General features: G+C 36.0%; 104 protein-coding genes, 19 tRNA genes, 2 pseudogenes, 1 riboswitch and 2 other annotated features (1 of these 128 running past the window's edge). Of the genes and pseudogenes, 89 read left to right on the top strand and 36 right to left on the bottom strand.

The annotated features are described in order from the left end of the window. Window positions 1-283: 283 nt before the first annotated feature. The 20 genes from BQ6100_RS16665 to BQ6100_RS16570 all read left to right on the top strand — a co-directional run bounded on the left by BQ6100_RS16665 (window position 284) and on the right by BQ6100_RS16570 (window position 3,749). Window positions 284-359, top strand: a tRNA-Thr gene (locus BQ6100_RS16665). Window positions 360-691: 332 nt separating this feature from the next. Continuing rightward, window positions 692-767, top strand: a tRNA-Lys gene (locus BQ6100_RS16660). A 19-nt stretch (window positions 768-786) separates the two neighbouring features. Further along, window positions 787-868, top strand: a tRNA-Leu gene (locus BQ6100_RS16655). Window positions 869-876: 8 nt separating this feature from the next. After that, window positions 877-951, top strand: a tRNA-Gly gene (locus BQ6100_RS16650). A gap of 7 nt (window positions 952-958) precedes the next feature. Next, a tRNA-Leu gene (locus tag BQ6100_RS16645) sits at window positions 959-1,047 on the top strand. Window positions 1,048-1,063: 16 nt separating this feature from the next. Continuing rightward, a tRNA-Arg gene (locus tag BQ6100_RS16640) sits at window positions 1,064-1,137 on the top strand. 7 nt (window positions 1,138-1,144) lie between these two features. Next, window positions 1,145-1,221 (top strand) — tRNA-Pro (locus BQ6100_RS16635). A 16-nt stretch (window positions 1,222-1,237) separates the two neighbouring features. Then, window positions 1,238-1,313: transfer RNA gene (locus BQ6100_RS16630), tRNA-Ala, on the top strand. A 24-nt stretch (window positions 1,314-1,337) separates the two neighbouring features. Further along, a tRNA-Met gene (locus BQ6100_RS16625) sits at window positions 1,338-1,414 on the top strand. A gap of 156 nt (window positions 1,415-1,570) precedes the next feature. Further along, window positions 1,571-1,647, top strand: a tRNA-Ile gene (locus BQ6100_RS16620). A gap of 15 nt (window positions 1,648-1,662) precedes the next feature. Then, window positions 1,663-1,755: transfer RNA gene (locus BQ6100_RS16615), tRNA-Ser, on the top strand. Between the two features lie 156 nt (window positions 1,756-1,911). Next, window positions 1,912-1,985 (top strand) — tRNA-Met (locus BQ6100_RS16610). A gap of 7 nt (window positions 1,986-1,992) precedes the next feature. After that, window positions 1,993-2,069, top strand: a tRNA-Asp gene (locus BQ6100_RS16605). A 166-nt stretch (window positions 2,070-2,235) separates the two neighbouring features. Further along, window positions 2,236-2,308 (top strand) — tRNA-Phe (locus BQ6100_RS16600). 20 nt (window positions 2,309-2,328) lie between these two features. After that, window positions 2,329-2,402: transfer RNA gene (locus BQ6100_RS16595), tRNA-Gly, on the top strand. A 9-nt stretch (window positions 2,403-2,411) separates the two neighbouring features. Then, window positions 2,412-2,488: transfer RNA gene (locus BQ6100_RS16590), tRNA-Ile, on the top strand. A gap of 19 nt (window positions 2,489-2,507) precedes the next feature. Next, window positions 2,508-2,582: transfer RNA gene (locus BQ6100_RS16585), tRNA-Asn, on the top strand. Window positions 2,583-2,592: 10 nt separating this feature from the next. After that, window positions 2,593-2,683 (top strand) — tRNA-Ser (locus BQ6100_RS16580). 13 nt (window positions 2,684-2,696) lie between these two features. After that, a tRNA-Glu gene (locus BQ6100_RS16575) sits at window positions 2,697-2,768 on the top strand. Window positions 2,769-2,999: 231 nt separating this feature from the next. After that, window positions 3,000-3,749 (top strand): transposase, encoded by a 750-nt coding sequence (locus tag BQ6100_RS16570; protein ID WP_075982689.1) that lies wholly within the window; start codon window positions 3,000-3,002, stop codon window positions 3,747-3,749. A 461-nt stretch (window positions 3,750-4,210) separates the two neighbouring features. Here the strand turns inward: BQ6100_RS16570 and BQ6100_RS16565 are convergent, their stop codons facing one another. After that, window positions 4,211-5,140, bottom strand: a complete 930-nt coding sequence (locus BQ6100_RS16565; RefSeq protein WP_075982688.1) for a 1,4-dihydroxy-2-naphthoate polyprenyltransferase — start codon at window positions 5,138-5,140, stop codon at window positions 4,211-4,213. Between the two features lie 382 nt (window positions 5,141-5,522). Between BQ6100_RS16565 and BQ6100_RS16560 the strand changes: the two genes are divergently transcribed. From BQ6100_RS16560 to menC, 6 genes are all read left to right on the top strand, one after another. Next, a complete protein-coding gene (locus BQ6100_RS16560; RefSeq protein ID WP_075982687.1) occupies window positions 5,523-6,932 on the top strand; it encodes an isochorismate synthase in 1,410 nt (469 codons plus the stop codon). Further along, complete coding sequence (gene menD, locus BQ6100_RS16555) at window positions 6,929-8,692, top strand: 2-succinyl-5-enolpyruvyl-6-hydroxy-3-cyclohexene-1-carboxylic-acid synthase (RefSeq protein ID WP_075982686.1); 1,764 nt, start codon at window positions 6,929-6,931, stop codon at window positions 8,690-8,692. The genes BQ6100_RS16560 and menD overlap by 4 nt, the downstream gene beginning before the upstream one ends. Continuing rightward, window positions 8,689-9,495, top strand: a complete 807-nt coding sequence (gene menH, locus BQ6100_RS16550) for a 2-succinyl-6-hydroxy-2,4-cyclohexadiene-1-carboxylate synthase (RefSeq protein WP_075982685.1) — start codon at window positions 8,689-8,691, stop codon at window positions 9,493-9,495. Before menD ends, menH begins: the two co-directional genes overlap by 4 nt. A 92-nt stretch (window positions 9,496-9,587) precedes the next feature. After that, window positions 9,588-10,406 carry a 1,4-dihydroxy-2-naphthoyl-CoA synthase gene (menB, locus tag BQ6100_RS16545; RefSeq protein WP_075982684.1) on the top strand — a complete coding sequence of 273 codons (819 nt, stop codon included), beginning with the start codon at window positions 9,588-9,590 and terminating at the stop codon, window positions 10,404-10,406. A 112-nt stretch (window positions 10,407-10,518) separates the two neighbouring features. After that, entirely contained in the window at window positions 10,519-12,015 is a 1,497-nt protein-coding gene (locus tag BQ6100_RS16540) for an o-succinylbenzoate--CoA ligase (RefSeq protein ID WP_075982683.1), read from the top strand. Further along, a complete protein-coding gene (menC, locus tag BQ6100_RS16535; protein WP_075982682.1) occupies window positions 12,005-13,111 on the top strand; it encodes an o-succinylbenzoate synthase in 1,107 nt (368 codons plus the stop codon). Before BQ6100_RS16540 ends, menC begins: the two co-directional genes overlap by 11 nt. A 56-nt stretch (window positions 13,112-13,167) precedes the next feature. On the opposite strand, the gene BQ6100_RS16530 is transcribed toward menC, so the two are convergent. Together BQ6100_RS16530 and BQ6100_RS16525 are read right to left on the bottom strand one after the other, a co-directional pair. Beyond that, entirely contained in the window at window positions 13,168-13,323 is a 156-nt protein-coding gene (locus BQ6100_RS16530) for a DUF1540 domain-containing protein (protein WP_075982681.1), read from the bottom strand. An 86-nt stretch (window positions 13,324-13,409) separates the two neighbouring features. Continuing rightward, a complete protein-coding gene (locus tag BQ6100_RS16525) occupies window positions 13,410-14,357 on the bottom strand; it encodes a metal ABC transporter solute-binding protein, Zn/Mn family (RefSeq protein WP_075982680.1) in 948 nt (315 codons plus the stop codon). A 210-nt stretch (window positions 14,358-14,567) separates the two neighbouring features. On the opposite strand from BQ6100_RS16525, the gene BQ6100_RS16520 reads away from it, so the two are divergent. Next, complete coding sequence (locus tag BQ6100_RS16520; protein WP_075982679.1) at window positions 14,568-15,131, top strand: beta-class carbonic anhydrase; 564 nt, start codon at window positions 14,568-14,570, stop codon at window positions 15,129-15,131. Here the strand turns inward: BQ6100_RS16520 and yidD are convergent. Further along, the gene (gene yidD / locus BQ6100_RS16515; RefSeq protein WP_075982678.1) at window positions 15,109-15,363 is read right to left on the bottom strand and encodes a membrane protein insertion efficiency factor YidD; all 255 of its coding nucleotides are present in this window, start codon (window positions 15,361-15,363) and stop codon (window positions 15,109-15,111) included. The two genes, BQ6100_RS16520 and yidD, sit on opposite strands and share 23 nt — an antisense overlap. A gap of 212 nt (window positions 15,364-15,575) precedes the next feature. On the opposite strand from yidD, the gene BQ6100_RS16510 reads away from it, so the two are divergent. Further along, entirely contained in the window at window positions 15,576-16,049 is a 474-nt protein-coding gene (locus BQ6100_RS16510) for an S-ribosylhomocysteine lyase (protein WP_075982677.1), read from the top strand. 62 nt (window positions 16,050-16,111) lie between these two features. Here the strand turns inward: BQ6100_RS16510 and cls are convergent, their stop codons facing one another. The 3 genes from cls to BQ6100_RS16495 form a co-directional block, all read right to left on the bottom strand. Beyond that, complete coding sequence (cls, locus tag BQ6100_RS16505) at window positions 16,112-17,560, bottom strand: cardiolipin synthase (protein ID WP_075982676.1); 1,449 nt, start codon at window positions 17,558-17,560, stop codon at window positions 16,112-16,114. 69 nt (window positions 17,561-17,629) lie between these two features. Further along, window positions 17,630-17,800 (bottom strand): YtzI protein, encoded by a 171-nt coding sequence (gene ytzI / locus BQ6100_RS16500; RefSeq protein WP_075982675.1) that lies wholly within the window; start codon window positions 17,798-17,800, stop codon window positions 17,630-17,632. 197 nt (window positions 17,801-17,997) lie between these two features. Then, a complete protein-coding gene (locus BQ6100_RS16495; RefSeq protein ID WP_075982674.1) occupies window positions 17,998-18,255 on the bottom strand; it encodes a DUF6154 family protein in 258 nt (85 codons plus the stop codon). 251 nt (window positions 18,256-18,506) lie between these two features. Between BQ6100_RS16495 and BQ6100_RS16490 the strand changes: the two genes are divergently transcribed. Further along, the gene (locus BQ6100_RS16490) at window positions 18,507-18,827 is read left to right on the top strand and encodes a hydrolase (protein ID WP_075982673.1); all 321 of its coding nucleotides are present in this window, start codon (window positions 18,507-18,509) and stop codon (window positions 18,825-18,827) included. Window positions 18,828-18,934: 107 nt separating this feature from the next. Continuing rightward, complete coding sequence (gene ytkD, locus BQ6100_RS16485; protein ID WP_075982672.1) at window positions 18,935-19,408, top strand: RNA deprotection pyrophosphohydrolase; 474 nt, start codon at window positions 18,935-18,937, stop codon at window positions 19,406-19,408. A gap of 49 nt (window positions 19,409-19,457) precedes the next feature. Here the strand turns inward: ytkD and BQ6100_RS16480 are convergent, their stop codons facing one another. From BQ6100_RS16480 to BQ6100_RS16470, 3 genes are read right to left on the bottom strand one after another with little or no spacing between them, the layout of a single operon-like run. Continuing rightward, complete coding sequence (locus tag BQ6100_RS16480) at window positions 19,458-20,276, bottom strand: ABC transporter permease (RefSeq protein ID WP_075982671.1); 819 nt, start codon at window positions 20,274-20,276, stop codon at window positions 19,458-19,460. Further along, window positions 20,269-21,033 (bottom strand): ABC transporter ATP-binding protein, encoded by a 765-nt coding sequence (locus BQ6100_RS16475; RefSeq protein WP_075982670.1) that lies wholly within the window; start codon window positions 21,031-21,033, stop codon window positions 20,269-20,271. Before BQ6100_RS16475 ends, BQ6100_RS16480 begins: the two co-directional genes overlap by 8 nt. Before the next feature lie 26 nt (window positions 21,034-21,059). Next, window positions 21,060-22,061, bottom strand: a complete 1,002-nt coding sequence (locus tag BQ6100_RS16470) for an ABC transporter substrate-binding protein (RefSeq protein ID WP_075982669.1) — start codon at window positions 22,059-22,061, stop codon at window positions 21,060-21,062. Between the two features lie 132 nt (window positions 22,062-22,193). Between BQ6100_RS16470 and BQ6100_RS16465 the strand changes: the two genes are divergently transcribed. Both BQ6100_RS16465 and BQ6100_RS16460 read left to right on the top strand, forming a co-directional pair. After that, on the top strand, window positions 22,194-22,976 hold the full coding sequence (locus tag BQ6100_RS16465) for an alpha/beta hydrolase family protein (RefSeq protein WP_075982668.1): 783 nt from the start codon (window positions 22,194-22,196) through the stop codon (window positions 22,974-22,976). Window positions 22,977-23,010: 34 nt separating this feature from the next. Continuing rightward, window positions 23,011-23,253 carry a DUF2584 domain-containing protein gene (locus tag BQ6100_RS16460; RefSeq protein WP_075982667.1) on the top strand — a complete coding sequence of 81 codons (243 nt, stop codon included), beginning with the start codon at window positions 23,011-23,013 and terminating at the stop codon, window positions 23,251-23,253. A 61-nt stretch (window positions 23,254-23,314) separates the two neighbouring features. Here BQ6100_RS16460 and pckA read toward each other — a convergent pair whose 3' ends face one another. Next, on the bottom strand, window positions 23,315-24,901 hold the full coding sequence (gene pckA / locus BQ6100_RS16455) for a phosphoenolpyruvate carboxykinase (ATP) (RefSeq protein WP_075982666.1): 1,587 nt from the start codon (window positions 24,899-24,901) through the stop codon (window positions 23,315-23,317). Between the two features lie 364 nt (window positions 24,902-25,265). Further along, window positions 25,266-25,457, top strand: a riboswitch (SAM riboswitch). Between the two features lie 303 nt (window positions 25,458-25,760). Here pckA and metK point away from each other — a divergent pair. From metK to BQ6100_RS16440, 3 genes are all read left to right on the top strand, one after another. Beyond that, a complete protein-coding gene (gene metK / locus BQ6100_RS16450; RefSeq protein ID WP_075982665.1) occupies window positions 25,761-26,960 on the top strand; it encodes a methionine adenosyltransferase in 1,200 nt (399 codons plus the stop codon). 263 nt (window positions 26,961-27,223) lie between these two features. Next, on the top strand, window positions 27,224-29,119 hold the full coding sequence (asnB, locus tag BQ6100_RS16445; protein WP_075982664.1) for an asparagine synthase (glutamine-hydrolyzing): 1,896 nt from the start codon (window positions 27,224-27,226) through the stop codon (window positions 29,117-29,119). Between the two features lie 236 nt (window positions 29,120-29,355). Next, window positions 29,356-29,742, top strand: coding sequence for a hypothetical protein (locus tag BQ6100_RS16440; protein ID WP_075982663.1), 387 nt, complete (start codon window positions 29,356-29,358; stop codon window positions 29,740-29,742). Between the two features lie 15 nt (window positions 29,743-29,757). Here the strand turns inward: BQ6100_RS16440 and BQ6100_RS16435 are convergent, their stop codons facing one another. From BQ6100_RS16435 to BQ6100_RS16420, 4 genes are all read right to left on the bottom strand, one after another. Further along, entirely contained in the window at window positions 29,758-31,710 is a 1,953-nt protein-coding gene (locus BQ6100_RS16435) for an insertion element protein (protein ID WP_075982662.1), read from the bottom strand. Continuing rightward, entirely contained in the window at window positions 31,703-31,954 is a 252-nt protein-coding gene (locus BQ6100_RS16430; protein WP_075982661.1) for a hypothetical protein, read from the bottom strand. Before BQ6100_RS16430 ends, BQ6100_RS16435 begins: the two co-directional genes overlap by 8 nt. A gap of 273 nt (window positions 31,955-32,227) precedes the next feature. Then, window positions 32,228-33,106 carry a C39 family peptidase gene (locus tag BQ6100_RS16425; protein ID WP_075982660.1) on the bottom strand — a complete coding sequence of 293 codons (879 nt, stop codon included), beginning with the start codon at window positions 33,104-33,106 and terminating at the stop codon, window positions 32,228-32,230. A 187-nt stretch (window positions 33,107-33,293) separates the two neighbouring features. Next, on the bottom strand, window positions 33,294-33,809 hold the full coding sequence (locus BQ6100_RS16420; protein ID WP_075982659.1) for a gamma carbonic anhydrase: 516 nt from the start codon (window positions 33,807-33,809) through the stop codon (window positions 33,294-33,296). A 166-nt stretch (window positions 33,810-33,975) separates the two neighbouring features. On the opposite strand from BQ6100_RS16420, the gene BQ6100_RS16415 reads away from it, so the two are divergent. Together BQ6100_RS16415 and BQ6100_RS16410 are read left to right on the top strand one after the other, a co-directional pair. Further along, window positions 33,976-34,779 (top strand): alpha/beta hydrolase, encoded by an 804-nt coding sequence (locus tag BQ6100_RS16415; RefSeq protein ID WP_075982658.1) that lies wholly within the window; start codon window positions 33,976-33,978, stop codon window positions 34,777-34,779. Between the two features lie 115 nt (window positions 34,780-34,894). Then, on the top strand, window positions 34,895-35,989 hold the full coding sequence (locus BQ6100_RS16410) for a tetraprenyl-beta-curcumene synthase family protein (protein ID WP_075982657.1): 1,095 nt from the start codon (window positions 34,895-34,897) through the stop codon (window positions 35,987-35,989). 34 nt (window positions 35,990-36,023) lie between these two features. On the opposite strand, the gene BQ6100_RS16405 is transcribed toward BQ6100_RS16410, so the two are convergent. Both BQ6100_RS16405 and BQ6100_RS16400 read right to left on the bottom strand, forming a co-directional pair. Continuing rightward, window positions 36,024-36,596 (bottom strand): class I SAM-dependent methyltransferase, encoded by a 573-nt coding sequence (locus tag BQ6100_RS16405; protein WP_075982656.1) that lies wholly within the window; start codon window positions 36,594-36,596, stop codon window positions 36,024-36,026. Next, complete coding sequence (locus tag BQ6100_RS16400) at window positions 36,593-37,561, bottom strand: TIGR01212 family radical SAM protein (protein WP_075982655.1); 969 nt, start codon at window positions 37,559-37,561, stop codon at window positions 36,593-36,595. The genes BQ6100_RS16405 and BQ6100_RS16400 overlap by 4 nt, the downstream gene beginning before the upstream one ends. A gap of 227 nt (window positions 37,562-37,788) precedes the next feature. Between BQ6100_RS16400 and BQ6100_RS16395 the strand changes: the two genes are divergently transcribed. From BQ6100_RS16395 to BQ6100_RS16385, 3 genes are all read left to right on the top strand, one after another. Then, window positions 37,789-38,052, top strand: coding sequence for a YtzC family protein (locus BQ6100_RS16395; RefSeq protein WP_075982654.1), 264 nt, complete (start codon window positions 37,789-37,791; stop codon window positions 38,050-38,052). 15 nt (window positions 38,053-38,067) lie between these two features. Beyond that, window positions 38,068-38,250, top strand: coding sequence for a glycogen biosynthesis protein GlgD (locus BQ6100_RS16390; RefSeq protein ID WP_075982653.1), 183 nt, complete (start codon window positions 38,068-38,070; stop codon window positions 38,248-38,250). Between the two features lie 219 nt (window positions 38,251-38,469). After that, window positions 38,470-39,657: an MDR family MFS transporter gene (locus BQ6100_RS16385; RefSeq protein WP_075982652.1), complete on the top strand. Its 1,188-nt coding sequence runs from the start codon at window positions 38,470-38,472 to the stop codon at window positions 39,655-39,657. A 114-nt stretch (window positions 39,658-39,771) separates the two neighbouring features. Here BQ6100_RS16385 and BQ6100_RS16380 read toward each other — a convergent pair whose 3' ends face one another. The 3 genes from BQ6100_RS16380 to BQ6100_RS16370 all read right to left on the bottom strand — a co-directional run bounded on the left by BQ6100_RS16380 (window position 39,772) and on the right by BQ6100_RS16370 (window position 42,103). After that, on the bottom strand, window positions 39,772-40,740 hold the full coding sequence (locus tag BQ6100_RS16380) for a polysaccharide biosynthesis protein (RefSeq protein ID WP_075982651.1): 969 nt from the start codon (window positions 40,738-40,740) through the stop codon (window positions 39,772-39,774). A 51-nt stretch (window positions 40,741-40,791) separates the two neighbouring features. Next, window positions 40,792-41,421, bottom strand: coding sequence for a DUF1796 family putative cysteine peptidase (locus tag BQ6100_RS16375; RefSeq protein WP_075982650.1), 630 nt, complete (start codon window positions 41,419-41,421; stop codon window positions 40,792-40,794). Between the two features lie 301 nt (window positions 41,422-41,722). Continuing rightward, complete coding sequence (locus BQ6100_RS16370) at window positions 41,723-42,103, bottom strand: DUF4183 domain-containing protein (protein ID WP_075982649.1); 381 nt, start codon at window positions 42,101-42,103, stop codon at window positions 41,723-41,725. Between the two features lie 220 nt (window positions 42,104-42,323). Here BQ6100_RS16370 and BQ6100_RS16365 point away from each other — a divergent pair, with 220 nt between their 5' ends. The 5 genes from BQ6100_RS16365 (at window position 42,324) to BQ6100_RS16345 (ending at window position 48,732) form a co-directional block, all read left to right on the top strand. Next, a complete protein-coding gene (locus tag BQ6100_RS16365; protein ID WP_075982648.1) occupies window positions 42,324-43,556 on the top strand; it encodes a glycosyltransferase family 4 protein in 1,233 nt (410 codons plus the stop codon). 123 nt (window positions 43,557-43,679) lie between these two features. Beyond that, complete coding sequence (locus BQ6100_RS16360; protein ID WP_075982647.1) at window positions 43,680-44,606, top strand: NAD-dependent epimerase/dehydratase family protein; 927 nt, start codon at window positions 43,680-43,682, stop codon at window positions 44,604-44,606. Between the two features lie 81 nt (window positions 44,607-44,687). Beyond that, entirely contained in the window at window positions 44,688-45,599 is a 912-nt protein-coding gene (locus BQ6100_RS16355) for an NAD-dependent epimerase/dehydratase family protein (protein ID WP_075982646.1), read from the top strand. Between the two features lie 147 nt (window positions 45,600-45,746). Next, window positions 45,747-45,976 (top strand) — a binding site (T-box leader). 83 nt (window positions 45,977-46,059) lie between these two features. Then, complete coding sequence (gene leuS / locus BQ6100_RS16350; protein WP_075982645.1) at window positions 46,060-48,477, top strand: leucine--tRNA ligase; 2,418 nt, start codon at window positions 46,060-46,062, stop codon at window positions 48,475-48,477. Window positions 48,478-48,549: 72 nt separating this feature from the next. Continuing rightward, entirely contained in the window at window positions 48,550-48,732 is a 183-nt protein-coding gene (locus BQ6100_RS16345) for a sporulation protein Cse60 (protein WP_075982644.1), read from the top strand. Between the two features lie 22 nt (window positions 48,733-48,754). On the opposite strand, the gene BQ6100_RS16340 is transcribed toward BQ6100_RS16345, so the two are convergent. Next, window positions 48,755-50,014 carry a BaiN/RdsA family NAD(P)/FAD-dependent oxidoreductase gene (locus tag BQ6100_RS16340; protein WP_075982643.1) on the bottom strand — a complete coding sequence of 420 codons (1,260 nt, stop codon included), beginning with the start codon at window positions 50,012-50,014 and terminating at the stop codon, window positions 48,755-48,757. A gap of 376 nt (window positions 50,015-50,390) precedes the next feature. Here BQ6100_RS16340 and BQ6100_RS16335 point away from each other — a divergent pair, with 376 nt between their 5' ends. Next, the gene (locus tag BQ6100_RS16335) at window positions 50,391-52,007 is read left to right on the top strand and encodes a putative polysaccharide biosynthesis protein (protein ID WP_075982642.1); all 1,617 of its coding nucleotides are present in this window, start codon (window positions 50,391-50,393) and stop codon (window positions 52,005-52,007) included. Window positions 52,008-52,064: 57 nt separating this feature from the next. Here the strand turns inward: BQ6100_RS16335 and BQ6100_RS16330 are convergent, their stop codons facing one another. Continuing rightward, on the bottom strand, window positions 52,065-52,286 hold the full coding sequence (locus BQ6100_RS16330) for a hypothetical protein (RefSeq protein ID WP_075982641.1): 222 nt from the start codon (window positions 52,284-52,286) through the stop codon (window positions 52,065-52,067). 107 nt (window positions 52,287-52,393) lie between these two features. Here BQ6100_RS16330 and BQ6100_RS16325 point away from each other — a divergent pair, with 107 nt between their 5' ends. Continuing rightward, a complete protein-coding gene (locus BQ6100_RS16325; RefSeq protein ID WP_075982640.1) occupies window positions 52,394-53,113 on the top strand; it encodes a pseudouridine synthase in 720 nt (239 codons plus the stop codon). A gap of 137 nt (window positions 53,114-53,250) precedes the next feature. Here BQ6100_RS16325 and BQ6100_RS16320 read toward each other — a convergent pair whose 3' ends face one another. Then, the gene (locus BQ6100_RS16320) at window positions 53,251-53,472 is read right to left on the bottom strand and encodes a DeoR family transcriptional regulator (RefSeq protein ID WP_075982639.1); all 222 of its coding nucleotides are present in this window, start codon (window positions 53,470-53,472) and stop codon (window positions 53,251-53,253) included. Window positions 53,473-53,998: 526 nt separating this feature from the next. Between BQ6100_RS16320 and pepV the strand changes: the two genes are divergently transcribed. From pepV to BQ6100_RS16295, 5 genes are all read left to right on the top strand, one after another. Then, window positions 53,999-55,411, top strand: coding sequence for a dipeptidase PepV (pepV, locus tag BQ6100_RS16315; RefSeq protein ID WP_075982638.1), 1,413 nt, complete (start codon window positions 53,999-54,001; stop codon window positions 55,409-55,411). 42 nt (window positions 55,412-55,453) lie between these two features. Then, on the top strand, window positions 55,454-56,023 hold the full coding sequence (gene thpR / locus BQ6100_RS16310; protein ID WP_075982637.1) for an RNA 2',3'-cyclic phosphodiesterase: 570 nt from the start codon (window positions 55,454-55,456) through the stop codon (window positions 56,021-56,023). Window positions 56,024-56,109: 86 nt separating this feature from the next. After that, the gene (locus tag BQ6100_RS16305; RefSeq protein WP_075982636.1) at window positions 56,110-57,114 is read left to right on the top strand and encodes a nuclease-related domain-containing protein; all 1,005 of its coding nucleotides are present in this window, start codon (window positions 56,110-56,112) and stop codon (window positions 57,112-57,114) included. 13 nt (window positions 57,115-57,127) lie between these two features. Further along, window positions 57,128-58,075 (top strand): diacylglycerol/lipid kinase family protein, encoded by a 948-nt coding sequence (locus BQ6100_RS16300; RefSeq protein WP_075982635.1) that lies wholly within the window; start codon window positions 57,128-57,130, stop codon window positions 58,073-58,075. A gap of 179 nt (window positions 58,076-58,254) precedes the next feature. Continuing rightward, window positions 58,255-59,034 (top strand): phosphotransferase family protein, encoded by a 780-nt coding sequence (locus tag BQ6100_RS16295; RefSeq protein ID WP_075982634.1) that lies wholly within the window; start codon window positions 58,255-58,257, stop codon window positions 59,032-59,034. Here the strand turns inward: BQ6100_RS16295 and BQ6100_RS16290 are convergent. Continuing rightward, window positions 59,031-59,309 (bottom strand): YtzH-like family protein, encoded by a 279-nt coding sequence (locus BQ6100_RS16290; protein WP_075982633.1) that lies wholly within the window; start codon window positions 59,307-59,309, stop codon window positions 59,031-59,033. The two genes, BQ6100_RS16295 and BQ6100_RS16290, sit on opposite strands and share 4 nt — an antisense overlap. A gap of 143 nt (window positions 59,310-59,452) precedes the next feature. Here BQ6100_RS16290 and trmB point away from each other — a divergent pair, with 143 nt between their 5' ends. Both trmB and BQ6100_RS16280 read left to right on the top strand, forming a co-directional pair. Next, window positions 59,453-60,091 carry a tRNA (guanosine(46)-N7)-methyltransferase TrmB gene (gene trmB, locus BQ6100_RS16285; RefSeq protein WP_075982632.1) on the top strand — a complete coding sequence of 213 codons (639 nt, stop codon included), beginning with the start codon at window positions 59,453-59,455 and terminating at the stop codon, window positions 60,089-60,091. Between the two features lie 324 nt (window positions 60,092-60,415). Continuing rightward, window positions 60,416-61,252 carry a YtnP family quorum-quenching lactonase gene (locus tag BQ6100_RS16280; RefSeq protein WP_075983604.1) on the top strand — a complete coding sequence of 279 codons (837 nt, stop codon included), beginning with the start codon at window positions 60,416-60,418 and terminating at the stop codon, window positions 61,250-61,252. A gap of 53 nt (window positions 61,253-61,305) precedes the next feature. Here the strand turns inward: BQ6100_RS16280 and BQ6100_RS16275 are convergent, their stop codons facing one another. Beyond that, entirely contained in the window at window positions 61,306-61,617 is a 312-nt protein-coding gene (locus BQ6100_RS16275; RefSeq protein ID WP_075982631.1) for a peptidase M4, read from the bottom strand. A 199-nt stretch (window positions 61,618-61,816) separates the two neighbouring features. On the opposite strand from BQ6100_RS16275, the gene BQ6100_RS16270 reads away from it, so the two are divergent. The 6 genes from BQ6100_RS16270 to murC all read left to right on the top strand — a co-directional run bounded on the left by BQ6100_RS16270 (window position 61,817) and on the right by murC (window position 69,098). After that, on the top strand, window positions 61,817-62,890 hold the full coding sequence (locus BQ6100_RS16270; protein ID WP_075982630.1) for a M42 family metallopeptidase: 1,074 nt from the start codon (window positions 61,817-61,819) through the stop codon (window positions 62,888-62,890). A 213-nt stretch (window positions 62,891-63,103) separates the two neighbouring features. Then, the gene (locus BQ6100_RS16265) at window positions 63,104-63,613 is read left to right on the top strand and encodes a hypothetical protein (protein ID WP_075982629.1); all 510 of its coding nucleotides are present in this window, start codon (window positions 63,104-63,106) and stop codon (window positions 63,611-63,613) included. Between the two features lie 180 nt (window positions 63,614-63,793). Next, the gene (locus BQ6100_RS16260) at window positions 63,794-64,111 is read left to right on the top strand and encodes a thioredoxin family protein (RefSeq protein ID WP_075982628.1); all 318 of its coding nucleotides are present in this window, start codon (window positions 63,794-63,796) and stop codon (window positions 64,109-64,111) included. 110 nt (window positions 64,112-64,221) lie between these two features. After that, window positions 64,222-65,022 carry a DUF1444 domain-containing protein gene (locus tag BQ6100_RS16255; protein ID WP_075982627.1) on the top strand — a complete coding sequence of 267 codons (801 nt, stop codon included), beginning with the start codon at window positions 64,222-64,224 and terminating at the stop codon, window positions 65,020-65,022. 145 nt (window positions 65,023-65,167) lie between these two features. Further along, a complete protein-coding gene (locus BQ6100_RS16250) occupies window positions 65,168-67,558 on the top strand; it encodes a DNA translocase FtsK (protein WP_075982626.1) in 2,391 nt (796 codons plus the stop codon). A gap of 244 nt (window positions 67,559-67,802) precedes the next feature. Beyond that, window positions 67,803-69,098: a UDP-N-acetylmuramate--L-alanine ligase gene (gene murC, locus BQ6100_RS16245; RefSeq protein WP_075982625.1), complete on the top strand. Its 1,296-nt coding sequence runs from the start codon at window positions 67,803-67,805 to the stop codon at window positions 69,096-69,098. A gap of 318 nt (window positions 69,099-69,416) precedes the next feature. On the opposite strand, the gene BQ6100_RS16240 is transcribed toward murC, so the two are convergent. Then, window positions 69,417-70,532: an aminopeptidase gene (locus BQ6100_RS16240; protein ID WP_075982624.1), complete on the bottom strand. Its 1,116-nt coding sequence runs from the start codon at window positions 70,530-70,532 to the stop codon at window positions 69,417-69,419. A gap of 216 nt (window positions 70,533-70,748) precedes the next feature. Here BQ6100_RS16240 and BQ6100_RS16235 point away from each other — a divergent pair, with 216 nt between their 5' ends. From BQ6100_RS16235 to ytxJ, 3 genes are read left to right on the top strand one after another with little or no spacing between them, the layout of a single operon-like run. After that, window positions 70,749-71,216 (top strand): DUF948 domain-containing protein, encoded by a 468-nt coding sequence (locus tag BQ6100_RS16235; protein WP_075982623.1) that lies wholly within the window; start codon window positions 70,749-70,751, stop codon window positions 71,214-71,216. A gap of 25 nt (window positions 71,217-71,241) precedes the next feature. After that, window positions 71,242-71,682: a YtxH domain-containing protein gene (locus BQ6100_RS16230; protein ID WP_075982622.1), complete on the top strand. Its 441-nt coding sequence runs from the start codon at window positions 71,242-71,244 to the stop codon at window positions 71,680-71,682. Between the two features lie 35 nt (window positions 71,683-71,717). After that, window positions 71,718-72,056, top strand: coding sequence for a bacillithiol system redox-active protein YtxJ (gene ytxJ / locus BQ6100_RS16225; RefSeq protein ID WP_075982621.1), 339 nt, complete (start codon window positions 71,718-71,720; stop codon window positions 72,054-72,056). Between the two features lie 58 nt (window positions 72,057-72,114). On the opposite strand, the gene BQ6100_RS16220 is transcribed toward ytxJ, so the two are convergent. Beyond that, entirely contained in the window at window positions 72,115-74,307 is a 2,193-nt protein-coding gene (locus BQ6100_RS16220; RefSeq protein WP_075982620.1) for a cell division FtsA domain-containing protein, read from the bottom strand. A gap of 334 nt (window positions 74,308-74,641) precedes the next feature. Between BQ6100_RS16220 and BQ6100_RS16215 the strand changes: the two genes are divergently transcribed. Together BQ6100_RS16215 and ccpA are read left to right on the top strand one after the other, a co-directional pair. After that, complete coding sequence (locus BQ6100_RS16215) at window positions 74,642-75,718, top strand: bifunctional 3-deoxy-7-phosphoheptulonate synthase/chorismate mutase (protein WP_075982619.1); 1,077 nt, start codon at window positions 74,642-74,644, stop codon at window positions 75,716-75,718. Between the two features lie 201 nt (window positions 75,719-75,919). Continuing rightward, window positions 75,920-76,924 carry a catabolite control protein A gene (gene ccpA / locus BQ6100_RS16210; protein WP_075982618.1) on the top strand — a complete coding sequence of 335 codons (1,005 nt, stop codon included), beginning with the start codon at window positions 75,920-75,922 and terminating at the stop codon, window positions 76,922-76,924. Between the two features lie 88 nt (window positions 76,925-77,012). On the opposite strand, the gene BQ6100_RS16205 is transcribed toward ccpA, so the two are convergent. From BQ6100_RS16205 to BQ6100_RS16195, 3 genes are read right to left on the bottom strand one after another with little or no spacing between them, the layout of a single operon-like run. Beyond that, window positions 77,013-78,185, bottom strand: coding sequence for an acetoin utilization protein AcuC (locus tag BQ6100_RS16205; protein ID WP_075982617.1), 1,173 nt, complete (start codon window positions 78,183-78,185; stop codon window positions 77,013-77,015). Next, a complete protein-coding gene (locus BQ6100_RS16200; protein WP_075982616.1) occupies window positions 78,182-78,829 on the bottom strand; it encodes an acetoin utilization AcuB family protein in 648 nt (215 codons plus the stop codon). The genes BQ6100_RS16205 and BQ6100_RS16200 overlap by 4 nt, the downstream gene beginning before the upstream one ends. Window positions 78,830-78,872: 43 nt before the next feature. Beyond that, window positions 78,873-79,505, bottom strand: coding sequence for a GNAT family N-acetyltransferase (locus BQ6100_RS16195; RefSeq protein ID WP_075982615.1), 633 nt, complete (start codon window positions 79,503-79,505; stop codon window positions 78,873-78,875). A gap of 231 nt (window positions 79,506-79,736) precedes the next feature. Here BQ6100_RS16195 and acsA point away from each other — a divergent pair, with 231 nt between their 5' ends. Beyond that, a complete protein-coding gene (gene acsA / locus BQ6100_RS16190) occupies window positions 79,737-81,455 on the top strand; it encodes an acetate--CoA ligase (RefSeq protein WP_075982614.1) in 1,719 nt (572 codons plus the stop codon). A gap of 76 nt (window positions 81,456-81,531) precedes the next feature. Here the strand turns inward: acsA and BQ6100_RS16185 are convergent, their stop codons facing one another. Continuing rightward, window positions 81,532-84,411 carry a transglycosylase domain-containing protein gene (locus tag BQ6100_RS16185; RefSeq protein WP_075982613.1) on the bottom strand — a complete coding sequence of 960 codons (2,880 nt, stop codon included), beginning with the start codon at window positions 84,409-84,411 and terminating at the stop codon, window positions 81,532-81,534. A gap of 145 nt (window positions 84,412-84,556) precedes the next feature. Then, window positions 84,557-84,783 (top strand) — a binding site (T-box leader). Window positions 84,784-84,852: 69 nt separating this feature from the next. Here BQ6100_RS16185 and tyrS point away from each other — a divergent pair. From tyrS to BQ6100_RS16170, 3 genes are all read left to right on the top strand, one after another. Then, a complete protein-coding gene (tyrS, locus tag BQ6100_RS16180; protein WP_075982612.1) occupies window positions 84,853-86,112 on the top strand; it encodes a tyrosine--tRNA ligase in 1,260 nt (419 codons plus the stop codon). 195 nt (window positions 86,113-86,307) lie between these two features. Beyond that, window positions 86,308-86,847 (top strand): hypothetical protein, encoded by a 540-nt coding sequence (locus BQ6100_RS16175; protein WP_075982611.1) that lies wholly within the window; start codon window positions 86,308-86,310, stop codon window positions 86,845-86,847. Between the two features lie 13 nt (window positions 86,848-86,860). Then, a complete protein-coding gene (locus tag BQ6100_RS16170) occupies window positions 86,861-88,372 on the top strand; it encodes a flotillin family protein (RefSeq protein WP_075982610.1) in 1,512 nt (503 codons plus the stop codon). 170 nt (window positions 88,373-88,542) lie between these two features. Here the strand turns inward: BQ6100_RS16170 and BQ6100_RS16165 are convergent, their stop codons facing one another. Together BQ6100_RS16165 and BQ6100_RS16160 are read right to left on the bottom strand one after the other, a co-directional pair. Beyond that, complete coding sequence (locus tag BQ6100_RS16165) at window positions 88,543-89,694, bottom strand: tyrosine-type recombinase/integrase (RefSeq protein WP_235816538.1); 1,152 nt, start codon at window positions 89,692-89,694, stop codon at window positions 88,543-88,545. 83 nt (window positions 89,695-89,777) lie between these two features. After that, complete coding sequence (locus BQ6100_RS16160; RefSeq protein ID WP_075982608.1) at window positions 89,778-90,452, bottom strand: hypothetical protein; 675 nt, start codon at window positions 90,450-90,452, stop codon at window positions 89,778-89,780. A 465-nt stretch (window positions 90,453-90,917) separates the two neighbouring features. Here BQ6100_RS16160 and BQ6100_RS16155 point away from each other — a divergent pair, with 465 nt between their 5' ends. The 7 genes from BQ6100_RS16155 to BQ6100_RS21305 all read left to right on the top strand — a co-directional run bounded on the left by BQ6100_RS16155 (window position 90,918) and on the right by BQ6100_RS21305 (window position 95,083). Continuing rightward, window positions 90,918-91,217, top strand: coding sequence for a helix-turn-helix domain-containing protein (locus BQ6100_RS16155; RefSeq protein WP_075982607.1), 300 nt, complete (start codon window positions 90,918-90,920; stop codon window positions 91,215-91,217). 12 nt (window positions 91,218-91,229) lie between these two features. Then, window positions 91,230-91,556, top strand: coding sequence for a hypothetical protein (locus BQ6100_RS16150; protein WP_235816537.1), 327 nt, complete (start codon window positions 91,230-91,232; stop codon window positions 91,554-91,556). A gap of 165 nt (window positions 91,557-91,721) precedes the next feature. After that, the gene (locus BQ6100_RS16145; RefSeq protein ID WP_075982605.1) at window positions 91,722-92,333 is read left to right on the top strand and encodes a CHC2 zinc finger domain-containing protein; all 612 of its coding nucleotides are present in this window, start codon (window positions 91,722-91,724) and stop codon (window positions 92,331-92,333) included. Between the two features lie 4 nt (window positions 92,334-92,337). Beyond that, a complete protein-coding gene (locus BQ6100_RS16140; RefSeq protein WP_075982604.1) occupies window positions 92,338-93,813 on the top strand; it encodes a DUF3987 domain-containing protein in 1,476 nt (491 codons plus the stop codon). Window positions 93,814-94,064: 251 nt separating this feature from the next. Beyond that, window positions 94,065-94,370 (top strand): hypothetical protein, encoded by a 306-nt coding sequence (locus BQ6100_RS16135; protein ID WP_235816536.1) that lies wholly within the window; start codon window positions 94,065-94,067, stop codon window positions 94,368-94,370. A gap of 111 nt (window positions 94,371-94,481) precedes the next feature. Then, window positions 94,482-94,850, top strand: coding sequence for a hypothetical protein (locus BQ6100_RS16130; RefSeq protein WP_075982603.1), 369 nt, complete (start codon window positions 94,482-94,484; stop codon window positions 94,848-94,850). A gap of 92 nt (window positions 94,851-94,942) precedes the next feature. Next, on the top strand, window positions 94,943-95,083 hold the full coding sequence (locus tag BQ6100_RS21305) for a hypothetical protein (RefSeq protein WP_159433165.1): 141 nt from the start codon (window positions 94,943-94,945) through the stop codon (window positions 95,081-95,083). Between the two features lie 365 nt (window positions 95,084-95,448). Here the strand turns inward: BQ6100_RS21305 and BQ6100_RS16125 are convergent, their stop codons facing one another. After that, window positions 95,449-96,336 carry a hypothetical protein gene (locus BQ6100_RS16125; protein WP_075982602.1) on the bottom strand — a complete coding sequence of 296 codons (888 nt, stop codon included), beginning with the start codon at window positions 96,334-96,336 and terminating at the stop codon, window positions 95,449-95,451. Window positions 96,337-96,768: 432 nt separating this feature from the next. Between BQ6100_RS16125 and BQ6100_RS16120 the strand changes: the two genes are divergently transcribed. Continuing rightward, on the top strand, window positions 96,769-97,848 hold the full coding sequence (locus tag BQ6100_RS16120; RefSeq protein WP_075982601.1) for an SH3 domain-containing protein: 1,080 nt from the start codon (window positions 96,769-96,771) through the stop codon (window positions 97,846-97,848). A 297-nt stretch (window positions 97,849-98,145) separates the two neighbouring features. On the opposite strand, the gene BQ6100_RS16115 is transcribed toward BQ6100_RS16120, so the two are convergent. Next, entirely contained in the window at window positions 98,146-98,775 is a 630-nt protein-coding gene (locus BQ6100_RS16115) for a DUF1643 domain-containing protein (RefSeq protein ID WP_075982600.1), read from the bottom strand. A 386-nt stretch (window positions 98,776-99,161) separates the two neighbouring features. Here BQ6100_RS16115 and BQ6100_RS16110 point away from each other — a divergent pair, with 386 nt between their 5' ends. The 12 genes and pseudogenes from BQ6100_RS16110 (at window position 99,162) to BQ6100_RS16065 (ending at window position 114,798) form a co-directional block, all read left to right on the top strand. Continuing rightward, window positions 99,162-99,728, top strand: coding sequence for a recombinase family protein (locus BQ6100_RS16110; protein WP_075982599.1), 567 nt, complete (start codon window positions 99,162-99,164; stop codon window positions 99,726-99,728). Window positions 99,729-99,958: 230 nt separating this feature from the next. Further along, window positions 99,959-100,411: a BREX-3 system P-loop-containing protein BrxF gene (gene brxF, locus BQ6100_RS16105; RefSeq protein WP_075982598.1), complete on the top strand. Its 453-nt coding sequence runs from the start codon at window positions 99,959-99,961 to the stop codon at window positions 100,409-100,411. Between the two features lie 13 nt (window positions 100,412-100,424). Then, window positions 100,425-104,129 carry a DUF6079 family protein gene (locus BQ6100_RS16100; protein ID WP_075982597.1) on the top strand — a complete coding sequence of 1,235 codons (3,705 nt, stop codon included), beginning with the start codon at window positions 100,425-100,427 and terminating at the stop codon, window positions 104,127-104,129. Between the two features lie 15 nt (window positions 104,130-104,144). Beyond that, window positions 104,145-106,910 carry a DNA methyltransferase gene (locus BQ6100_RS16095; RefSeq protein ID WP_075982596.1) on the top strand — a complete coding sequence of 922 codons (2,766 nt, stop codon included), beginning with the start codon at window positions 104,145-104,147 and terminating at the stop codon, window positions 106,908-106,910. 18 nt (window positions 106,911-106,928) lie between these two features. Further along, window positions 106,929-108,827, top strand: a complete 1,899-nt coding sequence (gene pglZ / locus BQ6100_RS16090) for a BREX-3 system phosphatase PglZ (RefSeq protein ID WP_075982595.1) — start codon at window positions 106,929-106,931, stop codon at window positions 108,825-108,827. 15 nt (window positions 108,828-108,842) lie between these two features. Next, on the top strand, window positions 108,843-109,568 hold the full coding sequence (locus BQ6100_RS16085) for a hypothetical protein (RefSeq protein ID WP_075982594.1): 726 nt from the start codon (window positions 108,843-108,845) through the stop codon (window positions 109,566-109,568). Window positions 109,569-109,597: 29 nt separating this feature from the next. Then, a pseudogene (locus tag BQ6100_RS22035) lies at window positions 109,598-110,686 on the top strand (DEAD/DEAH box helicase); the annotation flags it as partial. Between the two features lie 9 nt (window positions 110,687-110,695). Beyond that, window positions 110,696-111,353, top strand: a pseudogene (locus BQ6100_RS22030) (C-terminal helicase domain-containing protein); the annotation flags it as partial. A 1,431-nt stretch (window positions 111,354-112,784) separates the two neighbouring features. Then, window positions 112,785-112,931 (top strand): hypothetical protein, encoded by a 147-nt coding sequence (locus tag BQ6100_RS21300; RefSeq protein WP_159433164.1) that lies wholly within the window; start codon window positions 112,785-112,787, stop codon window positions 112,929-112,931. Window positions 112,932-113,063: 132 nt separating this feature from the next. After that, a complete protein-coding gene (locus tag BQ6100_RS22125; RefSeq protein ID WP_075982592.1) occupies window positions 113,064-113,297 on the top strand; it encodes a DUF7695 domain-containing protein in 234 nt (77 codons plus the stop codon). A gap of 452 nt (window positions 113,298-113,749) precedes the next feature. Beyond that, window positions 113,750-114,130 (top strand): nucleotidyltransferase family protein, encoded by a 381-nt coding sequence (locus BQ6100_RS16070; protein ID WP_390622417.1) that lies wholly within the window; start codon window positions 113,750-113,752, stop codon window positions 114,128-114,130. Between the two features lie 419 nt (window positions 114,131-114,549). After that, entirely contained in the window at window positions 114,550-114,798 is a 249-nt protein-coding gene (locus BQ6100_RS16065) for a hypothetical protein (RefSeq protein WP_075982591.1), read from the top strand. A 544-nt stretch (window positions 114,799-115,342) separates the two neighbouring features. Here BQ6100_RS16065 and BQ6100_RS16060 read toward each other — a convergent pair. After that, window position 115,343, bottom strand: partial view of a replication-relaxation family protein gene (locus tag BQ6100_RS16060; RefSeq protein WP_075982590.1) — a 1-nt sliver only. Its footprint extends 998 nt past the window's final position; a 1-nt sliver of its 999-nt coding sequence is all that appears in the window; its start codon lies beyond the right edge, outside the window; the stop codon is cut by the window's right edge — 1 of its three bases falls inside, at window position 115,343.

Genomic DNA, 115,343 nt, shown 5'->3' with positions numbered 1-115,343 from the left:
AGCCANACCGAAATTGCTTCACTGAAATACTTCAGCGTACTGATCGAACTGCTGCTTGAATTAGCTTTCTGAGATCAGGACGACGTTAACTAACTGCGAGTCTAAAATAAAAATATCTTTTAAAAAATTTGCCGGCCTAGCTCAATTGGTAGAGCACGACCGAAATTGCTTCATCGAAATACTTCAGCGTACTGATCGAACTGCTGCTTGAATTAGCTTTCTGAGATCAGGACGACGTTAACTAACTGCGAGTCTAAAATAAAAATATCTTTTAAAAAAATTTGCCGGCCTAGCTCAATTGGTAGAGCAACTGACTTGTAATCAGTAGGTTGGGGGTTCAAGTCCTCTGGCCGGCACCACTTTTTGGTGAGAGCCATTAGTTCAGTCGGTAGAGCACGATCGAATATGCTTCTTTGAATAAGCTTCAGAGTACGCATTGAGCCGCTTCTTGAATAATCTTTCTGAAATGCGGACGTCGTAGATGCCAATACTTCAAAGATTTAATCAGTTTTTATAAATTATTATATTGAGAGCCATTAGCTCAGTCGGTAGAGCACGATCGAATATGCTTCTTTGAATAAGCTTCAGAGTACGCATTGAGCTGCTTCTTGAATAATCTTTCTGAAATGCGGACGTCGTAGATGCCAATACTTCAAAGATTTAATCGAGTTTTTATAAATTATTATATTGAGAGCCATTAGCTCAGTCGGTAGAGCATCTGACTTTTAATCAGAGGGTCGAAGGTTCGAGTCCTTCATGGCTCACCATTTCTTTAAACTATATAATGCGGGTGTGGCGGAATTGGCAGACGCACCAGACTTAGGATCTGGCGCCGCAAGGCGTGGGGGTTCGACTCCCTTCACCCGCACTTCATCTGCGGAAGTAGTTCAGTGGTAGAACACCACCTTGCCAAGGTGGGGGTCGCGGGTTCGAATCCCGTCTTCCGCTCCAATATAATGCCGGGGTGGCGGAACTGGCAGACGCACAGGACTTAAAATCCTGCGGTAGGTGACTACCGTACCGGTTCGATTCCGGTCCTCGGCACCACTTTTCTTATCATAATGCGCCCGTAGCTCAATTGGATAGAGCGTCTGACTACGGATCAGAAGGTTATGGGTTCGACTCCTGTCGGGCGCGTTTATTTCGGGAAGTAGCTCAGCTTGGTAGAGCACTTGGTTTGGGACCAAGGGGTCGCAGGTTCGAATCCTGTCTTCCCGACCATTAATATTCTTCTTTTGGGGGCTTAGCTCAGCTGGGAGAGCGCCTGCTTTGCACGCAGGAGGTCAGCGGTTCGATCCCGCTAGTCTCCACCAAAAATCCTATTAAAATTATATATTGGCGGCGTAGCTCAGCTGGCTAGAGCGTACGGTTCATACCCGTGAGGTCGTGGGTTCGATCCCCTCCGCCGCTACCAATAATAATTAGTATGGACCTTTAGCTCAGTTGGTTAGAGCAACGAGCGAAGCATCCATGAATATTCTACGAGTTGTACCAATCGAATTGCTTCTTGATTAAGCTTTCTGAGATTGGGACAGACGAATTAAATGAATCTCAGGTGTAATAATTTTATGGACCTTTAGCTCAGCTGGTTAGAGCAGACGGCTCATAACCGTCCGGTCGTAGGTTCGAGTCCTACAAGGTCCACCAATTTTATAATAATGTGGAGGAATACCCAAGTCTGGCTGAAGGGATCGGTCTTGAAAACCGACAGGCGGGTTAAACCGCGCGGGGGTTCGAATCCCTCTTCCTCCTCCACTTATTTAATACCATTATCGCGGGGTGGAGCACGTTCGAATATACTTCTTCGAATACTCTACAGCGCACCGATTGAGTCGCTTCTTGAATCTTCTTTCTGAAATCGGGGCGGTCTTTCTATAAAAGCATGAATAACATTAATAATAATATTACTATCGCGGGGTGGAGCAGTCTGGTAGCTCGTCGGGCTCATAACCCGAAGGTCGCAGGTTCAAATCCTGCCTCCGCAATCGCAATGGTCCGGTAGTTCAGTTGGTTAGAATGCCTGCCTGTCACGCAGGAGGTCGCGGGTTCGAGTCCCGTCCGGACCGCCATTTTAAATATTTCAAAAGTGGCTTGTAGCTCAGTCGCTAGAGCACGACCGAATAAGCTACGAAGCGAAGGCATCAGCGCACAAAACGAGAAGCATCTCGAATAAGTTTTCTGAGTTTTGGGCGAAGGACGAAGGAAAACTAAATTGTAGGATTATATAATATTTATGGCTCAGTAGCTCAGTCGGTAGAGCAAAGGACTGAAAATCCTTGTGTCGGCGGTTCGATTCCGTCCTGAGCCACCTTCTTTACCAAAGAATTTGCGGGTGTAGTTTAATGGTAAAACCACAGCCTTCCAAGCTGTTGTCGTGGGTTCGATTCCCATCACCCGCTCCAAACATATATGGGCCTATAGCTCAGCTGGTTAGAGCGCACGCCTGATAAGCGTGAGGTCGATGGTTCGAGTCCATTTAGGCCCACCATAATATCATTAATTCTCATTCCGCGGTAGCTCAGTGGTAGAGCAATCGGCTGTTAACCGATCGGTCGTAGGTTCGAATCCTACCCGCGGAGCCATTTATTTTATGGGGAAGTACTCAAGAGGCTGAAGAGGCGCCCCTGCTAAGGGTGTAGGTCGGGTGACCGGCGCGAGGGTTCAAATCCCTCCTTCTCCGCCATAAAAATATTCACGGCCCGTTGGTCAAGCGGTTAAGACACCGCCCTTTCACGGCGGTAACACGGGTTCGAATCCCGTACGGGTCATACAGAAAAACTGTTGAATTTATTTCAGCAGTTTTTTTGTTTTGCGTAATTAATAATTAAATTTTGATTTGTGATATTTCATTCAAAATAGTTAGGCTCTATACTGAATGTGGTGTCCTCATTACTATCAATATTTTGACGATTCTCTAAAAAACTGCAAAAAAATAACATCCAACTCTCTCTTTTTGATACCTTTAAGTTGGCGACAAAAAGATAAAGGAGAGAGTATGGATGCAAGAACATCTTATCATAGAACTGTTAGGAATTAAAGATAAGAAAGTGGAGCTATTTGATTTTCAGGTGGAGGATCAAGAGTATCGTGTTTGGCTCCAAACCATGCAGCAAAGTCACAGATGCCCAACATGTAAAGCAAGAACGAAAAGAGTTCATGGGTATCGAACTCAAACAATTCAAAGCCGCTTGATTGAAGATAAATCGGTTAAAATCTATCTTAAAAAGAGACGTTATTTATGCACAAACTGCCATTGTACTTTTTACGAAAGTCTTTCTTTTGTTGGCCGTTACCAGCGCCATACCTATTCTTTAGAACAACAAGCCTTAACCTATGTGGGAGATCATTCTTTTAAATCTGCGGGTCTGATGGTGGGGTTAAGCACTAACCGGGTTTTACGACTCTTTGATAAACGTAAAATTAAGGCAACCCGTGTTCTTCCAAAGGTTATTGCGATTGATGAGTTCAAGGGGGACGCAGATAAAGAGAAATTCCAAACAATTGTTGTAGATGTTCAAGATAAAAGAATCATCGATGTTTTACCAGACAGACGAAGTAAGACCATTGAAAATTATTTTAAGCAATTTGACACAGGTAGAGTACAAGTGGTGGTAATGGACTTATCTAAAGGGTTTAAAGAAGCCGTCCGTAAGGCTTTAGGAAATCCTTTGATAGAAGCTGATCGATTTCATTACATGCGTCAGTTCTACTGGGGATTAGATAAAGTTCGAAGAGAAATTCGTAGCTGAATTACTATTGAACAAGGCTGCATTTTAATGGATTGAATATTCATAAATAATTTATTGCAATAAATTTTTTATTGCATTAGAGGGTGAGTTTATGGAAATTGGAGGTTGGTCTTCATGGCAAGTTTTTACCTTGATCTTTTGTATTGTCACTGTATTTGCCATCGTTAGTAAGAGTAATAATGACAAAAAACAAGATAAATAATATTAAACTTTGGGATTACAGAAAAATGATGATAACTTTTTGTTCACTTCTATGTAGGTAGAGTGGGCTATTTTTTTCGGCTAAAAAGAGTAGTTATATCTAATTTGAAGGAAAACGGTATGTAAAATAATTCGATTTTCCAATACATAAAAAATCCTTTGTTAATCAATATAACTTTACCCTTATTAAAAAGGCAAAAAAGGAAAAGCTTGTTAGCTTCTCCTTTTTCCTCATTGAATTATTTAAATTGAAGGGATTATCATACAATTGTACCAATCAATAATCCACATGATAGTAACAATCCAAAGAATGTATTGGTTTGTGCTGTTGCCTTCATGGCTGGAATCATTTGAATTGGCATGGTCTTCCCGATGAATCCCTTAATTGCCTTAATTGCTTTTGGAGCACTTAAGACAACGATTAAGAGCCATGGTGATGCAATACCTAATAGGATTAATAATAGTACAAAAAGGTAAGAAACACTGAACATTGCAGCTAGTAAATAAATTGCTTTTTGTCTTCCTAGTAAAATAGCAACCGTCTTTCTTCCAAACTCTTTATCTCCATCTAAATCTCGAATGTTATTAGCGAGTAAAATGGCACCAACGAGAAAGAAAATTGGGATAGAAAGGAGAATACTAAATGCTGTAACATTACCAGTCTGTATGAAAAATGAAATTAAAATAATGAGCATACCCATAACAAAACCAGCCATAATCTCTCCGAATGGGGTATAGGCAATTGGCATTGGGCCTCCAGTATACAAATAGCCAATTCCCATGGCAATAAGACCTACTACAGCAAGCCACCAACTGGAATTCATACAAATATAAACCCCAATAAGAATCGACATTCCATAAAGACCTAATGCAAGCATCAAAACAGTTTTCGGTTTGAAACCATCTCGGACGATGGTCCCTCCGATTCCGACTGACTCCTCATTATCTAAGCCTCTAACATAATCGTAATACTCATTGAATAGGTTTGTGGCAATTTGAATGAGTAAACTAGCTATTAGCATGGCTACGAATAAACCATAATGTATATCAGTATCATATAGTGCTAATGCAGTTCCGAGTAGTACAGGTACAAAAGATGCAGTAAGTGTATGTGGTCGAGTCATCTTCCACCATACTCTCCAACCTTTGTTTACTACAGGTGAAGAACTAGTCTGCATTTGCGTTTGCATAAATCTCTCCCCTTTAGTTTCATAATGAAATTTTCTCTGATATTCTTTTGTGAAAATTATTTTGAAATATATTTTTGTCTATTTCGTTACAATTTTAAGTTTAGGTAATATAATTAAAGGTGTCAATGGCAATTTTCTTCCGTACAGAGGTATTTTGGTTTATATTTAATCATTGATTTCACTTCTAATTTTAATGATTTTACTTTTATAGAAAAGTTCTTTTAGTGGATAGAAGAATAGCAAGAAAATACTGATATATAATAAAGAAAAAACTAGGCTAAACCAACCACGATTATTGACATAATTACGTGTTGCAGTGTATCTTAGAATAAGTCTAAATAGGTAGGATAACAGTTATTTGCTGTTATTTGGAGGGATTTTTTTGGTTACCATACAAGATGAAGAATTAAAAGAAGGGATCCAAGAAGCGATAAAAAGAGCTAATTCCCAGTCTAAGTCTGTTTTAGTAAGTGAGGTACAAAAAATTAACTATATAGACCCCCTCGCTTTTTTTGCATCAGCTCATAGGAGGTACATGGGGGAACGATTTTTTTGGAAAGAAAATTCTAGTAAAACATCTTTTATTGGGATTGGAATATGTAAACAAATACAGTCGGATCAGGACACTGACCGCTTTTTTCATGTTGAAAAAGAGTGGAAGCGCTTCATAGATGATGCGATCATTTATAATGAGTTCTCTATGAGTGGAACAGGCCCATTAATGTTTGGCGGCTTTTCATTTGATCCTTTAAAGGAAAAAACAGAGTTATGGTCTAAATTTGATGATACGCTTTTCCATATACCTAAATTCTTATTAAGTATTGTTGACGGGGAAGCCTTTCTTACAACCAATATACTATGCAATCAGCATGATGATGACTCTCGGTTATATGAAAGTGTGTTAGTAGAAAGATCAAAGCTTCTGCAATCTGTGAATCCTGTCACTTTTATGGAAGAGGCAGCACTTATTGAAAAAAGAGAGATAAATCCTGAAGAATGGAAGAGAACTGTCACTAGCCTTGTTCAACGCCTGAATAAAGGAGTACTGAAGAAAACCGTTTTAGCTAGGGAATTAAGGCTTTATTTTGATAGAAGGATCTCGGTGGAAAATGTCTTAAAACAATTATTAAAAGAACAAGAAGATAGCTTTGTTTTTGCTTTTGAAACCGGAGGAGATTGCTTTCTTGGTGCCTCACCAGAGAGACTGGTGAAAAAGACAGGTTCAACTTTATTGTCCACTTGCTTAGCCGGGTCTATCGGAAGAGGTGAAAATCAAGTAGAGGATGAAGAGCTAGGAAAGGTGCTATTATCTGATCCAAAGAATTTAAAGGAGCACCAGTTTGTCGTCGATATGATAAAGGATGCAATGGATGAAGTCTGTATTAGATTAGAGATACCGAAACAACCTGAATTACTAAAGGTTAGAGATATTCAGCATTTATATACCCCTGTAATTGGGATATCAAAGAAAGACACATCACTCTTTGAACTTGTTGAAAGAATGCATCCTACCCCTGCATTAGGAGGTTTGCCAAAGCAAGAGGCAATAGAAACTATAAGAGAAATAGAAGAGCTAGATCGAGGTTTTTATGGTGCGCCTATCGGCTGGATGGATTACAAGGAAGACGGTGAATTTGCAGTTGCCATACGGTCCGCATTAATCCAAGGTGATGAAGCCTCCCTATTTGCTGGTTGTGGAATTGTTAAAGATTCAAACGCAGAAAGTGAATATCTAGAAACCAATATGAAATTCATACCGATGCTATCTGCCCTTGGAGGAATGAAAAAATGAATCACCAAGAATCATTGACATCTTATATATCAGCCTTTGTAGCGGAGTTAGTGAATTGTGGAGTTAAGGATGTTGTCGTAAGTCCTGGTTCTCGCTCTACCCCAATTGCAATGGTTATGGCAGAGCATAAAGATCTTCATGTTCATATTCATGTGGACGAGCGCTCTGCTGCCTTTTTTGCTTTAGGAATTGCAAAGGTGACCCATAAGCCGGTGGCGATTCTATGTACATCTGGTACAGCTACCGCTAACTATTATCCAGCTATTGTAGAAGCTCATTATTCTAGGGTGCCTTTAATCGTCTTAACGGCTGATCGACCACATGAATTGAGGGATGTAGGAGCTCCGCAAGCAATTGACCAGATTCATTTGTATGGTCAGCATGTTAAGTGGTTTGTTGAAATGGCTCCACCAGAAGGAACCATTGAAATGGTTCGTTATGCTCGAAATACATGTGCTCGAGCAGCTGCAGTAGCATTACAGTCTCCTGCAGGTCCAGTCCATTTAAACTTTCCTTTGCGAGAACCTCTTATTCCTGATCTGGACCGCGAGGATTTGTTTACATTTAAAGATCGTACTGAACGATATGTACAGATTGAGAAAACAAAGTATGGTTTAAATGAACAACAGATAGAGTATTATGCAAAGCTTTTTGATCAATATGAAAAGGGAATAATTGTATGTGGATCGATGAATGAATCTGGACAGTTTCCTGAAAAAGTTATTAGTCTTTCTGAAAAACTAAATTATCCTATCATTGCTGATCCATTATCCCAGTTGAGAAGTGGGAAGCATTCAGGCAAAAATATTATTGATACATATGATACATTTCTAAGAAACGAAGACGCAAAGCTTGCTTTAAAACCAAATATTGTTATACGGTTTGGGGCTATGCCGGTTTCTAAAGCATTAACGATCTTTATTAAAGAAAGTCTTGAAGCTCGTCAAGTCGTCATTGATGGTGGTGGAGGGTGGCAAGACCCTTCTCTTTTATCAACAGATATGGTTTATTGTGATGAGGAGGATTTTTGTCAATCAATTTCAGATCATTTATCATCAGCAAATAATAACCAGGTAGATTATTTACAAAAATGGCAAGAAATCAATACCCTTACAAAGGATCATTTAACAAAAATAAATGATATCACTGAATTGAATGAAGGAAAGGTATTTTACAAGCTTGCAGAAATGCTTCCAGATGGAGCTACCCTATTTGTTGGGAATAGTATGCCGATTAGAGATTTGGATTCCTTTTTCTTTCATAACAACAAATCCATTAGAATCCTAGCTAATAGGGGGGCAAATGGAATTGATGGGACGGTTTCAACTGCATTGGGTGCAGCATTGGAATCTCAACCCCTTTATTTGGTACTTGGTGATCTAACGTTTTTCCACGACCTTAATGGATTAATCGCATCAAAGCTTTATAACATAAATATCAAAATTATTTTAATCAATAATAATGGTGGAGGAATCTTTTCTTTTCTCCCTCAGTCTAACCATCCTAAGAACTTTGAGTTATTATTTGGAACCCCTTTAGACTTAGATTTTAAGCACTCAGTTACTATGTTCAATGGGATTTTTGATAGAATTACAGACTGGGATCATTTTTCAACCTCATTATTGCAAAAATTGGGGAATCACGGACTTCACGTGTTGGAAATTCCGACAAATAGAGATGAAAATTTACAGGTCCATCGAAATTTGTGGAAAAATGTTTCCTGGGAAATAAGTCGAATACTGACTGGTGAAAAAGAATGAAAATTGTCATCGACAGCATTCGTTACCATGTCGATACTTGTGGTGAAGGCTTTCCTCTCCTATTACTACATGGTTTTACAGGAGATAGCTCTACATGGATGGATTTTTGTGGTCAATGGGGTCAACATTCTTCCTTACTGGCTTTAGATATTATTGGTCACGGTAAAACAGATGCTCCAGAGAATGTAGAAAAATACAATATTTTGAGGGCCGCAGATGATCTCCAGCAAATATTAGAGAAGAACCATATCGAAAAAACAGATATTCTTGGTTATTCGATGGGTGGTAGACTAGCATTAACCTTTGCTGTGAAATATCCTCATATGGTTAGAAAATTAATTCTTGAAAGTGCTTCCCCTGGTTTAGAAACTGTAGAGGAAAGAAAGCAAAGAATGAATCATGATGGAAAATTGGCTGATTTTATTAAAAAAAATGGTATAGAAGCCTTTGTAAAGTACTGGGAAAATATCCCTCTTTTTGAGAGTCAAAAAAGGCTGTCGGATTCTGTTCAATTAAGTATTCGACAGCAGCGCTTAAATAATTCAATTACTGGATTAACAAACAGCTTGTTCGGAATGGGTACTGGGTCACAGCCGTCTTGGTGGGATCAGCTTTGTCATTTAGAAATGGATATTCTTTTAATTACTGGCTCAATGGATAAAAAATTTTGTCGTATTGCAGACAATATGCAAAATAAGCTCAAAAAAGCAAGAATGGTGACAGTAGAAAACTGTGGGCATGCAATTCATGTGGAGAAACGCGAGAAATTTGGTACAATAGTAAGTGAGTTTTTGTCGTATTAATCAAGGGGTTATGTTGAATAAGGGGATGTCAGCTATTTTTCAACAATCCTAATGAACAATACAAATTTAAATTATATGAGGAGGAATTTTTGATGGCAGTAGAATGGGTTGCAGGTCGTCAGTATGAAGAAATTATTTATGAGACATACAACGGTATTGCAAAAATTACAATTAACAGACCTCATGTACATAATGCATTTACACCAAGGACTGTAATGGAACTAATCGATGCTTTCGCTTATGCAAGGGATGATTCCAATGTAGGGGTTATCATATTAACTGGGGCTGGAGACAAAGCCTTCTGTTCTGGTGGAGATCAAAAGGTTCGTGGCCATGGTGGATATGTTGGGGAAGATCAGATTCCTCGGTTGAACGTATTAGATTTACAACGTCTCATTCGTGTAATTCCAAAGCCGGTTATTGCAATGGTTAAGGGTTATGCGATTGGTGGAGGTCATGTTCTTCACATTGTTTGTGACTTAACGATTGCCGCAGATAACGCCATTTTCGGACAAACTGGGCCTAAGGTTGGAAGCTTTGACGCGGGTTATGGTTCAGGCTATTTAGCGAGAATTGTCGGACATAAAAAGGCACGCGAAATTTGGTATTTATGTCGCCAGTACAATGCTCAGGAAGCATTGGATATGGGCTTAGTCAACACTGTTGTTCCGCTTGATCAGGTGGAGGATGAAACAATTAAATGGTGTGAGGAAATTTTAGAAAAGAGCCCAACAGCTATTCGTTTTATAAAAGCCGCTATGAATGCAGACACCGACGGCCTTGCAGGTATTCAACAATTTGCAGGGGACGCTACTTTGCTTTACTATACAACAGATGAAGCCAAGGAAGGTCGCGACGCATTTAAAGAAAAACGTAGTCCTGACTTTGGTCAATTCCCACGTTTTCCTTAATATTTAGTACAATCAAGCTTGGTGGGATCTCCCATCAGGCTGTTTTTTTAAATAATAATAATCCATTCGACATCATTCGAGTAAAACTTTAGCAAAGAGAAGGAGATTGAAATTGGAAGATCAACAGCTGCCAAATTTCTTGGTTAAACGAGCTTTCCTAACACCTAATCGTCCAGCTTTACAATTTAACAACCAAGAATACTCATTTCATGACCTTTACGAAAGGGCATATCAAATTGCAGGGCAAATCACCGCAAAAAATGTCCAAAAGGACGACTATGTAGCGGTTATGTTAAGTAACCACGAGGATACAATATTTATTTACTTAGCATTACAATTGATTGGTGTTAAGACTGTAATATTAAACTATCGGTTATCTGTAGATGAAATTATATGGCAAATGAAGGATTCGAGGTCAACTCTTTTAATTACAGAAGAAAAATATGACGAATCATTTAAGAAAATCAATCAAATCGACAATTCACTTCCTATCATAAAAAAGGAAGAATTATTTTGTCATGAATGGATTGAACCAATCATTAATGAATTAGTTCAAAGTAACGATGTATGCTCAATTATGTATACCTCAGGTACAACCGGTTATCCAAAGGGCGTACTCCAAACATATGGTAATCACTGGTGGAGTGCGATCGGATCTGCCTTGAATTTAGGACTAACGGAAAAGGATTGTTGGCTCTGTGCGGTCCCATTGTTTCATATTAGTGGTTATTCAATTTTAATGAAAAGTCTAATCTATGGCATGAAGATAATTTTACATGAATCATTTAGTGAAGTGGAAGCAATTAAAGAAATTCAATCAGAGAATGTGACGATTATGTCGGTAGTGAGCACGATGGCGTCAAGAATGGTTGAAAAATTAGGTGATGAAAAATTCCCACCAACCTTTAGATGCTGGCTATTAGGAGGGGGACCTGCCCATTTATCATTGCTAGAGAAATGTGTAGAAAAAAATATTCCTGTTTTTCAAACGTATGGAATGACTGAAACCTCTTCTCAAATTGTCACATTGTCTCCAGAAGATAGTATAAAAAAATTAGGTTCAGCAGGGAAGCCATTTTTCGCTTCACAAATAAAAATAGTTGATTCTAATGGAACCCCGGTAAAGGCAAATGAAGCAGGGGAGATTCATGTAAAGGGGCCAAATGTGACGATAGGGTATTTGAATAAACCTACGGAGACTAGCGATAAGATAAAAGAAGGCTGGTTAGCTACTGGTGATATTGGCTATCAAGATGATGAAGGTTTTTTATATGTACTTGATAGAAGGTCAGACTTAATTATTTCTGGTGGAGAAAATATTTATCCTGCTGAAATAGAAGGAGTTCTTACCTCTCACCCAAACGTTCAAGATGCCGGGGTAATTGGGATTGAAGATGTAGAATGGGGACAGAAACCAATAGCCTTTGTACGCCCAAAAGAGAAAATAACTGAAGAAGACCTTATCCATTATGTAAGAGAAAGGCTTGCGAAATTCAAGGTCCCAAAACGAATATATTTTGTTGAAGAAATACCAAGAAATGCGGCGAAAAAGCTTTTAAGAAGAAAGCTTAAGGAGATGCTGGAGAAAGGAGCTCTCCATGAAGATTGAGAAAATCAATATAAAAGTAATCAAAATGAGAATGAAAACCCCTTTTATTACACATTTGGAAACTGTGACCCACCGAGAAGCCATTATTATCGAGGTTATTAATAAGGAAGGGCTGAAGGGTTATGGGGAGGTAGTAGCCTTTTCATCTCCCTGGTATACTGAGGAAACTATCAAAACAAGTTATCATATGTTGAAGGATTTCTTTATTCCTGCCATACAAAAGTCTGAGATTCAGCATCCAAATGATTTGTTTCCAATTCTATCAAGGTTTAGAAGAAATCATATGGCTAAAGCAGGCTTAGAAATGGCATTTTGGGATTTGTATGCCAAGGCACAGAATATCTCCCTTTCAAAATTACTTGGTGGAACAAAACAGAAAATTCCCTCTGGGGTTGTGGTTGGGGCAAAAACAATCAAAGAGGCGTTAATGCAAATAGAGAAGTTTCTTATTGATGGGTACAAAAGGGTGAAAATCAAAATTAGCCCTAAAAATGATATTCAGCTTGTGTCAGAGATTCGTAAACAGTATCCCGGATTAGAATTAATGGCTGATGCGAATTCTGCCTACTCTCTTGAACAAATCAATCACTTGAGGGCATTGGATGATTTTGATTTGTTAATGATTGAGCAACCACTTCAATTTGATGATATAGTCGATCATGCAGTTTTACAAAGGCAATTGAAAACACCAATATGTTTAGATGAGAGTATAGTAACTTTTGATGATGCAAGGAAGGCTATTGAACTTGGAAGCTGCAGAGTAATTAATATTAAGATGGGAAGAGTTGGAGGAATTCAAACGGCAAAGAAGATTCATGACTTTTGCTTGGAACGAAACATTCCAGTCTGGTGTGGGGGAATGCTTGAATTTGGAGTGTCAAGGGCACATAATATTGCCCTTGCATCCTTACCTGGGTTCACCATTGCTGGAGATATCTCTGCATCAAGCCGCTACTGGGACGAGGATATTATTTCACCCGAGGTAACTGTTAGTAGGGGGATGATTGATGTCCCAGCTGAGCCTGGAATTGGTTTTCATATTAATGAGAAGAGGTTGAAGGAAGTATTAGTAACAGAAGAATGCTTTCACCTTTAAGAAAAAAGGCTTTAGACCATTATCCGTTTTGGAAGATGGCCTAAAGCCTTTTCATTTTAACTCAAAGGTTGAAATGTTTTGCAATCCGTTTCCTTTGAAGTATCTGCTTGTTCTCCTGTTTGGCTAACTACATAAATTTGATTAGCTCCACAAAGGTTTCCATCCTCCCAAAAGGCACAGTTATTTACCTCACATAAAACATCCTTTGCCAACTTGTATCACTCCTTTATACGGGATACATCATTAGGATATGAAGGTTTGTTCTCACACATACTTGAGAATGGATGGAAGTAATCAATTATTGAAGAGCCTTTTCAAGTGCATCTAAATTATCGTACATAATTGTCATATAATTTCTGTCTTTCTTAATGTCTTCATCTGTTAATACCGATAAATTGTGTAAGGTTAACGGCTTTGCACCAATTTCATTTTGGACAATCTTAGTAAGCTTGGAAGTGACATTCTGCTCAAAGAAAATATACTTAATATTTTTATCCTTTGCAATTGCGATAATTTGTTTCAATTCCTTTTGAGATGGTTCACTGGAAGTTGATAAACCGGATATACTTGTTTGCTTTAGATGATATCGATTTTCCCAATAACCAAAAGCTGCATGAGATACAATGATCTCTTTGTTATTGGCTTTAGCAATCACATCTTCGTAGCGTGCATCCAATTTGTCTAATTCATCTAGAAGCTTTTTACTATTGGCAGCAAATTCCTTCTCATGCTTAGGCATGGCTTTTATTAGTTCTTTTTCAATTACTTGAACCATATCCTTTGAATAGACTGGGTCCAACCAAATGTGTGGGTTTACGTCCCCATGATCATGACCATCTTCTTCCTCGTGATTTTCTTCTTTTGAGGAATCTGAATCCATGTGTACCTTTTCACCTGCTGCAACTAATCGAACTTGTTCATTTTTTAATGTATCCTTAGTACTTTCAACAAAGCCTTCTAACCCAAAGCCAATGTAAAAAAATAAATCGGAATCAGCTAACTTCATCATATCCTTTTGCGTTGGTTCAAATGTATGCTCATCAGCTCCAGGAGGATATACTGTGTTTGCCTCAACCCATTTTCCACCTATTCTTTCGGTGAAATATTGTAATGGGTAAACCGTTGTATATACGATGAGCTTATCCTTGTTTCCTGCTTTTTTAGTATTAGTTGGGTTAGAGCACCCAGAAATAATAAAGATTACACTAATAAATAATAAGATAAGGGCGGTAAATTTATGTTTCATTTAAATCTCCTCTCGAAAGACACAAAATCCAACTCTTTATAAAATTCCCCAATTTAAAAATTAAAAAAATATAATCCGTAATCATTACGATTTAATATTGATAATCTTACATAAAAATATTTTAAAAATCAAGGGCTAAAGATTGTCTAATTTTGTCTTAATTATGTATTCTATATGAATAAGGAAAAATTTATTAGAGGATGTGATTTGGTGAGTCTTTTAGATGATATCTTGGAATATAATCAACATTTTGTAGAAGAAAAGAAATATGAAGAGTTCGCGACCACGAAATATCCCCAAAAGAAAATGGTCATTTTATCATGTATGGATACACGTCTTTTAGAACTATTGCCAAAAGCACTAAATCTCAGTAACGGGGATGTGAAATTAGTAAAGAATGCAGGGGCACTTGTTTCGCACCCATTTGGAAGTATCATGCGTAGTATATTAATAGCTGTTTACCAATTGCAAGCCCATGAGGTTTTGGTCATCGGTCATCATGATTGTGGGATGAGTGGAATGAAATCAGAGGATGTCATTCAAGGAATGATGGATAGGGGCATCGACCAAGAAACATTAGATACCTTAAATTATTCCGGAATTGATATTCATAAATGGCTTCACGGGTTCGATAATGTTTCTGAGAGCGTAGCCCATAGTGTTGCTATGATTAGAAACCATCCTTTGCTACCAAATGACGTTCCGGTACATGGATTGGTGATTGATCCCGAAACAGGTAAATTAGATCTTGTCACAAATGGTTATGACCTTTAGACGTTTTTGAATTCGTTTTTTCAGGAACCGGGTCAAAGCCCCCTGGGTGAAGCGGGTGACATTTTAATATTCTTTTGATAGTCAGCCATCCTCCCTTTAGTGGCCCGAAACGTTTAATGGCCTCAAGTCCATAATGAGAGCATGTAGGGTAAAAACGGCAAGTCGGTGGTTTTAATGGTGAGATAGCAATTTGATAAAACCGTATCAAAGCCACCATGAGTTTCTGAATCATTATTGGACATCTCTCTTTCTTCTTATTACAAAAATCATATCACATTTCAACAACATTCGTCTAAAAATGGAAATTCGTATTGTCCTGATGAATTTACTTGGAATTTACGCTATAATAAGAGTGGGTTTTTAGGAAACATTATTGTATCTTGGAATGAACTTTAATTAAAATCTCCTAGAGATACAACCATAAATATATAGGAGTGATGATAAATGCCTTCAGTAGAAAGCTTTGAATTAGATCATAATTTAGTAAAAGCACCATATGTAAGACATTGCGGAGTTCATAATGTTGGCTCAGATGGAATTGTGAATAAGTTTGACATTCGCTTTTGCCAACCAAATAAACAATCAATGAAACCAGATGCCATTCATACATTAGAGCATCTATTAGCTTTTAATATTAGAAAATATAGCGCAAAATATGATCATTTTGATATTATTGATATTTCACCAATGGGTTGCCAAACTGGCTTTTACCTTGTGGTAAGCGGTGAACCAACAGTAGAGGAAATTATCGATTTATTGGAAGATACTATGAAGGAAGCAGTTGAAATCACTGATATTCCAGCTGCAAATGAAAAGCAATGCGGACAAGCAAAGCTTCATGATCTTGAAGGAGCGAAGCGTTTGATGCGTTTTTGGCTTGAACAAAGCAAGGAAGATTTGAAACAGGTCTTTGCTTAAAAACCAATTACTATCATGAAAAAAGGATGTCACACAGGGAATTCTCCTGAGACATCCTTTTTTTATAGAATGGGTGCAATCAGCCTTGAAATAGATTCCTTAAAGCGAATAATTAATGGTCTTTGCATATATTTTTTCATGGTTAGCTCATAGGATAATTGTACGTCCTTTCTAAAGCTGTCTGTTAGCCTTCTAGCAGTTGTTTTGTGATAAATAAAGGCATTTACTTCAAAATTCAACCGGAAGCTTCTAACATCAATATTGGCTGTCCCAACAGAGGAAATTTTCCCGTCAACCACGATCATCTTAGAGTGGATAAAGCCATTATCATAAATATATACTTTAGCACCCGCCTTTAGCATTTCACCAATATAGGAATAGGTAGCCCAGTAAACAAACATATGGTCAGGTTTATTTGGAATCATAATTCGAACATCCACTCCTGACAATGCAGCGATTCGAAGTGAGTCCAACAAGCTTGCATCCGGAATAAAATAAGGTGTTTGAATATAGACTGATCTTCTTGCAGATGAAATCATTTTAATGTATCCGTTTTTAATTTGCTCCCATTCAGAGTCAGGTCCACTTGTTACGATTTGCATGCTCACTGTACCTGTCGAATCCTCTTCAGGAAAGTAGTTAGCTTCGTAATTAATATCATGTCGATAAGAGGCTTGATTCCAATCAAGAATAAATCTAGTTTGAATTGCATGAACAGCTGTCCCGGTTATTCGTAGATGTGTGTCCCGCCAATATCCAAATCTTTTATTTAGACCAAGGTATTCATCGCCGACATTAAATCCCCCAACATAACCAATTTTTCCATCTATGATTACTAGCTTTCGATGATTACGGTAATTCATTCTTAGATTGAAAAACCGAAAACGCGATGGGAAAAAGACCTCCACTTCCCCTCCAGCCTCTCGCAAGTTTTTAAAAGCCTTTTTGGGAATTCTTCGGGATCCCAATTCATCATAAAGGATTCTGACAGTAACCCCTTCCTTTGCCTTCCTTGTTAAGGCTTCGATGACTTCTTTTCCAATCCCATCATTTTTAAAAATATAGTATTGCAAGTGAATATGGTTTTTTGCTGATTTAATATCCTTCAAAAGGGAAGTGAATTTTTCTTGTCCATCGGTAAATATTTTAACTCGATTGTCTTGGGTAAGTACGGCGTCGTTATTCATAAGGAGCATATGAATCATATCCCGACTGCTCTTTGCTGTATCACTTCGAAACTCAAATTCATTCCCCTCTAACTGTTGAATTTGACTTGAAATTAACTGCTCAATTCCAACCTTCTTTTTATCCTCCCATTGAAACAAGCGACTTCGAGTTAGATTTTGACCTAATAATAAATATAAAAAAAATCCTAAGCCAGGTATGAAAAAAAGGACTAGCAACCATGCCCAAGTAGAACCTGCATCTCTTCGTTCTAGAAAAATAACGATGGCCGCTAATAATACGTTCACGAGAAAAATAATCCCCACTAATATTGTAAAGATATTCATTGAAATACCTCACTACTTTTGAGGAGCATACCAATTGGGGGGATACCCCCAAATTAGTATGGTCTTCATTTATTGGTTATGACTGATGGAGTCATCATTAGTTCGATCCTTTTGAATATTCGGATTATCTTCTACAGGATCGACCGTGTGTTTGTAAGTATATGCCTTAGATGTCGTTAACACAGCCAGTAATAAAACAACTAATACAATAATTATTGAAATGATTAAAACAATTTTCATATTCATCCCCCCACTTGCCAATATTTTAACATAAATTAGCTATATTGATGGGATATTTGTCCAAGGTCATCACTTAAACGCAATCTTATTAACATAAAAATTGATAATCAATGTGGTAAACAGAATCAAAATATAGACAAAAGAAAAAGAGGCAGATATATCAATCTGTCTCTTTCTAAGATATGGAATGTTATGTATTAATGTAAATGCCCCTGGTTGTTGTAGGAAGCCTTTTTTTGCCCATATTCTTCTTGAGCAAATTTTCCTTTTAAGCTCTCAATTAAATAAATCCCAATCAAGTTATATAGCTCTTGATCATTTAAATCATGGATCATCTTTAATAAATCATCTCTTGTCATTTCTTCTAAAAATGCAAAAGCTAATAGATCAATATCTTCCTCATCACCCGTAAGCTTATTGCGATAAAGCTCATATAAATCATCAATTATTTTCACTTGGGTGGCCTCCTTTAATAAGGGAAAATTATTTAAGATATTCTGTTTATAGAAATAATGAACGAAAGAAAGATTATTTTCAAGTAAAAGCACCTTAAAAAGATTGTTTTCTTTTCATTATATTTAGTGAATCCCCTTGATTAGAAGTTTTATACAAAAATAAAGAAACCATATGGAATAATCCGCAATGGAATAAAACTTATTTTTTGTGGGAAACGATTATTAAGGAAGAAAAAGAGGAGTGTACTGGGATGTCCAATCAGAAAAAAACTTATTACATTGAAGTTGGTTCAGGTCAAATATCGCAAAGTAGTTCGGATTCACCTTGGAATTTTAAAATTGAAGCGACTGATGATGAAATTATTGCTTTAAGAGAACTTTTTGATCAAAATTATTCAACTGAATGGCAAAACTTTTTTAGAGCTCATGTTCCCTATGTCCAATATCATTATGATCGTGAAAACGATAGCTATGACAGAAATTTAATAGATATTTATCAAATGATTTATAAGCTTGGCGATGAACCAGCAAAACAGCATATTCAAGGCATGGGGATATTAGACAAGGGCTAATTGGAGCATAGTTACCAGAAAAAGATGGAGTAAAATAGCTGCCTTTTGTTATGTTTTTTCTAACACGATATAATAGGATTAACACTATTTTGGGAGAAGAGATTCATATGGAGAACTTTAAAGATGCATACGGAGGAGATGTTTGTCTTTCTTTTCATCGACATTCCTTTAAACAAAGACCAGAGCATGTATTGATTATCTGCCGATATCAAAAGAAGTGGCTTTTGACGAATCATAAGGAGCGTGGCTTAGAGTTTCCGGGTGGAAAGCTAGAGATGGGTGAAACACTTGAAGAGGCAGCAGCCCGTGAGGTATTCGAGGAGACTGGTGCAATCATTAGAAAATTAGAGTATATTGGTGAGTACGAAGTAAAGAGCCAAAATCAATCATTTGTCAAAGCGATTTTTTCTGCTGAAGTGGAAAGGCTTGAAAAGACAGAGACCTATTTTGAAACAAATGGTCCAGTGCTTGTAGGTGACCAATTGTTAGAGGAACGATTTCATTCCCAATACAGTTTCATAATGAAGGATGAGGTCGTTGCTAGAGCGATAGAATATATAGAAAAACAAAAACAGAGGTGACCATCATAAGGGGTACCTCTGTTTCTTTGTATATGGTGGTAATTCATAATTAATTGTTCTTTATCAATTTTTTCTCAAGTAGTTCGACAAGCTGATACATGATGGTTGCAAAAACGGCAATAATTAACAGCGACATTAGAACAAGGGAGAAATTAAACACTTGGAAACCATAAATGATGAGATACCCGAGACCCCTTTCTGATACAAGGAATTCCCCAACGATTACCCCAACCCAAGATAATCCGACATTTACCTTTAAAGTAGAAATAATCGTTGGAAAGGATGCAGGTAATATTGCCTCCTTAAAGCTTTGAAATCGGCTGGCCCCAAATGTTTGTAAAACTTTTAAATAGTTTGGGTCAACTTCTTTGAAAGACGTATAAACAACAATCGTTGTAATGATAACTGATATTATAGCACCCATTGCCACAATCGAACTAAAGGTTGGACCTAATGCTACGATTAGGATTGGGCCTAGAGCGACCTTAGGCATAGCATTTAAGATCACTAAGTAAGGGTCCAAAATTTTCTGGAGGAATGGGGACCACCATAAAAGAGCTGCTAACAATGTACCAAGAAGGGTCCCTAAAATAAATCCAAGAATCGTTTCAAAAAGAGTTGCACTAAGATGGGATAAAATTGTGCCATCTTGAATCTTATCAGTAAGTAATACCCAAATCTTTGAAGGTGAACTAAAGATAAGAGGATCAATCCATTTCTGACGACTAGCTATCTCCCAGCCGGAAAAAAATAAGACAAAAATAATCAATTGATAAAATCTTACCCATCTTTTTTCCCGATTTAGAGCTTGAATATACTTTTCATGAAGGAGTTTGATATTACTCGAAGTAGAAGTTGAATTATTCAATTGACTCCAACTCCTTCCATATTATTTGAAATATTTCCGAATAGCTTTCATGATTACGGGCATGAAAAGGAGACAGGTCACGAAGCTCTCGAGGAACAGTGAATATTTGAAATATCCTGCCTGGTCGTGCAGAAAGAAGGTAAATCCGGTCGCTCATCGCAATAGCTTCTCCGATATCATGGGTAACTAGAATTGCTGTCTTATTAAAGGCTTTAAGTGTGTTTGATACAAGATCCTCTAGGTTTAACTTCGTTTGGTAGTCTAATGCTGAAAATGGTTCATCCAATAGCAATAGCTTTGGGTCAGTAGATAAGGTTCTGACAAGGGCTACCCTCTGTCTCATGCCACCAGATAATTGTTTTGGGTACTGGTCTTCAAAGCCCTGGAGTCCCATTTGTTTGAGTAAATTCAGTGAATACTCTTTGCTACTCTCATTTAAGCGATTCCCTAGTTTTAAGCCTAATAAAATATTTTCCTTTATTGTCTTCCAAGGAAAAAGATAATCTTGTTGAAGCATATATCCAATTTTATTTCCGGAATCCTTGATGGGTTTGTTTTCAAGTGTGACAATTCCTTCACTTGGCTCAATTAATCCGGAAATGATAGAGAGTAAGGTGGTTTTACCGCATCCACTTGGACCAAGAAGGGAAATAAATTCTCCTTCCGAAACATCAAGTGAAATATCGGAGAGAGCCGTTGTTGCTGTGCTTTTTGAAAAATAGGAGTGTTGAACCCCTTCTAGTTTTAAAAAATTCATGTCACGGCCTCCTTTTATGTGGAAAGCTATTTAATAACATCCTTTGCAATGTCTGTATTAACTAAGGTAGTGTAATCTACACGTTTAGGAAGGTCACCAGCTTCATCCATAATATTTTGTAGATTGTTCCATTCTTCCTCATCTAATATAGGGTTTGTTGCATATGATCCTTGTTTTTTATAGCGATCAACAACCTTTTCGATTAGGTCGAGTTCAGTATCCTCAAAGAATGGTTGGATGGCCTCAGCTGTTTCCCTAGCACTATGAGTATCCACCCATTGTTGGGCTTTATAAATCGCACGAGTGAATTTTTCAATGGTTTCTTTGTTCTCTTTTAAATAACTGCTCTTTGTCATAAAGGTAGTATAAGGGACATGACCTGATTCTGTTCCAAATGAAGCGACGATATGGCCTTTTCCTTCTTGTTCAAAAATGGAAGCGGTTGGTTCAAATAATTGGACAAAGTCCCCAGTTCCGGAGGCAAAAGCTGTAGAAATGTTGGCAAAGTCAATATTTTGGATGAGTTTCAAATCTTGTTGTGGATTGATTCCATGCTTTTTCAAAACAAATTCACCGACCATCTGTGGCATACCACCTTTTCGTTGACCAAGGAAAGTGGTACTCTTCAATTGATCCCAAGAGAAGTGATCAATTTTTTTGCGGGATACAAGGAAGGTTCCATCTGTTTGTGTGAGTTGAGCAAAGTTGATTACTGTATCACTGGATCCTTGGGCATGAACATAAATGGAAGTCTCAGATCCAACTAATGCGACATCAGCTCCGTCTGATAGAAGAGCAGTCATTGTTTTGTCTCCTCCAGGGACCGTTGTCACCTTGACCTTAAGACCTTCGTCTTCAAAAAACCCCTTTTCTACTGCTACATATTGAGGAGCATAGAAGATGGAGCGGGTAACCTCAGCGACACGAACATTTTTTAAAGTTTTTTCCTCTTTGCTACAGGCTGCAATAGGTATAATAAGGATGGCAATGATAAGAAATGAAAAGCCAATTTTAAACCACTTTTTCATAGATGTGTCCTCCTAGCTTCATGTCTTTTGATATGAATATTTAACATATCGTATGAAGGTTAATAAAAATGTGTGAATGCCTATGTCACATTAGGATTTGTTCTAGAAAGTCTTTTAAAGGAGTATAATTTCATGAAAATAGTAAATAAACAACGTTTTCCTTCGCCAAATCCCAACATTGAACTATCGATTGTCACCTATTTATCTGATGGCTTAAGAGTAAAAGGTCTGTTAGCTGAACCGAAGGAGGAACAAGTAAATAATGGTCTTCTTTATTTACGAGGGGGAATTAAGAGTGTAGGTATGGTTCGACCAGGGAGAATAGTCCAATTTGCCTCGGAAGGCTTTGTTGTTTTTGCTCCTTTTTATAGAGGGAATCAGGAGGGCGAGGGGAACGAGGATTTTGCCGGGGAAGACCGAGAAGATGCCTTCTCTGCCTTTCGTCTTCTACAAGAGCATCCATGTGTCAAACATATTCACCTATTTGGGTTTTCTAGAGGTGGAGTAATGGCTTTGTTAACAGCTATTCAATTTCGTAAGAATGTTTCTTCCCTTGTCTGTTGGGGTGGAGTGACGGATATGTTCTTGACCTATGAAGAACGGGTCGATTTAAGAAAAATGATGAAAAGGGTAATTGGCGGGACTCCGAATAAATTTCCTGAACGATATCGGTATCGTACACCATTGTATTTTTTAGAGGATATATTTGCTCCAACATTAATCATACATGGAATGAAAGATCAAAATGTTTCCATTGAACATTCATACCGTCTTGAAAATGGATTGAAAGCATTAGGAAAAGAGGTCGAATGCTGGTACTTTAAAGAATTTACTCATTACTTCCCACCAGCAACGAATCGAAAAGTATTATCAGATTTAACGAAATGGATGAAAAACAAAAGTAACTCATGTTAAAATAACGAGTAAGAAATAATTTGGGGTGATGTTCATGGGAATGCCTTTAGAACTAAACACGATGATTGTTACAAAGGGAAGAGAAGAACGGTTGGAGGAAAATCTATTTTCACTTGTCAAAGAAGGATATCGCCTATATCCAATTGCAATTCCTTTAGAGGTTAAGCGCACGATTGACGGAGATTTAAATGGAACAGCTTTAATTCAGAAGGTTGAGTGGGAAAAAAATCAAACCAAAATTACATACCAGTTAGTGTCTTTAAATTCAACAAATTAAGCATAATTCAAAACAAAAAAGCAACTGCATTAAGCAATTGCTTTTTTTGTTTTCTAGTCCATTAGGCAATCGGTCCGCCTTTTTCTTCAATATCAGCGGCAACGCTTGAGAATTTTTTGAAGTTATTACGGAATTTATCTGCTAATTCCTTAGCTTTTGCTTCATATGCCTTTGCATCAGACCATGTTTTGTTTGGCTGAAGAACTTCATCAGGTACACCTGGGACATGGATTGGAATATTCAATCCAAAAATTTCGTCTTGAACCGTTTCGACATGGTTTAGTTCACCTTCAAGAGCAGCTTGAATCATTGCACGGGTATAGGAAAGCTTCATGCGGCTTCCAACGCCGTATTCTCCACCTGTCCAGCCCGTGTTAACTAGGTAAACTCTGGCATTTTGTTCATCAATTTTGTTTCCTAACATTTCCGCATAACGAGTTGCAGGAAGCGGAAGGAATGGTGAACCATAGCAAGTTGAGAAGGTTGCTTCTGGTGATGTTACTCCACGCTCAGTACCTGCAAGCTTAGATGTGTAACCACTTAAGAAATGGTACATTGCTTGCTCCTTGGTTAATTTAGAAATTGGAGGCAGAACTCCAAAGGCATCAGCGGTTAAGAATACGATAGTATTAGGATGTCCTGCAACGCTTGGATCCACAATATTACCAATTGCTTGAAGTGGATATGCAGCACGTGTATTTTCAGTTAATGTGCTATCATCATAGTCAGCAATACGAGATTCATTATTCACGATTACGTTTTCTAATACTGCCCCGAAACGGATGGCATCAAAGATTTGGGGTTCTTTCTCTCGAGATAGATTGATACATTTGGCATAACAACCACCCTCAATATTAAACACACCATTAGATGACCAGCCATGCTCATCATCACCGATCAAACGGCGGTTTGGATCCGTTGATAACGTGGTTTTTCCTGTACCTGACAAACCAAAGAATAATGCGACATCTCCCTCTCTACCAACATTTGCAGAGCAATGCATAGAGAGAACTCCTCGTTCAGGTAGTAAATAGTTCATGACAGAGAAAATACATTTCTTCATTTCCCCGGCATATTCAGTACCCCCGATTAAGACAGTACGTCTTTCAAAGGAAATCATAATGAATGTTTCAGATTTAGTCCCATCAATGGCAGGATCTGCTTTAAAGTTTGGTGCAGTAATAACGGTGAACTCTGGAGTATGTGCCAATAGTTCTTCTTCTGTTGGACGGATGAATAATTGATGAACAAAAAGGTTGTGCCAAGCATACTCATTAATTACTTGAATTGGAAGGCGGTATTCTTTATCTGCTCCTGCAAAGCCTTTAAAAACAAATACTTCTTCTTTGTCTTTTAAATAGTTAATTACTTTATTATAAAGGCGATCAAAAACTTCTTCTGATACTGGTTGATTTACACTGCCCCAGTCCACTTTGCTCTTAACTGAAGCTTCCTCAACAATGTATTTATCCTTAGGTGAACGCCCTGTATATTTTCCAGTTGTAGCACAAACAGCTCCTGTTGATGATAAAGACCCCTCTTTACGTCTTAACACTTTTTCCACTAATTGTGGAACGGATAATTGAATTTGAATGTTATTTCCCTTTAACAATTCGTTTAATTGGTTGGATATCCCTACTGAGTTCATATGATGAATACCTTCCTTTTTCCATTTTTTTGAAAGTGAATGCATCTCTTAAATAGTATAACACATTAACATAAATAATCTATACTAATTTATTGAACATTTCGTGTATCGTTACAAAATTGTAACAATTCGGTGATTTTATAATATTCCAATTATTATTATGATATTAACAATTGTTCTGTATGGAATGTTTAAATTGAATGCTTCTGGATGTTTTTAAAAAATTTTCGAAGGAAGATATTAGAAAGAAATAAATATAACATATATAAGGGAAATAATGTGGACAACTATTACTCATGTTTTTTATGATTACTGTTGACATTGATTGATACAATAGGATATGATTTTAATTTGAACGGATACTCTCTTATCCCGAGCTGGTGGAGGGACAGGCCCTATGAAACCCAGCAACCTGCTTTATGTGAATTTTCAATAATAATGAACCTTTTGTTTGCTTATTGTATATGTTAATTTAGTAAACAAATCGTTATTTTGAAGACGATTTAGAGCAAAGGTGCTAACCTGAGGCAAGGATTAAGTCCTTGAACGATAAGAGTGAAAGGCGCAAATTACTTTGCTATTAACCTTTCCTCATGATGGAAAGGTTTTTTTACGTTTGCAATGAAATGCGACTTTTATACGGCTATGTGGGGGAATTTTTTACAATAATAAAATGAAAAGGAAAAAATGATGAGAATGAAGGTCTTACTTATCTCTCATACTTTTCTTCTTTTTTATCATAAATACTCCCTGATTATTCCATACTACTAAGGGAATGAGTTCCGTATCAAATATTAGAAGAGCTAGTCAAGGTATAAAAAGCCATAGCTCTATTTTTGATAAATAAGGAGGAAGTCAGATGTCAATAAACGTGCGATTATTTACTTCTGAATCAGTTACTGAAGGTCATCCGGATAAAATTTGTGACCAAATTTCTGATGCGATTTTAGACGCAATATTAGCGAAGGATGCAAATGCTCGTGTCGCTGCTGAAACATCTGTTACTACTGGGCTTGTGCTAGTAGCTGGTGAAATTACTACTTCTACATATGTAGACATTCCAAAAATTGTTCGTGAAACTGTTAAGGAGATTGGATATACTCGTGCTAAATATGGTTTCGATTCAGAAACATGTGCTGTATTAACATCTATCGATGAACAATCTCCTGATATCGCTATGGGTGTTGATAAGGCCTTAGAGGCACGTGAAGGTCAAATGTCAGATGAGGAAATTGAAGCGATTGGTGCTGGTGACCAAGGCTTAATGTTTGGTTTTGCTTGTAATGAAACAAAGGAGCTTATGCCACTACCAATTTCTTTGTCCCATAAGCTTTCTCGTCGTTTAGCAGAAGTACGTAAAGAAGACATCCTCCCATATTTACGTCCGGATGGAAAAACACAAGTAACAGTTGAATATGATGAAAATAATAAGCCAGTTCGTATTGATACCATTGTTATTTCAACCCAACATCATCCTGAAATTAGCTTGGAACAGATCCAACGCAATATTAAAGAGTATGTTATTAATCCAGTTGTTCCTCAAGAATTAATCGACGAGAATACAAAATACTTCATTAACCCTACTGGACGTTTCGTAATTGGTGGACCACAAGGGGATGCAGGGTTAACTGGACGTAAAATCATTGTTGATACTTATGGAGGATATGCTCGTCATGGTGGCGGAGCATTCTCTGGGAAGGATCCTACAAAGGTTGACCGCTCAGCTGCTTATGCCGCTCGATATGTAGCGAAAAATATCGTTGCTGCGGGTCTTGCTGATAAAGTGGAGGTTCAGCTAGCTTATGCAATAGGGGTTGCCAAACCTGTCTCTATCTCCATTGATACTTTTGGTACTGGAAAAGTATCAGAAGATGTGTTAATCGATGTTGTTAACAAGAATTTTGATCTTCGTCCAGCAGGAATTATAAAGATGCTTGACCTACGTAGACCGATTTACAAGCAAACAGCTGCCTATGGTCATTTTGGGCGCAATGATATAGATCTTCCATGGGAAAAAACAGACAAAGCAGAGGCTTTAAAAGCGCAAGCATTAAAATAATAAAAACATTTAATCATTGGGAGTTACAAAAATTTGTAACTCCTATTTTTGATTCCTCGTCTAAAGTTGTGAGTGTGAGATTATTCCGCAAAAAAATTGGGTATTTCATTTAATAATTCCATTAATTTTCCACTACCTTTTCTCTATTCCTAGTGCATTTTTAAAATAAATAGTGGTAGTATTAGAGAGTATATTTTTTAAGCAGTATAAAAGAGGGATTTATTCCTTCATTAATATAGTAAGAAATGGAGTAGGTGTTACATATGTGCGGTTTTATTGGATGTGTGCATGAAAAGGCACAAGACTATCGTGACGAGCAAAAACAACTATTTGAAAATATGAATACAATTATTACCCACCGTGGGCCAGATGATGATGGGTATTTCTATGATGATCATATTCAGTTCGGCTTCCGCCGTTTAAGTATCATTGACATCGAGAGCGGACATCAGCCATTAACCTATGAGAACGAACGCTATTGGATTATTTTTAATGGAGAAGTATATAACTACGTGGAATTAAGAGAGGAGCTTTTAAAGGAAGGCTTGACCTTTGAAACAAGCTCTGATACAGAGGTTATCATTGCTCTTTATAGCCATATAAAAGAAAAAGCTGCAGAAAAGCTTCGTGGGATGTTTTCCTTTGTCATTTGGGATAAACAAGAGCAAACTCTATACGGTGCAAGAGATCCTTTTGGTATTAAGCCATTCTTTTACTATGAAGATGGGGAAAAAATCTATTTTGCTTCAGAAAAGAAAAGTATCCTTCTAGCATTAGAAAATGACGTAATTAATTACGACTCTTTACAGCATTATTTAACCTATCAGTTTGTTCCTGAGCCAATGACGATGTCAGAAGGAATTGCCAAGCTTGAGCCAGGTCATTATTTCACGAAAAAAATCGGATCTCCAATGGAAATCAAACGCTACTGGAAGGCAGCTTTTCACCCGGTACAGAAATCTGAGCAGGATTTTGTAAAGGAAATTAGAGATGTATTATTTGATTCTGTGGAAAAGCATATGCGTGCTGATGTTCCAGTTGGATCATTCCTTTCTGGGGGGATTGATTCCTCCATCATTGCTTCCATAGCCAAGGAATTTCACCCAGCAATTAAAACCTTTTCAGTTGGTTTTGAGCGCAATGGCTTCAGTGAAATTGATGTAGCGAAAGAAACAGCTGAAAAATTAGGAGTCGAGAATTTTAGCTATGTCATTTCTCCAGAGGAGTATATGAATGAAGTTCCAAAAATCATGTGGCATATGGACGATCCATTAGCAGATCCTGCCTGTGTGCCTTTATATTTCGTTGCCAGAGAAGCACGTAAGCATGTAACCGTTGTGCTATCAGGTGAAGGGGCAGACGAACTATTTGGTGGTTACAATATTTATCGTGAACCACAGGACTTAGAGGTGTTTAATAAAATTCCTTCCGTTTTCAAAGGATTCCTACGTCTCATAGCAAAGATGATGCCTGAAGGAATGAGAGGAAAAAGCTTTATTGAACGTGGATTAACTCCAATGGAGGAACGTTATATCGGTAATGCTAAAATGTTTTTAGAGTCTGAGAAGGAACAGTTACTAAATGTTTATAAAAAAGAATTAAATTATACCGATATTACGAAAAAGCTATATGAAGAAAGCCGCGGTTACGACCCAGTTGATCGTATGCAATACATTGATATTCATACCTGGATGCGTGGAGATATCCTATTAAAAGCAGATAAAACGACAATGGCTCATTCGCTAGAGCTTCGTGTTCCATTTTTAGATAAAGAGGTTTTTGAGGTTGCATCAAAAATTCCTACAAGCTTAAAAACTACAAATGGTACAACAAAATATATCCTACGTAAAGCAGTGGAAGGCGTTGTACCTGATCATGTTTTGAATCGCAAAAAGCTTGGTTTCCCGGTTCCAATTCGTCATTGGTTAAAGGATGAAATGAATGATTGGGCAAAAACAATCATCCGTGAAAGCAATACAGACCATCTGATTAACAAAGCCTATGTGTTAGGCTTATTAGAAGACCATTGCCAAGGGAAGGCGGATAATAGCCGTAAGATTTGGACTGTACTTATGTTCATGGTTTGGCATCAGGTGTATATGGAGAAAAAATACTCATTTGAAAAGGAATACTTTAAAGAAAAAGCTTTTCAATCATAAAATTGCATGAAAAAAGCTGACCTTCAAGGTAAGTAGTTCAGTTTTGAAGTAGAAAATCATAAAAAGAATAAGAAATATCCTGCCATTTGGCTACAAAAAGATATGACAATTAACACTAAAAATAGCATCAGTTTTAGCTGATGCTATTTTTAGTGTTATAATTCAAGGGAAAGAAACCTTTTTAGGGAATTGCTCGTCTATATAGAAAGAAATTAAACCAAAAAGGTAGGTGTATTATGAGAAAAGGATTTGTCTTTTTACTTATATTTGTAGCAATAGCTTCGGTTGTTGGATGTAATAAACAAATAAACATTAAATCTGAAGATAAATTAATAATTGAAAAACTTACTGAAACAGAAGGACAATATGAGGTTATTAAAGAGATAACTGACAAAGAAAAAATTGAAAATGTTCTTAAAATCTTTAAGAAAGCAAGATGGGAAGAAGCAAGTGATAAAAGCACGTATCCTGATTTTAAAATTAATGATAGTTATGCAATTTGGATTACTTCAAACAATAAGATAAGAGTTAGAATTGACAGTATAAGCAAAAACACCTTTCTATCTGAAAAAGACTCAAAAGTTTTATATGAAATTATTACAGATGAAAAGCTCGGTGAATAAATTTCACTGAGCTTTTTATCTTAAATAAATTATATCATTCAAATCAAATACTTTATCTACAATGCCAAGTCGTTGAGCAGGAGTTAGTTTCTTACCATCGGCAGTTTTAAATGGTAAGCAAAAGTTAAAGTAAGTTCTCAAAATGGTCAAAGCATATTGTGCGTACTTCGGATTGAAGTTTGCATATATATAACTTTTTCCTTCGCCCCTCGCTGTCATTAAAGGTCTTTCAAGAATGGATAGCCTTCTTCTCATTTGTTGGATATAAGCATTGGTGGCATTATCATTTACCTCTAACACCATTTCAGCAATATCTTTTGGCTCATAGGAAGAAAGGTCTGTTGTGCAATCAACCAAGTGAAAGCCTTTATCTTTTGATGCCAAAGGATGTTCAATTGGATTGTTGGCATATTTATTAAAGGTCTTTTTTTCTTCTAAGACTTGTTCGTGAAAAGTGTGTCGGCTAAACAGTTCGGTTAAATAATATTTAGCCAACATCCTTAAATTTTTTGTATCATAACCACTCTGAAAACCCCACTCCAGCAAATCCTGTTTTGCATCTTCAAACTCCTGCAAACATTGTTTTCTTGATTTTTCTCGGTCAACAAGACTTAGAAAGTGGTGGGCATCGTATTGTTTGATTTCTTTGGCAAAAACACGATAGAAAGCTGTTTTGATTGAACTGTCATTATCGCTAATCATTCGCCATTCATTTGCCTTTACAAGCTGTTTTATCAGCCAATAATGAGCAATATTCGTGTAAGTTGCGTTGACGTGCAGACCATCTACATATTGACTTCTGTGCCTGATTTTATTAATGTCGTGCGTATATCGAGCATATTCTTCTTCATTCTCTTTAGGTGGTTCTTGGGGGTAATGAGAAAAATCCAACCTTGCATTTTTCTTGGCAAACTCATTCAAGCGGTCATCTTTATATTGAATGGTGTCCAAAGCCAGTTCCTCAAAGGTAATATCCCAATCATAAGCAACATCAGAACGAAAGGCATATCTTGAAAAAACCTCCGAAGTAACGACAATATATGTTTGCAAATTTAAGTCTTCCAATCCCCGAAATTCACTTCCACCTTGACCTTTTTTCCGAACATTGTTGAGTAAATAATGCATCTTATCAGTATTTAGCCACATTTCCTTAAAATGCTTGTCCTTTAAAGGTTTTGTTTCGTATCTGTCTAAAAACTCTAAACATCTACGATAAAGCCATTCTAACTTTTGATAATATGTTCCAACCCCAATATCTAAAATTTCACAAGCACGACTGATAGGAACCTTATTTAACAGCAATTTTGCAAATGTAGGAAGTATGTCATTTCTTTGTTGGTGATAGGTGGTTGATTGTTTTCTGTTCGGCAAAACATTGGTGATTTTTTTACACTGTTTACATTGCCACCTTTGAGAATTACTTGTACTTTTCCCTTGCTTATAAAACTCTTTTTTATGGTCAAAAGGGGTAAAGCCTTCGTTAATACAGCCTTCTTTATGAAACACATAATCTGGTTCAACATCTTGAACTGTTTCAATTCTGACAAGCCGACTAATTTCTTCTGCGATAGACCAATTAGAATAAGGATAGGAACTAATGTCCGATACAACACCTACATTCGGCTGTACGGGGTCAGGATTGCACCTAATAACCTTACTTCGGTTCTTCGTACTTCCAGTTAATTTATATCGACTTGGTTTGTTTAACACCTTTTCAAACCGCTCTTGGTCTTTTCCAAACCATTTGCAGAATGGGTCTGTACAAAAGTTATATTGAATTTGAAATGTCTTATCATTCCAATGAAATTGAACAGGAGTAAAAAGTAAATGGTTGTATCTTTTAGCGTATTTTGTGGTGTCTAAAATGCCATAGTGTTTTTTTCTATCTTCGATGTCGCCATCTGATAAAGGCGGAACAACCGATACCACTGAGTCTTGTTTATTAGACAACCGCTTCAAATTAGCCAATGGAATTCACCTTCACCATTTCTTCAATTTCCATCTGTTTTATTAACCGTTTGTTATTTCGTTTTTGCTCAATCCATTTAATGAAATCTTTATCATCAAGGATATTTTGTAAGAACTTATCGGCAACTTCACTTTCGCTATATTGCGTGTATTCGGCATAATATTTCACAATGGCTTGAGACCTTTCGGAAATCAGCCAATCAACCTTATCTGCATTGGTATTCTTGGGTTTAATGAACTTCACCGCACATCAACCTCCTTATTCAAATTATAACAACTTTCGACTTAAAATTAACAACAAAATTAGCATAATTTTTGGCATATGACCAACAGCCATTGTCCACCTACTAATTAGTATGCCAATTTTCGTGTTATTTTATACGCATTTTGACAACAAACATTGTTATATCAACAAAAATAAAGAGTCCAATTCTTATGCGAATTGGACTCAAAATTGTGGTGTTAATTTATATTTTCTACCTTAAAACTGAACTACTTACCTTCAAGGTCAGCTTTTTTATTTCTTTGGAAGATAAGTAATAGCCTGTCTTCCCATCTGAATCCATGCCTGTTCAAAATCCTTTAAAGGTGCCTTTTGATTTTTCTCACCAGTTAGGGGATCATTAAAATAAACATATTGACTGTCATATCCAGTAATGAGGACAGAATGTTCTTTATAGGTAATCTTGATTTTCCCCTTTTTGGTATACCAAGTTTCAAAATATTCAGCTGGGAGTTTTTTATAGGCTGTATTGATAATAACCCAAACAGGTCTTCGATCAGAAAGATGAATCTTCAATTCCTGAAAATCAGAGCCAGTCAAATCCTTTATCCGATTAGGTAAGTAGATTTCAGCTAGTTGTTTAATAGGAGAATGATAGACTCCTAGACCGGGATTTTCAAAGGTATACATATCCCCGACAAACCCATCATTTGGATTTCCAAAATATATCTTGCCATTTTCCTCGCGATAAGGAGTGGGGTCTTTCTCAATCTTTTTTGCTAAGGTCATTTTATCGACATCCACACCTGAATAATTTAACAACATTGCCAGGGAAGTAACTTCACAACCGCGGGGAAGCTCAGGCATTTGAGAGATGACTTCTGCATTAATTAATACGGTTTCCTCCATTTTAATGATGGACATGTTGAAATTATCCTCTAAAAAGGAATTGGTCTGAACAATAGGAGAATGAATAATATTTTTCAATCTCTCGACAGCTTCGGCAATATTACCCGTTTTTCGATTATCAAAAATAAAGGCAAATACAATAATAAATAAAATAATAATAAACAAGGAAAGTGAACTGGAAAGGTTCTTTCCCTTTTTCAGTTTAATTATCAAATAAGTAAATAATAAAAACAAAAGAATAATAAAAAACAATAAAATTTTCATGGCACCACCTTAAATACAAAAAGAAAACGATAAAAGTAAATTGGCTACTTTTTCATCGACCCTGAGTTTAGTCTTTTCTTGTTGAAATAATCCTACATATATATCGGTAAATAATCATGGTTATTCAAGGTGGGAATGTTACCCAAGTATACGGAATAATCAATTGGGGAAATGCTAAATTTACTATTTACTTTTCCTGTATGGATTTATAATATTGTCCTTTTTCAACATATTCTCGAGTAATTCTTTCCATATCCTTAATGTCATCCTCATTTAATTCGCGAACTACTTGAGCGGGCCGTCCAAATGCTAAAGTGTTGGGTGGAATCTTTTTCCCTTGTGGGACAAGACTGCCAGCACCGATAAAGGCACCTTCCCCGATTTCGGCATTATCAAGCACGATGGAGCCCATACCAATCAATGCATTTCTGCGAATGATACAGCTATGAAGGATTACCTGATGTCCAACAGTAACTTCATCCTCAATAATCAGAGGATTATCTGGGCTTTGATGTAGGACAGAGTTATCCTGGACATTCACTTTATTACCAATTATGGTTGGAGCAACATCACCACGGATTACAGTATTGTACCAGATGCTTGATTCTTCTCCAATAGTTACATCCCCTGTTATCGTAACGTAATCTGCTATAAAAGCGCTATCTGCAATTATTGGTTGTTTATTTTTATATGGGTATAACATGAAATTCTTCCCTTCATTTTCGTAATATGTTTATTTTAACATGTTTTCTCCAATAGTTGAGCCATAGGTTCTGGAATGTCAATGGTTAGACATCTTGTTTTTAGGCACATGAACAAATTTTGTTGTATATTAAAAAGGAGCTACAAAAGTCATTGGAGGAATAATTATGTGGAAATGGGAAGCAGAAGGTGAAGCAAAGGGTGTCGTTGTAATGATACACGGTGCGTTTGAACATCACCGACGCTATGGCTGGCTTATTGAAATGTGGCGTTTGTCTGGTTTTCATGTGATCATGGGAGATCTTCCTGGACAAGGAATGACGACAAGGTCAAGTAGAGGTCATATTGATTCATTTGATGAATATATAATTGAAGTGAAGGATTGGATTCAAGCGGCCTATCAATTTGAATTGCCAGTATTCTTACTAGGTCACAGCATGGGTGGTCTCATCGCGATTCGAATGTTACAGGAGGAGAGGCTGAACCTTGCAGGCGTTATCTTATCATCACCATGTTTAGGTCTATTAACTGCCCCTTCAAAATGGTTGAACTTACTCTCCTATCCTCTAAATACTATTTTCCCAAGTCTCAGAATAAGTCCTGGCTTGACGATAGATAAAGCAACAAGAAATTTAGATGTTCAAGAGGCCGATATGAACGATACGCTCTATGTGACAAAGGTATCAGTGAGGTGGTATCGCGAACTACTGACTGCTGTGAAGCTTGCATTTCTAAACAATAATAAAATTCAAGATGTCCCAATGCTTGTGATGCAGGGGGGCGATGATAGGATTGTCAACAAGCAGTCAGTGAAAGAATGGTTTAACCAAGTTCAATTATCTGAGAAACGATTTAAAGAATGGCCAAAATGCTATCATGAAATCTTTAATGAGCCTGAGCGTGATGAGATTTTCGTTTACGCAAAGGATTTTGTTGACAGTCAGCTTAGAGCGATTGGCTACATTGTTTAATACAATCAATATTCACTATTAATGATTCTTAAGAACAGAACAAATTATTTTCGAGTGAAATCGTTCATGCTTTAGTTTCCTGCCTCCTGAATGAGGGAAAAAGAGGTGTTCTAGTATGGTTATTCCAACCATGCCAATTAGTTTAATGTCCAAGGTTTACCGGTTAGTTTTTCCAGTGGTACATAAGGAGCTTGCTTATTGGAAAGAAAGAGCAGGAGCCATTCCAAACCAGGAATTAAGGAAGCAAGCCTTGGCCAGTATTGATAAAAAAACCTTTCATTGCGAAGGGGGTTCTATCCTATCCCTTTTAGCTAATGAACATTATAAAGAAGCGATTAAATTTATTGTCGCTTATCAAACGATTAGTGATTATTTAGACAACTTATGCGATCGAAGTACATCGCTTGATCCAGATGACTTCAGAGCATTGCATGATTCAATGGAAGATGCCTTATCTCCTGAGGCAGAACCGAAAAACTATTACCGCTATCGTGATGATCAGGATGATGGGGGTTATTTAAAGGATTTAACGAAAACATGTAGCGATGTATTGAGGAAGATGGATAACTACCCTTATATTCAAAAACCCTTGCTTGAACTGTGTCACTATTACTGTGATTTACAAGTAAATAAGCATGTGAAAGAAGAGCAGCGCATCCCTCGATTAAAAGAATGGTTTAATCGCTATAAACAAGTGATACCAGAGATGGAATGGTATGAATTTTCTGCTTGCTCTGGTTCAACTCTTGGGGTATTTTGCCTAGTATCATATGCGAAGAGAGATGACTTTACTCCACAGCATGCAGATAGCATTATGAAAGGATATTTCCCATATATTCAGGGTCTACATATATTGCTTGATTATTTTATCGATCAAGAAGAGGACCGAGAAGGTGGAGATTTAAACTTTTGCTTCTATTATGAAGATGAGGAAACATTATTTAATCGGTTAAAATACTTTTTAAAAGAAGCAGATCGTCATACGGAAAAGCTTCCACATCGGAGATTTCATCAGTTAATCAATCGAGGTTTATTAGGAGTTTATTTATCCGATGAAAAGGTTAGAAGACAAAAAAATGTGAGAAGACTTGCCAAAGAGATAATCAAAAAAGGTGGTCCAATTAGCTTCTTCTTTTATCTTAATGGACTAGCCTATCGCAAAATGCAAAAATGGGTACCAAATGGAGTCATGCGGACATTCATTAAATAGTTGTGTGAAAAAAGAAGTAGCGATTCAAAATCAGCTACTTCTTTTCAATGGCAACGATAAATGGGGGATTGTTTTTTTGATTAATAAATTGATACTGTAAGACATGAGCTTGCTTTTGATCCATTTGTTTTAAATAGGTTAGCAGGTAATCCCGTTCAATGGCTCCTTCATCATGACCATGATAAATGACCAAAACAATGATTCCTTCAGGAGCCAAAATTTCAAAAAGAGCTTCCACAGCTTGAAGGGTTGTTTGTGGAGTGGTAACAATGGATTTATCTCCGCCGGGCAAATAACCTAAATTAAATATGGCCCCCTTAATTGAACCATGAAATTCTTCAGGGATTAGCCTTTTTACATGCTCATGTCCTGAGTGAAAAAGTGTTACTCGATCCTCTAAATGATACTCCCTCAGTCTTTCAACAGTGTTTATTATAGCTTGCTCCTGGATATCAAATCCAAAAACTTGCCCCTGTTGACCAACAAGACCAGCTAAAAACACTGTGTCATGACCATTCCCTAAGGTTGCATCTACAACTGTATCTCCAGCTTTGACTGTTTTTTCTAAAAGCAACCGTGCATATGGCAATACCCTGTCTAGTATCATTTGCCTGCCTCCACATGGCTATGCTTGTAATATTTCCCTTGCCAGCTATTTCTACTTTTTAGTTCTGCATCGATTGCATTTAATACTTCCCATTTATTGACGCTCCACATTGGTCCAATCATTAAATCAATTGGTCCATCCCCTGTGATTCGGTGGATAATCATTTCTGGGGGTAAAATTTCTAACTGATCACATACTAAGCTTACGTAGTCATCAAAGGATAAAAACTTAAGCATTCCTTTTTCATATTGCTTTACCATAGGGGTTCCTTTTAAAAGATGAAGTAAATGAATTTTGATCCCCTGTACATCTAACTTTGCAACCTCACGTGCTGTTTCCATCATCATCTCAGGTGTCTCCAAAGGTAATCCGTTAATGATATGGGAGCAAATGCGAATCCCATGCTTTCGAAGCTTGTTCACGCCATCGATATAGCATTGGAAATCATGTGCACGATTGATTAATGTAGCTGTTCGTTCATGGACAGTCTGTAATCCTAATTCAACCCATAAGTAGGTTCTTTCATTCAGTTCAGCTAAATATTCTACGACGTCATCTGGTAAACAATCCGGACGTGTTGCAATCGACAGTCCCACGACGCCTTCTTGCTTTAATACCTTTTCATATTTCTCTCTTAATACTTCAACGGTCGCATGGGTATTTGTATAGGCTTGGAAATAAGCCATATACTTGCCATCCTTCCATTTTGTATGCATTTTTTCTTTTATTTCATGAAATTGTACTTCTAAATCATCGACACGATTTCCAGCGAAATCACCTGAGCCAGCAGCACTACAAAAGGTACAACCACCGTGAGCGACTGTACCATCACGATTCGGACAATCAAAACCGCCATCTAATGCTATCTTAAAAACTTTATGTCCAAATTGATTGCGTAAATGATAATTCCAAGTGTGGTACCGTTTATCATCTGATGCATATGGAAAAGGACTCGTCTGATTCAATTCAGCAACCTCCTCTATTAACATTTCATAAATAGTAAAAAAAGAATTTTTTTTACATAAAAAGAATTTTATCATGAAGTGTCATGGTTATCCAATTGTAATCTTTTCAAATAAATAATTGGAAGGTTTTTTAGTCTCTTATATGTGGTAAGAAAAATCACATTTGAACAAGATAATATAGAAGCGTTTTGCTTCTTATGTCTTTCGATTTAGGAGGAGGTTTAATTATGGCAACTCGGGAATCGATGGGGCAATTGATGGATGAGTGTAATAATGCAATTCAATATGCACAAAAGCAACTCGAAACAGGTAGCAGACAGGAGCATTATAATATGAATGAATATACACAAGCTATGCAACAGCTGGAAAATGCGTATAATGACCTGTCTCAAATGGCACATAGTGCAAATTCACAGCAACGTGAACAGTTGCACAGAATGAGGATTCAGCTTCAGCAGCTACAAAACCAAATGACTTTACTTGACCATTAAAGGAGAGATCAAGTGATGGTTAGAAAGCGTTCGAAACAAAATAATCCAGAACAAAAAACGAGAAATGGAATAAATAATCAAGACATTGAAATGGGTCAAGAAATGGACCAGGTGAAATTATCAAAGAAAAAATATGAAAAACGTGGCGGACAACCTGTTAAGTCCAAAATGCATCAAGAACAGGATCAATCATCATAATAATGAAAAGCTCTCACATTTGTGGGGGCTTTTTATTTGTCATAGGTGGTTAAGACTGTAAAATAAAATCCATGGATATGGTTTCCAAATTATTGACCACTTTGTTAAATGTGAAAATAATTTATTTCAGTAACCGAAACGTTTTTATTGAAGTTTAGTAAAAAAACAACTAATATATTTTGGTATTCGAAATATTTTAGTTGTAAAGGAGCGTTTTTCATGCCACGTGCCGTTTGGCTATTAGTAATTGGAATGGCAGTGAATGTAACAGGCTCTTCTTTTTTATGGCCTTTAAACGCAATCTATATTCACGATCATTTAGGAAAGTCTTTGTCAGTTGCAGGTATTGTCCTGATGTTAAATTCCGCAGCGAGCGTCATCGGAAATTTATTCGGAGGATATTTATTTGATAAAATTGGTGGTTATAAATCAATCATTCTTGGGATAGGAATATCCCTTTTATCGGTAAGTGGATTAATTTTCTGGAATGGTTGGCCAGCATATGTTGTTTTGTTAACGATTCTAGGATTTGGTTCAGGAATCGTATTTCCATCTATGTTTGCCATGGCCGGAACGGTTTGGAGACAGGGTGGAAGAAGAGCATTTAATGCTATTTATGTTGCTCAAAACCTAGGAGTAGCGGTAGGGGCTGCCTTAGGAGGCTTTGTCGCATCATACTCCTTTCAATTCATATTTATTGCTAATGCCCTAATGTATTTAATCTTTTTATTCATTGCAGGATTTAGTTATCGAAATATGCAAGTTGTAGGGGAAAGAAAGATATCAAAGGTGAAAGAGAAGGCAGAAAAAGGTCATCACAATAAGTTAGTAGCTTTACTCGTCCTATGTATCGGGTACTTATTGTGTTGGGTTGCATATGTTCAATGGCAGTCCACCATTGCTTCGTATACACAGGAAATTGGAATTAGCTTAAGGCAATATAGCTTTCTTTGGACAATTAATGGAGCATTAATTGTGCTTGGTCAGCCCATTTTAAATAGCTTCATTAATTCAATGAATAAATCAATTAAAAGCCTTATGGTTGTAGGTATGGGAATTTTCATCCTATCCTTTTTAACTGCTTCCTTTGCCAATGGATTTTCTGGATTTTTGATCTCCATGATTATTTTAACTATTGGAGAAATGTTAGTTTGGCCATCTGTCCCTACCATTGCAGATAAATTAGCTCCAAAAGGGAAGTCTGGATTATTTCAGGGAATTGTAAATAGTACAGCGACCGGTGGGAGAATGATTGGTCCATTATTAGGTGGAATGCTCGTAGATTGGTATGGAATGTCCATCCTATTTATCTTTTCGACTGCTTTGATTGTCGTTTCAATTTTTACGACAATTATCTATGATCATAGGATCAAAGATATAGGGGCTCTTATTAAAAAGGCCTCTTAAATTCACTAAGAGTATGACAAATATTGTAATTGAAAAAAATTCCCCTCTAATGCTAGAGATGAACCTTCTAGCATTGGAGGGATATTTTTAATGATTCACCTGAAATTGTGTGCATTATTGTAAAAAGCCTCCATTTATAAGGAGTTTCTTTACTTCTTCTTTCGACATAAGGTCTTTTGAATCTGTTAAGTAGGATTCATAAATTAAAGGGAATGCTGTCTTCCTCTCGTGGACAGGCAAGATGACTAGTAAATCCTGATCGTAGACAAAAGTACCTTCTTTTTCATAATCCCCAACAAGTACTTCTTCAATTTTTTCACCTGGTCTTGCATCGATTTCCGTCATTTTAATGTTAGCTTTACCATTATATTCGATTAGAATTTCAGCTAAGTCGATAATCCGACAAGCCTTCATTCTCAAAATAAATATTTCTCCACCTTTGCCAAAAGAGGCTGCTTTTATTAATGATTGAATGGCTTGCTTCGGGGTGACAAAATAGCGAGTCATTCGTTTGTCTGTAATTAGGATTTCATTTTTCTCTTCTATTTGTTTTTTAAATAAAGGTAGCACGCTTCCACTGCTTCCGAGAACATTTCCACCTCTAACACAGAGAAATTTGGTCTGTTCATCTAACTGATTTGCGTGAAGGATTAGCTTTTCACCTAATGCCTTTGCCATGCCATAGGTATTTACAGGGTCAGCTGCTTTATCTGTTGAAACATAAATGACCTTTTTTACTCCATTAATTATTGCTGCTTCAATCACATTTTGGGTGCCAATCACATTCGTTTTGATTGCTTCAAGAGGGTTGTCCTCACAGACAGGAACATGCTTAAGAGCAGCAAGATGAAAAATAAAGTCTACCCCTGTGCAGGCTTGCATTAGGGTATCCTTGTCCCTAATATCTCCAATAAAAAAGTGTAGTCTTGGGTCTTCAATTTCTCTTCTCATTTGTACTTGATTATTTTCATTTCTTGAGAATACTATAATTTTTTGAGGATGAAGAGATAAAAGCTGATGAATTAATTCGGTACCCCAAGAGCCTGTCCCTCCTGTAACTAGTACCACTGAATTTTTATACAATTTGGTTTCCTCCAGTAATTTGTTGAATATAATCTTTAGCTTTAAGAATAATCAATTCCCTTTTAATTGAATTCCTTCTAATATTTGCTGCCAAAGATGATTATTGCCTTCCCAGATCTCACTATTAGGAAATTCCAAAGCACAAACCTTTTCAAGTGGCCAGTTCTTTTCCACGATACCTGCAACACTCTTATGATTGATGAGAAGTACGCGAAAATCATGCTTTACAAGATTGGATAGAACCGATTGAAGTTCTTCTGCCTCCTCATATGAGCCCTCCGTACGGATAAACAATATCTTCTTAGCATGTTCCATCGTATTTAGGAACCGTTTGATTCGCCTATCATATTTTTCGCGAACCTCCTGATAGGATCCTAGATGTTGAAGGGAATTCTTGTCCGAACTGAAGTCATGATTTGAAACCATTTGATACGCATCATCGGATACGCAAATCATTTCTGGACCCGCATATCCGATAATCCTTAAATTCTCATAATCCATAAATCCAATAAAGCGGTTCCTCAAAAGACGATTGACATTTGATAATCGTGGAGAGGCCATCCAGTCGAAAACCCCAGAAAAAGGCCTGAGGTTATGCCTTTTCAATTGAATAGAGGTTAAACATAAATCGCCAAGACTAAATATGGCATCGTATTCCCCCTTTAACTCCTGCAAATTCATTTTTCTCAACTCCCTTATATCTAAATTGAAAGGTAAAAAAATATTTAGATTGGGTGCAAAGCACCTTTAAACCTTGTCTCCTTAGTAGATGCAGATAATAGTTAAAATGAAAGTGCAGTTTACCAATTTTTATAAAATGTGCTTTGTTCCTATTTCCTATATTTACATATGAAAAGAGGGTACCTGTTTGGCCCCTCTCAAAGGGAAATATTCTTTTATTGAGGGCATTTGATAAATGAAGGATAAAAATGTGAGTCTTAATTATGACAAATAGAAGAGCATGAGAAATTCTACAGAATGATTAAGTAAAATGGGTGGTTTTAACCGTTGGATTGAAGTTGACAATTTCTAAGATGATGGGGGTTCCTTTTTCAATCTCTGATCCCTCAGGAACAGATATTAGTAAAGAGCCTATTCCTTCCTCCCCTGCGGTATAGGAAAAAATATTTTCCATTTGTAGGACTCCATTGATATAAACATTAAAGTAACTATTATCCATATTTAATTCCGGTAATGCTTGAACAATTTCTCCTGAATCATTAAAGAATTGGGTCGTACTAATTTTATGTGTACTCAATTCTGCAATGGGTTCAGATGTTACATGAAATAGTCGCGTAATCGTTGGGGATAGTGATATTTTATTTTCTGATGAAATAGCGAGCTTGAATATTCTAAGTACCATATAATTCTCCTCCTTACAGGTTCTATATAATATATGAAAGCAGTTATAAGTAGCGATAGATAGACTAGGTTATTAATAAAAAATTGAAGAAAAGGCCTATTAAGGCCCATTTTTATCAATAAGGGTGGCAATTTATTATTTTAAAAGATATTTGTCTATACACTATGCATTCCCACGAAATATTGTGAATGTAGACGAGAATTATAGGAGAGATGTATAGATGAAAGTATTATTAGCCACCTATTGGACTATACCCCATTTGGGGGGAGTTTGGAATTATATGGTTCAGCTAAAGCAGAAGTTAGAGGAACTAGGACATGAAGTAGATTTACTAGGTTATGGAGATGACAATAATTCCGTTCATATCGTAAATAAAGGCAAAAAGGTTGAAAAGGAGAAACTGCTTCCGATTGTTAAATCAAAAATTAATCCTCAAACCCATCCAGAGGTATTTAAGAACAAATTAGTTGAATACACGGAAATTCAACGTTATGTATATGAGTTGGCTGCATTAAACCTTGGATTGAATCAATATGACATTATTCATACTCAGGATGTCATCTCGACTGCATGTATAAACCGTATCAGACCCGCTTATACCCCATTAGTAGCCACACTGCATGGTTCAGTTGCTCATGAGGTTAGAATGCAATTAGAAACGATTCATAAGTCTGAAACTTCCTATATGGCAAGGGAGTACTATGATGATCTTGAAAAAATAGGGGCAAGTACAGCTGAGGTTACAATTGTCGCTAATCAATGGTTGAAGAATATATTAGTATATGAATTTGGTGTAAAAAGTGAGCAAATAAAGATTCTCCATTATGGTTACGATACAGAAAATTTTATTAGACAAGTCAATCAAAAAACAGAAATCGAACGTCCAATAGATAAAAAAGTAATTATCTTCACAGGCAGGTTAGTTGATGTAAAAGGAGTTCATACCTTAATTTCAGCCTTAGGAAAATTAAAAAAATATCGCAATGATTGGGTTTGTTGGTTAGTGGGTACTGGAGACAAACAAGCTGAATTAAGAATCCAATGCAAGGTTCAGGGGGTTGAAGGGGATGTCGTCTTTATGGGATCAAGGGATGATATTCCTAATTTATTATCAAAATCAGATATTTTCGTGCTCCCAAGCATTTTAGACAACCAACCATTGTCATTAATTGAAGCACAAATTTCAGGAAAACCAGCGATTGTTAGTGATGTAGGAGGGCTTCCTGAGATGGTTGAGAATAATGTGACCGGATTTGTTATTCCAAAAGAAAACCCTGATATTCTTTGTGATAAGCTAGAGATTCTTCTTGGAAATGAGCAATTGCGCAAAAAATTTGGAACGAATGCAAAGAATTGGGGAATGACCCATTGGTCTTTGGAGAGAGGGGTAAGAGGATTATTAGATATCTATAGTGAAGCAATAGTAAAAAGACTTCGAAATATAAAAGGGTAAATTGTAAAAAAGAGAATACGTTTAAAACCGTGAAACCAAGAAATTCAGTTAAAGGACATCTGACTTATACCACTTATTCTCAAATAACATACATTATTGGAAAACTAAAAAGGAGAATAGGTAATGAAAATCATAGTCACAGGTGGAGCGGGGTTTATTGGATCACACCTCGTAGATGCACTCATCAAAAGGGGGCATGAGGTGCATGTATTGGACAATCTTACGACAGGACAGCTTAAAAATCTTAATCCAAAGGCCATACCCCATTTTGTAGATATATGTAAAGGAAGGGCAAAGGAGCTAATTATTGAGGTGAAGCCAGAGGTTGTTTATCATCTGGCAGCCCAAGCGGATGTTGGGAGATCAGTTACAAACCCTTCATTTGATGCTGAGGTAAATATCAATGGGACAATTAATATTTTAGAAGCTTGTAGTGAATTATCCGTTAAGAAATTGATTTTTGCCTCAACATCAGCGGTATATGGGAATTTAGAGACAGATTTATTAAAGGAGGAAGATATAACAGCTCCTACATCCTATTATGGCCTATCGAAGCTAACGGCAGAATCTTATATTAGAATGTTTAATGAATTATATGCTCTTCCTTATACTATTTTACGTTATGCTAACGTTTATGGACCTAGGCAAATACCAAAGGGTGAAGGTGGAGTGGTTGCAGTCTTCTTAGACAGATTGGCAAGGGGTCAGTCTCTTACTATACACGGAGATGGAGAACAAACAAGGGACCTTATTTATGTTAAGGATGTTGTAGAAGCGAATTTAGCTGCTTTAAAACTTGGAAATGGACAAACACTTCATGTTAGCACATCACAAAGAACTTCAATCAATGACATGGTGAAAAGGCTTGAGACGCTACATCATCAACCAATTAAGACTATTCGAGCCATTGGGAGAATAGGTGACATTAAACACAGCTGTTTAGATAATAGAAAAGCTATGCAATTTCTAAATTGGTCCCCAAAGATAGATATCCTTGATGGTTTGTCGAAAACCTATACCTCCTTTTTTCCTGGAGATGACAAATATTGATTCATCTTGTTTTCGTTTCTTCGGTCGAAAAAAGGATAGCAACTATGACTCCAACTAATCCTGAGGAAGGTTGGATCCATCATGAGTGAGCAGCAACGAATGATGATTACAGGAGCCAGTGGGTTTACTGGCATTCACGCATGTGAAAATTTTTTAAAACAAGGATTTCAGATAATTGCTGTAACAAGTAGAAACCAGTTCCCATATGAATATGAAGGAATGACCCAGGTGCCTTGCAACCTTACTAGAAAAAATGAAGTATTCCAACTAATCCAATCAACACAACCACATTACCTTCTACACCTTGCAGGTCAGAATCATGTACCAACCTCCTGGAATGATCCTATGACAACCTTTGAAGTGAATTGTTTGTCGACTATCTATATTATTGAGGCGATTCGAAGGTATGCCCCTTTATGCAAAATAGTTGTTGTAGGGTCGCTTCTCCAATTTGATCCGAACCAACCATCTACCCTTCAGCATCCCTATAGTTTTAGTAAGACCATGCAGGCTATTGCTGCGTTATCATGGCAGTCGCTCTTTGGAATGAACATAATGATTGCCAAACCATCAAATTTGATTGGTCCGGGTAATTCAAATGGAGTTTGCTCAATTATTGCCCAAAGGATAGCTGAAATGGAAAGGAAGGGATCGGATCCAGTTCTCGAATTGAATAACTTATATGCAGCCCGTGACTTTTTGGACGTAAGGGACGCTGTTAAAGCATACGCACGGCTTTTTGAGAGTGGGACTGCTGGGGAGCAATATCATGTATGTTCAGGGAACACTTATTATATTAAGAAAATTGCAGAAATATTTCATTCCATAGCAAAGGTTGATTTTAGAATGAAAGGAATGAACGATAACCCGGAACCACTAACAGATGTTAAACCGACGTTGCTTTCAAATCTTGGATGGACACCTCAAATTCCATTAAAGCAATCATTAACTGAAATTCTAGAATATAAGAGGAGAATAACAGGATCTAGTTAAGTTAAAATAAGGAGGCTAGCTCTCATCACTGCTTTTTATTTTGAGTTAGCCTTTGTAAACGAAGTGAGCAATCGAAATAAACAACAATTATTAGACGACTTGCATCTTACAATCAAATTTAATACAATATGACTATATTTTATAAAAATAAAGACGATGACGAGGAATAGTAATAATGTGTATCCTGTATTAGAGAGTTGACGGTTGGTGAGAGTCAATCAGGTCCATTATGAACTCGCCTTCTGAGTTGCAAGTATGAAACATGGAGTAATACTTGCCGTTTACCGCGTTAAGGATTAATGAAGCGAGTGGCAAAAGCTGCTAATGTGGGTGGTACCGCGGGAGATTAAAACATACATAATCCTCTCGTCCCTTTAGGGATGGGAGTTTTTTTATTTAAAAAGCTCAAGATCCATCATAATACATTTGCTTATATTTTCAAATTAGGAGGAAAAAAACGATGAGCTTCAATCATCAAGAGATTGAAAAGAAGTGGCAAAAATATTGGGAAGAATCCAAAACATTTAAAACAACAGAAGATAAAGGAAAACGGAAATTCTATGCATTAGATATGTTTCCTTATCCTTCTGGCGCGGGGCTTCACGTGGGTCATCCTGAAGGTTACACCGCTACAGATATTTTATCAAGAATGAAGAGAATGCAAGGCTATAATGTTCTTCACCCAATGGGATGGGATGCATTTGGATTGCCTGCTGAACAATACGCTTTAGATACTGGAAATGATCCTGCAGAATTTACAAAGCTGAATATTGAGACCTTCCGCCGTCAAATCAAATCACTAGGTTTTTCCTATGATTGGGATCGTGAAGTAAATACAACTGATCCAAGCTATTATAAATGGACACAATGGATCTTTTTAAAGCTATTTGAGAAAGGCTTGGCTTATATTGATGAAGTACCGGTTAACTGGTGTCCTGCTCTTGGAACGGTACTTGCTAACGAGGAAGTCATTGATGGAAAAAGCGAACGCGGTGGGCATCCGGTTGAGCGTCGTCCAATGAAACAATGGATGTTAAGAATTACAGCCTATGCTGATCGTTTATTGGAAGATTTAGAGGAACTAGACTGGCCCGAAAGTCTTAAAGATATGCAGCGAAATTGGATTGGCCGCTCAGAAGGGGCAGAAGTAACCTTTGAAATCGAAGGCCAAGATGGTACCTTTACTGTTTTTACCACTAGACCTGATACATTATTTGGTGCAACCTATGCGGTATTAGCTCCTGAGCATGAATTAGTAAAACAGATTACTTCTGTGGAACAAAAAGATGCCGTTTCAGCTTATTTAGATCAAGTGAAAATGAAGAGTGACTTAGAACGAACTGACCTTGCGAAGGATAAAACTGGAGTATTTACAGGGGCATTTGCGATAAACCCAGTGAATGGAGAAAAGATGCCCATTTGGATTGCCGACTATGTTTTAGTGAGTTATGGAACGGGTGCAATCATGGCGGTTCCTGGTCATGATGAACGAGACTATGAATTCGCGAAAAAATTCGGCCTGCCAATTATTGAAGTTGTTGCAGGTGGAGATGTTACAAAGGAGGCATATGCTGGGGACGGACCTCACGTAAACTCTGATTTCTTAAACGGATTAAACAAAGAAGAAGCCATTCAAAAGATGATTTCCTGGCTTGAAGAGAAAGGAATCGGAACGAAAAAGGTTACTTATCGCCTTCGCGATTGGTTGTTCAGCCGCCAAAGATATTGGGGTGAACCCATTCCGGTTATTCATTGGGAAGACGGTACAATGACAGCTGTTCCAGATGAAGAGCTTCCATTAACCCTTCCAAAGACAACAGAAATCAAGCCATCTGGAACGGGCGAATCTCCTTTGGCAAATATCGAGGATTGGGTCAATGTTGTTGATCCTAAAACAGGTAAAAAAGGTCGTCGTGAAACGAATACCATGCCACAATGGGCAGGAAGCTGCTGGTATTATTTGCGTTATATTGACCCGAAAAATGAGCAAGCGCTCGCTGACCTGGAAAAATTAAAAGAATGGCTTCCAGTTGATATATATATCGGTGGTGCAGAGCATGCTGTGCTTCACTTGTTATATGCACGCTTCTGGCATAAATTCCTTTATGATATCGGTGCGGTTACGACAAAAGAACCATTCCAAAGATTATTCAACCAAGGGATGATACTTGGTGAAAATAATGAAAAAATGAGTAAATCAAAAGGAAATGTTGTCAACCCTGACGAAATCGTAGGTACACATGGTGCAGACACCCTTCGTCTATATGAAATGTTCATGGGACCATTGGATGCTTCCATTGCATGGTCTACAAATGGTCTTGATGGCTCTCGCAGGTTCTTAGATCGTATATGGCGTCTACTTGTGGAAGAGGATGGCTCATTAAGTCCAAAAATCCAGGATACAGATGAATCAAATAGCCTTGAAAAAATCTATCATCAAACCGTGAAAAAGGTAACGGAGGACTTTGAAGGTCTTCGCTTTAATACAGCTATTTCACAATTAATGGTATTTATCAATGAGGCCTATAAAGCGACCGTTTTACCAAAAGCATTCATTGAAGGCTTTGTGAAAATGCTTGCTCCAATTTGTCCGCATATTTCTGAGGAACTATGGGAAAAGCTTGGATATGGTGAGACGATTTCCTATCAATCTTGGCCTGCATACGATGAGGCGAAGCTTGTGGATGATGAGGTTGAAATTGTAGTCCAAATAAATGGTAAAGTGAAAGCAAAAATGATGGTTCCAACTGGAATGAAAAAAGAAGACCTAGAGCAATTAGCCATGGATGATAACAAAGTAAAAGAGCAAATTGATGGAAAAACTATCCGTAAGGTTATTGCTGTACCGGGTAAGCTTGTCAATATTGTAGCGAACTAAAATAATTTCCCTTTCTTGTATAAATTTATCAGCATTTGGGCACTTTGGTGAATAAAAGAAAGGGAGAGGGAAATGATTCAGGTCAAACTGTTCGATCAAGAGCATGAAAAGGATCTTGAATTGGAGATGAATCGTTTTTTACAAACGATTGAAGAAAAAAAGCTTTTGGATATTAAATATAATATAGCTGCCATTCAAGAAGAAGAGGATGAACAAATATACTGTTTTTCGGCAATGGTCATTTATAGAGCCTGATTTTCATAATCAGGCTCTATTTTTACATATGTAGAGAATATTTTGCGGCGTTCTTTCCTGCGAGTCTTCCTGTCACGAGGGCAGATGTAATGTTATAACCACCAGTATAGCCATGAATATCGAGAATCTCCCCACAAAAATATAGCCCATTCATCAATTTAGATGCCATTGTTTGCGGTTCAATTTCTTTAACAGAGACCCCACCACCCGTAACAAATGCCTTCTCTAGGGGGAGGGTACCATTTACTTGAAACTGAAATTGCTTGCACAATTTCGCAAGGCCTCTAATCTTTTCATTTGAAAGATTAGCACCTAAACAGCTTTGGTCTACATCCATCCGTTCAAGTAAAAATAATAAGTAGCGCTCAGGAAGAATTCCTTTTAAAATATTTTTAATACTCTTTTTAGAATCGGATTTGACCATTTTTAGAATTTCCTGAAAAAGTACTTCCTCTTTTTTAGTGGGAAAGGCATCGATATTCATTGTAACTTCGTTTATTTTGTATTTTTTCATAGCCTTTATTACGAATTGGCTGCATCGTAGAACTGCCGGCCCGCTTATTCCAAAGTGAGTGAATATCATATCCATTTGATGAGTGATAATTGGCTTTCCCTTTGGATTGAGAACACTTAATCCTATTCCTCTTAAGGAAAGGCCTTGTAAGGCTTTCTCCTTTATAAAGGGTTCGTTTGAAGTAAGAGGAACTTCTGTAGGAAATAAATCGGTGATGGTATGACCGGCTTTTTGCGCCCATGCATACCCATCCCCTGTGGAGCCAGTATGAGGGACAGACTTTCCTCCAACAGCTATAACAACTGAAGTACTTTTGTATACAGACCCGTTTTTCAGCTTAACAACGACTTGTTCACCATATTCTATATCATCAACAGGAGCATTTTTTAGGATTTCAACCTGTAATTCATCGATGCGTTTGATCAAAGCATCGACAACAGATTGAGCTTTATTAGATACAGGGAACATTCGACCATGGTCTTCTTCTTTTAATTCGATTCCAAGGTTCTCGAAAAACTCGATGATATCTTCATTGCTAAAAATTGAAAAAGCACTATACAGAAACCTACCGTTTCCAGGAATATGCTTAACAATTTCGTCAATTGGAAGTCTATTTGTTACATTGCAGCGGCCTCCCCCAGAAATAGCAAGCTTCTTCCCAAGCTTGTCTCCTTTATCAATCAGAAGGACTCTAGCACCTTGTTCACCTGCAGCGATGGAGGCCATTAATCCTGAAGGTCCACCACCGATGACAATCACATCAAACATAGAATCACCAACTTTATCCTTTCATTTCAATCCTTTATCAAATCATTATAAATCAAATCTAAAGGAATAGAAAAGCTTACAATCATATTCACGTCCCTTTTTAGAATTTCAGAATAGGTTTGAACTGGCACATAAAGGGAAAGAAGGGTAAACTACAAATAGTGTATAGAGAAACATGTAATAATAAGTTCACACATATTAGTTGAAAAGTTTGTTAAAATGTTAAGTTGGAATGCCATTTTAGAAAAGAATTTACCGATTAGTTTAGTATGATTCTTTCTGGATACTGTATCTATTAATCAGCATTTTTCACCTAAGAGGCTAACATATGCCTGTCACCACAGGGCAGCCTCATTTCTAGTTAGGAAGGGATTTTATGTCGTCTAAGCTATTAAGAGGAACGTTCATTTTAACATTAGGAACCTTTTTATCTAAATTCCTCGGTTTATTTTATGTTATACCTTTTTACGCTATTGTTGGGAAACACGGTACGGTACTTTATCAGTATTCCTACGTACCTTATACAATATTTATCAGTATAGCGACAGCGGGAGTTCCGTTAGCTGTTTCGAAATTTATCTCGAAATATAATGCAATGGGTGAATATGCAGTCGGACGAAAATTATTTAAGTCTGGTCTCCTCATCATGATGATTAGTGGGATCGTGTCCTTTTTAATCTTATATTTTACAGCTCCTGTCATTGCGGGAATAACGATTAATGATAAGGATCTGAAATCAAGTGTGGAAGATGTTGCGACCGTTATTCGTGCAGTAAGCTTCGCACTCATTATCATTCCTTTTATGAGCTTGATTCGAGGCTTTTTCCAGGGGCATCAATCGATGGGTCCTTCTGCTGTTTCGCAGGTAGTAGAACAGCTAGTTCGGATTATATTCTTATTGACTGGAGCATTCATTGTTCTAAAGGTAATGAATGGCAGCTTAATTACCGCTGTTAGTGTGGCTACATTTGCTGCGTTTATTGGGGGAATTGGTAGCCTTTTTGTCTTATTTTGGTATTGGTATAAACGAAAGCCATATCTAGATGAATTGCTTTTAGAGGATCAAGGAAATGTCGATATTTCCCTTAAAGATATGTATAAAGAAATCCTTCTTTATGCAGCTCCTTTTGTTTTAGTTGGGATTGCAAATCCGTTATTCCAATTTATTGATCAGCTCACCTTTAACCGTGCAATGGTAGAAATCGGTTTGGAGAAGCTGTCAGAGGATGCCTTATCAATATTAAATTATCAAACACATAAATTGGTCATTATTCCTGTTTCATTAGCTACTGCCTTTTCCTTAACATTAGTTCCAAGTGTGACTAAGTCTTTTATTGAAGGAGATCGAAGTGGGCTCGTTCGCCAGCTTAATCAGACCTTTCAGGTTTTGTTGTTTTTAACATTACCGGCTTCCGTTGGATTGTCCATGCTGGCTGAACCCATTTATACTGCCTTTTACGGATATGATCCAATGGGTGGAGCTGTCTTAAATCACTATGCACCTGTGGCAATCCTATTTGCACTTTATTCTGTGACTGCAGCTATCCTTCAAGGGATTAACGAACAAAGATTTACCATTCTAAGTCTTTTAGTTGGGATTCTGATTAAGCTGAGTCTAAATATCCCTTTAATTAAATTGATGCAGACTGACGGAGCTATTCTTGCTACTTCATTAGGTTATTTAACAGCAATACTAATAAATTTATTTGTCATTAAAGCCTTCTCCAAATACCCATTCCGTCTTGTATGGAGAAGAAGCTTACTTATCATCATCTTTACGGCTATCATGTATATTGGAGTGGAAATTGTTAATCACGTGCTTACTCTGTTCTTATCAACAGAATCTAGATTTGATTCTATTATTATCATTGTGCTCTGCGCAGTAGTTGGAGTATTGATTTATTTCTACTTAGGTTTTAAAACAAAACTAATTAATTTCCTATTTGGTGAAAGAGCAGATCGATTGAAGAGGAAATTAAGGATATTTGGTTAAAATAGAATATTCTTTTCATAATTGGAGGCTGACTCCTAAAGGTCAGCCTCCTTATTTCTAATATTCGTCTCTAATTCCAAGTCGTCTTTCAATACGATCTAATCTACGATTTATGCGCTCAACTTGGTTATCTAATCTGTTGACACGACGATCTAATTGATCTAATCGGCGATCGATATTGCCTACACCTCCAGGGAATCCACCTGGAAATCCTCCTTGTGTTCTAGGATCCACTGGTGGAAGGTATCCAATCTGTTGAGGTTGTTGTGGGTAATACATACACTCATCTCCTTTTGATTATCTAAGCATGTTAGCAGTCTATGCCCTTTTGGAAATGTCGAAACGGATATTCGCCTAGTTAAACTAAAAATGGAGGGATTTATGTCATGAGAATTGATAAAATGCTTGCAAATCTTGGATTTGGAAGTAGGAAAGAAGTCAAACAGCTTCTTAAAAGTGGTTCTGTTACGGTGAATGATCAAGTGGCTAAGGATGCTAAGTTTCAAGTACATCCTGAAGTGGATGTCGTTAATGTAGGTGGAGAATTGGTAGAGTATAGGGAGTTTATTTATTTAATGATGAATAAACCACCTGGAGTCATTTCTGCAACTGAGGACCCTTCAATGGAAACTGTCATTGATTTATTAGAAATAGAAGATGCAGTCTATTCTCCATTCCCTGTAGGACGTTTAGATAAAGATACGGAAGGCCTGCTTTTGCTAACAAATGATGGTCAACTGGCACATCGCCTATTATCACCAAAAAAGCACGTTCCAAAAACATATTTTGCTATTATTGATGGTGAGGTTTCTGAAAGCGATATTTTAAGTTTTAAACGAGGCATCACATTGGATGATGGTTATGTAACAAAGCCTGGAGAGTTAGTAATTCTTAAATCTGGAATTCGTTCAGAAATTGAAGTAACGATAACCGAAGGGAAATTTCATCAAGTAAAGAGAATGTTCGAAGCAGTTGGGAAACGGGTTGTTTATTTACAAAGGATTTCGATGGGACCACTAACACTTGATGAGAGCCTTGAACTAGGAGAATATCGGGAGCTTTTGGAGGAGGAAATCCAACTCTTAATGGAAAATGAAAATAAATAAAAGAGATGATTTCTTATGCAAGGTAATCGTTTAGACAAAGTGAAATTAGAATGATTTTAAGTAAAAATCATTTTGTTTAAGCGATACCCTGTATGAGAACCATCTCATTATGGCAAAAGTTATTTATATGGTTAATCTTAAGATGACACTTTTACTTTTTTCTCTGTTGTTGTCCATTTTCCTCTACTAGGGCTTTCCACTAAGTCATTATACTCTAAGACATTTAAGTCCCTTTGAATCGTACGAGGGGTAATTCCAAATTCATCTACGAGTTCCTGAGTTGTAACGGTTCCATGCTTACTTATAAACATGTAGACTGATTTAATACGGTTTAACATCCGGTTAGTCGAAGGTTTCAAAAAACCACTCCCTATCCTTTTTTCAAACCTGGGGCAAAATCCTGCAACGACAACTTGTTGAAGTACTTATATATGTAATTTTCTTTTCCCCAGACAACCCCTTTTCTAAATCGTCTAAGTATTCTAGCTGCTACAGTATTATTGTATCTTTATTTTCAAATAATTTCTAGTAAAAACTACTGTCTTAGGCGATTTTATTCTTTCATTAATTGAAAAATGGTCCCCCCTAACATTGTTTTACTATACAATAATGATTTGAACAAGAGGATTATGATAAAAAAATTAAATTTTTAGAATTTTTCAATTGTTAGAATTATAATTCACCCTCGAATAAGAGACAATCCTAACTTGCAAAAAATGCATCAAAACTATATTCTCAAAACTAGGAGACTGGTGACTTTATTAAAGAAACCAATCATAGTCATTTGGATAGGCGGTCCCAATAATCACTCTTAAAGAAGCATCAGAATTAAACTTAAGGAGTAGCCACTACATAGTGAATGTATGCAAAATGAGGAGGATTTTTATGAGTTCAATCAATTGGAATCAAGAAGTGGAATCAAGAAAGGAAGCTTTACTTGAGGATACAAAGAATCTATTGAAAATAAAAAGTGTTTTAGATGAAGAAAATTCAACCGAAGATGCACCGCTTGGAAAAGGGGTTAAGGAAGCATTAGAGTTTATGCTAAAGCTCGGAGAAAAGGATGGCTTCATAGCAAAAAATGTAGGCAATTTAGCTGGACATTTGGAATTTGGACAAGGTGATGAATTATTAGGAATCCTATGCCATGTCGATGTGGTTCCAGAAGGTGATGGCTGGACAAGCGACCCGTACGCTGCAGAAATTAGAGATGGAAAAATATATGCGCGTGGAGCCATTGATGATAAAGGCCCAACAATGGCTGCGTACTATGCCATGAAAATTGTTAAGGAACTTGGATTACCACTTAATAAAAGGGTAAGAATGATTCTTGGAACTGATGAAGAAAGTGAATGGCGCTGTGTTGACCACTACTTTGAGCATGAAGAAATGCCAACGATGGGATTTGCTCCCGATGCAGATTTCCCAATCATCTTTGCAGAAAAGGGAATCTCAGATTTTGACCTTGTTCAATCGAAGGTAAAGGATGGGGGGCCTGGGAAAAACAAGGTCATTAGCTTTTCTTCTGGGGTAAGGTACAATATGGTTCCAGATTATGCGCGGGCCACGATTCAAAGCGAAGATCAGGAAGTTGTTATTCAAGAGTTCGAGGCCTTCCTTAAAGAAAAGAAGGCAAAAGGGACATATCATGTAGAAACTAATGGACTTGTTTTAGAGGTTGAAGGGGTGTCTGCCCATGGGATGGAGCCTAAAGCAGGTGTGAATGCAGGTCTTTTGTTAGCTGAATTTATAGCTACATTATCTACTGATAAGCAGGCGGAAGGCTATTTTCAGTTTGTAAAGACCTATTTTGTCAATGGCTCAAGAGGGAAACAATTAGGAGTCGCTTATTCAGATGAGATTACAGGTGATTTGACAATTAATGTCGGTAAGCTCAACTATTCAAATGAAATGGGTGGCAAGTTAGGATTAAATTTACGCTACCCTGTGACGAATGATATGGAGCACACAAAAGCTGTTATAGAAGGTGTCATTGATAAAGCTGGTTTCCGCTTGGAAAACTTTTCTGACTCAAAGCCACATCATGTGGACGAAAAGGATTTCCTTATTCAAACTTTAAAGAAGGTCTATGAGGAACAAACAGGTGAAAAAGCAGAGCTTCTTTCCATTGGCGGAGGAACATATGCACGATCCCTGAAATCTGGTGTAGCATTTGGACCACTCTTCCCTGGTCGTCCGGATATCGCACATCAAAAGGATGAATACATGATAATAGATGACCTAATTAAGGCAACGGCCATATATGCTCAAGCAATTTATGAATTGGCAAAAGGATGATGGTGTTGAGCACCTTTAATATAAGACAAGGTGGTGAAGAGAATGGAAAGCAATCCACATTTCTTTTTTGCTGTTCGTTTGCCAGACGAAGTGAAGGAAAATCTCAGTAAGTTGTGTGATAGCTTAAAGGAACAAACATCATTTAAGAGCTGGGTCCACAATCAAGACTACCATATAACCTTAGCTTTTTTAGGCGGGGCACCAAGGGATCAATTAGAATTAGCTAAGGAAAATGTGAGGAGAATTCTACAAGACCAATTTTCATTCCCTTTAACAATCAATCAATTGGGGATGTTCGGTAAAAGCGATTCCCCAAGAATATTTTGGGCGGGTCTTCAAATGGAGGCAAGACTTCATGATTTGAGAGAAAAGGTATATTCAGCCTGTATCGATGCAGGCTTCTCTCTAGAAACAAGACCATTTAATCCGCACATTACGCTTGCAAGGAAATGGGTAGGAGCAACCCCTTTTAAACAAGAGCAGCTACTAATTCCTCCAGATATGCTGGAGGATGGTGCTTTCATAGCAAATGAGGTTGTTCTTTATCAAACCCATCTAAATAAAACACCAAAATATGAAGCATTTTCAACCTATCAACTATTAAATAGATAAATAATAATGGAATTAGCTTATAATTTGGAATTTATAGTTTCCACTGTCATACAGGGAGATAATGAATAAAAGTAGGTCTAATGCGAATGGGACAATTAATAAAATTACAAGATTATATATCACGCTATGAACAAAATATTTTCCTTTACCCGGCAAGATTTGTCAGGTTAAAAAAGCAGCATTGGGAGAAAGTACTATTCTCTTGGGAGAATGGAGAAGGAGTATTTGGAGATTTACCAGAAAACGATGTTCAATTGGATTGGTTTGAGGAGGAAAAGCCTCCCCTTCTTGAAAAGATAAAAGGAATTTTTAAATTGAAAAGAAGGGGAGAATTTGAATTAAGTGATACGAATATTGATGAAGAAACAATCCATGATGAGGAGGAAGAGCAATCTCTTTTTAACTTTCATCCCTCATTCTCTGCCCGTCCGGAAACCAAAATTGAGCTGAAGCAGCAATTTCTCGATCAAATAATTCGCTTTCAATTGAAGTGGGCAAGCTCAACTCTACTAGAGAAGTCTTATGTAGATAAGAGCTATTTCCTTGATCAAAAATTAAAGTATTTTCTTCAAAGGTTTCCTGATACCTACCTTATCATGTATCGCCCTATTTTTTTATTGAAAAGAGCCCCTGTTGAAGTTGAAAGTATCATGATTACCCCAACAGAGGTATTTTGTATTACCTTCCTTGAGGAAGATAATCAGGCTGTTTACATTGGTTCAAAGGAAAGATTTTGGATTAAACGAATCCAAAATCAGGAGAAAAAAATCTTAAATCCACTGTTGGCACTTAATCGAACACATAATATTGTGCAAACCCTTTTTAAAAAGTACGAAATTGATTTACCCATTCATAAAGTAGTATTAAGCAGGAATGGTTATATCGATTATCCTACCGCTCCATTTGGAACAATCTTAGTAGAGAAACGTAACTATGAAGAGTGGTTTCAAGGGTTACGAAAAAATCATTCACCATTAAAGCATGTGCAATTAAAGGGAGCATATGCTTTACTACAATTTTGCCAAACCTCTAGCTTTAAAAGGCATGAGTGGGAACCAAATGATGAAAGTAACCAGGATGATTTTATATAAAAGGAATGATTGAATGGGGAAGCTATATTTTATTATTAACCCTAAGGCAGGTAACGGCAATGGGAGAAGAGTCTGGCAGACGGTAGAAAAGGAATTACAGACATTGAACCAATCATATTCTTCCTTTTTTAGCGAATACCGGGGACATGCAAAAGAATTGGCTGATTCCTTAATAGGGGAGGAAGACCATTTATTTATTGTTGTTATTGGTGGAGATGGAACACTAAATGAAGTCATTAATAGTATAGCTAATAATCAAAATGTTCGTTTAGGATTTATTCCCGGAGGATCAGGAAATGACTTTTCTAGAGGGTTTCGCATCCCAAGGGAACCTATTCAGGCATTACATTCCCTGCTAGGGGGTATAAATTCAGAAGCACAACAGGTTGATGTAGGCTATATCCTTAATGAAGGTGAAGAAAAGATTTTTTTTATTAATAATATGGGTGCTGGATTTGATGCTCTTATTTGTAAAGATGTCGAGGCATCCATGATAAAAAAATTTCTTAACCGTGTATCTTTAGGGAATCTTGTTTATGTTTTTATTTTGTTAAAAAGATTATTTACTTATCAATGTTATGACCTTCAATTAACAATTGATGGGAAGGTTCATCACTTTCAGTCCACTTGGTTTGTTACTATTGCCAATCAGCCTTATTTCGGTGGAGGAATGAAGATAGCACCTCAAGCATTGACCTCAGATGGAATATTAAATATCACGGTGGTCCATAATCTTTCAAAATTAAAATTACTACTTGTTTTTATTAGTGTTTTTTGGGGAGGGCATGTTTCCTTTAAAGAGGTTCATAACTTCCTAGGGAAGAATATTTCCATCCACACATCATCGCCTGCACTCATGCATGTGGACGGGGAGCCCATTGGAGAAACTCCTGCAAATATTGAAGTCAGTCACAAGGCCATTTCATTAATAAGGAATTCTAAAATTTCCCGTCAGGCTTGATGGATATACACTAAATAATGGTAATATTGTGAGGTACTTGACGAAAAAAGCTGATAAGGGATAAAATCTATTAAGATAGCTATTGAAAGTTTGTGTTTTAATAGCTGTCTTTTTTATTCTGACTATAATTGATTTGATGATAAATAAGATTAATATGTGATTAATTGAAGGTGAACATTTTGGAACACATACTTGGACAAGAATGGGAGATTGTCCCAGCCGGAGGGGCAACCGGAGAAGCATTTTTAGCTCAACATGAAAAACAACGGTTATTTTTAAAAAGAAACTCCTCACCCTTTCTTGCCGTACTATCAGCAGAAGGAATCGTACCGAAGCTTGTTTGGACAAAAAGAATGGAAAACGGCGACGTTATTTCTGCTCAACAGTGGCTTGAAGGCAGAGAGCTAAAGCCTGGAGAGATGAATCAGCAAAGTATTGCAAAGCTCCTGGGGAAAATCCATCGTTCGGGGCCATTATTGAGTATGCTCAAAAGACTAGGGAAGACACCGTTAAGTCCAAATCAACTTTTTTTAAATCTTGAATCGGATATAGATCAAGAATTAAAAGAAAGACCTATAATCAAGCAATCGATATCCTTTTTACGAAAAGAACTCCAAAATGTTCAATGTAAAGAAAAAGTAGTGTGTCATTGTGATGTAAATCATAATAATTGGCTGTTGACAGAAAGCAACCAGTTATTTCTTATTGACTGGGATGGTGCTATGATCGCTGACCCTGCTATAGATTTAGGGATGCTATTATATTCTTATATTCCTCGTAATCAGTGGGAAACATGGATAGATATTTATGGAATGGTGCTAACGGATGAATTGATGTTAAGGATGAAATGGTACATGCTTGGTCAGACGTTAACTTTTATACAGTGGTATTATAAAAAATCACGTCTCCAAGAGATGGAGACGAGGATTCAATACTTAAATGGAATACTGAATTCTTAAGAATATTGATCGATATCGTTGACCCACTGGGATAGTTGATCCTTGTGATATTCAATATGTTGATCCAAATCTGTAGAGTTAATTCCATTCTGACTATAATGGTATACTTCTTCTAATGTGTTTTTTATATTACTGTTGATATTCGAATTAGTCATGAGAGATTTGATTAATCGTTCCAGCTGCTCACATTCTGATACGGACCCACAACAGTCCATTTGGTGGTCATTTAAGATATCTTTTAATAAATTTACTTGATCTGTATGGTTAATTGGCATTCATCCACTACCTTTCTTATTAAAAGGAATTCACACTTATCATGTGAATTCCTTTCATTGTTTATACACAAATTCTTGGTTGCAACATTTATGTTTGCATGGTATGTTTTTGAACGATATTATAAATTAGGGGTGTCACATTTATGCGACAAAGAAATAAACCTGGTGCTAGAGACAGGCTGCAACAATATCCACAATATGTCATCCAAACTCCAGAAGAATATAAAGGGCAATGGAATCAAGCCTTTCCAGCCAATCAACCACTTCATATTGAAATTGGTACTGGAAAAGGACGCTTTATTACTCAAATGGCAAAGCAGAACCCACACATAAATTATATTGGAATTGAGCTTTCAATTAGTGTGATTGCATCGGCATTGGATCGTTTAATTGATGCAGATCTTCCTAATGTAAAATTAATGAATGTCAATGCAATGGACTTAAGAAATTATTTTGAAAAGGGCGATGTGGAGAGAATTTATTTAAATTTCTCTGATCCTTGGCCAAAGAAGCGTCATGAAAAACGCCGTCTAACCTTTAAGGCATTTTTAGATGTGTATAAAGACATTTTAGTAAATCAAGGTGAAATTCATTTTAAAACGGATAATCAAGGTTTGTTTGAATATTCATTAAAGAGTTTTTCTGAATATGGTTTATTATTAAATTATGTAAGCTTAGATTTGCATAATAGCGATTATGAAGGAAACGTGATGACTGAATATGAAGAGAAGTTTTCTTCAAAGGGAAATCGCATCTATCGCTGTGAAATGCAATATAAGTAGTGGGCTGAGAAATCAGCTCTTTTTTTTAGGCTGTTTTCGTATAGATTGTTGCTTTTATAACCGCAGCCTGAATACACTCCGCTTTCCGTGGGTGAGCGGTGAGCCTCCTCGTCGCTACGCTCCTGCGGGGGTCTCACCTTTCTCGCATTCCCACAGGAGTCTACGTGTATTCAGGCTGCTAAGTCATTACTCATTACATATTTATCATCAAAATAAAAACAAACTTTGAGAAAACAGACTTTTTTTATTAGACCTACCATTTTTTCAATATATTACTAATTTGTTATAACCATGTTAATATAAATGGAAGGAGGGGATAAAATGATGGAGAGACTAACATTAACAAATTTGCAATTAACTTGGTTAAAAGGTGGAGTTACACATCTTGATGGGGGAGCCATGTTTGGAGTAGTACCTAAACCACTTTGGTCGAAAAAATATCCTCATAATGAAAATAATCAGATTGAATTGAGAACGGATCCAATATTGGTGGAATGGGAAGGAAAAAACTTTCTGATTGACTCCGGAATTGGAAATGGGAAACTGAATGAAAAACAAAAACGAAATTTTGGGGTGACAGAGGAATCATCCATTGAAGCCTCTCTAAATGAGCTTGGGCTATCCTGTGAAAATATTGATTATGTTATTATGACTCATTTACATTTCGACCATGCTTGTGGTTTAACCAAGGTTGAGAACGGGGAATACCATTCTGCATTTCCAAATGCGAAAATTATTACTTCTCAAATTGAATGGGATGAAATGAGAGAACCAAATATCCGTTCACGAAGTACATACTGGAAGGAAAACTGGGAAGCAATCGAAACTCAAGTTCAAACCTTTAACGAGGAATGGGAGTTAGGACCGATTAAGATGGTGCACACCGGAGGACATAGTGATGGACACTCCATCATCCTTATTCAGGATGAGAATGATTTAGTCATACATATGGCTGATATCATGCCAACACATGCCCATCAAAATGTTCTATGGGTGATGGCCTATGATGATTATCCGATGAACTCTATTTGGGCAAAGCAGAAATGGATGGATTACGGATTAAAGAGAAATGCGTGGTATACCTTCTATCACGATGCGATTTATAGGGCAGTTAAATGGGATGAAACAAACCAAATTAGTAATATGATCAAGCGTCTATGAAAAAAAGGGTTATTACTCATTCTATTTAGATTGAGTAATAACCTTTTAGTGGCTTAAATTTTTTGAACTTCAATGATGACGCCTGTTTTTGCATCGGCAATAAATTCATATTGCTCCCCAATTCCGTCATGATTTCTTGTAATTCCACCTCGAAAAACCTTGTAGTGAAATCCATCTTTTTCATAAGGCTCCATTGTCATGTTTATCCAGGAACCATTAATTGATCCATTTTCCTTAAAAGCATTTTTCACATTGACGAGTACTTTTTCAGGAGAAATGGTTGATTTTTGGGAGATTATCTCACTAGCTGCATACCCACCAGCGATACCAACTCCTACGCCTATCAAAAAGGATTTCCAATTCATAAAAGCGCCTCCAATTGGCTAGAATCTTTCTAACCATGCAACATAATAACATTCATTTTATTTAATCATAGCAAATATTAATCATTTTTTTAAGCTGGAACGGTGTGTCTCTATCCATATTTGTGGAATGCATGAAGGAAGTTCTGTAAAATAATAACGTACATACTCTTATATAAATTAAAAAAAGAGGAGCATCATTATGAATGAAAAAACATTAGAGCTATTTAAAACATTAACTGAGCTTCCTGGAGCACCAGGTAATGAACGAGACGTTCGTAAATTTATGAAAGAAGAGCTTGCAAAAAATTCAGATGAAATCATTCAGGATAAATTAGGTAGTATTTTTGGCGTGAAAAAGGGGGATGAGAGCGGACCGAGAATTATGGTGGCAGGACATATGGATGAAGTGGGATTCATGGTCAGTTCCATCACAAAAAACGGAATGATTCGTTTTCAAACTTTAGGCGGTTGGTGGAGCCAAGTTCTGCTTGCACAAAGAGTTCAAATAATTACGAAAAATGGACCTGTTATTGGGGTGATTGGTTCGATACCCCCTCACTTACTTGATGAGAATCAAAAGAATAAACCAATGGATATAAAAAATATGCTGATTGATATTGGTGCGGACAATAAAGAAGATGCTGAAAGAATTGGAATTAGACCAGGCCAATCCATTCTCCCAATTTGTCCTTTTACCGTCATGGCGAATGAAAAGAAAATCCTCGCAAAGGCTTGGGACAATCGTTACGGCTGTGGGTTAGCCATTGAATTGCTAGAGGAGGTAAAGGATGAAAGGCTTCCAAATGTTCTTTATTCTGGAGCTACAGTGCAAGAGGAGGTTGGGTTAAGAGGGGCACAAACGGCTGCAAACATGATTAAGCCCGATTTGTTTTTTGCCCTTGATGCAAGTCCAGCAAATGATATGACAGGTGATAAAAATGAATTTGGTCATCTTGGTAAAGGAGCATTACTTAGAATTTTAGACCGAACAATGGTGACACACCGTGGTATGAGAGATTTTGTTTTAGACACTGCCGAAACTCATCATATTCCATATCAATATTTTGTTTCACAGGGTGGCACGGATGCAGGCAAGGTCCATTTGTCAAATGAAGGTATTCCAAGTGCGGTAATAGGGATTTGTTCCCGTTATATTCATACTCATGCTTCAATTATCCATGTTGATGATTATTCAGCTGCAAAGGAATTGATCGTTAAATTAGTGAAATCCTGTGATCGTTCGACAGTTGATACCATTCTTCAAAATAGTTAACCTAGTACAGGAGGTGCCTTAGGGTCCCTCCTTTCTTTTTAGGCTATATCGAGTTTGAGCTATTTGATAGGAAATGATGCTTTTGTAAGGTATTAGGAAATATAATTAAATGACATTCGGCACTTGCTATAGAAAAAATATACTTGTCAGATGATTATTTAAAAGATTATGATTAAATAGGATTCAATAGGATTGGAGCAAGGAGGAAATGAAATGATTCGATATATGAAAGCAACCTTGCTTATCATTTTTGCCATATCTTTACTAAATGCTTGTTCACCTTCCTTAAAAGAGGAGCAGAAAGAAATTCAATCTGCTGTTGCAAATGGAATGAAAAAAAAGCCAAGTGAACCAAATAGTAAGAATGAAGATATTGAGTTTAAAATCCCTTTTGGATTTGAAATTGAAAAGGAAACCCCCAATAATATCATTCTAAAAAATGGTTCTAAAACGTACATTCTCTTCTATAATCAGCAAGAGGATCCTTTAAGTGATGTTGTTTATAAATCAACATTACAGCAAAAGGAAAAATATGATGTGAATGAGACATTTAAAACTAAGGAGAAATTTGGTTACCTCTTAATTGATCATCTTTCCAAAAAAGAAAATGAAATGACAATAGGAATTGGTGGAGTTAAGCTTACAACAGAGGCACAAACGGCTGTTCTTTCTTCTGAAGCAACCACTATGATTGAAATTGTCAACTCAGTGAAATTAAAGTAGTCCCGAAGAGAAGTAGAAATCTCTTCGTTTTTTTTATTAGAGTTTGGAGAAACTATGATAAATATGAAGTGATTATTGCATATGATTAGACCTAGGAACTTAAGTTTGATAGTATTCTGTTTATTAAAGAAATTATTGGATATCGGATGTCCATGCTCATCTTAAGGAGGAGTTTGATCAATGAAGAATCTTGAATCTATCGAGCAATTTGAAGAATTAAAAAATAACGGAAAACATATTCTTATGTTCTCAGCCGGTTGGTGCCCTGATTGTCGGGTAATTGAACCATTTTTACCAGAGATCGAAGAGAAATATAAAGAGTATGCCTTTGTTCATGTAGACCGTGATGAATATATTGATTTATGTCAGCAATTGGATGTTTTTGGTATTCCAAGCTTTATTGCCTTCGAGGATGGAAAAGAGCTGGGGAGATTTGTAAGTAAAGATCGTAAAACAAAAGAAGAAATTGAGAACTTTATTGAGGGACTAAAGGCATAGCATAAGGCTCTCTGGAAAATAAGAAACATGAAAATCAACAGGGCTGACTCTGAATATTCGAGTCAGCCTTCCATCTGGAAATAGGCGAATGGATTGGGGTGAAATCACAGATGAAAATGGATAGTCAAAAAATGAAAGTAGAGCTTGAGGCTAGGTTGAAATCAGAGTATAGGTCTATTAATTACGATCGAAAGAAGGATCAAATTAGAATAGAAAATAAACAAACGGGAAAGGGCATCACGATCTCCATACCAGGTATTATATCTAAATGGCAGGAACAAAAGGAAAGGGCTATAGATGAAGTTGTCTATTATGTTGAACAAGGACTTCAAGCGATGGATAGGGAAATTGAGTTAACCGGTCATGAAAAAAATATTTTCCCCGTCATACGTTCCACATCATTTCCGAAAGAAGCGGAGGAAGGAGTCCCATTTTTATTCGACGAGCATACGGCAGAAACAAGAGTTTATTATGCAATTGACCAAGGGAAAACCTATCGTTTGATTGATGAAAGAATGATGGAAGGAGAGGGGTGGGATCCAAAAAAGATCCGTGAAATTGCGGCATTTAATGTCCGCTCACTTTCCACCAATAAGAAAAAAGATATCGTTGCAGGTAATACCTTTTATTTCTTAAATACGAATGATGGATACGATGCAAGCAGGATATTAAATGATTCCTTTTTAAAGGAGATGCATCAACAAATAACTGGAACGATGGCTGTGGCAGTACCACATCAAGATGTATTAATTATTGCAGATATTCAAAATGAAACTGGATACGATGTATTAGCCCAAATGACCATGAGCTTTTTTGCCAATGGACATGTCCCAATTACAGCATTATCCTTCTTGTATGAAAATGGGGAGCTTGAACCCATATTTATTTTAGGGAAAAATAAAAAAAGATAACAAAATCGTAAATGACCACCTTTGTGTGGTCTTTTTAAATAAGCTAAGGACTAATTAAATAGTCCTATTCTTTTATTTTGACTCGAATTTTTTCGATTTACTGTTAAAATAGGTATGTAGTAAGTTTGAGAAAGAGTGATTACCGTTGAGTTGGATAAGAAGATTTTTTCAAATTTTTAAAACAGATGACAATGATGAGTTTGAATACAGCGATCCTTTTCGAGATGAGGAACATGAAGTCCATCATACTAATTCGAAAAATGACCATTTAGAAGGAAGTGGAGATATTGACACAAAGGTTTTCTATCAGTATCCGAAGGGTCAATTCAAATTTCCACTAATTCCTGATGAACCGTTAGAGATAAAGGAAAGAATCTCAAAACGCCACAAGCAAAATCAAAATCAATCACCCCTGTCACAATCAGAACAATATGTCGATTCTAAAGTAATTGAAAAAAGTCATGAGCGCCATATTCGTCCACAAAAGAGAAAAGAGGAAGAGCAGCAAGTACATAGTCGTAGACCTTTTCGGCCAACAGAAATTCCTTCACCCATTTATGGCTTTAATCGTCCAAACCGAATTAAGCATGTAAATCAAGAAGAAGTCGTTGAGTTTGAATTACATTCATTTACTCCTGGTAGTGAAATAGCTGATAGTAATACATCTGAACAAATAGAAGAGAGAACGGAGATGCCGGCATATGAAGAGATCGAGTTACTTCAGGAGCTGGATATCGTTGAAGATGAGCTGTTAGTTGAGGAGAATCCTATTAATCCACCTGTTTTTGAAGATACTAACGTAAATGAGACCATAATAGGGCAGACTCTTTATCACAGTGAGGTTGATACGGTTGCAGAGGAAGAAGACATTCAGAATGAGACAGCTCCTAAAGTAACACCTAATGAAGAAGCATTAATCAGCGAAAAAAAGGAAAAAGGTGATTCCAGAAGATCCAATCTTCCTTTTAATGTGATTATGCTTAAAAAGGATAAACGTAGGATAGAACAAAAGTCTCCTGAACCTTTCGTCAATCCATATGTCGCAGCAGGGCTTGAGACATCAAGGGAAGAGAAACAATTTGAAGAACCTCAAGCAGCCGATAGAAGCCAAACATATGAGTTTCCAATAACATCCTTGTTAAATCCTCCGGCAATAACAAATTTAAACACCGATTGGTTGCACGAACAAGAGGATTTATTAAATGAGACGCTCATGAATTTCAATGTGGGAGCTAAAGTAGTTAACGTTACACAGGGCCCAGCGGTTACTCGCTTTGAGGTTCAGCCAGAGCCAGGCGTCAAAGTGAATAAAATTACAAATTTGTCCGATGATATTAAGCTTAGCCTTGCTGCAAAGGATATACGAATTGAAGCGCCTATACCAGGTAAACATACCATTGGAATTGAGGTACCTAATCAGAAAAGCAGACCAGTATTTATTAGCGAAATCATTAACAGTAAAGAATTTATTCAAAATGAGTCACCGTTAACAGCTGTTCTTGGTCTCGATATTTCTGGAAAACCAATTGTTACAGACTTAAGAAAAATGCCACATGGATTAATTGCTGGTGCAACCGGCTCAGGGAAAAGTGTGTGCATCAATTCAATACTAGTCAGTCTTCTATTTAAGGCGACTCCAGATGAATTAAAGTTATTATTGATTGACCCAAAAATGGTAGAACTCGCTCCGTACAACCAAATTCCACATTTGGTAAGCCCTGTTATCACAGACGTGAAGGCAGCTACAGCCGCTTTAAAATGGGCAGTAGATGAAATGGAGAGACGTTATGAATTGTTTGCCCACACAGGTGTAAGAGATATAACAAGGTTCAATGAGGTGGCAGAGAATCATAAAAGATATTCTGATAAGCTGCCATATATTCTAATTATCATCGACGAACTAGCTGATTTGATGATGATGTCTCCTGCAGATGTGGAAGAGGCCATTTGCCGGATTGCACAGAAGGCACGTGCCTGTGGTATTCACTTAATTATTGCCACTCAAAGACCATCTGTTGATGTAATAACAGGTTTGATTAAAGCCAATGTTCCAACAAGAATTGCATTTTCTGTTTCCTCTCAAGTTGACTCAAGGACTATAATTGATATTGGAGGAGCGGAAAAGCTTCTTGGACGTGGTGATATGTTATTCCTTGAAAATGGGTCTTCAAAGCCAGTAAGACTTCAAGGAACCTTTGTTTCTGATATGGAAATTGATGATGTCGTTGCACATGTCAGAGAGCAAAGAGAACCAGATTACCTATTCCAACAAGATGATCTAATCAAAAAGGCACAAATTACCGAGGAAGAAGATGAGCTATTTTATGAAGCATGTGAGTTTGTAGTGGACCAGGGGGGAGCTTCAACCTCAAGTATACAGCGCCGTTTTAAAATCGGGTATAACCGAGCGGCAAGACTGATTGATATGATGGAGCAGCAAGGATTTATTTCTGAGGCGCGTGGAAGCAAGCCTCGCGATGTTCTTATTACTGAGGATGAATTAGAATCCTTTCAAGAGTCTAATAACATCTTCTAACTTGAGGTATTCTTGATTTTAAAATCTCAAATAATAAAAGAAGATAGAGGTAGTTTTTAGGAAATCGCAAATTTTTCCTATACCATGAACAAAATATGAATACATAGTATTTATTTCTTATTATGGTATAATATCTAAATATGATAAATGCTAGTTACAGTGTTTTGATATTCTGTTGTATGAGCAAATATAGTTAAATGTCATATACTGTTTTACAGATAGACGCATGTGGGAGGTTCTTTATATGACTATTTACCATTTTGTGGGGATTAAAGGTTCTGGAATGAGTGCTTTAGCACAAGTTCTTCATGATATGAATTACGAAGTACAGGGATCCGATATTGAAAAACATTTTTTCACACAGGTCGCCCTTGAACAATCAGGTATAAAGATCCTTCCCTTTCAAAAGGAAAATATACAACCTGGAATGACAATTATTGCGGGTAATGCTTTTCCAGATACTCATGAAGAGATAGAGGAAGCAACTAGACAAGGTCTTCCAGTAATACGTTATCATCGTTTTTTAGGCGATTTTTTGCAGAATTTCACAAGCGTTGCCGTTACTGGGGCACATGGAAAAACATCAACAACTGGGCTTTTAGCACATGTTATGGGAGGCGCAAGGCCAACTTCCTTCCTTATCGGAGACGGAACAGGGAAGGGAGAGGAGGATGCGCATTATTTTGTATTTGAAGCATGTGAATATAGAAGGCATTTCCTATCCTATTTACCAGATTATGCAATCATGACGAATATTGATTTTGATCATCCTGATTATTTTGCCAACATTGAAGACGTGTTCTCAGCTTTTCAGGAACTGGCATTACAAGTCAAAAAAGGCATTATTGCCTGCGGGGATGATGAACAGCTTCAAAAAATTCAGGCGAAGGTTCCTGTTCTTTTTTATGGATTTGATGAGGAAAACGATTTTCAGGCAAGAAATGTCGTTAAATCAACAGAGGGTACAACCTTTGATGTTTTTGTTCGCAATAATTTCTTTGATAGCTTCTCCCTTCCTACATTTGGGGATCATAATGTATTAAACGCTTTAGCAGTCATTGCCCTTTGTCATTATGAAGGAATCAAAGCTGATATTGTAAAAAGCCATCTTATGAGCTTCCAAGGAGTAAAAAGGAGATTTACTGAAAAGAAAGTTGGAAATCAAATACTTATTGATGATTATGCCCATCATCCAACTGAGATTCGGGCTACCATAGATGCAATTCGTCAAAAGTATCCAGATAGAAATGTAGTGGCAGTATTTCAGCCTCATACATTTACACGGACACAAACCTTTTTACAGGATTTTGCAGACAGTTTGAATCTGGCTGATAAGGTCTTTTTGTGTGAAATATTTGGTTCTGCAAGAGAAAATCATGGGAAGCTTACAATTACTGATTTACAAGCTAAAGTACCTGATTCGGTTGTCATAACCGAGGATGATACTTCCCTATTAAAGGATTTTGCAGACAGTGTAATTGTATTCATGGGTGCAGGGGATATTCAAAAGTTCCAGGAAGCCTATGAAAAACAACTTTAATAAAGAAAAGAGGGTCATTCCAAATAGCGATATTTGCAAGTGACCCTCTTTTATTTGTTGAGCTGCAATATAAAGTCGGTCCAACTATTTGAGCTGTTTCTTGTCAATCGGACAGGAAATCTGTAATTAGCTTTAAAACAACCTTAAAAATTGAAATTATCGGACAGAGGATCCGTTACTGGCCTTAAATCAGCTGAAAAAGGGTGATTTTGTGGCGGTAGCGGTACCAAGGTCCGATAGACTTCAGAAAAACGGCTTTTTAATATTAGTAACAGAATTTAGGGTCCGATAAGATAAGCAGATTAAACGGTGCCTTTCTTATTTTAAATTCTCTGGATTTAATGGTTCTAGTTCAGGGACAACAAAGCGACCATCTTTCCTAATTAATACATCATCAAAGTAGATTTCTCCGCCACCATACTCTGGTCTTTGGATGTTAACCATATCCCAATGGATGTTTGAATGGTTTCCATTGAAGGCATCATCATAGCATTGACCTGGGGTAAAGTGGAAGCTTCCATCAATTTTTTCATCAAATAGGATATCCTGCATAGGCAACTGAATATAAGGATTAACTCCAATGGCAAATTCCCCTACATAACGTGCACCTTCATCAGTATCAAATATTTTATTGATGCGTTCTGTATCATTGGATTGAGCATCGATGATTTTACCATCTTTAAAGGTGAGTTTCACATTTTCAAATGTAAATCCTTGATAAGGAGATGGAGTGTTATAGGTAACCACTCCATTGACAGAATCACGTACAGGAGCTGTGTAAACCTCACCATCTGGAATATTCATTTGCCCAGAGCATTTTATCGCTGGTATGTCTTTAATAGAGAAGGTTAAATCTGTACCTGGTCCTGTTAAGCGAACCTTGTCCGTTTTGTTCATTAATTCAACTAAGGCATCCATGGCTTTATCCATCTTGCTGTAGTCTAAATTACATACATTAAAGTAAAAGTCTTCAAACCCTTCAGTGCTCATTTTCGCTAATTGAGCCATTGAAGGAGTCGGGTAGCGAAGAACGACCCATTTTGTTTTAGGAACGCGGATATCTCTATGTACTTTTTTACCTATCGTACTTCCATGGATTTTCATTTTATCATCTGGAACATCGGCATGTTCATTTATGTTATCTCCTGAGCGAAGACCTATGTATGCATCCATTTGACTCATTACATTTGCTTCAAAATCTGCTATCAAGTTAAAATGCTCATCACTTGCACCAAGGAGAAGCTCACGATCCACCTGATTATCCTTAATCAAAACGAATGGAAATCCTCCAGCTGCATAGGCTTCCTTCACTAATGCCGTAACTAATTCCTTTTGTAAACCAAAGTTTTCAATTAGGACCTTTTCACCCTTTTGAAGACGAATAGAATAATTAATCAAATTTTTTGCCAATGTTTCAATTCTTGGGTCTCTCATTCTAAATCTCTCCTAAATATATTTTTCAATCACATCTTTTATTGTAACCGAAAGAGATAAAATTGTTGAATGATTGAATCAAATGATTTTTATGATAATATTTTCTTAGGAGTATTACCATTTGTTTCATGAGTTTGAAATGGACAGGCTACAATGGAAAAATGATGAAAAGTAAAAATGTAAAAAATTTTCGTACAACAACGGAGGTGCCAAGGCTTGATTATTATTCTTTATTTAAGTGTTGCATTAATCGCAATTGCTTTCTTTATTCTCGTTATTTATCTATCAAAGACGTTAAAATCTTTACAGGGGACATTAGAAAGTGTTTCTGAGACATTAGGAGGGCTAGAAAAACAGCTTGATGGGGTAACGCGTGAGACAACGGAACTTCTTCATAAAACAAATGAATTAGCTGAAGATATTCAAAAAAAATCAGAGAGTATCAATAGTGTATTTGATGCGGTGAAGGACGTAGGATCTTCCATTAAAGGTTTTAATTCCTCTATTCAAAATATAACAAAGTCAGTTCAAGACCAGGTTGAACAAAATAAAGATAAAATTACTCAGGTTGTTCAATGGAGCAATATTTTTCTTGAATTAAAGGATAAATGGAAATTGAAAAAACAACAAACAATAGAAAGTGATAAGCAGAGGGAAAGAAGAAAAGTAAGGGATCAAGCATAAGTTTTCTAAATGGAGGAGATTTTCAATGTCAAATTCAAAAAAGTCAAAGAATGCTTCAAATGGTCAGTCAAAGGGTTTTATGGCTGGTGCCGTAATTGGAAGTGTAATCGGTGCGGGGATAGCGCTTTTCCTTTCGCCTAAATCTGGGAAGGATTTAAGAAAGGATATTAGCAATGAAGTATCATCCTTGAGGGAAAAGACAGAGCAATTACGTGAATCAGCTGTTACAAAAGGATCTGAATTTATGGAAACAGCAAAGAAAAAGTCTCAATCTTTAACTGAAACTGTCACCAAACAATCATCTGACTTAATCAATAAAATCAAGAAAAATGAACCTCAAGACGTTTTAGATGATGAAAATGATGACATTGTCATACAATTGAATCCTGAAGATGATCAAATTCAGCAGATGCTTGATGAAACAAAAAGGGCTTTTGATGAGACAGAACGTCATTTGAACCATTAGAATTTTTTCTGCTGAAAACAAAGGGGGAAATATGAATGAAGAAAATTGAAACAATCGAGGAGTTTGAACAAATTCTTCAAGAAAAAGAGTACTTTTTCTTTTTAAAGCATTCCTTAACATGTCCAATTAGTCAGGCCGCTTTTGAGGAATACGAGAATTTTTCTACTGATCAAAATGACGTAGCTTTTTTCTACTTAGCTGTTCAGGAGGCTCGTCCGTTATCGAATGATATTGCAGAGAAATACGAAATAAAACATGAATCTCCTCAAGCCTTCCTATTTGTCAATAAAGAGGTTTCTTGGCATACCTCTCATCGAAAGATTACATATGAGACGCTAAAGAATGCTTTGGAGGAAAATGTAACAAAGTCATAATGGGGGGTTTTTTGTAATCCCATCACAAAACTAGTAATAGAAAAAGGGGCTGAATGAATCAGCCCCTTTTGTTTACTTGAACATTACCTGAGTGTTGATTTTGTTGATTAGGCCAAATGATTTCTAATTTATCACCAGGGGCGATTTTATCATGAAAGCCAGCCTGTTTGTTATTCCGCAATAATTGAAATATCCCGTTCGCTTGGCTAGGAATTTCAAATTTGACATGATTAAATAAGTCTTGGAAAATAAAGGGTTCAATCCGTTTATTAATCAATGTTAAGTGATCGCCATCATGTATAATATCTGTTTCTTTTAAACTTTCCTCCCCTCTCATAAAATTAGCAAGCTGCTTTACTAACAAGATTTCTTTTCCATTAAAGTAAACTGGAATGGATTGAGAAATCATTATCTGCTTCATATTAGCAAGCTCTTTGACTGTTGGATTCTTTTTATGTTCAATGATGATTTCGTCTAAATGTTCAAAGCTGCTTTGAAGCCTCGCTTCTATCCCATTTTTAAAAATTTTTCCCGAGAAGGCAGGTATGAAGGTCTCCTTCTCATTAATCTTTATCCGGAACGGTCTTAATTCTGCAAGCAATTCTCTTAAATCCAATGATTTAAGAAGAGATTCTATCGTATCTTGAAGTGTGACTTGTATTTGATCCCTGTCTTCTAATGGATAGTCTGATGCTACCTCCTTACCATTGCAAAGGAGCTTTGCCACTACCTCGTATTCCTTACCATTAATCATAATTGTTTTCTTAGGAACATCACCAATTAAATCGCTGATGATTAATGAGGCCTTTTTTCCATCTTTCCCTTTTTCCACAATAAGTTGGTCGCCGTTTTGGATTTGGTCATCAAGGGAAGAGATCCCTCCATTTCTCCAAATCATTGGAGGCTGACCGTGTTCTCCAGGTATTGTGATACTTTGCCCATTTACAATAACAATTTTTGCTAACCCAGGCTTCCCATATAGTTTATTCATTTTTATACCAGCAGCAAGGAGACAGTCTCCAACTGTTAGTTTTTTTACTTCAAATAAGCGAACAGGCTGTTCGTTAACGTAGACAGTAATGTATTGAACGGGTGATTTTTTTGCTGCTATGGCAATCCCAATTGGGGTCACTAGTTCCGGCCCTCTTGTAATATGGTCAGCTATAGTTAAAGAAGAAATCGCATCTATTCCTCGAATCGCTACCCGATTTGCTGGCAAAGACAATCTTTCCGCAATTCTAGCAGGTAATTCTGGTGTTTGACTGCCCCCTCCAACGAGCATCACGGCCTTCGGAGGTTTACGGTTGTTTAGCTTCATTATTTCTTCACATATCGAATCAGCCAGTTTGTTAATCGCGGGAGATATCTCGGAAATGACATCCTCTTTCGGTACTTCTGTTTCAAATCCAAGAATGTCGGTGACTGTAATCGTCTCTTGTGTTAATAATTCTCTCTTGGCTTTTTCTGCTAATGGAAAATCTAAAAGATATTGATCACTAATGGCTTCTGTGATTTCGTCTCCTGCAATTGGCACCATTCCATATGCAATGACTGTCCCCATGTCTGTAAGTGCAATATCAGAAGTACCAGCGCCAATATCAATTAACGCGACATTTAGTCTTCTCATCGAGGGAGGAATTAGGACGTTAATCGCGGCAATAGGTTCAAGGGTTAGTGCTTCCATCTCTAATTCAGAACGATTCAAAGCTGCTATTAAGGATTCAACTACAACCTTTGGTAGAAAGGTTGCGATAATTTCAACTGAAGCCTCATCCCCTTGCTGATCAATTAGGCTCCCAATTTCTTCTTCGTCTAGTCGGTAATATAGCACGGAATACCCAACACAAAAATAATAATGACTATGATCATTTTCGTGTTTTTCAGCAACAGCTGATTGGGCAAGCTGTACAGCACTTAATTCAAGATGAAGAATATCCTGTTTTTGCATCATTGGTTTTCCATTAATATTTACAGATACCTTTGCCCTTTCTGTTTTTAATGCTCTTCCTGCAGCAGCCACACTTACCTTTTTTAATGGACCATGTTCTTTTTCTAATTGATTTTTTATATCAGTGATTACTCGGGAAACGGCGAGAACATCATGTATTTGGCCATCTAGCATGGCACGTTCCGAGTGCTCCTTAGCTAAAATATCAACGACGTGAAATTGTGAGTCGTGCTCCTCTAATATGATTCCAACTACTGAACGTGTTCCTATATCAAGTGCAAATAGTTTCTTTTTTTCGGGCAAATTGATACACCTTCTTTTTATTTAGACTCTGATAAATTTGAATGTTCATTTCTGCACTAATCAACATGTCTTGAAAATCAACAATAAACTTTATCATCGCCATTATTTACTAGGCATAAATACTTTAATGCTTAAAAGCGTTTAATGAATGAAGTAAATTATTCGTGACATTCAGAATCAATTCATATATAATAACTCTAATTATATAGAAAAATGTATCATATTTTGAGTGGTCGTGAAAGAATAATAGAAGGAAATAATTGCAATCCTAAGCTTTGCCACTCCCTGAAATTATTTCAATCGACTAAATTCTATTCGAAAGGGCTGGGAAAAAATGAGTAATAATGAACTTGATCAACTTCGTAATCGTGTGGATGAACTTAATGTAGAGCTTTTACGCTTAATTAATGAAAGAGCTTTGCTAGTTCAGGAAATAGGCCGTGTAAAAGAAACTTCAGGTGTCAATCGCTATGACCCTGTTCGTGAGCGCCAAATGTTGAACTTGATTAAGGAGAATAATGACGGTCCTTTTGAAGATTCTACAATCTTGCATATTTTTAAACAAATTTTTAAGGCTGGGTTAGAATTACAAGAGGATGATCATCGTAAAGCGTTGCTTGTTTCACGTAAGAAAAAGCCAGAAAACACAATTGTTAATATTAAAGGGATACAAGTGGGTGACGGTTCACAGCATTTGATTTTCGGACCTTGTGCAGTTGAATCTTATGACCAAGTGGCAGCAGTAGCAGAATCAGTAAAAGCGAAAGGATTGAAGCTTTTACGTGGAGGAGCCTTCAAACCTAGAACGTCACCATATGATTTCCAAGGTCTTGGTTTAGAAGGATTGAAAATATTAAAAAGAATTGCTGATGATTTCGATTTAGGAGTTATTAGTGAAATTGTTAGCCCTAACGATATTGAAACAGCAGTAGATTATATCGATGTAATCCAAATCGGTGCTAGAAACATGCAAAACTTTGAACTATTAAAAGCGGCAGGTCAAGTGAATAAGCCAATTCTTTTAAAACGTGGTCTGGCTGCAACAATTGAAGAGTTCATTAATGCAGCGGAATATATTATGTCACAAGGAAACGGCCAAATTATCTTATGTGAACGAGGTATTCGTACTTACGAACGTGCTACAAGAAATACATTAGATATTTCTGCTGTTCCAATTTTAAAACAGGAGACTCATTTACCTGTTCTAGTGGATGTCACTCATTCCACAGGAAGAAAGGATCTTCTATTGCCTTGTGCTAAAGCGGCTCTTGCAATCGGTGCTGATGGTGTAATGGCAGAGGTTCATCCAGATCCAGCTGTTGCTTTATCCGATTCAGCTCAACAGATGGACTTAAAACAATTTGATGAATTCTATAAAGAATTACAAGCATCTCAATATGTAAGAGTTTAATCTCTATTTTAGAAAACCTTCTGCTAAATGCAGAAGGTTTTTTACTTTTTTGTAAAAAAAGAGTGGATACCATTGCACGATGAAAAGCAGTGGAGTAAGATTATACATAATTATCTTTTTTTAGAAGATATAGACTAGCAATTCTGTATATGAAGTACAATAGAAATAATGAGAGCGTTTTAGCAAAGAGGAGTGTAGACCTTGAATATTACAATATATGATGTAGCTAGAGAAGCAAACGTGTCTATGGCAACCGTTTCAAGGGTTGTAAATGGGAATCCAAATGTGAAACCTGCAACAAGGAAAAAAGTATTAGAAGTAATAGAAAGACTTGGTTATAGGCCTAATGCAGTGGCTAGAGGCTTAGCAAGTAAGAAAACGACTACTGTAGGTGTTATTATTCCTGATATTGCAAGTCCATTTTTTGCAGAGCTAGCAAGAGGAATAGAAGATATTGCTACGATGTATAAGTACAATATTATTTTAAGTAACTCTGATCAAAATAAAGATAAAGAACTGCAGTTATTAAATAATATGCTTGGAAAGCAAGTGGATGGAATAGTGTTTATGGGTGGGAATATTACTGAAGAACATGTAGCTGAGTTCGAAAAATCCCCAGCGCCTATTGTGTTAGCCGGTTCTATAGAAGAAACGAAAAAGATTCCTTCCGTTAATATTGACTATGAAAAGGCAGCATACGACGTGGTCACTGACTTTATCAGTAAAGGTGATAGGAACATTGCCTTTGTAACAGGACCTCTTCATGAACCGATTAACGTAGCTAAAAAATTAAGTGGATATAAGCGTGCCTTAGAGGAAAATGGTATAGATTACCACGAAGAATACGTTTTTGAAGGTGATTACACGTATGATTCAGGTATAGAAGCAATTGAGTATTTAATTGGATTAGAAGAAAAGCCTAGTGCAATCTATGTTGGATCAGATGAAATGGCACTTGGTGTTATCCACGGAGCCGAGGATAAGGGATACAATATTCCGAAGGATTTTGAGGTAGTTAGCTCTGATAATACAAGATTATCTTTGATGGTTCGACCAACACTAACGACAGTTGTGCAGCCATTATATGATATCGGTGCTGTTGCGATGAGATTGTTGACGAAATATATGAATAAAGAAAAAGTGGATAATCATATTGTTGTCTTGCCACATCGTATTGAATATCGTAACTCAACAAAAAATAAATAATAATGGCTGACTATGAATGGCACCCCCAATTACAACAAACAATTGGAGGTGCCATTCATCAAGTCAGTCTTTTTTGTTATTTATTAAATTAAAGTGACTCTGCCTTTGTCTTTTTTCTAATAGGATAAAGAGCTTTGCTTACTGTTAGGGCATTCTTTTCAGTGATTTCCGCTTTTCGAGGGATTTCAGGATATAAATCGCTAGGATCATCCCAGTATAAAGGAAGTTCTACTGGAGATTTAGGTTGCCATGTTTGAATCCATTCAGTAGGAAGTTTCCCCTTACTGTTTGAGTTTTCTGTCATCTCTAACCATATAAGTGCCCAAGCACGTGGGACAACTCTCCAAATATCATATCCCCCTCCTCCTACAGCAATCCAGCGACCCTCACAATATTTATGTGCTAATTCATGAGCCAATCTGGGAATCTCACGATATATTTTCATTGTTGCTGACAAATGGGTTAATGGATCAAGGTAATGAGAATCTGCACCATTTTGAGTTAATATAACATCTGGTTTGAAGAACTCTGCAACTTCTCTAAATGAGGTTTGGTAAGCATCTAACCATGATTCGTCCTCTGTAAAGGCATCCACTGGAATATTAAAGGAATAGCCGTATCCTTTTCCTTGGCCTCTCTCATTCACATTTCCTGTCCCAGGAAATAAATATCGACCAGTTTCGTGGATGGAAAGGGTGCAAACGTTCGGATCGTCATAAAAGGACCATTGTACTCCGTCTCCATGGTGAGCATCTGTGTCAACATATAATACACGTGCATGATACTTCTCTTGTAAATACCTTATGGCAACAGAGCTATCATTATAGATACAAAAGCCCGATGCTTTCCCCCGAAATCCATGATGGAGTCCACCGCCAAGATTCAATGCATGATTTGCCTTTCCAGACATTACATAATCCACAGCCGTTAATGTGCCCCCGACAAGCAGGGAGCTTGCCTCATGCATATTAGGGAAAATTGGGGTATCTTCAGTTCCAATGCCATAATTTTCTGCGCTCGCTTCATCTAACTGCCCGTGACCAGCCATACGGACAGCATTTACATAACTAGGGTCATGAATTAAGTGAAGCTCCTCTTCTGTTGCAGATCTTGGTGTAATAATCTGACTATCAGTAATTGCATCTAAGCTATTTAATAAATCCAATGTAAGTTTTAAGCGAATTTGATCAAAGGGATGATTGTTTCCAAATTTATAACTAAGTTGTTCTTCTGAAAAAATAAATATGGAATTCTGTTTCATAGAGTTATCCCCGGTAAATTTGGCCATAGAACATGGTGACCTGCCTTTTTAAGCTCTTCTATTAAACTTACAGGATTCATTGTTTGAACTCTAATGACAATAATTTTATGATTTACATCGTGCTTGTCAGGATAAACGAGGACACTAAGAACGTTGGCCTTCTTTTTATTAAAAACAGAAAAAATATCACAGAGAACTCCAGTTTTATGAGGGACCTTAATCTCAATTTGTGAGCCTGGTTGATTAGCACCAGTTAACTCTATTAAAGTGTGTAACAAATCTGCTTCTGTCACTATTCCTACCAATTGTTTATCATTTATTATGGGAACGCAGCTAATGCGATTTTCATAGAAGACGGCTGCAATTTCCTCCACAAAATCTAAGGGGTGCCCAGTAATTAGATTTGTTTTCATAATTTCTTCTATCGGTCTGTTTAGATCTTCTTTATGCTCCTCCGAGTGAAAGATGGATGGTGTTGCATCTCTAAGATCGGTATCGGTTACAATTCCAACAATATGGTTGTCTGTATCTACAACAGGAAAATGGCGAATACTTCTTTCTCTCATTAATTGTAGCGCATCTTTTATCGTACTTTTAGGCGATAATGTGGCTAAATTTGTCTGCATAATTTCTTCCACGATCATCACTTAATCCCCCTTTGCTTTCTATTACTAATCAGATTGAATTTTAGTACATAAATCGATTCATAAATCTTAATGCATCAAATTTTTGAACTGACTCATTTGGGATTCTTTTTCCAATTCTAGCCATTAGGCAATTGGCTGGATGCGAGCTAATCTCAGGGTCATCGGTTGCATACCATTGTAAACCACCGGCATTCATCATTTTTTCCATAACTTTACGGTACTCCCAAACATTTAAGCCTGTACCTTTCAGATCCCAATGCCAATAGTACTCAGTTGTGATAATAATATAATCTTCCATTGCATCATCCATCATGGATACCATAAGTAAGTTTTTCCCAACGGAGCAGCCTCGAAATTCAGAAATGACTTCAATTGCACCCAATTCAATCAAATCCTCCATTTTTCCTTCAGACCACCGTTCAAGTGGATCTGGGTAGAGGTAAGTTACATAGCCAACTACTGTATTGTTATGTCTTGCTATTATGATTCTTCCTTCTGGTAGGCCAGCAATTTCAATGAGAGCTTTATGCTGCTGAGCGGGCTGTCTAAATGCAACCAGTCCCTCATGAAATTCCAAATCAGCCAGGACTTCTGGTTTGATTGGCCCTTCAATTATTAAATCTCCATGGGGAGTTTTAAGCTTTTTTGCATTATAGGTTTTAATATGTTCCATTTATTCACCACCTAATTTTATACAATTAGAATATTAGTTATATTATACATAAAAACTATTAACAGAAAGCCCTTTCATTTAATTTTTTTGTTATATATGGAAATATTTTGTGACAATTTTCGAATTATTTAAATAACTTTTAAATTTTCTTGGAAGAATATTTAAAAAATTGAAAAAATAGTTTATAATAGAAAATGTTATAAAATTGTCACAAAAGGGGGATGTATGTTTATGAAATTGGAAGCGCTACCAGTTATTAAAGGGGATTTCAACTTAGAGAACTATGAAGAAATGTATAGTAGACATGATTGGAAGGATACAGAGGAGAATTTTTCTTGGTCTAGTACCGGTCGTGTAAACATGGCATACGAAGCTATTGATCGTCATGCTGAAACTTATAGAAAAAATAAAATTGCTTTATATTATCGTGATGATAAAAGAAATGAGAAGTACACTTTCAAGGAAATGAAGGAATTGTCCAACAAGGCAGGAAATGTATTAAAAGCATATGGAGATGTTGAAAAAGGAGATCGTGTTTTCATCTTTATGCCAAGGTCACCAGAGCTATATTTTACAGTACTTGGTGCGATTAAGCTTGGGGCAATTGTTGGTCCTTTGTTTGAGGCATTCATGGAAGGAGCAGTACGTGATAGATTAGAAGATAGTGAGGCAAAAGTATTAGTTACAACACCTGAATTATTAGATCGGGTTCCTTACAATGAACTACCAAATTTAAAACACATCCTTATCGTTGGAGATTCTGTTGAAGAAAATGAAATTTTCGTAGACTTCAATAAAAGATTTCAAGATGCAAGTAATAAGTTAGATATTGAATGGGTTGATCGCAGAGATGGCCTAATCCTTCACTATACCTCTGGTTCCACTGGAAAACCAAAAGGAGTTCTTCATGTCCATAATGCAATGATTCAGCAATATCAGACTGCAAAATGGGTTTTAGATTTGAAAGATGACGATGTATATTGGTGCACAGCTGACCCTGGTTGGGTAACTGGTACTTCTTACGGAATTTTTGGACCTTGGTTAACAGGTACTTCAAATGTAATCATCGGCGGACGATTCAGTCCAGATGGATGGTATAAAATGATTGAGGACTTCGGTGTTACTGTATGGTATAGTGCACCAACTGCCTTCCGTATGCTCATGGGTGCTGGAGACGAAGTAATTAAAAAATATAATTTAAGCAGTCTTCGTCATATTTTGAGTGTTGGTGAGCCGTTAAATCCAGAAGTTGTTAGATGGGGAATGAAGGTGTTCAATCTTCGAATCCATGATAACTGGTGGATGACGGAAACTGGAGCACAACTAATTTCCAATTATCCTTGCATGGAAATTAAACCAGGCTCCATGGGTAAGCCAATTCCTGGCGTTCAAGCTGCTATTGTAGATGATCAAGGGAATGAGCTTCCACCATATCGAATGGGGAACCTTGCTATTAAAAAAGGCTGGCCATCTATGATGCATACAATTTGGAATAATCCGCAAAAATATGAATCTTATTTCTTACCAAATGATTGGTATGTTTCTGGGGATTCAGCCTATATGGATGAAGATGGATATTTCTGGTTCCAAGGAAGGGTGGATGATGTCATCATGACTTCTGGAGAACGGGTAGGACCATTTGAAGTTGAAAGTAAGCTAGTTGAGCACCCGGCTATTGCTGAAGCTGGAGTAATCGGTAAGCCAGATCCAGTCCGCGGAGAAATTATTAAAGCTTTTGTAGCTCTCCGTGACGGCTATGAACCATCGGATGAATTAAAAGAAGAAATTCGTAATTTCGTTAAAAAGGGACTTGCTGCTCATGCTGCACCTCGTGAAATTGATTTCCGCGATAAATTACCAAAAACACGTAGTGGAAAAATTATGCGTCGTGTCTTAAAAGCTTGGGAATTGAACTTGCCTACTGGTGATTTATCAACAATGGAAGATTAAGAGCAATAATTAAGAGGCTATCCTATCAGGTATTTGAACCTTATAGGATAGCCTCTATTAGATTTAAAATATTTTTTTAAGTATCTTGACTTACTTCTTCTTCATCTTCCCCAGTATTTGGGTCGTTGGGTTGATTTTTATCAGGGTTTTTATTAGGATTTTTATCTGTGTTCTTACCTGTATTCTTCTTTGGGTTTGTATCCTTTGACGGATTCTTTTTTGAACCTATTTGAATTACCTTCGATGGTGGTGATTCATTCCCTGCGATATCTACTGCAGTAACATAGTAGGTTCCATTTCCACCCTTAAATGATAGAGTATCCCCAGCTTTAATACTAGCAACCTTCTTTGTTCCATTGCTTGTAGAATAGACACGATAACCAACAATATCGCTTTCAGGATGTTTTCCCCACGAAATGGTGTTTCCTGAGGTAGATAATCTTATGGAAGAAGGCTTCTTCCCATTTTCGCTTAATTTAGCTTCAGGTAAGATTATATTTCCCCATTGTTCATCCTTTGGAAGGTACTGTGTAATGTTAGAATTGCTACCTAGTAATTTTTTAATATATTCCTGGTCTAAGATTATGCCAGACTCAGTAAATTCACTTGGAGTAGAATCTAAGGCTAAATATTTTTTCTTGCCTATGATGACAAATTTTCCTTCTCCAAAACCGCCATCATCCCCTTGTTTCGGAAGGAATTTAGCGTTGAATAAATCAGTTTTAACTAACCCAGCTTTTGAACAGGCTTCAGTTGGTAATTGTCCTGTCAAGCCGCAAATAGAGCGAGTGACAATTCCTCCAGGCATTTTAAATCTTTCGGAAGGGTCAACTATATTAGGTGCAACATCATAGGCTGCGTTCATTAAGTCGGCCCATAAGAAAATGTTCCTTACCCCATAGGAGAGTCCTTGATAGGATTGTTCCAGTGGTGTAGGTGTATCATACCCTGTCCAGACGCCAAAGGATACATTTGGATTAACAGCAACGAACCAGGCATCTTTATAATCCTGTCCAGTTCCTGTTTTTCCAGCCCAATCTGAAGAGAATTTAAGTCTGCCGTTGAGTGATGCAGCTGTACCTCTTGTGACGACATCACGCATCATATCTAGAGTTAAATAAGCAGTTTGTGGACTAAATACCTTCACTTTGTTGACTTTATGCTTATAAATCGTTTTTCCGGTTTTATCTACAATCTTGTCTATAAGGTATGCATCAATAAATTGGCCAGAATTTGCAAATGTGCCAAAGGCATTGACGTTTTCTTCGACTGTTACCCCATTCGTTAATCCACCAAGTGCTAATGAGCGAGTGGTATAATCGGCTTCAGTTAAAGAGGTGAATCCCATTTTCTTAAGATATTCTGCAGGTCGTTGATCTAATATATCAACATAAGCTTTTACTGCAGGAACATTGTATGATCTTGTTAAGGCTTCACGAGCGGTTACTAAACCATGATAGCCACCTCCATAGTTATGTGGCCATGGTGCACTGCTTGCAGGATTTAAACTAAGCGGTATATCAGGCAGAATAGAACCTGGTGATAGGGTGCCTAGTTCAAAGGCTGGACCGTAGACTAACAATGGCTTCATCGTAGACCCATTTGGTCTCTTCGCGCTCATCGCATGATTGAGCTGCTCACGCTCAAAATCCCTTCCTCCAACAAAGCTTAGGATTTTTCCGGTTTTATTTTCTATTAGAATGGCACCTGTTTCAACAGGCTCTTTTACAACCTTTTCTTTTCCTGTTTCAGGATCCTCTACCGTTCTAGTGATGCTGCTACCATAGTAAGGATATTCATCCTTCACCTTTTGCATCTTATCAAAGATTTTTTTATTTATCGTAGTATGAATTTCATAACCATTTTGCCGAAGATTTCGATCAGCCAAAGTAGAATATTCTTCATATAAATCATCGTCTTTTTGTAAATCTTCTTCTTCATAACCATCTTTTTTTGCAAGAATAGTAGTTAAAATGTCTACTGCTCGTTTCTCTATTTCGGCTGTTAGCCATGGGTATTTTTCCTGAGGGCTTGAGCTTGATTTTATAAAGTCTTTGGTAATATCATAGGCGACTGCTTTTTTGTAATCACTCTCCTTGATATACCCGTTATCTAGCATTCTTTTTAAAACAGTTTTCATTCTGGTTAAACCTGGTTCAAGATTTTTCTTTATTTCTCCTTTATTGGTATAAGGGGTATAGCCAAAAGGACTTTGTGGGAGCCCGGCAATAAACGCAGCTTGTGGTAAGGTTAATTTACTAGCATTTACTCCAAAAATCCCTTTAGCAGCTGACTGAACTCCTGCAATATTTCTGCCAGAGGAATTTCTCCCGAAGGTTGAAACATTTAAGTAAGCTTCTAAAATTTCATTTTTATCAAAAAATTGTTCTAGTCTTAATGCTAATAGAATTTCCTTCGCTTTCCTTTCGAAGGAAACTTCATTTGTTAAGATTTGGTTTTTGATTAATTGCTGAGTCAGTGTACTTCCGCCGGACTGTACGGATGAATTGCTAACTTCTTGAAAAAGTGCACGAAAAATGGCTTTTGGGACAACGCCATCATGTTCAAAAAAGTATTCATCCTCTGTGGCTACTACTGCATTAACTAAGTTTTTAGATACTTGGTCTAGCTTTACTTCCTCACGTTCGAGATCTGTGCGGAGTTTTCCTAAATATACTTTATTGGCAAAATACAATTTCGATGTCTCTTCGTAGTTGTATATATCTTTTTTCATACTTTCATAGGATCGGATCGGTTCTTTTTTTACGAGAGAAGCAAAATAACCCGCTCCAACACCACCGGCGAATGCACCACCGATTAAAATAACAATTAGAAAAATAAGCACTAAATTCCAAAAAACTTGAAAGGAAATATTGGCTCTTTTAATTGTTTTTTTATTTGTGAAATACTGGAGAGTCGACCTAATTCTATCATTCCAATTATGATTTTCTTTCATTTATATCAAACCCCCTAAAATCTTATTCATTATAGCATAAACCTGAGTAAAGTTTGACTAGCATCATTTTTTTCTTAAATTTTCTAGTTGTCATTTGACAGATGAAAGGTCTTATGGTAAAAATATTTTAATCAAATGATATATGTATTAAGCAATGATGGGAATCCAGTAGTGCTTCTATCCCTGTTTCAGAAAGCTGGCGGCTGCTGCAAGCCAGTACATATAGAAGAATGAATTACCTCCCTAAGCTTTCACCAACGAATCTAGTTTCTTGGTAGTAGTGGTGAACGGGAATACCGTTATCTATTTTAAGCGGAGGAAGAAAATTCCTCAAGTTGGGTGGTACCGCGATTTTGATAAATCGTCCCTTCGATTCATTTCGAAGGGACTTTTTTACGTGAAAAAGGAATGAACAGCAGGTCTCAAAAGGAGGAAATAAGAATGGATTTATTGCAGGAATTAAAGTGGAGAGGGATTATCTATCAACAAACCGATGAAGAGGGAATACAAAAAACACTGGAAGAGGAAAAAATTTCATTATACTGTGGGGTCGACCCAACAGCTGACAGTATGCATATTGGACATTTATTGCCATACCTCACATTAAAGAGATTCCAAAACGCAGGACATCGCCCAATTGTGCTTGTAGGTGGTGCAACTGGTCTAATCGGAGACCCAAGTGGAAAGAGTGAAGAAAGAAAACTTCAAACTCTTGAAGCGATTCAGCATAATGTAAACGGGATAAAGAAACAATTACAAAGTATTTTTAGCTTTGAAGGAGAGAATGGGGCCATCATGGTCAATAACTACGACTGGGCAGGCTCCATGGATATCGTTACCTTCCTTCGTGACTTTGGAAAGCATGTAGGGATCAACTATATGCTTGCAAAGGATACCATTGCCACGAGATTAGAAACAGGAATTTCATTTACTGAGTTTACCTATACCATTCTCCAAGCAATGGATTTCTACCACTTATATAAAAATCATGAATGTAAGATGCAAATTGGTGGAAGTGACCAATGGGGAAATATTACAACCGGACTTGAATTAATTCGTAAAATGGCACCTGAAGGATCCAAAGCCTTTGGTTTAACCATTCCGTTAGTAACAAAAGCTGATGGAACAAAGTTTGGTAAAACCGAAAGCGGAGCGGTTTGGTTAGATCCTGAAAAAACATCACCATATGAATTCTACCAATTCTGGATTAATACAGCAGATGCGGATGTTGTGAAGTACTTGAAATTCTTTACCTTCTTATCAAAAGAAGAAATTGAAGCATTAGAAGTTTCTGTTCAAGAGGAGCCACATTTAAGAAAGGCCCAAAAGGCACTCGCTGAAGAAATGACAAAAATGATTCACGGAGAAGAGTCGTTAGCGCAAGCAATCAAAATTTCGACGGCTCTCTTTAGTGGAGATGTTAAAAATTTAACAGCATCAGAAATTAAACAGGGCTTCAAAGATGTTCCGTCCTATGAGCATACTACTGGTGAAGACATCGGCATCGTTGATTTGCTTGTTGCAGCAAAAATCAGCCCATCCAAGCGTCAGGCACGTGAGGATGTGACCAATGGGGCTGTGTATATAAATGGAGATCGCATGACAGATTTGGAGTATGTAATCAATAATAAGGATCGGATTGAGGGTCAGTTTACAATCATTCGTCGTGGGAAAAAGAAGTACTCTTTAATTAAATATTAAAGATTCTACCGGGAATCAAAAAGGGAAACAGGCCAGTTTAAATTTGGTCTGTTTTTTGTATATTCCTTAGGGCTTTTTTAAAATTAGCTGAGTAAATATTTTGAATCTTTTCAGCATTTTTGTCGTATAAACAGAATAAGAAAGGAAATATTCTGGTTCTGATAAAATAATTAACTATATTTAAGGAGGTGTAAAATGGAGTTATTTGGGAATTCAATTGAAATTATTTACTTTTCTATGTTAGTTATCTCAGGTTTGATTACGCTACTTTATCTATTCTTTGGTGATGTTTTGGAAGGGACAGGAGAAATTTTGGGCTTTCTCAGCCCAGCGCTAATTTTAGCCTTTGTCACATTTTTTTCGGCGATTGCTTATTTACTAGAGCTTTTCACATCTTTCAACCATACTCTCGTTATTATTATAGGAGTAGTGGGAGCATTCATACTAGATTCTATTTTAAATATCTTTATTCTTATCCCTCTTTCTTCAGCACAGGAATCCCTTGCATATTCGACCAACTCATTAAAAGGAAGAGTAGGTAAAGTAATTATATCTATTCCGAAAGATGGCTTTGGCGAAATAGTATTACATAATAAAAGTGGCACCATTTCTAAACCTGCTGCAAGCTTTCATCACACAAACATAAAAGAGGGGCAATCCGTACTTATTATCGAGGCGCGTGATGGGGTAGTATATGTTACCCAGCATGAATACTCAGAAGACATATTTTTATAGAGGAGGAACTTAGATGTTACCCATATTAATTGTAGGTGGTATTGTTGCATTTTTATTAATTGCTCTTATTGCTGTTTTTATAACAAAATACAGGACGGCAGGTCCGGACGAAGCCCTTATTGTTACAGGGAGTTATTTAGGTAGCAAAAATGTTCATATTGATGAGTCTGGGAATAAAATTAAGATTATTCGAGGAGGCGGGGCATTTATTTTGCCCGTTTTCCAGCAAGCCGAACCATTAAGCTTATTATCAAGTAAATTGGAGGTTACTACACCTGAAGTATATACGGAGCAAGGAGTCCCGGTTATGGCAGATGGAACAGCAATTATTAAAATTGGCGGTTCAATCGAGGAAATTGCTACCGCAGCTGAACAATTTTTAGGTAAAAGAAAAGAAGACAGAGAAAATGAAGCGAAAGAGGTACTGGAAGGACATCTTCGTTCCATATTAGGTTCTATGACAGTCGAAGAAATCTATAAAAATCGCGATAAATTTTCTCAGGAAGTACAGAGGGTTGCTTCTCAAGATTTAGCAAAAATGGGACTTATCATCGTTTCGTTTACGATTAAAGATGTCCGCGATAAAAATGGATATCTCGATTCTCTCGGAAAGCCAAGGATTGCACAAGTAAAGCGAGATGCGGATATTGCAACAGCAGAGGCAGAAAAGGAAACACGGATCAAGAAGGCTGAGGCGGCAAAGGATGCGAAAAAGGCTGAGCTAGAAAGGGCAACAGAAATCGCTGAGGCGGAGAAAGTAAATCAAATGAAAATGGCTGATTACAGACGAGAACAAGATATTGCTAAAGCCCGCGCAGACCAGGCCTATGATTTAGAAGCAGCAAGAGCTAAGCAAGAGGTAACTGAACAGGAAATGCAAATTAAAATTATTGAGCGTCAAAAGCAAATTGAGTTAGAAGAAAAAGAAATTTTGCGTCGTGAGAAACAATATGATTCAGAAGTGAAAAAGAAAGCAGATGCTGATCGTTATGCTTTGGAACAGGCTGCCACAGCTAATAAGGTTAAGGAAATCGCGGAGGCAGATGCAAATAAATATAGGATTGAATCATTGGCAAAAGCAGAGGCTGAAAAAGTACGATTAGCTGGTTTAGCGAGTGCAGAGGCAGAACGGGCAAAAGGGGAAACAGAAGCGGAGGTTATTAGGTTAAAGGGGATTGCCGAGGCTGAAGCCAAGCGGAAAATTGCAGAAGCGTTCGAACAATTTGGTCAGGCTGCGGTTCTCGACATGATTGTTAGAATGCTCCCTGAATATGCAAAAGAAGTCGCCAGTCCTCTTTCAAATATTGATAAAATTACCGTGGTGGATACCGGTGGAAGTGGAACTCAAGGTGGCGCCAATAAGGTCACAGGCTATGCTACAAATCTAATGTCAACTTTGCAGGAATCTTTAAAGGCTTCTTCAGGAATTGATATAAGAGGATTATTGGAGAACTTTTCCGGAAAGGCAAATCCTAATCAGTTATATAAAGAGGAGACTATCGAAAAGGAAGAATTACAAGGCTAAAAAGGCAACAAAAAACCCTAGACCTTTGATATAAAGGTCTAGGGTTTTTAAATACGCTATTTACAAATCGTATTAATTAACGAGAGTAGAACTCAATAGTCCTACAAACCCTAGTGTTTTCAAGGCTTGAGACGGTTATATTGAAAACCTCCCCCAAAACCTCCCCCAGATTAAAGTTGTATTGCTTGGCTAAATGCAATGACTGACTCTTCTTCCATTTCTTTAACGATATGACCGTAAGTATTAAAAATCATTTGTGGGGTATTTCCTAAACGATCAGCAATGACATTAACAGGTAATTTTTGACTCATCAAAATCGTCGCATGGGTATGGCGTAATCCATGTGGAGTTATTCGTTTTAAGTTAGTTTTTTTGATGATTCGATCAAAACTATACTTTAATGTGTTTTCTCCTGTCGGAGTTCCTGATTGGTGAGAGATAAAAATAAAGTCATTATCTGATAAGTGTTTACCAAATGTAAGTTTTGTCTCTTTGCACCAAGTACGGTATAACTTTAATTGATTAATTAAGATATTATCAACTAAAATATTCCGATAACTATTTTTCGTTTTAGGCTCCCGATCTCCTTTTTTATCTCTTGTACTATTGATAGTAATTACTTTATTATCAAAGTCAACATTATCCCATGTTAATCCCAATGCTTCGCCTCTTCTAGCCCCTGTATAAGCTAGAAGCAAGATGAGGGTATAATTAGTAATGTTTTCCAATTCCTTAGCAGCTATAAGAAATTCAGATAATTCCTTCGCTGTTAGAAAATTGTCGTTTACCTCTTCAACTGGAATGGATATTTTATTAAATCGATTACGTGGGATAATTTCATTATCAACTGCTGCATTTATAGCAACTTTAAAAAGCTTGTGAAATAAACGGACTGTACTTGGTTCATAAAAATCCAAGAGTTTATTAATATATACTCGTTTATAGGTAGCCTTGTCTAATTCGGCTAACTTGTATTTTCCCAGCATTGGCTTCATTTGATATTTGATAGCATTTTCTCGTTGCAATTGTGTTGTGATTTCCCAATCAATTTTATGTGTTTCAAACCAAATATCAAGCCATTCAGAGACTGTTAGATTAGAATTCTCCACTCTCTTTACTTCACCATTAAGAATACTAGCCTTCACTTCAAGTAAGGCGCGATATGCTTCATTTTCGGCTATAAATCCTTGTTGAGACTTTTCTCTACGTATTCCTAGAGAATCATAATATTTATAACGGTAGCACCATAATTTTTCATTTTTAGTATTAAAGTAAAAATATAAATTTTTATCTTTCTTTGTTTTGTATATTTTCTCTTTCATAAATATCTTCCCTTTCATGCGTGGACAGACGCTTTATGGGGGACTGATATTAAACGGCATCACCTCCTTTAATTAAGTAGTTGTCATTCAAAACCGTTTTCATTAACTCTTAGATTAATGGCTTTAATAACATTTTCAATAATATTTACTATGTTCTCTGCAGTCTGTTTGTCTGTTTTAGTTGAAGTATTTACAATTTGCTTCCTTAGATTAATGGTGTTCACTAAATCGGTATAAAATGATTCAGCTGTAATATCATAACCCAAATGTATTTTTAATCCGGACTCAAGCTTTTCTCTTAATGAAAGACCTTCAAGGTATTCTGAAGCCCACTCAGGTTCAGCGCCGTTTCTTATTATAGATTTTGCTATTATTTGATCTAATCTTAGTTCAAGTGCATAAAAGGCTTCTGTACATACATTAAAGAAAGTAATTTCATCTAGTAGTTGGTCAGGAGTTTTATTTATAATTTCCTTAGCATGATCTAGATAAGCATCATATAAGTTAATTTGAATGACTTTTCTTTTATCTAATGTTGGTTCTTCGTTATAGATTTCCTCAAATTCCTCTTTTGATATAGTTGGCCAAGAACGAGGATCTTGATAATCTTTTTCTATGCCTTCAATAAAAACTCCAAATAAATCATAAAAATGTTTAAACTCTTCGGAATTCATAATCTCTTTGGTGCGACTGCTGCCTTTATATTTACCCTCTAAAAATCCGGGGAACTTTTCTTCTATTTTTAAGAGTGAAAACATTAATGGATTTTCTACTAAAGTGAAGATGCTTTTAATATCTTCAGGGGCTTTTTCTACAAATGCGGCCCATGATAACTTTTTGACATCACCTCCAGTTACCTCCGCAATGACCGTATTTACCTCATCGGATGCAGGTGGTGTTTCCCCTCTGACTAATTGGCTTATATAGCCCTGCGAAACTGACTTTCCTAATTCTTTACATCTTCTAGATATCTCTCTATGGGATAATCCACTATTTACAATATAGCCATTTAATAATTCATAGTAACTTTTAATTTTGGTTGCACCTCCAAATTATTTCAATTCCATTATAACCATTTTTTGAAGAAAATTGAAAGATAAATATTAATCATTTTAATGAATAATTAATATTAATTAATCAAAAAGGGTTGACAGAAAGGTGATTAATAAATATCATTCAATGTGAGAGATAAAAATTAATCAATTGTATTGGGGTGAAACATAATGGGTAATCAAAATGATTGTAATCAGCAATATCACTTGATATTAAAATCAGCTGTTAAGGAAAGTGGCTGGAGTATGAGGGAGATATCTAGACGCTGCAAAAAGAACGGAGTGAGTCTTTCTCAACCGTATTTAAGTAAATTATGTACAGGTGAAGTACCACCTCCTTCCGATAAGTTAAACAAAGTATTAGGAGAGCTGCTTTCAACAGTCTCATCTGTAACTAAAGATGAATTACTTGTCGCAGCATATATAGAAAGAATTCCTAAAGAAGTATTACAAAAATTAAAGGAGAAATGATAATTAAGTTTGATGAATTGGCTAATTCAGTTAGTTAATTTAAACAAAATAGGGGGAACAACGAGAATGCAAATTGCACAGATAAAAGTTGATGTTAATCAAGATGAAATTAGAAATTATATTAATCAAAAGCTTGAGGAATCTATAGAAGAAACACTATTTACTTGGGATGTGGAACAAATGGTTAAACGAACTTGCATGAGCAGATCATTTTTAGATCAGGAGTTTTTGCATGATCCAAGAATGAAATTATTGGAGAGAAGAAAAGAAAAAGGTAAGAGGTTTTGGTTTTATGAAGAATCAAAACGTGTTATGAGGGAAATTATGGATGAATGGTAAAAATCAATAAGGTAAAGACAACTAGATACAGAGGTAAATAGAAAAACAGAAAAACAAAAATAATAGCGTGGACAGACGTGATAAAAGATTGATTTTTAATTTTGAAAGGGTACAACAGAGGGGAATTTGTAAGTTTGCAATTAAAACTAGAGATGTGGTGATAATTTGTCCGTTATTGAATTAATCAAAGATACCATTTCAATAGTAGATGCACTAGAACAATATACCGGGATAATTATTAACTGTAACAAAGTAAATCGAAAACAATTTAACATTCGTTGTCCATTTCATAACGATAAAAATCCTAGTTTTACCGTTTATACCCAAACGAACACTTTTAGATGCTGGGCAGGATGTAATGATGGAAATTCTGGTGATGTTATAGACCTTGTTAGATTATCTACAGGTGAAGATACAAAAGGAGCCATTAAAATATTAACCGCCGATTTTGGACTAAAAAATCCAAGTAGTGCGCAGTCAAGGGAATGGCAAAAGAAAAAAGTCATTCGTGAGCAATCAAAGGCAATTCAAAAGGGATTAGATAAAAAGGTAAATAATACTATGTTTATTCTAAAAAAAATTGAAAAGGAAGTGATGACTACTCTATCAACAATTAAAACGATTGAGGACTTAGATCGTTCTGGTGATTTGTATCATGTATTAGTACAAATAGAATACTGGCTTGATTGTTTAGTAGAATCTGATCCAGTTATACAAATTCAAACATTGGAAGAAGTTAACCACTTCCTTAGTAAGGTGGGTATGAAAGCAGGGTGATTTTTTGGAAAAGGATACAGCCAGTATATTGTTACAACACTATACACCAGAGGAAATACATGAATACACTGGTGTAATTATAGACAAAACAATTTTATCACGGGAACAAGTGAAAAGAAAACAATTTATTGTCCCCTCAATAGACGATGAAGAAGATTTTATTAATGAACAGGGTCAGTTTTCGTATAAACCTAAGTTATTCGATGACGATGGGGGAGCAGCAAACCTTGCCTTTTACGGTTTAGCTGGTGATGTTGTACGGGAAATTGATCCACATACTGAAGCAGATCCTATGGCTACACTTATTACTTTTTTAATTGGATTTGGAAATCTTATTGGTGATAATGCCCATTTTATGGCTGGGGCAAGAAAGCATCCATGTCGTATTTTTGCTGTTGTAGTTGGAGAATCAGGTAATGGTAGGAAAGGGGCATCATTGGGTGATGTACGATTATTATTTAGAGCAGTTGACCCTACTTGGGAAGGCAAGCAAATAAAGTCGGGCATATCGAGTGGTGAAGGGTTGATTTATGCCGTACGTGATGAAGTAGTAAAAAAAGTGCCAGTTTTTGAAGGAAAGGGAGCGGAAAAGAAAATCGTTGATTATGAGTATGAAATTGTTGACGAAGGAGTTGAGGATAAGAGATTGTTTGATATTGAGGAAGAGTTTGGTAAAACGCTTCGGTTGGCAAAGCGTCAAGGAAATACGGTAACCGCAGTTATCCGTGAATTATGGGATTCAGGCAGTCCGCGAACGCTAACTAAAAATCCACTTACAACAACAGATGCTCATGTATCCATTTTAGGACAAATTACCCCCGAAGAGTTAGAAAAGGAAGTTTGTGATGTGGATTTGGTTAATGGACTAGCTAACCGATTTTTATGGTTGATGGTAGAACGATCAAAAATCCTTCCAAGTGGTGGATTTTTTCATAAAGTTGATATAGACCCACTAACGAAAAAGATAAAGGCTGCTGTGGAGTTTGCTAGAAAGACTGGGGAAATGACAAGGGATGAAGAAGCAGAAGAACTTTGGGAAAAGGTTTATGAGCCACTTTCCACTGGAGTAAAGGGAATCGTTGGGTCAGTTACTAGTCGCGCGGAACCTCAAACCATGCGGCTAGCTTGTATATATGCACTATTAGATCAATCGAATGAAGTTAAGGTAATACATTTAAGAGCAGCACTTGAGTTATGGAGTTATTGCTTTAAATCAGCTCGTTTTATATTCGGAAATGCAAAGGTTTTAGAGGATTCTAATGCTAATAAATTATTAGATGAGTTGAGGAAATGGGAAGAAGAAGGAAAAGGAGGGATGACCAGAACGGAAGTAAGTAGAGAGGTTTTTAAAGGAAATATTTCTAAAGAAGAACTTGATTCTATTATTAAAGAACTAATCTCAAACGGATATATAAAAGTAGAAAAGGTAACACCCAAAGGGGGAAAGAAAAAGGTACAAAAGATTTCACTTGTCGATTAATTAACTAAACGAATTTTACGAAGTTACGAATTATTGGACATGAATCCAATGGTTTCAATGCTTTTGTTGTCTTTTACTAAACGAAATATTTACTAATTATTATACGAATTATTTCCCTATAAATAATTCGTAAATTAGTTCGTCTAAAATTCGTACTCTTATTTATGTAATAAAGCCCATTGTATAAGGTTTAATCTGATTTAGTTCGTAAACTTCGTATAGGTCGTAGAAGATATGAAGGTGTAGACTAATTGGCTACAATTTATCAATTGATTGAAATAGCGGAAATGGAAATTAAAGATGAAAAAGCGAAGCAAGCAGGATTTATTATTTGTCTCTCTGGAGAATTATATACTAAATCGCTAGGGAAAAATAGTGCAGTATACATTGAGAACACTAATAATCAATGGGAGGCGTGGCGTGAAACTTATATTCCGGGGAAAAGTACCCCAATTAGTTATAAAGTAATTGCCAGCTTCAAAGAATTTGAATATGTTTTGCTAAAAGCAAAACGCTACTTTGATTTTATCCAGAGAAAGCGCGATGGTAAGCGGTGAATAATTTATTGATAGATTAATAGCAAAATTATTTTTATATAGATGGCTAGATTTATTAATTGCGTTATCTGTAAGAGTTAATCTTATTTTGAATAAAGGAAGGGAAATAATATGTATTTTGCTGACAATGAACATTTAGAAAATTATAAATGGTTGATGCAGTTATATGCTTTAAGCCCCGGTAAAGATTTAGAGTATGAAGCAAATATTTATATTGCTGCATATCCTGAAATATTTAAATGTTTTCGTAAGGATAATATTGATCTAGGCTGTGGTCCCCTTGCAGATATTTTTGATGACGAGAATGGACATAATGCTGCTGCCTTGACAGGTTCAACAATAAGAATGGTTGATCTAGGAATGTCTCTTTATAATGATTATCAAGTTTCGTTGGCTGAAATCTTTTGTGCTGTTAATGATGACAAGTTGATTAATGTGTGTATTGAGGCTATACGTATTAGAGCCGGAAAGTATCGATAATGGTTTTGAAGCAAGGAATATTAAAAAAGCCTTTTATATAAAAAAAGAGAACGAAGTTTGGAAATACGTTATGATTAAGGAGTTGTATTATAATGATTGTTATTGTTGATAAAATTGGCACTGGTTCTGAATGTGATCCAATCAGACCAGACACTACTGCTTCTGATTGGCAAGTTGTTGAAGAACGTGAGACAAAATTTGTAATAGAGATATTGATGATAACATATAACTAACGGATTTTATTATGAGACATGATAGATTATGGAATTTGAACCAATGCCATTGTTTCTTTAAGTAACGGGAGAAAAAGTTGAAGATCCAGCTGCCTTTTTTGGCGGCTTTTCTTATTAAAGTACGAAATGGTTAGTTGAAAGAAAATGTTTTAGCTTGTTCAACAAAGGACCGGTTTTTTGAGTAACTCCTTGTATTTAAGGAAGATTTTATTAGAGTATTTACTGACAGCATTAATTAGTAGTCAATCCTACCAATAACCCTTATTAGGTAAAACAAACGAAATTGAGAAAATGCAAATGAATGTAAAGGAATAAAAAACAAAAACACTTAGTTTCCAAAGTGTTCTCATCTTTATCGGACTGTATTAATAATCATTTTCGACTTTATACTTATCAATGTATTCTTGTTCTGGCATAATTTCCATGATGTCTTTTGGCTCTATTTTTACTTTTGGATGTACATAAGAAAATAGTTCATATACTCCATATCTCAAAATATAGAGGGATTTTTGAATCAACCATCTTTTTACTTTTACTTCAATTACTTCATCTGGTAAATATTCTAGATTGTCTTTCGTAATTCCGTAATAACTATCCTCATATTCAACCACAAATGTCCAATATTTATAATAATTAAGGGGTTGCTTAAATTTAATAATAAAATGTTCTTTGTTCTTATGTTTAATCCAATCACTCTCAATTGTATCATTTTTTAAAAATTGGGCTAAATCAAAAAGAATTTCAGGTCTATTTCTAGTATACCCCTCATATGAAACTACATTTGAGTGGCATAGAAATCCATTGATTTGAAAATCTCCATAAAATTTATGTATTACACGGTTCCTATACTCTTCTGCATCGGTTAAAGAGAAACCATCAGTTTTCTCACTAATATCAAGTTTATTACCTTTATATAAAATGTATTTCTCCCTAATATTAATATAGATTTCTTTTTTACTTAAATAATCCTTTAATGGTGTCTCTTGTGTTACGGCATCTTGTAAATTAATTATACCTAATTCTTTAATAGATTTACATTTATCAAAACTGGTAGTGCTATGTAGACTTACAAGTTCAACATCCTTTTCTAACAAATGATTATCTTCAATATCGAATGATTCTAAAAAATCCTCTACATCTGTACTTTCAAGGTAAACAAAATCTAAAACATTTTCTATATCTTCCTTACGAAAGTTTAAAAACCCTAATAGTGATTTTAATGTACTATCATAATCACTCATATCAAATATCAACTTTAAACACCTCCGAATAAGATTTTACTAAATAAGCCACAGTTTCTCATACAAAACATCAAAAAATCCTTCTTATAAATTTCGGTAGAGATTGTTAAATAAGGGCAGTTTGTTGCAGAACATTTGCTTGTCGGGGCTGACAAATTTGAAGCTGATACCGCAGTATGCTCAAAAAAATCGAATATTAAAAGGATTTTAGTAGTTAAACTTTGTTTACGTGGGTTAAGTAGTCTCAAGAACAAAAAAAGGATTTTGCTTTGTAAACAATCAGGCGCGTTTCCAAAGTACAACATTTACACTCTAAACAAATTAGGTTCTCGTTCTCTTTGATTCAGTATTTTTATTTTGAGTACTATAAGGGTAGTCCCTCTCTTAACAATATATATTATAATATACTTACAATATTAAACTATCATGAATAAGGAGGGTTTTATGCCAAAATTAAAGAATCAAATTTATTCTCCGAGTATTGAACAATCACTTAATAATATTGCACAAATTGATTGGGCAAGCCAAACTCAAGGCATCCAACAAACACTTAACAATATCGCACAAATTAATTGGGCAAGCCAAACTCAAGGTATTCAACAAGCGCTTAACAATCTCGCACAAATTGATTGGGCAAGTCAAACTCAAGGCATCCAACAAGCACTTAACAATCTCGCACAAATTGATTGGGCAAGCCAAACTCAAGGCATCCAACAGGCACTTAACAATATCGCACAAATTGATTGGGCAAGCCAAACACAAGGAATCCGACAAGCACTTAACAATATCGCACAAATTGATTGGGCTAATTATAGTCAAACCCTATTATCTTCAATCAAAATGTACGAATCAATGAATTTAGCAAATACATTTAACCAACTAAGTATCTTTTCTGTTCAAGAGATCAGTGAAGTACTAGAGGAATATGAGATTAAAGGTAAACAAAAATACCAAAACGATTGTAGTGAGATATATGGTGAAATTACAGTAAATGAAAAACGACAGTTTTCATATGATGAGATTGTGGAGATTGTTGATTATCGTTTAGCAGCTGCAAATAGTGAAAAGATGAATTTTAAGAAATTTGTACAAGATTTACTATTTAGCTATGGACAAGATGTAGTGAAAAAATTCATTGATATTATCTTAGTACCTTTCTTCTTTATATTAGTTAGCTTGATAATTGACAATCATTTACTGATTATAGAAACGATTAAAGAATCACTTTCGAGCGGGGTATATGTTGTTGGTTACGCACATGCAAAAAAGGTGATTAAAAAAGAGGGACTTTCTAGGTACGAGAATCTTAATTTAATTGGTCTTACTCGAGTTGATTCCCTATTAAGAACAAGCCCTAATAAGAAGACCAATCCTGTTGCTTCTCAAAAAGTACCATTAGATACAGTGGTAAGTGTACTCGAAAAGAAAAAGAATTGGCTTAAAATCGAAACATATATAGATGGTGAGCATATAATAGGGTGGATTGAGGGTTCAAAAGTTAATAAGTTCAAAAGAAAGAAATAACGCGTTGCTTATTTGATAAAAACTAAATTTATTGCCAACAACAAAACACGTTTTCACTTTAGTAAGCGTGTTTTTGTACAAAAAAATTCATCGGTATATATTTATAACACTAATCTCCTTTGCTATATTCAACAATGGGCGCCAATCTTGAGGGGTGGCGCTCATTTTACAATTTAGTGCTGGTTCTACAATAAGCAGGGACGATTTTCAGTAATGAATCTGTTGAATGAGGAATAGTAGTATTTGTATTCTTTTCCTTCCTTTGAAATTGCATAGGAGGCTATCAATCTATGTCGCTTAATTTAGTATTATTGATCCCTTCTTAATGTGACACTTGTGATGATTGATAGCAAAGTGTTCATTATTGGGATTAGGATGTCTAGGATATTTATTTTTGATAAGAATTATATTTGATTGAGAAGTTTCGAATACAAAAATATCATTCTTATAAGTCTTCTCAATCATGCTTAGTAACTTAACTGTTTCGATATCATAATAACTGGCCTTATCATTTGCATCTCCACTACACTGACCGTAACCAAGAAATAAATGCGTTGTTGATTCAAGTGTTTTCTTAATTTCTAGTCTATTTAAATTCATTGCAGTACTGTATTCTGATGGTGTTAAATTATGAATTAAATCATAGATCTTGGTTGATTTAGGTTCATAAAAAGGGTAAAGGTTATAAAACCTTATCCAATTGATTTCAGGAATGTTCTTATATATGTATTCAGTAACAAAGTTAATGGTATCATCTGAGTCTAAGCTATCAGCAGTACTTGGATTCATCAGGATACAGGATGCAATGCCTTTCTTTAAAGGAATCCTCAGAGAAGTTCTAATTTCAACTTTACTGTTTAGTTGACGCTTTCCTGCCTTTATCCCTCTAATTTTAACTAGTTTTGAGTCATAACTTCTTTTGGCCATTTTGTCACCTACTTTTTAAATAATATTATAAATAATAATATCATATTGGTATAAGTAACCAGTTAATAGAAGATTCTTGAAGTTATATAAAAGGTCGGTCGCATTTCCGGTGAATGGATCTGTTCTTATAAAATGGATGTAGAAATTAAGAAAACAGCTAACCTTCTCATGTGAAGATAGCTGTTTTTTTAAATAAATTTGCAAAATAAACGAACACTTATTATCTGTCAAATTGACAGGTTAAGAATAAGATTGGCAGATATATCATGTTCAATACTTCAAAGTATTGAACATGCTACCATAGTACTATAAAATAAAGGTATCAGGCTTAATCAATACTTATGTTCATAAATGCATCTCAAATTTTGATGAAAAGGGGTGGTTTTTTGAAATATGGTTATGCAAGAGTGAGTACGATGCATCAGGATTTACAGGTTCAACTGAAACAGTTAGAGAATGAAAACTGTGACAAAATATACTCTGAAAAATATACAGGGACAAACAAAAAGCGACCTGAATTTCAGAAGTTGATTGATATGTTACAGGAAGGAGACACATTGGTCGTTACAAAACTAGACCGTTTTGCTCGAAGTACACAAGATGCTCTTGAAATCATTAAACATTTATTTGATAGGAATATTAAAGTACATGTATTAAATATGGGGGTTATTGAAAATACACCAACTGGTCGGCTAATTTTTACAATATTTTCGGCGTTTGCAGAGTTTGAGAGAGATATGATTGTAGAACGAACTCAGGAAGGAAAAATCTTGGCCAAGCAGAATCCCGATTTCCGTGAGGGAAGACCAAAGAAATTTTCTCGGCAGCAAATTAATCATGCCTTAACTTTACTTGAAAATCACTCTTATAAACAAGTTGAAGATATGACTGGAATTTCCGTATCTACGCTTGTTCGGGCCAAGAAGAAAGTTAAGGCTGAGAAAATTAAATAAAATTTTATATGAAGGAAAAAGCTGGAGTCTTTTAATGGATTTCTCTATATCGTAGGGAACAGAAAATATTATCATTGGAAGAAGACTAGGAAGTTTTTTTCGAAAAAATATTTTTCAATTAGGTGAAATTTGTAAATATGAGTACGGTTTTTATGTAAAAAGATTAACTTGAATGAAGGAAGGACATAAAAAACTTTGGTTTACACTTTTTCATTCAAGAAGGAGTTATTATGAATAATCATTTACTTGAACGGATTAAAAATGCTATATCAGTTGTATCAGAACGATACTTCAAACAAGTTTTTGTATACGATTATATAAATGGTAATACAGTGAAAACATTTGCAGAAAATCACTCGTTACCATACATAAATGTTAACGTTGAAGTATCTCTACTACTACAGGATGTGCCAATAAACCGCAGAACTTTTCGAATTACAGAGGTGTTCCAGCAATTAATTGATAAGTATCCAGACGATATAGTTTGCTTAGATTATTACGAATTACTTTTTGATAATTCATTAGCAATCGATCCTATGATTCTAATAAAAAATAATAGTCGAAATAAAACACTAATTATATCTTGGCGGGGGAAAATTATCGGTGATGCACTGATCCATGCTGAACCGGGTCATCCTGAGTATAAAAAATATATTGTACAAGATGCCATTATTATTAAATAAAGGAGACTAATTTATGCTATATCAAGATTTGCTACAATTTGAGCCAATTGAATCGATTATTAAATTAACAGAAGCCAATGTAGAAGAACATGCAAATAATTTATTAAAAACTTATGTTATTTCTGAACGTATGGCAGAGCAACTGAATGATTTAATTTTTGAGCAGTTACAGTTTAGTCATTCTATAGAGAATAAGGGTTTATTCATAGTAGGCAACTACGGAACGGGTAAATCTCATTTAATGAGTGTAATCTCAACAATTGCCGAACGTGAAAATGTAAGTAAATATTTAACGAATTCTTCTGTTGCAGAAAAGGCAAAAGAAATAGAAGGTAAATTTAAGGTAATAAGAATCGAATTTGGTGCTGTTAAAACCCCATTACGCGATATTTTAGTAAATGCATTAGAAGATAATTTGGCCAAATGGGGTGTTGATTTCAGTTTCCCTCCAGTTGATCAAATAACAAATAATAAAGAAGCACTTGAAGAAATGATGGGACTATTCAATGAAAAGTATCCTAATCAGGGATTATTACTAGTTATTGATGAGTTACTAGATTATTTACGTGGACGTCGGGGGCAGGAGCTAGCTTTAGATTTAGGCTTCTTACGTGAAGTAGGAGAGATTTGTGGGAAAACGCGTTTGCGCTTTATTGCAGGGATTCAAGAAATGCTTTTCGGTAACGCCCGATTTAATTATGTTTCAGATTCCCTAAAACGTATTAGTGAACGTTTTGTTCAAATAAGCATTGTTCGTGACGACATTGCTTATGTAGTTTCGCAACGACTGTTGAAAAAAACAGATGAACAAAAGTCTTTGATTCGCGAGCATTTAAAAGGTTTTACAAGGCTTTATACACGTTTAAACGAGGATTTAGAAACCTATGTTAACCTATTTCCTATCCACCCAGCGTATTTGACTGCATTTGAAAGAGTAAATATAGCTGAAAAACGTGTAGCACTTCAAACCATTAGTAGTGAAATTAAAAAAATCATTCATACACCATTACCGGAAGGATCACCCGGCTTAATTTCTTACGATAGTTATTGGACATACATCCAAGAAAATGCGACGAATCGCTCAGATGCAAATATTCGCGCAGTTATTGATAAGCATAAAATTTTAAAAGATCGTATCGAGAATGCATTTCCAGTTAAAAAGAAATTGTATCAACCAATGGCGCTTCGGATGATTAATGCATTAGCTGTGTACCGACTTTCAACAGAAGATATTCATGACAAGGTAGGTTTAACAACAACAGAATTACGTGATGACTTATTTTTACATCCGACCACAAGTATAGAACTTTTACTAGAAGAAGATGATGCGTCAGATTTCTTAAAAGGAAATATTGAAGCAACAATGAAAGTAATTCAAGAAACTGTTAGTTATCAATATATTTCTACAAACGAATCGAATGGTCAGTACTATCTAGATTTAAAGAAGGATATTGATGTGGATAGTTTAATTCAAGCACAAGCTGAAACAATTGAGGATGACAAATTAGATCATTACTACTTTAGTTTATTAAAAAAAGCTATGGATCTTGATGATAATACACACGTATCACATGTTAAAGTTTGGAAATACAATTTAGCATGGGAGGCGCATCATGTGATGCGGCAGGGATATTTATTCTTTGGCGCACCAAATGAACGTGGAACTGCACAACCGGAACGTGATTTCTATATTTATATGTTACGACCTTATGATAAAGTATCATTTAGAAATGAACATAAACCTGATGAAATTTTCTTTGAATATACCCGTAGCAATGAAGAATTTGATAAGTATCTAAAGTTTTATGCAGCTGCACATGATTTAGCAATCGATGCTTCTCCAGCAACAAAGAAACTTTATACGTCGAAAGTAGAAGAATATCAAAAGAAATTATTTAAATGGTTAATTGAAAACTTTGATAGTACATTTGAAATCACCTATAAAGGAAAGAAATCCACTGTTGCTGATTTACGCATGTATATTTTAAATAACCCTACTGTAAAACAAATTGTTGATACAGCTGCTGAATTTTATTTAACAGATTGGTTTGAACAAAAATATGAGGATTATCCTTCCTTTGGGAAAATTCAAGGCGTACTAACAAAGGAAAATATGGAATCTTATGTCCAAAAAGCACTCCAGTATATCAACGGAACGGATTCAAAAATGGGTGCAGACCTTTTAGATGGGTTCAGATTATTTGATAAATCAAATAAATTGACTATAAATGAGTCAGGTTATGCAAAATGGATTATTGATTTGTTAGAAGCGAAGGGTCATGGGCAAGTAATCAACCATAGCGATTTAATTGAAACAATACGTATTAAAGGTACACCAGATTTACAATTTACGAAACAATTTTCACTAGAGCCAGAGTTATTTGTTGTACTATTAGGCGCTATGATAAGTGCAGGGGCAATAGAAGTGACTATCGGAGGTAAAACTTATAATGCTTTAAACTTACACGAATACGTTCAATTACCAATAAAGGAATTAACTCAGTTTAGTCATATAAAGAAACCAACTGGCTTACCAATAACGGAAATAAATGCGATTGCAGATTTGTTTGAGGTCGAAATCCCAAACTACGAAGAAGATATGTTACGTCGTGTAATTGTAATTATTACAGAAAAAGCAAACAATAAAATAGCAGAGACATTATCTCTTTTACAACTTGTTAAAAAAGGATTTCCTACATGGGATGGGCAATTATTAAATAATGCAGAAATTCAAGAACAAACAAAACTTCTTGAGGATTTCAAAGAATTTTGTGAAGGAGTAAAACGATATAATACGCCTGCTAAAATGCGTAATTTAAAATATGACTTAGCAACTATTGAAGCACAAAGAGAAGCGCTTGAAACATTAGAAAACTTACTAAAGCTAGATAGTCAATTGAAAAATATTTCTCAGCTTGTAAACTACTTGCGTGTCGCACAACCTAATATGGGTAGTCATTCAGATTGGTCTAGAAATGTTGAGGAAACACTTGACGACATCCAGTACGCTTTAAAGGAACATCAGGATATTTCAAAAGAACTTGTAAAATTAAACAATTTAAAACAAGATTATATTCAACTTTATATTGAAGCACATGATCAGTCACGCTTAAATGCAAAAGAAAACCTAAGAAAAACGGCACTTCTAAATGATGATCGACTAAAAGCACTAAAAGAACTTGCGAACCGTATTTCCATCTTACCAAAAGAACAAATTGTTAAATGGGAAAAGACTTTGACTGATCTCAAAACATGCTATCATGTTTCTGAAGATAAATTACAACATACACAAATTTGTAGTGAGTGTAAATTCCGACCAACAGATATTACTGCCAATGAAAAAGTTATTTTACAAAAACTTGAAGAGGAATTACCAGTTATTTATGAAAATTGGACAGAAACATTATTGACAAACTTAAACGATGCGTCTGTAAAAGAGAACATCTCATTGTTAAGTACCGAACAACAACAATTGATTCAAGAATTTATCGATAGTAAAGAATTTAAATTACCAGTTGATGTTCGATTAATCCAAGCAATTAATGATTTATTAAAAGGTATCGATAAAGTAGAGTTGAATTTATCAGACATAGAGCAAATGATGGCCAACGGGCATCCATTAACAGTAGAAGAATTACGTAAACGTTTTGAGGACATGCTGGCAAAAGCAGTGGGTACTGCTCCATCAAATCGTGTACGTGTAATGCTGAAAAAATAGAAAGGAGAGATTGACATGACAGATAATGAACAGCTCTCTTTTAAGGTAACTGAAGCAGACAACACACCAGTTGTCTGTCTCGGTATGACCTTTGAAAGTGAAGAAGCACGTAGAGAATATTTCCGTGAAGAACTACGCAAAAAATTACCTGAACTAAAACAAATTGAAGGTTTTCCTATTGGTGAGGATGAAGATATTATCGCCTTATCAGATCCGCCATATTATACTGCATGTCCGAATCCGTGGATTAATGAATTAATCAAAAGGTCTAATTCTGCAGATGTAAAGAAAGTTGGACCCTATGCCAGTGATGTAAGTATTGGGAAAAGTGGAGCTATATATAATGCCCATAGTTACCACACAAAAGTACCTCATAAAGCAATTATGAAGTATTTGCTCCACTATACTAATCCGGGTGACACTGTTATAGATGTATTTTCGGGTACAGGTATGACAGGCGTGGCTGGGTATATGTGTGGTAGCAAAAAAGAAGTAGAATCGCTAGGCTTCAAGGTGAATGAGGATAATATTGTTACTTCCGAAGAAGGTATATATCAATTAGGAAAACGTAAAGTTATTTTAAACGATTTATCACCAACCGCAGCACTTATATCCTCTAATTATAATAATTCTATTAACTTAAAAAGTTTTGAGGATGAAGCAAATAAAGTCTTAAAAGAAATATCAGATAATCTTGATAAGTTTTTTATGACAAAAGCCCTTCATAATGGAAAAGAAGTCGAAGGACAAATTAATTATGCTGTATGGAGTGATGATTTTGAATGCTCTGAATGTGGTATGGATTTTAATTTCTTTGACATAGCTGTTGATAAAGAAATGAAAAAAGTAAAAGATGAATTCAATTGTCCATATTGTAATGCCACATTAACTAAAAGAAGAATAAAGCCACTATTAGTCAAAGAGTATGATCCTATACTTGGTTCAATAGTAGAAAAAGTTTCACAAAAATTGGTTCTTATTAATTATACGTATAACGGCAAAAGGTTTGATAAGGAACCAAGTAAGAGTGATTTGGAATTAATAAAGAAAATTGAAAATACTGAGTGGCCATATGAAATTAGAACAGATAGAATGATAGAAGGAGATGAATCTAGAAGGAATGATAAAATTGGACTAACGCACACACATCAATTCTTCACGAGAAGAAATCTACTTACCATTTCATTCATTTTAGAAAAGGTAAAAAATAGTAAATATAAATCCCTGTTTTTAGGGATTCTTAGAAGTAGTCTATCTTATTCTACGAAGATGGTAAAGGTTAATATTTCCAGATTATTAACTGATGGTGGGTTGTTTTCTTTTGGGGCTGTTACAGGCACTTTATATGTTCCAAGTGTTAACGGCGAACGACCTATAACGTCTGCGTTTAAAAGTAAATTGGATTCTGTGATAAAGACACTCCCTGAATTCAATGAGAATATAATTACTAATCAATCAGCTGTAGATTTAAGAAATATTGATTCTGAAAGTATTGACTATATATTTATAGATCCCCCGTTCGGAGCAAATTTAATGTATTCTGAATTGAACTTTATCTGGGAATCATTTATGAAAATTTATACAGATAATAAGACTGAGGCTATTGTTAATAATACTCAGAAGAAAAGTTTATTTGATTATGAAAATTTAATGAATGGTGCTTTAAAAGAATTATACAGAGTGTTAAAGCCGGAGAGATGGATTACAATTGAATTTAGTAATTCACAAGCAAGTGTATGGAACTCTATCCAAAATGCTCTTCAAAAAGCCGGATTTATTATAGCGAATGTAGCTGCACTCGATAAAAAACAAGGCAGTTTTAAAGCTGTTACTTCTACTACAGCTGTTAAACAGGATTTAGTAATATCAGCCTATAAACCATCTGTAGAATATATTAATAAAATTCGGGAACAAACGAATACCCCTGAATCTGCTTGGACTTTTGTGAACCAGTATTTAGAACAACTTATTAAATTCTCAGGCTCAAAAGGTGAAGCGTCAATAATTGCAGAACGGACACCACGTATTTTATTTGACCGAATGGTAGCTTACCATGTACTGAATGGGTTACCTGTACCTATTTCTTCAGCAGAATTCCAAGCTGGCGTAGCTCAAAGATTCCCAATGCGTGACGGAATGGCATTTTTAGAGTCTCAAGTAGCTGAATATGATAAGAAGCGTACACTAGTCAAAGAGTTTACTCAAATGAGCTTATTTGTTTCTGATGAGAATAGTGCGATTGAATGGATTCGCCAACAGCTAATGAAGAAACCACAAACACGTCAAGATTTACATCCGCAGTTTATGAAGGAAATTCAACATATTGCGAAGCATGAGCAGTTGCCTGAGTTAGATGATTTACTTACTCAAAACTTCTTACGATATGAAGGCGAAGAAATAGTACCAGATCAAATTGCAAGTTATTTGCGCCGAAATTATCATGATATGCGTGGTTTAGGGAATACAGATGATAAGCTTAAAACAAAAGCAATGAATCGTTGGTATGTACCAGATCCAAATAAACAATCAGACCTTGAAAAATTGCGCGAAAAAACATTGTTACGTGAGTTTGATCATTATGTAGAAGAGCTTGGAAATAGTAAAAAGAGACTAAAGCAATTCCGTACCGAGGCAATCCGCGCAGGCTTTAAAAAGGCATGGAGTGAGAAAAACTACGAGAAGATTGTTACAGTAGGAGATCGTTTGCCAGAGCAAGTGATTCAGGAAGATGACAAACTGTTAATGTATTATGATAATGCACAAGTACGTTTAGATATGTAATAAAAGAAGGTGATTTGATTGAATTGGGCCGAAAAATTAGCAACCTATTTTCCAAGTAAAGGTGTTTTGTATATTGTTTCAGATGAGTATGGCATTTTCAACCGGAAAGCAGTGCTGCAGGTAATAACTCAAAAGGAAATAATTGTCCATACTTATCAAGACCCAGTTGTTTTTCGTTATGAGTATGAGACATCATTTCGACACGAAGATCGTAAAAGCAGACCAACTTGGGTTGTAATAATCGGGACAAACCAATTCAATCAATTGCCTTATGACATACTAAGTAGTGCGAATCGACTATCTATATCATGGGAAACAATCTTCCCTTCACTTGATTCTACTGTTGTTCAGTACTGTCCAGATGAAGTATTACAGTTATTATTTGATGCTTCGAATACTCAATTAAAACCATTAAATTATAACGAATCAATTGATTTTATTTTGACAGAGGTGTATCAACTAGATTCGAGCATTTTCAGTAATGAAATTAATCTTATAAAAGCAGCTATTCGTTATTTTGATAAATTTAGTGAAGCTCTTCCTACGCTATTTTTCAAACGACTAGAACAAAGCATAAGGAAATCACATCCGTTTTTTTCAAAAGAAGCCCTAAACGTTTTTATATCAAAAGATAATTTAACTCGGCTATTAAATAAACAATGGGAAAGATATATTCAAGATTATTTAAAACGAGATTATGAGCAAATTGATGAGTCGAGGATCAATTATGATCTTTCCTTTTATAGTGATCCAATGATTAGACAAACCCTCACTAAGTTCATTACTCCCATTCCAATATCTAATAAAGTGAAATTTGAGAAATGGATGACGGCAGGTTTAGTAATGGAGAATAAACCTTCTATTGATGCAGATGTCTTATTCACCCAAGACTTTTCAAAGTTTTCAAGGCTAGAATGGGGAGGTTTGGCTAGTCAAATCGGGGAAATTCAGTATAACTATTTAAATGATGGTACATTAGCACCTACATGGCATACGCAAATGCAAACACTAAATGAACACTTTGAAAAGTGGATGATAGAAGATTACGCAAATCTTCGTACATTACCTGTTGTTCCAAAACCAAAAATGGTCCATCAAATTCCTCATTTTTTAGCAAGGAAAATAGATCGCAAAGTCGCTTTAATTGTGATGGATGGAATGAACTTTACTCAATGGCATATGATTAAACAGCATTTAGCTAGTGATGGTTGGTCTTTTGAAGAAGATGCTGTTTTTTCTTGGATACCGAGCGTAACTTCTGTTTCAAGACAAGCTATTTTTTCTGGTTTAGAGCCTAGACAATTTGCCGACACCATTTTTTCAACTAGAAAAGAAAAAACTTATTGGACACAATTTTGGGAGCAAGTAGGTTTTACTAAGCAAAATGTTGCTTATGAAAATTCTCTTGGCTTAGAAGTGTATAACCAGTCTTTACTTGCTTATACGCAATTTCCTTCTATTCGTATATATGGTGCTGTTATAGATGTTATTGATCAATTTATGCATGGTGCTGTACAAGGTAATCAAACAATGATTTCTGAACTATCGACATGGCTATCTACAAACTATTTAAATCGGTTTTTGGAGGATTTAATAGATCAAGATTTTGATGTATATATTACTTCTGATCATGGTAATGTAGAGTGCCTCGGAATAGGACGAATTCAAGAGGGAGTTTTAGTGAATTCAAAAGGCGAACGAAGTCGTATTTATCAATCTGAAAATATCCGAAATCAAACGCACCTCACGCATACAGAGTCAACAATTTCTTGGAATAATCCGGGGTTGCCAAAAGACTATCATGTGCTAATAGCTAAAAAAAATCACGCTTTCGTACCAAAAGATGATAAAATTGTTACTCATGGTGGCATTCATTTTGAGGAAGTGATTGTACCATTTGTAAAAGTGAAGCGCTAGAAAGTAGGTGCGAATATGAGAGCAGTAGGTTTTGATCAAAAAATTCAACTCGCTCATCTTGATTTGACAGCAAATTTATCACGGCAATATTCCGTAAAAGAAATGTACAGCTTATTAAATATTGAATTAATGAATTCTATTAAAGGTGATAAATCACGAAAGAATGCAATTACAATGCTAATGAAGACATGGAATCTAGTAAACCCTATTATTATCGATATCCGTGATGCATTATTGAACGAATATCCATATTTATCGCCAAGAGAAAAACTAGTAATAAATTATTGTTTAACGAATATTGCCTATCCATTCTATAGGGAACAAATGCATTACATTGGGAAACAATTAAAGTTATTCGATGAAATACAAAGCAAATTGATCGTTTCCGAGATGAAAAATCGTTACGGAGATCGTCGCCGAGTAGAAGTTGCTGTTGGTGCTGTTTTTTCGTCTGCAAAAGATTGGCAACTTCTGACAATGTTAAAACCGGGAGTATATCAAGCGAAAAAAACAGAAATTGAGGTACAGAATCCCTTAATCAAAGCTTTAATGATTGAAGTATTAATGATGTATCATGAAGCAAATATAGTATCTGCAGATATTTTAAATAATAGTGCAATCTTCTTTCCATTCGATTACCATATACGTATAGGGGATTTAGATAAACAACGCTATTCTATTATAAAAAATATTCGTGATACAATCATTGAACGTAACCCTAAAATCCCTTACTCCCTTTGAGTGAGGGATTTTTTTTGGAGGTAATAGAGATGTACATTGGAGATATTATTAATGGACCGTTCTTCCCGGAAGCAATTGAAGTAAAAAAATTTGAAGCATTTGGAGAAGATTATTATTTACTTGAAGGAATAGGCCGTCAATCAAATACTTATTATGAACAGCTACTTACAACAAATGATATTAACCAAATGACAATCTTGAGTACTCCTACTGCTTCGAATTTATCTTTTACTGGCAAAGATATTCAACAACGTCTTTTACACCTAGCACTCGAAATTGAAGATAAATATTCAAAAACACGTGCATTAGGAAATCAACAAGTTATACCGCTACCTCATCAAATTGAAGCTGTATATAGCAGGATGTTACAAACGTCCAACATTCGTTACTTATTAGCAGATGATCCCGGTGCTGGTAAAACCATTATGTCGGGGATGCTGATTAAAGAATTAAAAGCACGTGAAAGTATTCAGCGTATATTAATTTTGGTTCCGCCATTAGTATTACGCCAATGGCAGGAAGAGATGTCAGAGAAATTTCAAGAGTCATTTAAAATTATTAATCGTGCCGTATTGAATGAATATGGCAATTTAAATCCGTTTATTGAAAATAGTTTTTGTCTTGCTTCTATCTATTGGTCTACTCGTGATGATATCAGGGGTTTAATTTTAGAAGCACAGTTTGATTTAGTCATTGTAGATGAAGCTCATAAGATGGCAGCCTATTCTTACGGCAAAATTAAAAAGAAAACAGCCAAAACAAAGCTTTACCATCTTGGTGAAAAACTATTAGCTAAAACAAATCACTGCTTACTTCTAACAGCAACACCACATAAAGGAGATGCTGAAAATTTTCGTTTATTAATGAAACTAATTGAACCAGATTTATTTCATCATGTTTCTGCAAATGAAACCTTACGAGATAAAAGTAATCCATTTATCATTCGTCGTTTAAAGGAATCGATGGTGAATTTTGATGGAACACCGATTTTCCCTAAACGAACAACGAAAACGATTCAATATGAATTAACGGAACCAGAATTAGATTTATATGAAGCTGTGACGCATTATGTACAGACTCATTTTAATCGTGCCATAAATGCTGGTAATAATAGTACTGCTTTTGCCATGATGCTACTTCAACGCCGGTTAAGTTCCTCAATTGAAGCCATACATAAGTCACTAGCTCGTCGTTATAAAAAATTATTAGCGATCTTAGAGGCAACTGAAAATGAGCGAAAAAGATTTACGCAAAAACTCGAAAAACTGTATGAAAATAATCTTGAAGAAGAGGTAACAGAATCGCAAGACACTTTTGAGAAGAAATTAGAACTTGCTTTTGATACGGTTGATTTAGAGGCGTTACATGAAGAAATTACAGAGTTGAAAAAGTTGCGTATTAAAACAACCTCTCTCAAAAAATACGGAATTGAAAAGAAATACTTGGAACTAGAGGAAATGTTATTTGGTGTAGGTGGACTCATTTATACAGGAGAGAAGATTTTAATTTTTACAGAATCCGTTGATACACTAAAATACTTGGAGGAAAAGCTTTCGACAAGGGTTGAGCAGATAGCTAAAATTATAGGAAGTTTTTCAATGGATGAACGAAGAAAACAAGTCGAGCTATTCCGTCATAATGCTCAAATTATGCTAGCAACAGATGCGGGTGGAGAATCTATTAACCTACAGTTTTGTAATCAGATGATTAACTATGATATCCCGTGGAACCCTAATCGTTTAGAACAAAGGATGGGTCGTATTCATCGTATTGGACAAAAAAATGAAGTGTTTGTTTTTAATCTTGTTGCTGCTAATACCCGCGAAGGTCACGTTATGGCTCGTTTACTTGCTAAGTTAGAAACAATGAAAGAGGATTTAGGGAATGATTTAGTCTATAATTTTATGGGAGATTTACTTGAGGGAGATATCAATTTGGCGGATTTAATGAAAGAAGCCATATTAACCCGTGAAAATTTAGATGAAGTAATTTCTAAAATGGATAAAGGCCTAAGTGAAGAACATAAAGAGCTATTACAAACAATGAACAAAATGCAATTTGATACTGATACCTTAGATATTAAGGCAATGAAAAATTCACAGTTCGATATTGAAATTAATAAAGTGCCAAATCGAATGTATGTAGAGCTAATGGATTATGCATTTAAAGAATCGAATATAAAAGTATTTAGTAGCCAAGAAAATCGTGTTAAACGTATTGATCGATTTCCAAAACTTATTCGTGATCAATTTGCAAAAGAAACCAGTTTAAATGATTCTTATCGTTATACAGGATTTGTTGAAGAAAGTAATGAAGAAGTTCAATTTGTGACAAAGTCCTATCCTTTATATTCGCTTGCAAAAATAATACTCCAAAAAACAAACGATCAATTTGCATTCAAACGTTATTTATTTACGTATAATATTCCAGAGCATTTAGAAGTTGATTTATATCGTTTAGTATATAAAGATGGAACCGGAAAAGAATTGAAGAATCAACTGTTATTTATTGCAAAACGTAAGGATGGGTCAGTTATCGAATTGAATTTATATTGGTTGGCACTTGAAAATTTCACAGAGTCTGTAACGGAATTACCATTCTTAGAGCAACAAGTTTTGCAAAACCATATTTTACAATTAGCAATTAATGAAAAGAGCCTACTTGAGAAAAAGCGCACTAGCCAGTTAAATCGAATGCATGATTACTTAGTGGGGACATTTCAGCAGCAATATAATGAGATATATGATCGTCTTTTACAATACCAATCAGATAATCTAGATAATAAAAATTCGGCACTTATCAATCAAATGAACGCTCAGCTAATCGATATTGAAGAACAGAAGAAAAAGCGGATAGTTACTTTAAATAAGCAGCGAACAATTATTCTGCAGCCACCTAAAAAAATTGCTCAGTTTGAATTAATTCCCAATGGTTCATCCTATCGTGTCATAGCATCTGACTACTACAATTTAATCGAGGCTCATGAGAAAGCGAATGGTCGAAAGCTAATAAAAATGTACGATAACTTAGGATTAGTTGATTTTTATAGTGAACGTTTTAATGGTGAAGAACGGTTTATTATTATAACAGATAAGACTGACTTTGTATTTACTGAAGCGCATCTGGAAGATTTAAATACTATAATAGACAAGACTTACATCTACTTAGTAAAAGAAGAAAAAATTGAAGAAATAAAACTTATTACTTCATTATTTAATGCGTAGAAAGTGGATATTGAGAGGTAAATATGAAGATGCTACTGATGATAAGAAAATAGGAGAAAACAAATGGAGAGGCGCTGCGTTCTGGTGGTCTGTACTAGTAACCCCGGAAAATACACAAACAGTTATTTTTTTTAAGTAAATTAGGTGATTGATATGTTTAAGTTTATTTGTATTTTTGGATAATGATATTTAATTAATAATTCGTAAGGCAATAGTGAGTAAATATCTTTCTTTTGCCTTACTATATTAAGTGATTAGATAAGGGGAGCCTATGAAAAAAATACTTGTAAATAAAGTGCGCTGCAGGAAGTGTAATGACATTATCGAATCAAAACATAGTAATGATTTTAAACGATGTCAATGTGGTCAAATTTTCATAGATGGCGGTAGGGATTACCAACGTTACGGATGGGGAATAAATCATTCCGAAGAGAAACCTGAACTAGATGATTATATTGATTTCAGTTACTCAGTTTACGAAGATAGTACCGAAAATAACTGTTAGAAACGATGATACGATAACTAGCAGGATTATATTTGGTGGTATCGAGGGGGACTTTTAATGCATGGATTAGAGCGGAGTATTATAAATACTCGTAATAATACAATAATGATAATTAAATTACATCTACTTGGCAAAGCACCTAAAGATATCGCTTCTGCAATAAAATTAACAGAAACAGAGGTTCTAGAGATCATTGAAAAGTTTAATTCCAATTAGGAAGTTTGTTGTCTATTTGAAATTTGCAGTTGAGCTTTGTCTCGATAATATATGGTGGAATATAAGGTTTGTAGGTAAAATCATACTTGATATTTATTGAGCGGTTTGGAATAATATATTTGCGATGAAGCGGCCTCTGTGGCCGGAATTTTTATGGTTTTTGGTAGGAATCATAAAAAATTAGGTCCTCCAGTTCAAAACTGTGAGGACCTTTTAATTTCGACATTAGAATCAGGTTGTTAGATAAAAAACTTCAAATAAATTTTGTCGCAATATCAGGAAATGGTGCTGATAATATGTTTTCGAAACAAGAAATCCTTGATGAATTGTCCGAAAATTTAAGTGAGTGGAAAGAGAAATATGGTGTTAAGCGAATGGGCTTGATCGGTTCGTACAGCCACGAAGAGCAAAAAGAATCCAGTGATATTGATGTGATAGTAGAATTTAACGAATCGGATCTATCTTTTGATAATTATATGGGCTTAATAATTACCCTTGAGGATCATTTTCAGAAGCCGATAGATTTAGTCATTTTGGATGATATTAAACCTGCTTTAAAATCAAATATTCTAAGGAGTATTAAATATGTAGAGGGAGACTTGAGTAAGTTTAGGTAAATACATTGGCAACAAGTTATGAATCTTTTAACAATCACTGGCAAGAAGCATGGGAAAAGTATTACGTTTTATAGCCGTAATCATAGTTAATAACATTATTATGCCAAAAGATGAGGACTCTGTGGATATTGGTGAAGTTCACTTTTGTAACAAAGATCATACCCAATCGACTTTTCATGAGTAAATCTGTTATTTTAAGAGACAAATTTAATGAAATGGCTTAAAAAGAGGAAATGTGCAAGATACAATAATAATGTGATATAGATTTTATTTTCTTTTTCTTTTATGAACTAATTTAATAGAAGGGCCTTTTGGTCAAGGTATTAGTTAAAAATCATCGGTAGGATGTGCGACGAAAATAATCGTGGCATTCTTCCGATGTTTTTTTATACAAAAAATCCAAATGGAGGGAAAAACAAATGAATCAAATGGAAATTTATTGTGTAGTACGTAGAACGAAGGAGAAAGATGAACAATTTGTAGTGATTGATGCAATGTCACTGGATGAAGCAAAAGCGATCTTTGAAGTTCGGCATAAAGCAAACAAGGAATCAATGATAGAAGGAGAGGCATTTTATATTTTTCAAGCAAACGAAAAGCTGATGTTTGATGAAAATCATCGATTAGTATTTCCGAACGGTTCAATGAGTATTATTGAAAAGTGGTAGAAGTGAAGGATTAAAGGTATGAAAAAGAAGACTCCTGTTGGGTTCTAACAGGGGTCATTTTTTTGTGCATATTACTTGCTACCAAGTTGATAGTTTTATGGACAGTTTAGGAACTTTTGTCTTAAACATTAAAACGTTCCGTATATTACTGTATTTCTTCGGCAATCTTGTCAAAATAATATATGGTAACGATTAATCGTAACTAATGTTAGATACTAGTTCTAATAAAATAAAAAATAAATCAATTAAATAGAGAGGTTGCTAATGTCCGTCATGGTATCTAATATTCGTTACCAATCTTATGATAAGGACTATTTTAGGGTCAATAACGATTGTAAAAGTTTATTACTTTGAATAATCGTTACCATTTATCGTAACGATTGATAAAATCGAGAAGAAAAATGAGAAGGCTAAGATGAGGAAGCTTTGATATTACGGCGATTCATTATGGTATATATTTATGGTAACGAATGGTGTATTCTGAAAAATATAACGTATGTATGCGAGTCATTCAAAATGAATGACTGTGCGTGAATAGTATTGAT

Source organism: Bacillus massilinigeriensis, from assembly GCF_900117315.1.
Lineage (GTDB): Bacteria > Bacillota > Bacilli > Bacillales > Cytobacillaceae > Bacillus_BE > Bacillus_BE massilionigeriensis.
This window is presented reverse-complemented; position numbering and strand designations above follow the sequence as displayed.

Bases quoted from the DNA above. Each gene is read 5' to 3' on its own strand.
- BQ6100_RS16120 (WP_075982601.1), top strand. From the start codon at position 96,769: ATGCCAAAATTAAAGAATCAAATTTATTCTCCGAGTATTGAACAATCA.
- menH (WP_075982685.1), top strand. From the start codon at position 8,689: ATGAAAATTGTCATCGACAGCATTCGTTACCATGTCGATACTTGTGGT.
- BQ6100_RS16390 (WP_075982653.1), top strand. From the start codon at position 38,068: ATGGTTAGAAAGCGTTCGAAACAAAATAATCCAGAACAAAAAACGAGA.
- BQ6100_RS16510 (WP_075982677.1), top strand. From the start codon at position 15,576: ATGCCTTCAGTAGAAAGCTTTGAATTAGATCATAATTTAGTAAAAGCA.
- thpR (WP_075982637.1), top strand. From the start codon at position 55,454: ATGGAAAGCAATCCACATTTCTTTTTTGCTGTTCGTTTGCCAGACGAA.
- BQ6100_RS16085 (WP_075982594.1), top strand. From the start codon at position 108,843: ATGAGAGCAGTAGGTTTTGATCAAAAAATTCAACTCGCTCATCTTGAT.
- BQ6100_RS16375 (WP_075982650.1), bottom strand. From the start codon at position 41,421: ATGAATTTGCAGGAGTTAAAGGGGGAATACGATGCCATATTTAGTCTT.
- BQ6100_RS16290 (WP_075982633.1), bottom strand. From the start codon at position 59,309: ATGCCAATTAACCATACAGATCAAGTAAATTTATTAAAAGATATCTTA.
- BQ6100_RS16565 (WP_075982688.1), bottom strand. From the start codon at position 5,140: ATGCAAACGCAAATGCAGACTAGTTCTTCACCTGTAGTAAACAAAGGT.
- BQ6100_RS16160 (WP_075982608.1), bottom strand. From the start codon at position 90,452: ATGTTTTCACTCTTAAAAATAGAAGAAAAGTTCCCCGGATTTTTAGAG.
- tyrS (WP_075982612.1), top strand. From the start codon at position 84,853: ATGGATTTATTGCAGGAATTAAAGTGGAGAGGGATTATCTATCAACAA.
- menC (WP_075982682.1), top strand. From the start codon at position 12,005: ATGAAGATTGAGAAAATCAATATAAAAGTAATCAAAATGAGAATGAAA.
- acsA (WP_075982614.1), top strand. From the start codon at position 79,737: ATGAAATTGGAAGCGCTACCAGTTATTAAAGGGGATTTCAACTTAGAG.
- BQ6100_RS16420 (WP_075982659.1), bottom strand. From the start codon at position 33,809: ATGTTATACCCATATAAAAATAAACAACCAATAATTGCAGATAGCGCT.
- BQ6100_RS16200 (WP_075982616.1), bottom strand. From the start codon at position 78,829: ATGATCGTGGAAGAAATTATGCAGACAAATTTAGCCACATTATCGCCT.
- BQ6100_RS16475 (WP_075982670.1), bottom strand. From the start codon at position 21,033: ATGAATTTTTTAAAACTAGAAGGGGTTCAACACTCCTATTTTTCAAAA.
- BQ6100_RS16100 (WP_075982597.1), top strand. From the start codon at position 100,425: ATGCTATATCAAGATTTGCTACAATTTGAGCCAATTGAATCGATTATT.
- murC (WP_075982625.1), top strand. From the start codon at position 67,803: ATGACTATTTACCATTTTGTGGGGATTAAAGGTTCTGGAATGAGTGCT.
- BQ6100_RS16265 (WP_075982629.1), top strand. From the start codon at position 63,104: ATGATTCGATATATGAAAGCAACCTTGCTTATCATTTTTGCCATATCT.
- BQ6100_RS16115 (WP_075982600.1), bottom strand. From the start codon at position 98,775: ATGGCCAAAAGAAGTTATGACTCAAAACTAGTTAAAATTAGAGGGATA.
- BQ6100_RS16440 (WP_075982663.1), top strand. From the start codon at position 29,356: ATGAGAAAAGGATTTGTCTTTTTACTTATATTTGTAGCAATAGCTTCG.
- BQ6100_RS16130 (WP_075982603.1), top strand. From the start codon at position 94,482: ATGTATTTTGCTGACAATGAACATTTAGAAAATTATAAATGGTTGATG.
- BQ6100_RS16360 (WP_075982647.1), top strand. From the start codon at position 43,680: ATGAAAATCATAGTCACAGGTGGAGCGGGGTTTATTGGATCACACCTC.
- BQ6100_RS16240 (WP_075982624.1), bottom strand. From the start codon at position 70,532: ATGAGAGACCCAAGAATTGAAACATTGGCAAAAAATTTGATTAATTAT.
- BQ6100_RS16175 (WP_075982611.1), top strand. From the start codon at position 86,308: ATGGAGTTATTTGGGAATTCAATTGAAATTATTTACTTTTCTATGTTA.
- BQ6100_RS16410 (WP_075982657.1), top strand. From the start codon at position 34,895: ATGGTTATTCCAACCATGCCAATTAGTTTAATGTCCAAGGTTTACCGG.
- BQ6100_RS16335 (WP_075982642.1), top strand. From the start codon at position 50,391: ATGTCGTCTAAGCTATTAAGAGGAACGTTCATTTTAACATTAGGAACC.
- BQ6100_RS21305 (WP_159433165.1), top strand. From the start codon at position 94,943: ATGATTGTTATTGTTGATAAAATTGGCACTGGTTCTGAATGTGATCCA.
- BQ6100_RS16255 (WP_075982627.1), top strand. From the start codon at position 64,222: ATGAAAATGGATAGTCAAAAAATGAAAGTAGAGCTTGAGGCTAGGTTG.
- BQ6100_RS21300 (WP_159433164.1), top strand. From the start codon at position 112,785: ATGCGTAGAAAGTGGATATTGAGAGGTAAATATGAAGATGCTACTGAT.
- BQ6100_RS16325 (WP_075982640.1), top strand. From the start codon at position 52,394: ATGAGAATTGATAAAATGCTTGCAAATCTTGGATTTGGAAGTAGGAAA.
- BQ6100_RS16170 (WP_075982610.1), top strand. From the start codon at position 86,861: ATGTTACCCATATTAATTGTAGGTGGTATTGTTGCATTTTTATTAATT.
- yidD (WP_075982678.1), bottom strand. From the start codon at position 15,363: ATGATTCAGAAACTCATGGTGGCTTTGATACGGTTTTATCAAATTGCT.
- brxF (WP_075982598.1), top strand. From the start codon at position 99,959: ATGAATAATCATTTACTTGAACGGATTAAAAATGCTATATCAGTTGTA.
- BQ6100_RS16165 (WP_235816538.1), bottom strand. From the start codon at position 89,694: ATGAAAGAGAAAATATACAAAACAAAGAAAGATAAAAATTTATATTTT.
- BQ6100_RS16185 (WP_075982613.1), bottom strand. From the start codon at position 84,411: ATGAAAGAAAATCATAATTGGAATGATAGAATTAGGTCGACTCTCCAG.
- BQ6100_RS16385 (WP_075982652.1), top strand. From the start codon at position 38,470: ATGCCACGTGCCGTTTGGCTATTAGTAATTGGAATGGCAGTGAATGTA.
- BQ6100_RS16270 (WP_075982630.1), top strand. From the start codon at position 61,817: ATGAATGAAAAAACATTAGAGCTATTTAAAACATTAACTGAGCTTCCT.
- BQ6100_RS16370 (WP_075982649.1), bottom strand. From the start codon at position 42,103: ATGGTACTTAGAATATTCAAGCTCGCTATTTCATCAGAAAATAAAATA.
- BQ6100_RS22125 (WP_075982592.1), top strand. From the start codon at position 113,064: ATGAAAAAAATACTTGTAAATAAAGTGCGCTGCAGGAAGTGTAATGAC.
- ytzI (WP_075982675.1), bottom strand. From the start codon at position 17,800: ATGAAAATTGTTTTAATCATTTCAATAATTATTGTATTAGTTGTTTTA.
- BQ6100_RS16150 (WP_235816537.1), top strand. From the start codon at position 91,230: ATGAATTGGCTAATTCAGTTAGTTAATTTAAACAAAATAGGGGGAACA.
- BQ6100_RS16280 (WP_075983604.1), top strand. From the start codon at position 60,416: ATGGAGAGACTAACATTAACAAATTTGCAATTAACTTGGTTAAAAGGT.
- BQ6100_RS16305 (WP_075982636.1), top strand. From the start codon at position 56,110: ATGGGACAATTAATAAAATTACAAGATTATATATCACGCTATGAACAA.
- asnB (WP_075982664.1), top strand. From the start codon at position 27,224: ATGTGCGGTTTTATTGGATGTGTGCATGAAAAGGCACAAGACTATCGT.
- BQ6100_RS16260 (WP_075982628.1), top strand. From the start codon at position 63,794: ATGAAGAATCTTGAATCTATCGAGCAATTTGAAGAATTAAAAAATAAC.
- pepV (WP_075982638.1), top strand. From the start codon at position 53,999: ATGAGTTCAATCAATTGGAATCAAGAAGTGGAATCAAGAAAGGAAGCT.
- cls (WP_075982676.1), bottom strand. From the start codon at position 17,560: ATGAATATCTTTACAATATTAGTGGGGATTATTTTTCTCGTGAACGTA.
- BQ6100_RS16215 (WP_075982619.1), top strand. From the start codon at position 74,642: ATGAGTAATAATGAACTTGATCAACTTCGTAATCGTGTGGATGAACTT.
- BQ6100_RS16275 (WP_075982631.1), bottom strand. From the start codon at position 61,617: ATGAATTGGAAATCCTTTTTGATAGGCGTAGGAGTTGGTATCGCTGGT.
- BQ6100_RS16065 (WP_075982591.1), top strand. From the start codon at position 114,550: ATGAATCAAATGGAAATTTATTGTGTAGTACGTAGAACGAAGGAGAAA.
- menD (WP_075982686.1), top strand. From the start codon at position 6,929: ATGAATCACCAAGAATCATTGACATCTTATATATCAGCCTTTGTAGCG.
- trmB (WP_075982632.1), top strand. From the start codon at position 59,453: ATGCGACAAAGAAATAAACCTGGTGCTAGAGACAGGCTGCAACAATAT.
- ytxJ (WP_075982621.1), top strand. From the start codon at position 71,718: ATGAAGAAAATTGAAACAATCGAGGAGTTTGAACAAATTCTTCAAGAA.
- BQ6100_RS16395 (WP_075982654.1), top strand. From the start codon at position 37,789: ATGGCAACTCGGGAATCGATGGGGCAATTGATGGATGAGTGTAATAAT.
- BQ6100_RS16465 (WP_075982668.1), top strand. From the start codon at position 22,194: ATGAAAATAGTAAATAAACAACGTTTTCCTTCGCCAAATCCCAACATT.
- BQ6100_RS16365 (WP_075982648.1), top strand. From the start codon at position 42,324: ATGAAAGTATTATTAGCCACCTATTGGACTATACCCCATTTGGGGGGA.
- BQ6100_RS16405 (WP_075982656.1), bottom strand. From the start codon at position 36,596: ATGATACTAGACAGGGTATTGCCATATGCACGGTTGCTTTTAGAAAAA.
- BQ6100_RS16340 (WP_075982643.1), bottom strand. From the start codon at position 50,014: ATGTTTGATGTGATTGTCATCGGTGGTGGACCTTCAGGATTAATGGCC.
- BQ6100_RS16300 (WP_075982635.1), top strand. From the start codon at position 57,128: ATGGGGAAGCTATATTTTATTATTAACCCTAAGGCAGGTAACGGCAAT.
- BQ6100_RS16570 (WP_075982689.1), top strand. From the start codon at position 3,000: ATGCAAGAACATCTTATCATAGAACTGTTAGGAATTAAAGATAAGAAA.
- ytkD (WP_075982672.1), top strand. From the start codon at position 18,935: ATGGAGAACTTTAAAGATGCATACGGAGGAGATGTTTGTCTTTCTTTT.
- BQ6100_RS16155 (WP_075982607.1), top strand. From the start codon at position 90,918: ATGGGTAATCAAAATGATTGTAATCAGCAATATCACTTGATATTAAAA.
- leuS (WP_075982645.1), top strand. From the start codon at position 46,060: ATGAGCTTCAATCATCAAGAGATTGAAAAGAAGTGGCAAAAATATTGG.
- BQ6100_RS16415 (WP_075982658.1), top strand. From the start codon at position 33,976: ATGTGGAAATGGGAAGCAGAAGGTGAAGCAAAGGGTGTCGTTGTAATG.
- BQ6100_RS16470 (WP_075982669.1), bottom strand. From the start codon at position 22,061: ATGAAAAAGTGGTTTAAAATTGGCTTTTCATTTCTTATCATTGCCATC.
- BQ6100_RS16205 (WP_075982617.1), bottom strand. From the start codon at position 78,185: ATGAAACAGAATTCCATATTTATTTTTTCAGAAGAACAACTTAGTTAT.
- BQ6100_RS16425 (WP_075982660.1), bottom strand. From the start codon at position 33,106: ATGAAAATTTTATTGTTTTTTATTATTCTTTTGTTTTTATTATTTACT.
- BQ6100_RS16355 (WP_075982646.1), top strand. From the start codon at position 44,688: ATGAGTGAGCAGCAACGAATGATGATTACAGGAGCCAGTGGGTTTACT.
- metK (WP_075982665.1), top strand. From the start codon at position 25,761: ATGTCAATAAACGTGCGATTATTTACTTCTGAATCAGTTACTGAAGGT.
- BQ6100_RS16345 (WP_075982644.1), top strand. From the start codon at position 48,550: ATGATTCAGGTCAAACTGTTCGATCAAGAGCATGAAAAGGATCTTGAA.
- BQ6100_RS16230 (WP_075982622.1), top strand. From the start codon at position 71,242: ATGTCAAATTCAAAAAAGTCAAAGAATGCTTCAAATGGTCAGTCAAAG.
- BQ6100_RS16195 (WP_075982615.1), bottom strand. From the start codon at position 79,505: ATGGAACATATTAAAACCTATAATGCAAAAAAGCTTAAAACTCCCCAT.
- BQ6100_RS16330 (WP_075982641.1), bottom strand. From the start codon at position 52,286: ATGTATTACCCACAACAACCTCAACAGATTGGATACCTTCCACCAGTG.
- BQ6100_RS16460 (WP_075982667.1), top strand. From the start codon at position 23,011: ATGGGAATGCCTTTAGAACTAAACACGATGATTGTTACAAAGGGAAGA.
- BQ6100_RS16525 (WP_075982680.1), bottom strand. From the start codon at position 14,357: ATGAAACATAAATTTACCGCCCTTATCTTATTATTTATTAGTGTAATC.
- menB (WP_075982684.1), top strand. From the start codon at position 9,588: ATGGCAGTAGAATGGGTTGCAGGTCGTCAGTATGAAGAAATTATTTAT.
- BQ6100_RS16095 (WP_075982596.1), top strand. From the start codon at position 104,145: ATGACAGATAATGAACAGCTCTCTTTTAAGGTAACTGAAGCAGACAAC.
- BQ6100_RS16490 (WP_075982673.1), top strand. From the start codon at position 18,507: ATGTCCAATCAGAAAAAAACTTATTACATTGAAGTTGGTTCAGGTCAA.
- pckA (WP_075982666.1), bottom strand. From the start codon at position 24,901: ATGAACTCAGTAGGGATATCCAACCAATTAAACGAATTGTTAAAGGGA.